Raw genomic sequence first — 115343 nt, forward strand, 5'->3', positions numbered from 1 at the left:
ACAAGATCCTTGGAACCATCCATCCATACCCAACCATGGCAGAGGGCAACAAATTTGCAGCAGGCGAATGGAAGAAAGCCCGTAAGCCTGAAAAGCTCCTAAGCTATGTCGAGAAATACCACGATTGGCGGCGCGGATAAGCATAGGACCCATGGAGTATTTCGACCAATTTCGAGGGATATTCGGCATTGCGGTGCTGTTGCTCCTTGCGTGGGGCCTAAGCGAAAACCGCGCGGGGCGACCTAGCGCGAAATGGATTGCCGGGGCGCTGGGTCTCCAACTCGCGCTGGCCCTGCTGATCGTGCAGGTGCCTTTTGTGTGGGACGTTATCATGCTTGCCAATGCAGGTGTTTCTGCAATTGAGCGCGCGACCTTTGATGGGTCATCCTACATGTTCGGATACCTTGGCGGCGCGGACTTGCCGTTTGAGGTCAAGGAAGGCGCGCAGCCGCCACTGGTGATTGCCTTTCAGATATTGCCCTTGGTAATCGTGTTCTCCGCATTGGCCGCGCTTTTATGGCATTGGGGCGTGCTCAAATGGCTCGTGAACGGGCTCTCCTTCCTTCTTCGCCGTACACTTGGAGTGAGCGGGGTCGTGGGCCTTTCTGGAGGTGCGAATATGTTCCTTGGCGTGGTGGAAAGCCCGCTTGTGGTGCGCGCCTATCTTGCCAAGGTTAGCCGCGCGGAATTGTTCCAGATCATGGTTCTTGCGATGGCGACGATTTCGGGTGCGATCCTCATCCTCTATGCGACCACCTTGCGCGAGACGGTGCCTGATGCGGTCGGACATATGATCTCCGCCTCGCTTGTCTCTCTCCCCGCTGCGCTCCTGATTGCAAAGCTTATGGTGCCGAGCAGCGTGGACGACACAGCGACCGAGACCAGCGAAACCGAAGACGGCCTCAAATATGAAAGCAGCATTGATGCTATCGTAAAAGGCACGATGGACGGGATGCAATTGTTCCTTGCCGTTATCGCGGTGATCATTGTGGTCTTTGCATTGGTGTCGCTCACCGACCAAGTGCTTTCTCTCCTTCCGCTCGTCGGCGAAGAGCCTCTGACATTAAAGCGCATTTTTGGTTGGATATTTGCGCCTTTCATGTGGCTTATCGGAGTGCCTTGGGCCGAAGCTCAGGCAGCGGGCGGCCTGATGGGCACCAAAGCGGTTCTCAACGAATATGTCGCCTATTTGGAGCTTGCCGCTCTGCCCGAAGACACATTTTCACCGCGCAGCTTGCTGATCGTCACTTATGCGCTTTGCGGGGTGGCAAACCTCGCCAGCGTTGGCTTGCTTGTTTCCACGATTGGTACGCTTTGTCCTGAACGCCGGGCTGAAGCTGCGGGGCTTGGCATGAAAAGCTGGGCGGCGGGCAATATCGCAACGGCGATGACAGGCGCTTGGATTGGGTTGGTGACTTTCTAATGTTCGACGCGAAAATCCGCCCTTTGATCGATCCTCCATTGAACGCCATTGGCGCAAAGATTGCAGGCGCGGGGATCAGCGCCAATGCGCTCACCTTCACAGGGCTGGCTATTGGGCTAGGCGGGGCAGTGGCTATCGCGTTCGGGAATATCTGGCTCGGCCTTGTTCTTATCCTCGCCAACCGCTTGCTCGATGGGCTTGACGGGGCGGTGGCAAGGGCTAGCGCGCCGACGCCATTGGGCGGATATTTCGATATAGTTGCTGATTTCGCCTTCTACGTCTCAGTGCCAGTAGGTTTCGGCATTTTGGCAAGCGGGAACACGCTGCCTGCGCTGGTATTGGTGGCAAGCTTTGTCCTCACGGGGGTGAGCTTCCTCGCCTTTGCGGTCATCGCCGCCCAGCGCGGCGAAGAGACGCAGGATCACGGAAAGAAGAGCTTTTTCTATTCGACCGGGCTGGCAGAGGGCACTGAAACCATTGCGGTGTTTATCGCCATGTGCCTATTCCCGGCATGGTTTGGCGTGATCGCATATGTTTATGCAGGACTGTGTGTGCTGACCGTTGTTCAACGCAGCGCACTTGCCGCTTCAACCTTTCGCTAAAACTCTAGCGCTGACCGATTTGAGCCGCGACCTTTTCGCGAAGCTCAGCGATGCGCGCAGCATTCGCGCCAAGGTCGCTTGTTCCCACACGGCTGACCGAGCGGAAGTCGATTTCATTGTCGCCAATGCGCGCCACGACATCGTCTTTGAAACCATACCAGAAAGTCACAGCGACACCTTCAACGCGGCCCCCTTCGGCATCCTGACGAATATCGTCAAAGCTCATGCTTCCCATCGCCGCCGCCACGGCTGCGACCGCATCGGCGCGGCTTGCACCGCCCAAGGGAAGTGGGCGTAGGTCGGAATAATTCTCCGTAATGAATTGTGCGTGGTTTTGGATCGCAAATTCCGGCGCGCTTCCCGCAAACTTATCGAGCTCGCCAAAGGGAACCTGGTAATCATTCACCGGATTGGCTTCCTCTGCTTTTCTCTGTTTCATCACGTGAGCCGAAAAAGTCGGAGGCGAGCCGGTGTCGGTTGCGATGTCATAAATAGGGTTCGCGCCTGCGGTAGACGAAGCCGATTGGGCGAAGAGGACAAAGCCAGCAACGACGATCAGGCCAAGAATTGCCGAGCCGACGACCATTTTGCTGCGAGGGCGCTTAACCCCATCTGCCTTTTCCGCCTTGCGTCCAGACCAATTGACCAATCCGATTATGAGAGAGATCAGGGCAAGAATGCCTGCAATGCCGACCACATAAGGGCCGCCTGTGAAAGTCATTGCGCCAAGCCCAAATTGCCAGCCCCAGAGGCCGGTTTTTGCGCCGAGTGCAGCGATAATGAAATAAAGCGGCAGGAACGCGGTGAGAGCGAGAACGAGCTTAGTGTGCCATGGCATGTTTTTCATGGGCGTATTGTTTAACGCGCCGCCCGCCAAAGGCAATCGAAAGCGAAAAGCTTCTCCCCCTTTGCAGAATGGATCGCCGGCCATCCAAGGGAGCGTTTTCGATTTCACGCAATCCTTCTTTGTGCGGTTCGAACTCTGCTTGCTGGAACTTTTCAGTCCGCCGCAAAAGCCGGTTCGGAACTCGTTGAACTGCGGCGGCAACACCTCTAAGCCCCTGCCGTGTGATTCAGATTGGATGAGCCCAGCATTGCACTTAAGGGCGCATCTTGAATGTGAAAAAGGGAATGTCCAATGCGTAAAATTGTTATGGCCTCGGCCCTCGTGCCTGCTGTATTGGCATTGGCTGCTTGCGGCAGCAAACAACCTCAAGATGACACGCCTTCAGATGGGGCGGCTGAAGAGCCTGCTGTTGCTGTTACTTTCGCTGACCTTAGCGGCGATGCTGCTTCAGGTGAGAGAGTGTTCGGTCAGTGCCGCGCGTGTCACCTCGTTGAGGAAGGCAAGAACGCCGTCGGTCCATCGCTCTACGGTGTGATTGGCCGCGATGCAGGTTCAATCGAAGGTTTCAGATATTCGGATGCCAACGCAAATATCGGCGTTACTTGGACCCCAGAAGTTATGTACGAATATCTCGAGGCGCCGCGTGAATTCATGCCGGGCACGCGGATGGCCTTTCCGGGCCTCAAAAATCCGCAAGACCGCGCTGATGTGATCGCATACCTTGATGCCGCGGACGATTAAAAGTCGCAACTCGCGCGCATGGTTGATCGATTAGAGTAAATTGTCGCGGGTCTCATCCCTGTGCTTTTTCAGATAGCGCATGAACGGGGTGCCGCCTGTACCGACCTCTGTGTCATTGCCGGCGGTTCGCTTGCCCTGTTTGTTGATATAGCTCGCGGCATATTCTAGGTGCCGCGTGCGGAAATCTGCGACCGCTTGGATGTTAGCATTGTAGGCATCATTCAATGACGCCGATTGCTGGTCCTTTGCGAACTGCCGCAGAGTGCTGTTTGCGCGCACATCATCGACAAATCGGCGATGCGGGCTCGGGCGGTATTCATGCAATTGGTCGAGAAAAGCGCGAAGGGGATCGGCTGCATGACCGACGCCCAAAAGCGCGTCCATACTGGGTACAATTGATGATTGAGAACCGGTTTGCCCGCGAAACGCCTGAGTTTTCGAACCGTAACGCTCAACGCCTTCGTAGATGACGCCATTGGGAAGGGCTGGGTTGTCCTTCCACCCATGGATATAAGGCCGCACACGTTCAAAATAGATATAGGGATCGCACCGCTCAGGCATGCGGTCGAACAAGGCGTTGATCCTAGACCAGGTTTGCGCCGTCTCTTCGAGGTGAGCACGGGCCACATTGATGTCCTTCGCCTTCACCGCTGCGTCAATATCGGCAAACCGCGCAAAGACGTTTCCTGCGGCGGCTTCGATCGCGACATGGACAAGCACGAACCATGCTTCGTCCTGACCTCCAAGAAAGTTCTGGAGCATTTGAATATTGTCGAGCGCCAGTGGGCGAGCAGGATCGATCAACGACCAATTGTCGAGCACGTAGGAGCTGTATGTCAGAAGTGGTTGTTGATCGAGCCGATCTGCGAGCGCGACCATAGGCACCGCGAGCGCAGACGGAAGGACATTGGTGTGCGAGGTCTCACCCCAAATGTAGGACTGAACCATAAAGGTGTAATGCACCGTCGCCATACGCGCCTGTTCGTCGCTCAAGCTCGATACATCGGAAAGGTCCTCGGGTGCAGGAAGGTTGCGCTTGAGAAATGCGCGGACGCTGTTTGACGGGAGAACGTGAGGCAGTTTGAGCGCGACCTTGGCGGCATCGGCCCATGCACCGGGCAGCTCAACTTCAGACGCATTGTGCCGGCAAAGAAACCCGCGTCCGGCCGACATGTCGTAATCGGCAAGCGGTAGTATCGCTGTTTTGCTCAATGTGGCAGCGGCCATGATCACGTCCCTCTGATTAGTTTCATTCACAAGGATAGCGCGCCATCCGGGAGGTTTTCTTGCAAAATGAGTTGACTGAGAGGCTATATCCGAAGAAAATTCACAGATGGATCAGATTGATCGAAGAATATTGCACCGGCTTGAGCGAGATGGTCGAATCAGCAATGCCGATTTGGCAAGCCATGTCGGGCTTTCCGCCTCCGCGTGCTTGCGCCGCGTTCAGGAGCTTGAACGAAGCGGCCTCATCAAGGGCTACCGTGCCGTGCTTGATCGAAGCCAGCTTGGCGGCAGCATCACTGCCTTTGTGATGGTGGGGCTGTCGGCTCACCTTGCAAAGGATGCCAAGGCGTTCGAGCAAGCGATGGCGGTTGCCGACGAAGTGCGAGAGTGTCACAACATCACTGGTTCGGTTGAGTATCTCTTGCGCGTCGAGGTTGATAGCCTTGCTCAGTACAAGACATTCCATGCCGACACTCTTGGTGTGCTTCCCCAAGTGGCAAGCATCACATCTCATATCAGCTTGGGATCTTCGAAGGATTTGCGGGCCTAGCTTTTCCCTGTGCGCGTTAATAGCAGAACCGGAATGAGCCCCGCCGCGAGCAGGATAAGCGCCGGGATCGAGGCTTCGACCAGTCGTTCATCGCTGGCAAGGCGATAGGTTCTGGTGGCGAGCGTTTCCAGATTAAAGGGACGAAGGATCAGTGTTGCAGGCAATTCTCGAACAGTGTCGATGAACACGAGCGCAGCAGCGGCAGCAAGGCTTGGGCTCAAAAGCGGGGCGTAGATGCGCGTTAGCACCCGTGTGGGCCCAGCGCCAAGCGATCGGGCAGCCGCCGCGAGTGAGGGCGGAATTTTGCTCATCCCGCCGTCAACGCTGTTGTAAGCGACGGTGAGGAAGCGGACCGAAAGCGCATAGACGAGCACCGCCCCTGTGCCGGTCAGGACTAGCCCGCCAGAATATCCAAAGACATCGCGCGCAAATCGGCTCAGAGCGATGTCAGCGGCCCCCAAAGGCGCAAGCAGGCCGACGGCAAGAAGCGCGCCGGGAAGCGCATAGCCTAGGGTGGAAACACGGATAGAGGCTTTCACCGCGCTGCTTTCAGACCGGGCCTTCGCAAACGCAAGGAGGAGCGCAGCGACCACGCAAACGAAGCCTGCACCAAGGCCCAGCCATAGGCTTCCGCTTGCGTATGACCACAAATCGCCAGCCGCGCCAATCGCGGCATCGCTTACGGCCATCGAAATCAAATGTCCTGCTGGAATGACAAACCCCAAGAGCACCGGGACGGTGCAAAGTGTCATGGCCAAAACTTTGCCGATTGGCGTCAATTGCACCAGCGCTTCATCATCGGCGCGTGCATCCTTACTAACGGCGCGGCCTTGGCGAGTTCTTGCTTCCAAGATGATCAAAGCGATCACAAAAAGCAGCATCATGGCTGCAAGTTTAAGCGCTGCCTGCTTGTCCCCCATTGCCAGCCAGCTACGGAAAATGCCGGTCGAAAATGTAGGGATGGCAAAATATTGCGCGACCCCGAAGTCGGCGAGCACTTCCATCAGGACCAAGGCCAATCCTCCAGCAATCGCTGGGCGCGCAGCGGGCAGAGCAACGCGCCAAAAGGCGCGAGTGGCGCGCGCGCCTAGGCTGCGTGCGGCGCGAAACTGCGAAACGCTTTGCGCTGCAAAAGCGGCGCGGCCAAGCAGGTACACATACGGGTAAAGGACGATGCCGAGCACGAAAGCGCCGCCTGCAAGCGAGCGGATTTTTGGGAACCAATATTCGCCTGCACTAAGCCCGGTCGCGCTGCGCAATGCGCTTTGCACAGGGCCGGTGAAATCGAGCAAATCGGCATAAAGATAGGCCGCGATATAGGCTGGCACCGCGAGAGGCAGGACCAAAGCCCATGCCAAAACCTTGCGTCCGGGAAAACGCGTTGCGCTCACCAGCCATGCACAAGTGGTGCCGACGACCAACGCAAGCGTGCCCGCCATCGCCATCAGTGCAAAAGTGTTCGCGATATAGCTGCCAAGGACGGTGCGCGCGAGGTGCGTGATTGCTTCAAACCCGCCGCTGGGTGCCGAAATAAGAATGGCGAAAATCGGCAAAGCGGCAAGCGCGGCCAACACCAATGCGCCCATGCTCCAACCATCAAGGCGGCGCGCAAAGGTCATTTGCGCACTTGCCGGACGGGCGGTCGAATGCCTAAGACTCATCGCGCAAAGTTCCGCAGACAAATTTCGCATCGGACAATTACTTGAGCCTTGAATTTCGACATATTGCCCATGCTTACACCGGTCGGACCGGCAGGGTGGAAGCGCTTAGCGATATTGCCTTTACTGCGCCAAGCGGAAAGATCACTTGCCTGCTTGGCTCGTCAGGCTCGGGCAAGTCAACCTTGTTGAACTTGGCGGCGGGGCTTTTGCCTGTGCAAGCTGGCACCATCAGCGTGGACGGCAATGAGATGGCGGCTCCTGGTATAAACCCGCCGCCCGAAGCGCGCCCGGTCGGCCTTGTGTTCCAGGATGGTGCGCTGTTCCCGCATATGACGATTGCCAAGAACATCGCCTTTGGCCTTCCCCGTTCTGGTTCCATCGGCGGCGATGAGGCCTTGATCGAGGAATGGTTGGAACGTGTCGGGCTTACGGGGCTGGGCCCGCGTTTTCCGCACGAACTTTCCGGCGGACAGCAACAGCGCGCAAGCTTGGCAAGAGCGATGGCGCCAGAGCCGCAGGTGCTCTTGATGGATGAACCTTTTGCGAGCGTAGATATTGTCCTTCGCCGCCGTCTTCGCCGAGATTGCCGCAGGCTTTTGCGTGAGGCGGGGACGACCACAATTCTGGTGACGCACGACCCAGAAGAAGCTTTGGATATTGCTGATCAAATTGCAGTGATGGAAAGTGGCTGCATTATTCAATTCGGCACGCCGGAAGATTTGCATGAACGGCCAACAACACCGTCGGTGGGGGCGATATTCGGGGGAGCGCAAATAGTTTCGGCAACGCGTAAAGGGGACGCATTGATTACCTCGATGGGTGCATGGCCGCTTTCTTGCGTCGCTGGTGATGTGCCGGAAGAGGCGGAGCTCGACCTGCTGGTTCATGCTGAAACGCTTGGCTGTGTGGCCGACCCGCAAGGCCTCGAAGTGGTCGATGTTCATCCCTTGGGTGTTGCAAGCCGATTGCTTCTTCAGTCGGTTCAGGGTGAAGAGATCACCGTGCAGTCAACCGCGCCGGTCGAAGAAGGTGCGCGTTACCGGGTTGTACCGCACGCGGGCAGCGTAAGAGCGTTTTTGAAGACTTAAGGCTTGCAATCTCAAGCTTACTATTGCAATCCATTCGCAATTAGAAGGCAAAGGGTATTTCATGAAAAAACTGATTCTGGGCTGCGTGGCGGCGCTTGCTGTTACTGCTTGCGGTGAAACCGAGGTTGGCGACAACGGTGAGGTGAATGTCTATTCTTCGCGTCACTATGACACCGATCTGGCGCTCTATGATGATTTTACCGAGCAAACCGGCATCAAGGTTAATCGTATCGAAGCCGAAGCGGACGCTTTGATCGAGCGTATCCAAAGCGAGGGCGAGTTTTCGCCGGCTGACCTTTTGATTACCGTTGATGCAGGCCGACTCTGGCGCGCGGAAGAAGCGGGCGTTTTGTCTGCAGTTGAATCGGACGTGCTTGCCGAGCGTCTTCCCGATCACCTTCGCCACCCTGACGGGCTGTGGTTCGGCCTATCCACTCGTGCACGCGTGATCATCTACAACAAGGAAGCCGGTGTTCCAGAAGGCCTCGACACCTATGCTGATCTTGCCGATCCGGCATGGAAGGGCGCAATTTGCATCCGTTCGTCATCGAATATCTACAACATCTCACTGCTCTCTAGCATAATTGCCAATGACGGCGCTGCGGCAGCGGAAACTTGGGCGAAGGGCGTTGTTGCCAACTTTGCACGGCCACCCGAAGGCAATGACACAGCCCAGATCGAAAGCGTTGCAGCAGGCGAATGCCGCATTGGTGTAGTGAATTCCTATTATCTGGGCCGCTTTGCTGGCGGTGATGAGGAGCAGCGCGCCGTTTTCGATGCCCTTGGCGTTATCTTCCCTAATCAGGCAGAGGGTGATCGCGGTGCGCATGTCAATGTCAGCGGCGCGGGCGTGACAGTGAATTCTCCTAATCGCGAGAATGCCATTGCCTTCCTTGAATATCTCACAAGCGAAAGCGCGCAGCGGTATTTTGCCGATGGCAATAACGAATACCCGGCCGTCACCGGTCTTAAGGGTAATTCTGCATTGGAAGAGATGGGAACTTTCCGCGCAGACACGTTGAACGCCGCAACAATTGGCGCTGGTCAGGCAGAAGCGGTTCAGATTTTCGACCGCGCTGGTTGGAACTAACAGCAGTTGATGGGGGCGGAGATGGGAAGGCTCACCCAAAAGTCTCACCCAAAAGTCTCACTTCGCCCCCCAATTGCTAATCTACCTTGATGTAACTAGGCGAAAGAGCCATTTGCGCCCCACAACTGGCGCGATTCCTTTGCGTCATGCACAAGTTTTTGAGGCCGAAATTGACTGATACAGCTGTCACTTCTCCGATCCCGCCACGCGATGCTTTCAATGAAAGCGGCGCGGTTTCGGTTGAGACCATCACTCATGTTCATAAGTGGAATGAAGAGCTTTTCACGCTCAAGATGACACGTCCGGCAAGCTTCCGCTTCCGTTCGGGGGAGTTCGTGATGATCGGCCTTCCCAAGGAAGACGGAAAACCCCTATTGCGCGCCTATTCGGTGGCGTCGCCGTCTTATGACGAGGAACTCGAGTTTCTTTCGATCATCGTGCAGGACGGTCCGCTGACCTCGCGGCTTCAGCATATCAAGGAAGGCGATCCGATCTATCTCGGCAAGAAACCAACGGGCACGCTTGTGACCGATGCGCTTCTTCCAGGCAAACGTCTGTTTATGCTCTCAACTGGCACGGGCCTTGCGCCGTTTTTGAGCCTTGTGCGCGATCCAGATGTGTATGAGCAATACGAAGAAATCATCGTTGTGCATTCTGTGCGCCGCGTGACTGATCTTGCATACCGTGAGCTTCTTGAGAGCAAGCTCGAAGGCGACCCATTGCTCGAAGACGACCAGCGCGAGCGTATGATTTACGTGCCCACAGTGACACGCGAAGATTTCCGCACCCAAGGGCGCATCCAAACCCTCATCGAAGATGGCCGTCTGTTTGAGCAATCCAAAGGCCCACAACGCTTTGATCCGGAAACCGACCGCGTCATGCTGTGCGGTTCGATGTCGATGATTAAGGATCATGCAGCCGACCTCGAAGAGCGCGGCTTTGAAGAAGGCGCAAACAACAAGCCCGGTTCATTCGTGATTGAACGTGCTTTCGTAGGGTAGAGATATTGCCCGCTTGCCGATTGCTTTGATCAGAGACAGGTGTACCTAACTCCCCAAGCGCATGAGATGCGTTTGGATTAGGGGGATGGGTGGATTTTCAGACTTTGCAACGGGCGGCAGGTCCCGGCTTAGTTTTTGCAGGCGCTGCAATCGGTGTCTCGCACCTTGTCCAATCTACGCGGGCAGGTGCGATGTATGGGGCCGCCTTGATCGCCGTCATCATCCTGTTCAACCTGTTTAAGTACCCCGCGTTTCGCTTTGGTCTCGATTATGCCCATGGGACCGGCAAGACGCTTATCGGCGGTTATCGGTCGCTATCTCCATGGCTGGTGGTGGTGCTTGCGGTGATGAACATGGCGCTGCTGCCCATTGGGCTTGGTGCGATTAGCATAAGCACGGCGGCAATCCTTGCGGCTGTTACCGGCAGTGAGCTTCCCATCCTTACCCTAACGTTCATCGTAATCGCAGTGACCCTCATCCTTTTGTTGGCTGGCGGGTACGGATGGCTTGAGCGGCTAAGCAAATTCTTGCTCGTTTTTCTCACCTTGGCGACCGTTTGGGCGGCGGCTCTTGCATTCCCGCAGGTGCAATGGAGCAGCGCGTTCAGTTTTGACTGGGCAATGGACCCGATGGCGATTTTGTTCGTCGTTGCGTTGGCCGGTTTTATGCCGACGGTCATGGGACAGTCGGTGGACATCTCGCTATGGACACTCACCAGCCAGAACGAGGCAGGCGGACATGAGAAGCTTTCCCTCGATGCATCGCGTAAAGGGTTTCTCGCAGCCTATCTTCTGACCAGCTTTCTCGCCGTGTGTTTCTGCATTTTGGGCGCCGGCGTCATGCATGCAGGAGGGATCACAGCAGAAAGCGGAGCAGCTGATCTCGCCTCTCAAATTATCAGGCTTTACGGCGATACTCTGGGCCCGGTGCCCGCATTTTTCGCAGGGATTGCTGCGCTGTGCATTATGGTGACCACAATGGCGGCATCTTTCGATGGAGCGGCGCGCGGCTATGGAGCGATGTATCAGGAGTATCGCGGCGATATTGGCGGGACGGCAGGCAAGTCGACCTATGCGCTTTTCCTCATCCTTTTCAGCGTGCTCAGTTTTGTATTTCTGAGCCTGATGCTCGACAGTTTTACGACCTTTATCGACTTGGTCACATCGATATTCTTTGTGGTGGCACCAGCGACAGCACTGGTCAATCATCTCGTGATGACCCGCTGCGAAATGCCTGATAGCCACCGTCCGAGCCCTACGATCCGGGCTCTGAGTTTGGTCGGCATTGTTGTGATGTCGGCATTGGCAGTAGTGTTCTTTATATTGAAAGCAGGAGGCTAAGGGCGCAGGCGCTCCCCAACCCTAGCAAAAACACGCTTTACTTAGGGCCGCCTCTCAGGTCAGTTGCCGCTCGCAACTTGAATCACATGAAGAGAGATCTCCGCCTATGCTCGAAGTCGCCAACCGCTCGGCCTATAACGAAGATCACGAAGCGTTCCGTGAAACGGTGCGCAAAGTCTTTGCCGAACATATGGAACCTCACCTCGACAAGCATGAGGAAGAGGGCATCGTCCCGCGTTCTGCATGGAAGGCGCTTGGCGAGGCGGGCATGCTTTGCCCCACGATTTCGGAAGAGAACGGCGGTCTTGGCCTCGATTTCGGGTTCAATTGCGTCCTCACCGAAGAGCTTGCCTATTTGGGGTCCGCTGCGGGCTTCACTCTGCAAAACGACATCACCGTCAATTACTTTGAACGCCTCGGTTCGCCTGAGCAGAAGGAAAAATACATCCCCGGCATGATTTCGGGCGATGTGATCACCGCGATTGCCATGACTGAACCGGGCGCGGGCAGTGACCTTCAGGGCATTCGCACAACGGCGGTCGAAGATGGCAATCACCTCGTCATCAATGGCTCCAAAACCTACATCACCAATGGCCAAAACGCCGATGTGGTTATTGTGGTTGCGAAGACCGATCCGGGCGCGGGGGCCAAAGGCACTTCGTTGATCCTAGTGGACGCGGGCACACCCGGCTTTGCGCGCGGGCGCAATTTGGACAAGATCGGACAGCATTCTGCCGACACATCCGAGCTATTCTTCGAAGACGTACGCGTGCCCAAAACCAACATCTTAGGCGGAGAAAATCGCGGTTTTATCCATTTGATGGAAGAGCTTCCGCAAGAACGCCTCTCTATCGCGGTTTCGGCCATGGGCGGGGCCCAGCGCGCATTTGATGAAGCGGTCAAGTTCACCAAAGAGCGCAAGGCCTTTGGCAGCACCGTATTCCAGTTCCAGAACACCAAGTTCACCCTCGCGGACCTATCGGCCAAACTGCAAGTGGGCTGGGCGCACCTCGATTGGGCGATTGCCCGCCACCTTCGCGGCGAACTGACCACGGGTGAGGCCTCAGCTGCAAAACTGTGGCACACAGAGATGCAATGGGAGATGGTCGATGCCTGCCTCCAATTGCACGGGGGTGCGGGATATATGAACGAATATCCGATTGCGAGGTTGTGGCGCGATGCGCGAGTCCAACGCATTTACGGCGGCACGAGCGAGATCATGAAGGAAGTCGTCAGCCGCGAGATTTGAGGGCGAGGCTATCTGAGGAAAAACTATGACCGACCTACTCGATTTCACGGGCAAGAGCGTTGTCGTCGTCGGCGGCTCAAGCGGCATTGGCAACGGTATCGCGCAGAGCTTTCGCAGGGCCGCGGCACAGGTTCTGGTCACGGGAACACGGCCCGATGAAGGCGACTATCTCGAAGCCGAAGACAGCGACTTTACCGGGCTTTCCTACGCGCAGCTCAACGTCAGTGACCGCGATGCAGCCGCCGCCTTGGCAGAGAGCCTTGGGCCCGTTGATATCCTCATCCAAAGTCAAGGCATCGTGCGGTATTCGCGCGGTGAGTTTGAGCGTGAAGGATGGGATGATGTGATCGATGTGAACCTCAATTCGGTGATGGATGTGGCGCGCGCTTTTCACTCGCGGCTGGTAGAGGCCAAGGGATCAATGACGGTCGTCTCCTCGGTTGCGGGTTTCAGAGCGAACATCGGCAACCCTGCCTATTCCGCGTCGAAAGCGGGCGCGGTGAGCCTTGTGAAGACGCTCGGCGCGGCTTGGGCAAGGGATGGTATCCGTGTGAATGGTATTGCGCCGGGTCTGGTGCCGACCAAGATCACCACCGTTACCACTGAGCACCCCGAACGCCTTGAAGGGGTGCTGCAACGGATCCCATTGAGAAGGCTTGGCTCGCCTGAGGATATGGCGGGTGCGGCGCTGTTTCTTGCATCGCCGTTATCATCCTATGTGACCGGGCACACTTTGGTAGTCGACGGCGGCCTGACGCTCCAATAAGCTTGCGCTTAGGGGCGGACTGTGTGCTTTCCTACAGGGCCGCTGAGATGCTAAAAACAAGTCCTACATTTTTGCCGGAATGATGGAAGGCTAAATTTGCGAGGCAGGGCCATAAAAGTCATAAAAATCAATCTGATGATACCAAATTGGGGCTCTTAGGTTTTTTGCCCTTGGACAGTGTGTCAAGTGTGTCAAACTTTGCGCCAAAATGATGCTTTTTGAAGGAGCGTTTTGATGAAATTTACCCGGCTTGGAAATTCTGGCCTTTCCGTATCGCGCCTGTGCCTTGGATGCATGACGTATGGCGATAAGTCGGCTGGATGGCATGGCGATTGGCTTTTGGATGAAGATGAAAGCCGTCCCTTCTTTCGCCAAGCGTTGGAGGCCGGGATCAATTTCTTCGATACCGCCAATGGTTATGCTGGCGGTACTTCGGAAGAGATCACAGGCAAGCTGCTTAACGAGATGGGAGCCCGCGATGAGATCGTCGTGGCGACAAAGGCGTACATCCCGTGGCGGCGTGCGCCAAATACCGGATTACTCTCTCGAAAGGCGCTGTTTCAGGCGATCGATGACAGCCTGACCCGGCTTGGCATGGATTATGTCGATCTGTTTCAAATACACCGCTGGGACGATACGACCCAAATCGAAGAGACGATGGAAGCACTTCACGATATCGTGAAGTCGGGCAAGGCGCGATATATTGGCGCATCGTCCATGTACGCATGGCAGTTTGCCAAAGCGCAAGAAACCGCGCGTGCAAACGGTTGGACGCGGTTTATCTCTATGCAAAACCAGCTCAATCTCCTCTACCGCGAGGAAGAGCGCGAGATGCTGCCCTTATGCGAAGATCAGGGCGTCGGCGTGATCCCATGGAGCCCGCTTGCGCGCGGACGCCTTGCGCGGCCTGTCGGGGAGACCACTGTGAGAAGCGAAACCGACGGGGTGGGCAAGGTGCTTTACAAGGATGATGATGCCGCGGACCGCGCAATCATCACCGCGCTAGCTGAAATAGCCGAGGCAAAAGGCGCAAAAATGGCGAGCATTGGGCTCGCGTGGCACTTTACCAAACCGGGGGTCACAGCTCCCATTATCGGGGCAAGCAAGGCTCATCATATCGATGATGCGGTCGCTGCTTTGGACATTGAACTCACTGAGGAAGAGACCACGCGGTTAGAGGCGCCTTACCGGCCCAAATGGCCAACGGGCCTTGGCATGCCCATGGCGCCGATGGACCGCGTGACTGTGAAATCAGAAGGTCAATAAACCGCGCGCTTTCGTCATAAACGCGTCACAGAAATGCGTCATCCAAAGCTCATAAAACAGTGGGCAACGGTGGGCATTTCACATCATGGAAGTCATCAATATTTTTCTCACAAGCCAGCTTGGGGATGGGTTTGAGGATTTTGTCCATGATGAAAGACGATTTGTCTTCGGTCGGATCGGTCCAGACGGCCCAGAAAGGCTTGTCGATGGTCCGGTTTGGGCCTTTGTCGATTGGGTGATGGATGATCTGGCGGGCCTTGAAATGTGCCGCCGTCTTCGCGCCGATCAACGCACAAGCGAAGCGCATGTGACGATTGTTTTGGAAGAGGACAATGCCGAAGATCGCAGGCGAGCATTAAAGGCGGGCGCTGACGATTACATAGTTGGAGCGCTTGATCGGACCTTGGTTTTGGACCGCGTGCTTGCCTTGCAAAAACACAGCTGCGCGGCTCATGTAATCCGCACCTTGGAGCGCGGTGATATGGTGATCGACATGTCCGCATTACGAGTGCGTTGGAGGGGCAAGGTCGTCGATGTGAGGCCAAACGAATTTCGCCTCCTGCGTTTCTTTGCTGAAAATGCAGGAGTGGTGTTAACCCGCGAAGAGATCATCGCTGGCCTCGGCAAAAGCGAACCGCCTTTGGATGAGCGTTCGGTTGATGTTTGGGTTGGCCGTTTGCGCCGTGCGATCAAACAGGCAGGTGGAGGCAATCCTCTGCGGACTGTACGAAAAAGAGGCTACGTCTTTGATCTGATGTGAGGCTAATCCTCCCTCGTTTCCCCAATCGGTTTTAGAACGTAAATCTCAGCAAAAATGGCCGCCCCCTGCAAACCAAGGGAACGGCCAGTTGTCGGCGGGAGAGGGTGCCGATTAGAATTCCGCTTTAACCCCGATTGAAAAGCTCCTGCCCACATCAAATGTATTGATTTCGAGGCGACCAGTTTCGCTTTCCTGAAATTCGAAATTGTCGCGGCCAAAGATGTTGCGCACCTGCATCGACAACTCCACACCTTCACGAAGGAAGCCGAGTTCGGTCCTTGCAACGAAGTCGACCGTAAAGCCGGGGTCTTCAACCACATCTGGAAGAGGGCCGCCGCGCAAAGTCACACGCTCGCTTGCGTAATTGACCAAAACGCTGGCCTGCTGGGTTTTTTCGGTGTCTTCGATCCCGATGGAAAAGTTCGCAATGTGGTCCGATTGTCCAACTAAACGCGCGCCATCATCGAAGAGCAGGCTTGCAAGCTGGTTCGGGGCTCCAATGATAGGTGCAACATCATCCGGACCGACCTGAATTTCTGATTGTGTGAAGGTGTAATTCACCTGGATCAGAACCTGCTTGGTTTCAAAGAAGCTTCCGCCCAGACCATAAAGATCAATGCCGTAAACAAAATCGAACTCTGTACCGTAAAGCTCTGCAGTTGGAGCGTTCGCAAAACCTGTTCTGACTACGCCTGATGCCGATTGCAGCGTGTTTTCAATCGGGTTGTCGATCTTCTTATAAAAGCCGGCAGCGCTTACCTTGTCGGCGCCGCCGAGATAATATTCGGACCGTGCCTCAAGGTTGAAAAGCTCACTGTCGTTCAAAAGCGGATTGCCGACAAACTCGCGGTTGCTTTCTGGGTCAAAGTAGACCTGCTCGACAAGTTCACGAAACTGCGGACGAGCGATTGTCTTGGACGCCGACAAACGCAACTGCAGATCGGGAATTGGCTCCCATGTTGCGGTGACGCTGGGCAGGAAATAATCGTTGTTGAGATTCGTGGGCGTCGCCCCGGGGATCGGTGTGTTGAACACCGATTGATCAAGCGCCACAACCTGCGATGCTTCCTCATATCGAATGCCTGCCTCAAGTGTGAGCGTGTCCGTAAGGACCCAGCGCACAAGGCCATAACCTGCGTTAATTTCAAGACCGGCGTCAAACACTGGGAACGGGGTTGCTTCGGTCAAAGTGACGTTGAATCCAGCGAGGGTTGCACCATTGATAATGTCGCCCGGAAGGCGAAGACCAAGGGCTGGCACGACGCTGTCATCGACAACATCGCCGGAAATGAACGGACGAAACTCTCGGCTTTCCGAACGGCGTGTGGTGTCGGAATAAGCATATCCGGCCGTTACCTCGAGATTGTCGAGCAGCTCGTAAGACAAATCCACGCTACCAAACCAGAGCTCTTCGCTAAGATCATCAAATGCGACGGTTGAGATGCCTGCGTCCGACAATTGGTTGAAGTATGCAACGAATTGATCGCCAAACGGATCGCCTGGAAAGTTCGTGCGTGTATAGCTGAAGTTCGCGTTATAAGGTGCCTCGCGGTCAGTACGCGCATAACCACCGCGCACATCAACGCCGAAGCGATCAAACTCGAACTCACCGACAAGCTGGCTGTCGATCAACTGGCGTTCAAACCATGCGGTTTGCTGGTTTTGGAAATCAAAGCCAGTAACGCCGGGGAAAATATCGAAACCTTCTGAAAGGCGAGCGGTTTTTAACGTGTCGCGAATGTAGAGATTGGTCCAACGAACCGTGTGGTCGCCAATATCAAGACCAAAGCTCAATAGGCCGTTCACAAGGATGTTCTCATCGGTGATGAAGGTTTCTTGCTGCTGGAACACCTCGCTAAGATCGCCGCTTCCGCTTTGGCTTAGGACAGTACGGTTGCGAAGGTTATTCTTGATGCCAGCCGTCGCGACAATTCCAAGGAATGTTTCTTCGCCAAGATCAAGCGACAAACCGCCTGTAATCGAGCCGGAAAAGTTCGGGCGTTGGTTGTCGACCCGTTGCAAGGTGACAAGGTTGGTTGGGAACAATTGCCCTGCGATACCTTCAGTAGCTGAAAGCGGGACCGACCCAATCCGCTCTCCGCTGTCGAAGAAGGCTTGGAGATTAGAAGGGAGACCCCGATTACCATTGTCGAAACCAAAGGAGTCGAGGTCGGACCCGAAATAGGTGAGCCCGTTTTCAAAGGTCGTCTCGCTATCGCCGCTTGCGCCGACGCTTATTGTGAGGAAATCCTGGGTTGGAACAGCCTTAGTCGTAAGGTTGATCACACCGCCGCCAAATTCGCCGGGGTAGTTTGCAGAATATGTCTTTTGGACCAGCGAAGATGCTACGACATTGGTAGGAAAGATGTCGAGCGGGACAACCCGGCTAAGTGGTTCCGGACTTGGGAGAGGTAGCCCGTTTAGAAGGGCAAGCGAATAGCGATCACCAAGACCGCGCACAAAAACGCGGCCATCACCAACAACTGAAAGGCCAGTTACTCGGGTTAGCGCCCCTGCGATATCGCCTTCGCCAGTGCGGGCAATATCTGCTTCAGTTAAGACGTTGAGCACCTGTGTCGAAGAGCGCGCCGGATCGCGGTTGCGACGACCGGTGACGATGATGCGGCCGCCGGGTACCGAAATTTCTAACTCTTGCTCACCACTTTGTTCTTCTTCGGCAAGGTTATCGCCCTGAGTCACCGGGCTTTCATCATCACCGACTTTATCAGCCGTTTGTGCGTGAAGGATTGATGGAAAGGTGAGCGACGAAGTAAGAAGCAGCAAGCCTGCGAGGCGTGTGCCGATCGACATAATAATAGACCCCCTCATGAAATAGGTCTGAAATCTGACTGGAACTCTCGAAGAGCCCTGCAAATGTTTGAAAAAGGGGGCGCTGCGTCAGACGCCGCGCCGCCCTCTATGCAAAAGGCGCGATTAATAAACCGGCAGCGACGTGCAGTCGCCGGTTGCGCTACCGAAATCTTGGATGCTTGAATTACAGGTCCAATCACCAAAGTTCGCGCTAAGGTCAGCTTCGACGATGCCGATCACACTTGATGAGCTGAAGAACATGGAGCGAGAAGTTGCATCAAAGGCTGTGACACCGTTCTCATTCGCACCGTTCACCAGATTGTTTGTGAGTGACAATGTGAAGGTGAGATCGTTGTTAGTGCCCGCATCGACAACCGTTTGTACTTCGGCATCGCTAACCCCAGACGAACCGCGAACAGGGCGATTGACCCCGTCACAGATCACTGAGTCAAAGCCGATGATCGCTGCCAAAGTGATTTGTTCATCGATCCGGATACAGACACTGTCATCGGTGTTTACGTCGATCACACCGTTTGTAAGGCCAAGGGCAGGACCACCACGCGCGCGAACGGCCTGTCCAGAAGCCGAGGAACGCTGAACGAAGGTGAAGTTGTTCACCCGCATGCGGCTTTGCGGGATCGCGTTGCCGGGTGTGCCGTCTGCAAGATCGTCTGGCGAATCGAATTCAATGATGCTGTCACCTGTATTGCCTCGCTGAACGACAACAACGTCTTCGATATTGGCCTGAGCCCCAGAGTCCACGTCGATTGAATCGTCCGATGCGCCAATCACAGCAAGCTGGCTCATGTTGACTGTACCACCGAAGAATTCAACGCCGTCATCCGAGCTATTGAATGACATGATGTGGTTGAATGTGGTGCCGCTGCCGACGCCGCCAGTTGTCAAACATTGAAGTTCGTTGCCTTGCGTAAGTTCAAAGCCGCAGAAGCGCATTTGAACATATTCAAAGGTTCCCGATGAATCAGCGTCATCATCGCCGCCAAAGAAGAATGTCGCTGCCGACCCTTCGAGGCGTTGTTGGCACGCTGGGTTGGCATTTGGAACGGCTGCGGTGTTGAACACATTGTCTTGGCAATCAGAAACAGGCGCGCGGCCAAGCATGACAATGCCGCCCCATTGGGCTTGGCTGTTATCGGTGTTGAGCCCAAGGACGTTGTCACGGCTGGTGAATACTATCGGCATCGTTGGCGTGCCGCTTGCGTTGATCGCATTGCCGCGATTGACGATGAGAGCGGAAGATGCCTGCGCGAAGAAGATTGCACCCGGTTCAACCGTCAGAGTTACCTCAGTGCCAGTGCTGCCAAATCCTTCGTCATCACCGACGGTGACAGTGTTCTGAATTTGGTAAAGCAACCCATCAATAAACGGTAGGCTGTCGTCTGCATTAAAAGAGTTTGGCAGAGTGCAAACACGATATTCACCGGTTGGACCGCTGATTGTTCCCCCGTCGGTAAGGCCGCCGGTCGATGCGATTGTTGGACAACCCGCAGCAGGAGTGACCGTCCCGCCAGTAGCAGGTGGTGTTGATGTCGGCGCTGGGTTATTAATAATGATGTCACCAGAAGTGCCGGGCGAAACGATTTCGTCCGCGCCGCAGCCCGCCAGAGCGACAATGCCAGCACCAAAAACGAGAGTACGATTGAATTTTTTCACAGCAAGCTGTCCCCTAAAAAACCAAGAATCAAATGGCGCGATTTGGCTCGCGTTGGGTTTCGCTAGGGGCCGCGTGTGACAGAATTTTTGCCATGCTCACGAATTGCGTGACAGTTTTGTCATGTGTCAAAACTATGACAAAGATGACCATTTGGTCATGTCTTGAGCTGGCGCTTTGATGATATATGTTTTGAGTTAAGATGCTGATTTTAAATGAAAGTGATGCACAACATTTCGGAAATGTGACAACATTGCAGTTTTGTTGCCATCGCGTGGGCTTTGCGCCAATTTGATCTTCGGATTGAGAGGAGTTGGGATATGCCCATGTTGCACAAAATGACCTTTGGTCTTGCATTGCTTGCTGGACTTGGCCTTGCTGCCGCTACTCCTGCGATTGCGCAGCAGGTTGAGCCAAACCGCGAAGGCCTTGCATCCGCCGCTCTTGTCAGCGGCGACACATCAGCAGCGATTGAAATGCTGAGATCGCAATTGAGGCAGCACCCCAATGACCCTGCTGTTATGATCAACCTTGGGATTGCCCTTGCACAGACCGGCAGTGAGGCCGAGGCGCGCGTTTTGTTCGAAAATGCGCTCACATCGCGAGACGTGATTGAACTGGATACAGCCGATGGCCGTACAACAAATTCGCGCAAACTCGCCCGCCTTGCGATCAATATGCTTGAGACGGGTGAATTTCGCCCACTCCCCGCGGTAAACCAACAGTTGACCCTAAGCGAACAATAGCACGCCAATAAAAATTATCGCGGTCAAATAGAGTGGCGAATGTGAAGAGGGGAGCAGTTTTGCTCCCCTTTTGACGTTTGTAATTGGAGCATTGGAAGCAATTCTCGCATCGCGCATAGCAATTGCCTTAAAAGGCTAGGCTGTAACCGACTTGTCATTTAGGTTAGACATTGGGTCACAATCGGAGGGCCTGGGATGATTCTCGTGCGTGCGAGACCAAGATTGACCGCCATTGGCTTGGCTATTTTTGTAAGCGTTTCGCTTGCCAGTCCTGCTCGTGCCGATGTTTTGGAGATCACTCCTGACGGAGCGCGTTGGGTTGCAGGCGGTCCGCCGCAACCTGTGGTTCAACTTGTAAATGTTACCGTCACAGATGTGAATAACATCGTCGTACCGGACCATATTGTCGCCAATCCGCAATCGCACGCTGAAGGAATACCGCCAGAATATACCGCCAAGATTGCTGAGCTTTCTCAAAGATTTGACCTAAGTCCGGCACTTTTGGAAGCGGTGGTTTGGCAGGAAAGCCGTTGGCGCGAAGGTGCGGTGTCGCCTGCTGGCGCGCGCGGGCTTGCGCAATTGATGCCGGGCACGGCACGTTATCTTGGCGTGGACCCGGATGATCCCATGCAAAACCTAGAAGGCGGAGCGCGGTATCTGCGCGAGCAGCTCGACCGGTTTGATGGAGATCTGGAAAAAGCGTTGGCCGCCTACAACGCTGGACCTGGACGGGTGGAGCGTGCGGATGGTGTGCCAAACATTCGCGAGACAAAACACTATGTTGCTGCCATTTTGGGCCGCCTTGCCAATCATTCGCGGGTTCCTGCACAGCATGCGGCGAGGTCAGTGCATAGATAAAAGATGAGGGATTGGACGGTTGGCGCCGTCTCTATGATTGAAGGGATATGAGAACTGCAATGAAAACACACTTTCGCATGCCAGCTCGATTGAGCGCCCTTGCTGCTAGTGCGGCAGTCGCAGCGATGCCGAGCGCGGCTTTGGCTCAGCAGGCGACCAATCAAGGCGGTGATCCGATCACCAGCGCATTGCTTTGGATGCAGAGCATTTTGCTTGGGCCAATCGCAACCGCGCTTGCGGTAATGGCTGTCGCAGGCGTTGGCTTTATGATGCTGACCGGCAGAATGAATTGGCGTTATGGGATGACCGTTATCATTGGTGTTTTCATCATTTTTGGCGCGCCGCGTTTGGTCGCGACCATTGCAGGCGGCGCGGGGATTTAGAGCCTTGAGCGACCTCATCCGCCATCCGGTGCACCGCACGTTGACCCGTCCGCAAATGTTTGCAGGCGTGACGATGAATTTCTTCATCATCAATATGATGGTGACGACAATCGCTTTCCTGATTTTGGCCGACTTGATGAGCAGCATTTGGATGATCCTGCTGTTTTTGGCTGTGCCCGTTACCATGCATGTGATCGGTTATTTCGCATCCCTGCGTGAACCGCGCATTTTCGATCTTTGGATAACTAAAGTGTCGAAATGCCCGCGTATTCCCAATTTCCGGCGGTGGAGTTGCAACTCCTACGCGCCGTAGCTGAATGAGGCCTCTTAAAGAGGGTACCGCAAAAGATGAAACGCGAATGGTGAAATGGATAGGCCCCGCGAGCTGGAGCGCTAAGGAAGCGCTGGTCGGCGACCGCCTGCCGTATGAGCGGTTGGTTGATGAAAGCACTGTTCTTCTGCGCGATGGTTCGGTGATGAGCGCGATTCAGGTGCCGGGACTGTTGTTTGAAACAGAGGCAACCGAAGCGCTCAACTCTCACGCTGCCACCCGCGAGGTGGTGCTGCGCTCGACCCTGGATGCGCGCTTTGTGCTCTATCACCACGTGATCCGCAGGCGGGTTGAGGTGGAGCTTGATGCAGAGTTTCCCGACCCGCTCTCTCGCCATATCGATGTGCGCTGGAAAGAACGGCTTGCTGGTGGTTCGCTCTTCATCAATGATCAGTTTGTGACCATTATCCGCCGCCCAGCGCGCGGCAAAACCGGCCTGCCTGAGCGGATTTCAAAATTCTTCTCGCGCACCACACGCGAGGAATTGGAAGCAAACCCCAAAGACATTCGCAGCCTTAAGGCAGCGGTTACCGGCCTAACCGCGGCGTTGTCGGCCTATGGGGCGAGCGTTCTGGGTGAGTATAGCTCACCTTCTGGCGGCACCAATTCGGAAATGCTGGAACTCCTGTCGGCGCTATATAACGGCGAAATGCGGCCTGTGCGCCGCCCGTCGGATGATGCCGACATCGGCCATATGATCCCCTACCGCCGTGCAAGCTTTGGCCTTGATGCGATGGAACTCAAAGGGTCTGGACAGCCCGATTTTGCAGCCATGCTTGGTTTGAAGGAATACCCTGAGGCGACGTCTCCGGGGCTGCTTGATCCGCTCCTGCGCCTGCCGTTTGAGATGATCGTGACAGAGAGTTATGCTCCGAACGAACGCACCACGGCGCGGGAACGGATTGATTTGGCGCTTCGCCGGTCGCGCTCAATTGACGAAGAAGCGGCGGCGGAACGTGCCGATATGATGGGTGCGCGTGATGCATTGGGCAATGGCGCCGTGGGCTTTGGCGATCACCATTTGACCGTGTTGGTGCGTGAAAGGTCGCTTGACCGCCTCGATGATGCCTGTGCGTCTGCTGCGGCGGCACTGGCCGACACCGGCGCGATTGCGGTTCGAGAAGATACCAATTTGGAACCGTCGTTCTGGGCCCAATTCCCCGGCAATGAAGACTATGTCGTACGCCGTGCGCTGATCTCGAGCGCCAATATGGCAAGCTTTGGGAGCTTTCACGGTTTTGCTTTGGGTCAAGCAAGTGGCAACCATTGGGGTGATGCTGTCACGTTGTTAGAGACAACGAGCGCAACGCCGTTTTTCTTCAACTTTCATAGTGGCGATTTGGGCAATTTCTCGGTCATCGGTCCGTCGGGTTCGGGCAAGACGGTGGTGATGAACTTCCTCGCCGCCCAAGCGCAAAAATTCAAACCGCGCACGATCCTGTTCGATAAAGACCGCGGCGCAGAGCTGTTTATTCGCGGTATTGGCGGACGGTATGATCGGATCAATCCGGGCGACCCTACTGGGTTCAATCCGCTCTCGCTGCCCGATACGCCCGCAAACAAGGCGTTTTTGCGCGATTGGCTGGGCGTGCTGCTTGAGGCGGATGGACCAGAGGAATTTGCAACGATAAGCGCGGCGGTGGAGGCGACCTATGCCAATGATCCATCACTTCGCCGCCTGCGGCACTTTAAGGAGCTTCTTGCAGGTGCACGCCGCCCTGAACCCGGAGATCTAGCCGACCGCTTGAGCGCATGGATAGGTTCTGCCACCGGGGATGGCGGCGAACACGCCTGGCTATTCGACAATGCGGAAGATGCGCTTGATCTTGATCAACGCGTCTTGGGCTTCGACATGACGCAACTTCTCGAAAACCCGCGCCTGCGCACGCCGACGATGATGTATCTCTTCCACCGCATCGACGAACGGCTTGATGGTGAGCCCACCATGATCCTTATCGATGAGGGCTGGAAGGCGCTTGATGATGAGGTCTTTGCTGCCCGCATTCGCGACTGGCTCAAAACCCTTCGTAAACGCAATGCACTGGTCGGTTTTGCAACACAAAGCGCCAAAGATGCGCTTGAAAGCCGTATCTCGACCGCTTTGGTTGAGCAGACCGCAACCATGATCTTCATGCCCAACAGCCGCGCACGGCCAGAAGATTATTGCGACGGTTTTGGCCTGACAGAGCACGAACTTGCGCTCATTCGCTCACTTCCAGCACATTCTCGCTGTTTCCTTGTGCGCCAGCCTGATGCCTCGGTTGTGGTACGATTGGACTTATCGGGCGCGCCAGAGGTTCTCACAATCCTATCGGGACGCGAAGCTGCTGTGCGCCGTCTTGACCTCTTGCGTGAGGCCGTTGGCGACAGCCCCAGCGAATGGTATCCCGCGCTTACCAACCAAGATTGGCCAGAGAACTTTGTATCCAATGGCAGCGGCGACATTAACGAGGGCACTTCGCCGGTTTGGCAGGCGGCTGAATGACGAGCGCTTGCGATCTTGTTACCGAAGAAATGGGCTCGGGCGTTGCCGGGGCTCTCACAGCGGTTGATTGCATCGCCAGCGAGGTAAGCGAGCAGGCTTTTGCGCGTCTTTCAGAAGGGCCTCTTGGGCCGGTTCTCACCACCTTGCTGATTTTTTTCGTCGCGTTCTTTGGGATCAGCTTAATGCTAGGCCGGACCAATTTGTCCGTGCGCACGATGGTTCCTAAGATGATCACCATTGGATTGGTGGTCACATTTGCGACGAGCTTTGTCGCCTTCTCAACCGTCTTCTACAATCTGTTTGTCGCAACGCCTGACTATCTGGCAGGAATACTAACAGACAGCGAAGGGTCGGCCACGGCCACCTTTGCGATGAAACTGGATATCGTATTCCTCGCCATTCAAGAGGCGAGCACGGGAATTGACGATATCAGCGCCTTTTCCCCGCCCGGTATGATGTGGATCGGGGCGATGCTGCTGTTGATTGGCACGGTGGGGCTTTTGGTGACGGCACGCATTGGCTTGGCGCTTTTGCTCGCGGTTGGTCCGATTTTCGTGGTTCTTGCCCTGTTCAACGGAACGCGCGGGCTGTTTGTGGGCTGGCTCAAAGGCATGGTCATGCTTGCGCTTGCACCATTGTTTGCCGTGGTGGGCGGATCATTGATGCTGGAAATGGCCGTGCCCATACTCTCAGCGCTTGTTTCCACTCCGGGTGAAATTGATCAACAGGCTGCGATGGCATTCTTCCTCGTCGGATTTGTGCACTGCATGTTGATGTTAATGGTGCTGTATGTCGGTTCGAAGATGGTGAGCGGGTGGGAAGTGTTTGGCTTTGCGCGTCCTGATATCGCGACTGAGCCCAATGCTGATGCTTACAATACGGCCCGCGTGGCGCCTCTTGCGCCGGCTCCTGATCGCGCAGCGCAATCCGCCCCTGCCGCGGCCACAACAAGCGGGCCGCGCCGGGTCGATGTCGCCATTCCAACCAGCGCAGTTGCCAATGACACAGGGGCGCATTCCAATACCACAAATGTGCGCCACACGAATGTCTACGCCACCAGTTCTGGCAATGCTCAAGGCGCCCCGACAACCACTGCTGCCTCGCGCACAAGAGGCATTGGTAATAGATTTCGCACAGCCTCTTCGGCGGCGGCGCGGACAAATCCGGAGACTTCGCAATGACCCCGTTTGGGACCCGTGCAAAGCCATTTGGGCTTTTTCTCATCTCAGGACTATTAGCGATATCGTCTCTGATGGCCTCGCCAGTGAATGCGCAAAGTCCAGAACCGGGCGCGATTGCCGATCCGCGCCTTGTGACGCAGGTCTTTGACGAAGCCCAAGTTTACACAATCAATGGCCGAGTGAAGGTCCAAACGACCATCAAATTTGCCCCTGATGAAGCGATCCAAAACGTCGCGATTGGCGATAGCGGCGCTTGGCAGGTGCAGCCCAATCAGGCGCAAACGCTGCTGTTTGTAAAGCCGCTCGCCACATCCGCCCGCACCAATATGACTGTGGTCACAAGCCGCCGGACCTATCTGTTTGACCTTGTGGCATCTCCGCGAAATGCACCGCTCTATGTTCTCCAATTCCGGTATCCCGAATTGGAACGCGCCGCAGAGGAAGCCCGAATAGCCGCAGCGGCTCAATCTGAACGCGAAGCTGCTAATGAGGTGGAACTCGCTGCTGTACGTGACCCCTATGCGGTGGTGGACCCGGCAAGGCTGAATTTCGAATGGGCGCCAGCGGGGCAGCGCGAATTGTTCCCGGCGCGGGCATATGACGATGGCGAGGCTTTGTTCCTCACATGGCCCGCCGGTACAGCGATCCCTGCGATCCTCACCACCAATGAGGACGGAGATGAGGGGCCGGTGAATTTCACAGTGCGCGGGGAGACGGTCGTGGTCGACACAGTGCCCGCCCAAATCATCCTGCGCTCTGGCAACGGAATGGCGACGCTCACCAATCTTGGCCCAGCTTCAGAAAGAAGCGCGAGTGCGGGCACAAACCGTTCGCGCGGACTTTAAGAGGGAGATGACGTAATGCGACTGGCGATGCGACTTCCATCCAAATCTGGCGGCGATGGTCCTTCGGGCGCAGATCCGCGCGAAGAGACAAGTGCAGAGGTTATCGACCTTGCGAGCCGCAATGGATTTTCTCCCGTGGCGCAGCGCAAAACCAAGACAGAAGGTCTGGGATTGGCGGCAGGAGTTGCGATCGTTGCGCTCTTGGGGGCCACCACCTTTTGGGCGATGAACGCTGCGCAATTGCCGGAGACTGAGACGGTTGGAACGGCGGTCCCTGTGACTGAGCCTGCTCCGGTCCCGGCGGCTGGCCAAGATGAAGTTCCAGCCCCGGTTGCGCCCGTTGTGACCCCGGTTGATCCTTCACCCTCTCCCGTTCTTGCAAACAGACCTGCGGCGGGCCCAGCGGCCAATCCATACGCTTCGCCGTCGCTTGTTTTTGACGCCAGTGCAGCCGCGCGGCAGGCAGCGAATGCCGCAGATGCAGGTGCCGCACCTGCGCCGGGCACAGCGATCAATGAGAATGGCGCAGGCGGTTCAGCCGCTGCCTTTGCCAGCCGCATTGGCGGGGTAGGGGGCGCACCTGCTCAGGCGCGCGCCATGACCAACCCATCCACCACGGTAACAGAAGGGACAATGATCCCCGCGATCCTTGAAACCGCGATCAACACCGATGTTCCAGGTTTTGTGCGTGCTGTGGTCAGTCAGGATGTGCGCAGCTTTGATGGGACGAAAGTGCTTGTCCCTCGGTCATCGCGCCTGATCGGTCAGTATCAGTCTGGCGTGCAGCAAGGGCAAAAGCGAGCCTATGTCATCTGGACACGGTTGATCCGCCCGGACGGCGCATCGGTCAATATCGCCTCTCCAGCGGTGGCGTTCGACGGGACAACTGGGCTTGCAGGTGATGTGAACAATCACTTCTTCCGCCGATTTGGTTCGGCCATGCTGCTCTCTGTGGTTGGCGGGCTCGGCGCGATTGCATCGGGCGGCACTTCGGTTGTGCTTGGCGGAGCAGGGCAAAGCGCAGCTTCCATCGCCGCGCAGCAGGACGGCCAGATTGGTCCCACCATCCGCGTGCGCATGGGGGAACCCATTCGGGTCTTTACTGCGCGCGATCTCGATTTCACTACCGTTTCCCAATGAGGGGTACCCAATGAGCGCGGATATTCACTCCCTCAATGCCTCCCAAGATGCGGGCACTCTCCCGGCCGAGGACGCGCCGATTTTAGGCGATCGCAGCGTTTATCTTGATGCATATCTGGCCCCGTTTCAGCGCTGGCTTGAACGCGACACAGTGACCGAGATTATGGTCAATAAACCCGGAGAAGTCTGGGTCGAAGATGCGCGCGATCCGGGTATGAAAAAAGTCATCACACCTGAGATTGATGACCGACTGGTCCAACGATTGGCCGAACAGGTTGCGCGGGTCAGCCACCAAGGGATCAACCGCGAACATCCGCTTTTGGGCGCTACGCTTCCCGATGGGGCCCGTATCCAGTTTTGCGGCCCGCCTGCCAGTCGCAAGCACTGGGTAATGGCCATTCGCCGCCATCGCAGGCTTGATCTGCCGCTTGATGCGTATGATGCGGGACCATTGGCGGGCGAGCCATCGGTGACCATGCCGGATGCTAGTGCAGAGCCGATTGCTTACCTGCGCACGGCCATTCAAAATCGCCGCACAATCCTGATATCAGGCGGGACGAGCACGGGCAAAACCACTTTCCTAAACGCCATGATGGGAGAGATTCCGCGCGATGAACGCGTGGTGATGGTTGAGGACACCCCAGAGCTTAAGTTCCCCGGCGAAAACTCGGTTGGTCTCGTCGCAGTCAAAGGCGAGTTGGGAGAGGCCAAAGTTACGCCAAATGAGCTGCTTCAGGCCGCGCTACGTCTGCGTCCAGACCGTATAGTTTTGGGTGAACTTCGCGGAGGCGAGAGTGTCTCCTTCTTGCGCGCCATAAACACTGGCCACCCGGGAAGCTTTTCGACCATTCACGCCAATTCCTTGCGAGGCGCATTGGAGCAATTGTCTCTTATGGTGATGCAAACCGGGATCGGGCTCACCCGGCAGGATACAATTGAATATGCAGCAAGCGTAATCGATGTAATCGTCCAATTGGGCCGCGACGCCGCGGGCAAGCGCGGGATTACGGCGATTGCGGACAGCAAATCCCTCCTTTGAAATTTGCCGCTTAATCGCCATTTGGGAAACTGAACCAATGCAGGCAGAACCCAATGAGCAGCCCTAGGATTATCGATGCAGCAAATGATGCCAGCACCGGGCATGCATCCGTCTCGGCCGCTTCGCCTCCCTCTACCCAGCGGGTCGTGACCGCACCTGGGGGGGAGACTTATTTCAACCGAGAGCTTTCTTGGCTGGCCTTCAACGAACGTGTTTTGGCCGAAGCTTGTAATGACCGCTATCCGTTGCTCGAACGGTTGCGGTTCCTGTCTATTTCGGGAAGCAACCTCGACGAGTTTATGATGATCCGGGTCGCAGGCCTTGTCGGGCAAGCACAGCGCGGCATTGATAAACCCGCCATTGATGGTCGCACGCCAACCCAGCAATTGACGGCCATCCGAAACAAGCTAGTCGCCATTTCCGCGCGCCAACAGGATATCTGGCGCGACCTTCGTGCAGCATTGGCCGATACCGGTATTCACATCGCCGATGAAAAACGGGTTGAACCGGCTGCACACGCATGGCTCGAAACGTACTTCTTGGATGAGATATTGCCGGTCATCACGCCGCAGGCGCTTGATCCAGCACACCCGTTTCCTTTCGTGCACAATGAAGGAATGGGCCTTCTGTTCACTTTGACCCGCGAAGCTGATCAGGATCAGATCATCGAGATGATCCTTATTCCTACCGCCTTGCCCCGGTTTGTGCGTGTGCCGGGCGATATCGCAGGGGCGGGAGAGGCAGTCTATATCTCTATCGCCAGCCTTATTCAGCGTTATGCGGCGAAGCTTTTCCCCGGCTTTACCATTGAAGGGGACGGCCTGTTCCGCGTCTTGCGTGATAGCGATATCGAGATCGAAGAAGAGGCAGAGGACCTCGTTCGCACCTTCCGCAGCGCGATCCAGCGTCGCCGCCGTGGGCAGGTGATCCAATTGGAGCTGGAAGAGGATTTTGATAGCCAAGCAGAAGATGTCTTGCTTGAACAACTGGGCGTGCACGAAGCCGCTGTGATCAAAACTGACGGCATGATTGGCATCGATGGCCTTGCGAAAATCGTCGATGAAGATCGCCCGGACCTGAAGTTTGATGCCTATTCCCCGCGCTATCCTGAGCGGGTGCGCGAACACGACGGGGATGTTTTCTCTGCGATCCGGGAAAAGGACATCCTAGTCCATCACCCTTACGAAAGCTTTGAAGTGGTGGTCGATTTCATACGTCAGGCGGCAGCCGACCCCGATGTCGTTGCGATCAAGCAAACGCTCTACCGTGCCGGTTCGCAATCGGCCGTCATCAACGCCCTCATCGCGGCCGCCGAAAACGGAAAATCGGTGACTGCTGTGGTTGAGCTAAAGGCGCGCTTTGACGAGGAGCAAAACCTCAAATGGGCAGCTAAGCTGGAGCGGGCCGGGGTACAGGTTATCTATGGCTTCACCGATTGGAAAACCCATGCGAAAATAGCAATGGTGGTGCGCCGTGAGGAAAGCGGGTTTCGCACATATTGCCATTTTGGAACCGGCAATTACCACCCGATCACGGCCAAGATATACACGGACATGAGCTTTTTCACTGCCGATCCAAAACTGGGTCAAGACGCAGGGAAAATGATGAATTTCGTGACCGGTTATGTCGAACCCGCGGGGCTGGAACACATTGCCATTGCGCCGCTCAACCTGCGTGAAGAGATCTACGCGCGGATCGATGCGGAGATCGCCAATGCTCAGGCTGGAGAGCCAGCTGCGATCTGGATGAAGTGCAATCAGATAACCGATATCGCCATGATCGACCGCCTTTACGCGGCAAGCAATGCGGGTGTGTCGGTCGAATTGGTGGTGCGGGGAATTTGCTGCCTTAGGCCGGGAGTGCCTGACCTTTCTGAAAACATCCGGGTCAAATCGATCATTGGACGTTTCCTTGAGCACAGCCGTATTTTTGCATTTGCCAATGGTGAACCAATGCCAAGCGCCGAGGCTTTGGTCTATATCGCGTCCGCGGACCTTATGGGCCGTAACCTCGATCGCCGCGTCGAAGCGCTCATCCCGATTCTTAATCGCACCGTCCACGATCAGATCCTGCAGCAGGTCCTTCTGGCCAATATGCTCGATGTTGAGCAAAGTTGGTGGCTTCACGCCGACGGCAGTTATGCACGGATCGAAGGCCGACCAGACGGTGACAGAAAACCCTTTAACTGCCACAGATATTTCATGACGAACCCTTCACTTTCGGGGCGCGGCGGGGCTTTGGAGGCAGGCGGCGTTCCCAAGCTTTCCTTGCGCAAAGGGCGTGGCGGATGAGTTCGGCCAGACGCCGGGCGGATCGTGACGGAACGTTTTCGGGAGATACGCCCGGCCGAGCGATCATCGATATTGGTTCAAATACCGTCCGCTTGGTGATCTATGGCGGATCGATGAGAGCGCCGACGGTCCTGCTCAATGAGAAGGTTTCTGCAAAGCTCGGGCGAGATATTGCACGCAAGGGTGTGTTAGCGGATGAGGCGATCGATCTTGCGATGCGCGGGCTCAAACGATTTGCGCTTCTGCTCGAAGATTTGAAGATCGAAGATGTTGAAACGGTCGCGACAGCTGCCGTGCGCGAGGCAAGCAATGGCAGCAAGTTCATCGGCAAGCTCAAAAAGCTGGGGTTCAAGCCTAAGATCATCACGGGTGAGGAAGAAGCCCGCCTAAGCGCCAATGGAGTGATTGGTGCATTTCCCGGTGCTTGCGGTACAGTTGCGGATCTGGGCGGGGGGAGCCTTGAGCTCGTACAGGTCACGGACAAGGGCCCGCGTGACCCGGTTTCGCTGCCGCTTGGCACATTGCGCCTTCCTGATTTTCGCGGAGAATCGCGCGGCGATATGCGAAAGGCCTTGGAAAAAGCTCTTAAGAAAGGGGTGCCTGATATTGCTAAAGGTAAGCCTCTTTACCTTGTCGGCGGCACCCTTCGTACAATGGCAGTTTATGCAATGCAGGAGGAAGGGCACCCACTTTCCGATCCGCACGGATTTGAGCTTGATCCCAAATCGGCCAAGCGGTTGTTGGGCAAGGCGCTTGCGAATGAGACGATCGAAAGTCTCAAGATGCGCGACAGGATTTCTTCGATGCGAGCAGAAAAGCTGCCCGATGCGTCGGTTTTGGCAGAGGCGATGTTGGCGCGGTTTGAACCCAGCCGGATCATCTTTTCCTCCTGGGGTATTCGCGAAGGATTGCTCTATGCTTCACTGCCAGAGCATAGCCGGGCGCGCGATCCGCTTCTCGCGGGGATATCTGCCTTTGCGGACCAGCGCGGTGCGCCCGCGACCTTGGCCACGCGCATCGCAAGCTGGACCGTTGATGCAGCCCCCTCAAGGGAACATGGAAGCGAGCGATTGCGCATGGCAGCGACCATGTTGGCGCTCGCCTCGATGCAGATTGAACCCAACATAAGATTGCCGCAAGCGATCGACTGGGCCTTGCATAAACGTTGGATCGCGGTGGATGGGAAGGAGCGGGCCATGCTTGCCGCTGCAATCGCTGCCAACGGCAATGCGCTTGACCTCCCCACTGAAGTGACCGCCTTGGCTAGCAGTGATGCGCTTGAGGAGGCGATCTGCTGGGGTCTTGCGGTGCGCCTTGCTCGGCGGCTTGGAGCAGGCTCGCGAAGATCGCTGCAGGAAAGCCGGTTGAGCGCTGAAAACGGTGTTCTCACCTTGCGGCTGGGACATAGCCAAGCTGCACTTTTCGGTTTCACACCGGAAAAGGACATGAAGCTTCTTGCCGGACGCCTAGGCCTTGATTGGAGGGTTGATATCGTCAGTGACGATGAATTGCGCAGCGGCGGGGTTCCCTAAGCCCTCCTAGTAGAAAAAGGTGAGAAATCGGTGTCTGTATCAAACAGATCAACCCCTTCCGCTCTCTTAAGCTTGCCCACCACGAAATAGGTCACCGGGGTCAAAGCCGCCTCCCAAAAGACCTTCAACAACCAGTTTGTGATCATCACTGTGATGACCAGCTCAGTGCTCCAAATGCCGTAGAATGCGAGCGGATAGAAGATCAGGCTGTCCACGCCTTGACCCACTACGGTGGAGCCAATCGTGCGCTTCCACAAGGCTTTGCCTTTGGTCCAAACCTTCATTTTGGCCATGACGTAAGAGTTCACGAATTCGCCTGCCCAAAAGGCGATAATGGACGCCGCCACAATTCGCCACGCATTGCCAAAGACCGAAACATAGGTTTCTTGACAGATCTGGCCCAGCGGCACGTCTGACCCGCCGCGCGCCGTAAGAGGGCCTTGCCCGTCAAATCCGCTTGCCGCGCATCGCCAATCATCAAATGGCGGCAATGCCACCACCACATAACTCATAAAGGCGAGGAAGAGCATCGCGGCAAAGCCGGTCCAGATGACCCGCCGCGCACGGGCAAAGCCGTAAATCTCGGTCAGGACATCGCCAATGACATAGCCAAGCGGAAAGAACAGGATCCCAGCACCATAAATCAGCACACCATCGGGGGCTGGCCAGAGACCGTTTGGCCAAAACGGAATTTCGACAAATGTCGTCTTCGCAGCGCCAATGATATTCGACAGCAAAAGGATCGCCACAAACGCCGCCATGACGAAGTCATAATATTTGAATGTGACCGGTGCGTGGCTGGTCGCCTGGATACCGTCATTCGGATCGGTATCAAAAGCGGCCGCTAGATCAGGAGTTTCTTGCTCTTTTTCCATCACTCAACCGTTAGCGTGATTTGAAACTGACGCAAAGCGCGCTATGGGCTCGCGTAATGCGCGCCCTTAGCTCAGCTGGATAGAGCACGGGACTTCTAATCCTGAGGCCGCAGGTTCGAATCCTGCAGGGCGCGCCATTCTCACTTCGTTCGAACTTGCACCCCTCGTGTTAGGTGGTCCGAACTTGCGTTGATCAGGCGCGCCAAACTTTCTCAAAAGCCTAACCATTTCTATTTTCTGATAAAAATGGAAGTTTTGACACAGTTGACACACTGTCCAAGGATTGAAATTGGTTCGATCTATTGCGCCGATATTGATCGAGAAAAGCGATTGAATCGAGGCGAGGGCAAAAAGGCACTTTCAAGCGATAGTAAACGCCTTCGCAGTAGGAAATGGCGGGTTAGGCCCACACTTCCCCCCGAAGTGTGGGCCAGGCGCCGGAAGAGTTGCACCACCCTTCCGCTCGGGTCGCCTATGGTTGCCCCCGCTAACCCCCGCTAACCCCCATTGCATGTGGGCGCTCTAGGCGGAGGTCTACTGTTGGTCTGTGATGGGCATCACTATTCAGCCCGCAAATTTTGCGCCACTGTGTGGGGGACCTTGTTTGCCAATGTGTGCAACTGGGCTTGAGAATTCCAAAATAAGGCTCTTAGGGGTAACGCTTGAGAGAGGCTCCCGCGTGCAGGCGGGCGGTTAGGGGATAGGCGACAATGGATACGGCCAAAACGATCATCGACTCGCTTGCAGCTGACAGCCTGCTGCGGGCGCTTTCACCAGACCAGCTGGAGCGTTTGCTTGCCAAATCGGCCCGCCGCTCGCTCAAGAAAGGCGATGTCCTGATCAACCAAGGCGATGAGGATGGCGATTTTGCGGTCTACCTTTTGTCAGGCGCGCTCAAGATCAGTTTTGTGAGCGCCGGTGGGCGTGAGATCATCCTCAATTATTGCGGGCCGAACGAATTGGTAGGCGAGATTGCCCTGCTTGATAGCGGCCCGCGTACCGCGTCGGTCACGGCGGTGGTTCCCTCAGAGGCGTTGCTGTTGCCGACAAATGTATTCCTTGAAACGGTTTCGACGAACCCAGCATCAGTTGTCGGCGTCATGCGCGAGCTCGCCCAGCGGGTGAGGCAATTGAACCTTGTGGTTGAAAGCGATCGGACATTTTCAATGGGCCCGCGATTGGCCCGCGCGCTTGTGCGGTTGATCGATTCTGGCCGCGATGACGGACATCTTATTTACGACCCAAGCCAGAATGATTTGGGCGCTTTTGCGGGTCTCGCGCGCGAAAATGTGAGCCGCCTGCTTTCCGAATGGGAAGGCCAAGCCATCATCGCGCGCGAGGGACGCGCTTTGGTGGTTCGCGATGCAGAATATCTCCGACTGCTCGCCGAATTTGGCGATGATGTGTGAAGCGCATTGGCGTTTAGGACCTTACCGGTTTTGGCGCCCTTCGATTAGGCGTTCGACCAGCGAAGGATCGGCCAGCGTCGATGTGTCACCGAGCGAACCGAAATCATTCTCAGCAACTTTCCGCAAAATCCGCCGCATGATTTTGCCTGACCGTGTCTTGGGCAGGCCATCGGTGAATTGTAGATGATCGGGCGTTGCAATGGGACCAATTTCCTTGCGCACATGTTGGCGAAGCTGCGCAAAGAGTTCATCTGACCCCTCTTCCCCCGCATTCAAAGTGACGTAGCAATAGATGCCTTGTCCTTTGATTTCATGCGAGTAGCCAACCACCGCGGCCTCCGCGACCAATGGGTGAAGTACAAGCGCGCTTTCCACCTCGGCGGTGCCCATACGGTGGCCGGATACGTTGATTACGTCGTCCACGCGCCCGGTGATGCGGTAATATCCGTCTTTATCACGTTTACACCCATCGCCTGTGAAGTATTTGCCTTTGTAGGTGCTGAAATAAGTTTGGATGAAGCGTTCGTGATCGCCATAAACGCTGCGGGCTTGGCCGGGCCATGAATGGGTGAGGCACAGATTGCCTTCATTGGCCCCTGCCAAGGCCGCTCCGTCGTTATCAACGAGCTCAAGTTGCACACCGAACATCGGCAGGCCCGCGCTCCCCGGTTTCATATCATGCGCAGAGGGAAGCGTGGTGAGCATACAGCCGCCGGTTTCGGTCTGCCACCAAGTGTCAATGATCGGGCAACGCCCTTCGCCAACGACGTCGTAATACCACCGCCATGCCTCGGGGTTAATTGGTTCGCCAACAGTCCCAAGCAGGCGGAGTGAGGAGCGGTCGCGGCTTGTGACGAAATCATCGCCTTCGCGCATAAGGGCGCGGATCGCGGTGGGGGCGGTGTAGAGGATGTTGACGCCATGTTTGTCCACCACATCCCAGAACCGGCCATGATCAGGGTAGTTGGGAACGCCTTCAAAGACGACTTGCGTTGCTCCGTTTAAGAGCGGCCCATAGACGATGTAGGAATGTCCTGTGACCCAGCCAATATCGGCTGAACACCAGAAAACTTCGCCTTGTCTGTAGTCGAAAATGTATTTGAACGTGGTTGCGGTCCAGACGCCATATCCGCCCGTGGTATGGAGAACCCCTTTGGGTTTGCCGGTTGAACCCGAGGTATAAAGGATGAACAGCGGGTCTTCTGCTGCCATAACTTCGCACGGCACCGCGGCATCGGATCTGGCGTCATCAAACCATTGATCGCGCCCCTCATGCATCGCAATAATGCCGCCTGTATGCTTGACTACCAAAACGCCAGAAACGGCCCCTTCGCCTGCAATCTCAATCGCAGCATCGACATTGGCTTTAAGCGGAATAGGTTTGGAGCCGCGCGCACCTTCATCAGCGGTCACGACAAAACGCGAACCGCAATCTTGAATGCGTCCGGCCAATGCTTCGGGGGAAAAGCCGCCAAAGACGACCGAATGGATCGCGCCAATGCGCGCGCAGGCGAGCATTGCCGTGACCCCTTCGATCACCATCGGCATATAGATCGTGACACGCTCGCCCTTGGTAACCCCAATCGCTTTCAGCGCATTGGCCATCGCGATCACTTCGGTCTGCAGCTGCGCATAGGTCAGAGTGCGGCCCGGACCATCTGGATTGTCTGGTTCAAAGATCAAAGCGGTAACATCGCCGCGGCCCGCTTCGACGTGCCGGTCAACGGCGTTGTGGCAAAGGTTTAACGTGCCGTCTTCGAACCATTTGATGGAAACCGGGTCGTAAGACCAATCGCCGCCCTTGGTGGGCGGTGCTGTCCAATCAAGACACTCGCTCTGCTCAAGCCAAAACCCATCGGGATCGGCAACAGAGCGCGCATACATCTCTTCATATTGGTCTGCGGTGCAATGCGTTGTTTCGCTTGATTTCGGGCGTGCGACGGCCTCGGTCATGTATCCGACTCTCCAATGGAATTCACCTATTAACGATCAATAGTCGCAAGAAGGCTTCTAGAGGAAGGTCTGAATTTCTATCCGGCCAAGAAGCGCTGGGATTAGAGCTTATCCTGCACGCACTTCGTCAAGGAAGCCGTTGACCTGAGCGCGCAATGTTGCCGCCTGCTGTTCGAGCGCGGTTGCGCTGGAGAGCACCTGACTTGCCGCAGCGCCGGTGGAAACGGAAAGCTGTTGCACTTCCTCGGTATGGCCAGCGACTTCTTCTGTCCCGCGCGCAGCCATTTCGATACTGCGCGCAAGGTCTCCGCCTGCCATGCTTTGTTCATCGACAGCACTCGCAATCGACACAGCAACATTTTCGAGTTCAGCAACTTCACTGGCTATGGAACGAAGCGCGGTGACGCTTGCTCCAGTCGTGTCTTGCATTTCACGAATTTTTTGGGACACTTCTTCGGTTGCGCGGCTGGTTTGCATGGCAAGCTCTTTGACTTCGCTTGCCACAACTGCAAATCCGCGACCCGTCTCGCCGCCTCGGGCTGCTTCGATGGATGCATTCAATGCAAGCAGGTTCGTCCGCTGAGCAATGGTCTGGATAAGCCCGACAACCTGGCCAATCTGTTCGGCGCTATTTGAGAGCTTTGTGATTGTTTCATCGGCCTTATCGGTCGAAGATGAGGCTTGCCGGGCCAGCTGCGCAGAAGCGGCCGCCTGGCGGCTGACTTCCCCAATCGAGACCGCAAATTCATCCGAGGCCGCGGCCGCTGCGTTTGCGCCTGTGTTGGCCTCACGCATTGCAGAGGTAACTTCGCCTGTACGAGTTGAGGCCTGCTGCGCGCTTGATGCCATCGAGCTCGCGGTGGTTTGCAATTGGCTGGTGGCGTTGGCCACCTGCCCCACGACATCGCCAATTTTGCGTTCGAAAGAATCGGCAAATTTGCGCAAGGTATTCTCACGCTCGAGCCTTGCTTCTTCCTTTTGTTCTTGCAAGCGGGCCTGTTCTTGAAGCTCTTCACGCGCATTTTGCGAGCGTTCAAGGCTAAGCCGTTCAAGCCTCATCCCGGCACGGTGAAACACCATCATGGCGCGCGTCATGTCGCCAATTTCATCCTGCCGGTCGCTTTCTTGAAATTCTTCGATCTGTTCACCGGAAGAAAGTCGCGTCATTTGGCCCGCAAGCCCTGACAAGGCAGCGCCGACATGCCGGCTGAAAAATTGCTGCGCGATCAGTGTCAGTAAACAAAGGAAAGCTATTGCGCCGATCCAAAGGGTAAGCATGCTCGTTAGTAGAGAGCGGTTGGACGCGCTCGTTGCACTTGCTTCTTCCTCGAGCGTCTTTGAAAGCGCACGCGCCATTGCGAGGGTTGAATTGACTTGGTTATCGCTCTCTTCTTTGAGAGCTGCACTGCGACCTTGCAGATTGCCCGATAGTGCAAGGTTCAATTCGCGGCAGTGCTCGATCACGGCCCGTATAACAGCCGAGAGTTGTGTCGAATGTGAACTCGATGCCGGATCGGGCAGTTTGCTTAGCGTTTCGAGTGAGATGAGAACGCGGTCAAATTCATCGAGCGCTGCATTGCCTCTTACCGCGTCACCGATCTCAAAATAGCTTTCGCGGTGCCGTTGCGCTTGGGATAGCCCGATCACTGCCTTTTCTACGACGAAGGCGCGGTGATGGCTTTTTGCTAGCTGCTCAGCCCGGTCTCCAATCTCAACAAAGGCAATAGCGACCCCAACGCCTGCGATAAGGGCGATCGAGAGATTTATTCCAAAAAACAGGGTGATCTTCCGGCCAATGGAAAGGCCTTTGATCCACCCCCAAAGGCCTTCTGTATTCGTATGGAGGCCGCGATCAGCTTGTGCTGGATCAACGGCTCGATTTGCTTCAAGGTCAACCGCGATTTCTTGCAGTGCACTCATCGGATAACTCGAACGCTTTCGGTGATTGTTTGTGTGGCCGCAATGGTTTCTGCGGCGCGATCAAATTCCCGTCCGTTTTGCAGGTCAATCAACGCATCAATCTGCGGTGCGGGCATTGGCCTGTAATACAGCCAGCCCTGAATTTGGTCACAACCTGCCAAACGAACCATGTCAGCCTGATCGGTTGTTTCAACGCCTTCTGCGGTGACACCCATTTCAAGCGCGCGGGCAACTGCGATGCTGGACAACATCATAGCGCGGCTTCCCTCGTCTTGGCATGCTTGGACCACAAGGCTGCGATCAAGTTTCAGCTTGTCGAACCGGAATTGACGCAGGAAGCCAATCGAAGCGTAGCCTGTCCCGAAGTCGTCGAGTGATATCTTGACCCCGAACTTGCGGATCACATCCAAAGTCCGCTCAGCGACATGAGGATCGAGCACCAAATACGTTTCGGTGACTTCCAATTCGAGCATGTGGGGAGGGTAGCCAGTCTCTTCCAATATCTCGCCCAGCTTGATCGCAAATTCTGAGTTGCGCAATTGCGCCGCAGAAATGTTGACTGACAAAGCGATATCTGGCCAGTTGCGCGCCTTCGTTAGCGCTTCTTTCAAAACCCACAGCCCAATCGGATTGATGATCCCTGATTCTTCCGCCACCGGAATGAACACATTGGGTCCGATCTTCTTGCCTCCGCTGCGGTTCCAGCGCAGCAATGCTTCTACCGCGACTATTCGGCCATTTTGGGCGTCAACAAGCGGTTGGTAATCAAGCTCAAACTCGCCCTTTTTAAGCCCTTTTCGCAAGCCATCCTCAAGATCGCGCACGGCTTCGCGGCGTTCATCGAAGCCAGAATTGAACCAGGTGCAACGCATCTTTCCGCCGCGCTTTGACATATACATCGCGACATCGGCTCGCCGCATCAACTCGGATTGATCAAGGCGCGCATCGGCCATGCTTGTTGCAAGGCCTACACTTGCACCGATTGCCAGCTCGCGCTGGCCAACACGGACGGGGGTTTGCAGCCGTTCAAGGATTTTGCGGCAAAGACCTTCGAGAATCGTGCCGGCCAACGGACCTTGGGTCACAGCCGCGAATTCATCACCGCCAAGCCTGTAACAACGCGCTTCACGGCCTACCAGCTCCTGTATTAGGAACGCGCATTGTTTAATCAATTCATCGCCTTCAACGTGGCCAAACCGATCATTGATCTGCTTGAACCCATCTAGGTCGAACACTGCCAAAGCAATTTCATCACCGCCTTTAGTGAGAACACCAAGATTATGGTGCAATGAGCTTCGGTTCGGCAGGCCGGTCAAATGATCGGTTCGGCCGAGCTTTTCCAATTCGCGAACTTTGGCGTAGCCATTGCGGCTAAGGAAGAAGATAGTGGCGGCATAAATGAGTGCGCCTGCAACAAGCAGGCGGCTTGGGTCTGTCAGGGACAATTGGTCGCTCGCGATCACCAGTAAAGCAATTGCAGAGACCACCAATGAAACCGTGCCAAGCGGAAGCAGCACCAATCCGGCCGGTGTCAAACGCAATGGTTTGGTTGCGTGAGGCGGTTTGGTTGGTTGAAACACTTAGCTTCCCTTACTGCACGGTGGCCATTTATCGCCAGCGGCACAGCCTAAAGAGCAATGGCTAACTTTCGGTAAATTGCAGCCCTCGTCAAAGCGTATTGGCGATGAAAAGGATAAGGCACGCGCTCTATTCGATTGGGGTCTGACCCTAGGCAATTTGGGTTAACTGTTCGGCGTGAAGCACGGCATTGTTCGGTTCAAAGACGCTGACGCGATCTTTTGACAGAACGAATGCATCTGTATGCGCCGACACTGTTTCGCCCGCACCCAGCATAAGAAACCCGTCGCTGGCAAGAGCGCCTGCGAGGCGTTGATACGCAAGTGCCCGTGTCTTGGCGTCGAAATAGAGCAGCACATTGCGACACAATATGAGATCAAAACGTCCCTTGGTGGCGCTTTGTTCGAGCATATTATGCTGCTTAAACCGGCTAAGACGGCGCGCATTATCGCGCAGTTGCCAGCCTTCGGCAGTTTCATCGAAATGGTTCAGCATGGCTGCTACACCAAGGCCGCGCTGGACTTCAAATTGGCTGTAAAGCCCTTTGCGAGCTGTCTCGATTGCTTTTTGGGAAATATCTGTCCCAAGGATTTCAATGTTCCAGCCTGCCCATTGCGCCTTTTGCTCTTCAAACTGCATACCTAGGCTGTGAACTTCCTGTCCGGTTGAACATCCAGCACACCAGATTGACAATTGCCTCCGGTGCGCCCGGCGCTCTCGGAGTTCCGGCAATAGCTCTAGAGGGATTTGATCAAATGTGGGCTTGTCTCGGAAGAAATAGGTTTCGTTATTGAGCAGCGCTTCGACAATTTCGCCGGCGAGTTTTTCATATTCGAACCGGCTGGGCGTTGCGTCAAGCAAACAAACGAGTTGATCGATGTTATCGATGCCGTGGTTGCGAAAGACACCCGACAATGCAGACGTCAAACGCCATTTGCGGTTGTCTGTGAGATTTTGCCCCGTCCGTTCGGCTAAGAGATCGGCAATAATCCGAAAAGATGCATGGCTGATCTCCATAGACAAATTGCCGCCGGTCAAGCGGCTGGCACCTTGTTGTCAGCCAGTCTTGCCATAATCGCTTGGCCAAGGCCCTGAGGTGTACCGATATGGCTCGCGATGCCGGCTTTCGCAACGGCTCCAGGCATGCCCCAAACCGCGCAAGTGTCTGCATTCTGGGCCCAAACAGCCCCTCCCGCATCGACAAGTTCTTGAGCCCCTGCGCAGCCATCGCGGCCCATCCCTGACATTATGACTGCCAAAACACGGCCCTCGCAAGTCTCTGCAAGGCTGCTAAGCATTGGATCAACCGAAGGGAGACAGCCGCTTGCGGCTGGTTCAGCAGAAGTCCGGGCGATCAATCGGTCTGCGATGCGCCGAACGCACAAATGACCATGGCCTGTCGCGATTGCGATTTCGCCTTCGCGTATTTCGGTTCCGTCGTCGGCAATCTTTGTGGGACGGCCGCTCGCCACTTCGATCTGCCGTGCGAAAACAGGAATGAAATTGCTCGGAAGATGCTGTGTGATCAGGATTGGCAATGAGCAGTTAGATGAAAGCTCGCGCAGCATAAGGTTGATCGCGTGGATACCCCCGGTAGAGGCGCCAATCGCGATTACATCCGGCCGTTTAAGCATGGCCGTGCTGCGCGTTGCAAGGAGTGGCTGTGTTCCCGTTGGCGATGCATCATCGCGGCTACCAACAGTCTGCGCATTCGACGAGGTGAGATCGGACTGGGCTGAACCCAAGGCGCGGACTTTGTTGAGAAGTTGACTGCGATAGTCATCATCAAAGCCGCCTGGGCGCGGCTTTTGTAATGTGTCAGCGGCGCCACTCGAAAGCGCTTGAACGGTTGCTTCCGCTCCGTCCTGTGTCAGCGAAGAAACGACGAGTACTCGCACGTCGGGACATGCTGCCATTAGGCCGGGTAACGATTTGAGACCGCCGATGCCGGGCATTTCGAGATCGAGCAGCACGACGTCAGCTGGCTCTTTCTTGATCTGCACAATTGCGCGCTCACCGCTGCTTGCGGTTCCCACAATTTCCATCGAGGGATCGCCCTCGATCATCCGGCGAAAGACCGTTCGAACTGTTAGAGAATCGTCGACGATCATGACCCGGATACGGGTCTGACTGGCCTGTTTCTCAATCATTTTTTCGGCCCGATCTGGGCCGCCTGCGGCAGGATGCTGCGAAGAAGATCGCAATCGTACCTGCCCGAGAGGAGGGCTGGGCGGTGCGGTCATGGGAAGCCAACAAGCTGGAGTTTGATTTGGAGTGTTTCGTGATCGAAAGGTTTCATCACATATTCGTCAGCGCCCGCGCTAATGGCTTCGCGAATGTGTGAGACATCGTTTTCTGTGGTGCAAAAGACAACTTTTGGCTTGCCGCCGCCTTCGCGCTTGCGAAGATGGGTGATGAATTCGATCCCGGTCATGACCGGCATATTCCAATCCAGCAAAATGACGTCGGGCATGGCCTGATCGCAGGCATCCAAACCCAATTGGCCATTCTCAGCTTCATCCACCGTGAAACCTAAAGTCTCTAGGATATGCCTCGATACTTTTCGGATTACCTTTGAATCGTCAACGACAAGGCAGGTTTTCATTTGTGGTCCCCAAGGTCAGAACCCTTATCGGTAAGGTGATAAGGTAAGGATTGAATTAAGCCGCTACGCCTAATGCTGCGTTTCCATCGATAATTGTTCCAAGATCGAGCAATAGTGCCGGCCCGGCGCGTGTTTCGATCAAGCCTTTGGCAGCTTGCGACCATTGTTCGCCAAACCCTCCTGGAACGCTTGTGGGCTCGCCGATGGCGCTGCAAATGTCTTCGATTGCATCAATTCTAAGAGCGTAGGAGTCCCCGCCATAGCTCGTCACAATTGCGCGCGGGTCAGTTTGAAACTCTTCGGTATTAAAGCCGATGGCTGTTCTGCAATCCAAAACCGTTAAGGCCTGACTGCGCACGGCGGTGAGGCCTGTAATATAGGCCGGGGTCCGCGGGACCGGAGTGATTATTCCAATTTCAATGACGGATTGAACATCAGGTGCCAGAAACGCGCAGCGACGCCCAGCGATCAGAGCCATTACCAAAAGCGAGTTCATTGCTCAGCTCCTCCTGCGCACCGAACCTGGCGGAGCGCTTCGACCAATCCTTCTCGGTCATACCTATAAATTGTATCGCTGTTCCCAACCGCCTCTTGCACATCGCGCAGGCGAACCACCGGCGCTGAAAATGGCTTTTCGAGGGCAATTGCGGCTTCATATTGATCCTCAAACCAGATCGCGACATCTTCTTGCGCGTCGGGGTCTGAGATGACTTCATAACCAGCCGAGGAGATCAAAGGTGCAAGAATGACCTGTGCCCACTCACCTTCCGGAATACGGCACTTCGGTTTCTCGGTGCCTTGGGGCGCTTCCCCAAAGCTGCCGAACAGCGCGTGCCCATCGATAAGGTTGACCGTTTTGTCGCCGACCAGAGTGACGGCTTCGATCAGTGGTTCGTCGCTCACTTGTTTTAACTCACTCTTGAGTTCAACCGCTTCCTCAACCTCGCGCACAGCATGCAGTAGATGCATGGCGCCATCGTTCAAACGCAGCAGGCGCAGCTTTTCGAGTTCAATTGGCTCTTCGGGCAAACCGACGAGAGGAAGGATTTCACCATCGACTACGGCTCGGTTTTGCGCGCCGGATCGGTCAACTGCGCTCATTGCAATGGTTTCGATCCGTTGGACCAATTCCAGCCGAACCGCACAGCGCCGACCGTCAAAATCTCTAAACAGCATAGCGCGGCTGACATCGCTGGCTTCAGTTTGCTCTGCACTCTTCTCGCTTTGAAGAACCCGGCTTCTCAAGTCGGATGCAATTTTCTGTCCAGATGCAATGCTTGTCACATCAAGCAGGAGAACCGGCTGGCCATCATCAAGCAAAGTGGATCCGGCGTAAATGCCCGCTCTCATGATCGCAGGAGCCAGCGGCTTTACAACGATGTCGCCGTGCGAATGGATTGCATCAACCGCGAGCGCGAACAGATCCCCGTTGGCCAAGCGCAGCATGACCATCGTCAGCTCCGTTTCGGCAAGTTTGGACTCTGGAAGACCTAGAGTTTGACTGGGAAGCAGACATGGCACGCGCTTGCCGCGGAATGTGACAAGTGCGGTTTCGCCCACACGGGTGAAATCAACCGCCTTGGATGATGAGTGAATGATCTCTTCGATATAGCTTTGTGGGATAGCGAAGCGTTGTCCGCTTATTTCGACGGTGAGCCCTGCGATTATGCTTAAGGTGAGGGGTATCTGAAGGGTGAATTGCGTGCCCACACCCTCTGTTGATTTGACCGAAATAGCGCCGCCCACGCGCTCAAGATTTTGGCGCACAACATCAAGTCCAACCCCGCGGCCTGAAATATTGCTGACGGTTTCTGCGGTCGAAAAGCCTGGCTGAAAGACCAGCTGCATAATGGCATCGCGGTCCATTTCGGCGCGCTCAGCTTCGCTGATTACTCCCGTTTCGATGGCCTTTCTAGCGATGTTGGCCTCGCAAAGGCCGCTTCCATCGTCGCTGACCACGATCAGGATCATATTGCCAGCTTGGCGGGCGGTAATGGTCAAAAACCCAATTTCACGCTTGCCAAGGGCAATGCGCTCGGAAGGTTTTTCGATACCGTGGTCGATCGAATTACGAATGATATGAGTAAGCGGATCGCGGATTGTTTCGATCATCTCGCGGTCAAGTTCAACATCGCCTCCCTCAATATCGATCATGACCTGTTTGCCCAGGTCATTGGAAAGATCTCGAACAAGGCGCGGGAAAGCGCTGAATAGAGTTTCGATCCGCTGCATCCGCATGCGTGTGATCGCATCGCGTACGTCAGAAAGGATCGTAGTGAGCCGTTCAAATGGGCCATCAATCATCGGCTGTGTGCCAGCCTGACGCAGCCTGTGAGCAAGGTCGTTGCGCGCAAGAACCATGTCAGAAACGCCGCTCATCACCCGATCAAGCAGATCGACGGGCAGTCGAATGGACCGTTGGACGGCAGCGTTTTCTGGTTTCTTTGTGTTGGGGCTTGTCTCTTCGCTTGCGCTGCTGAGATCGGTTTTGAGGCTCTCCTCAAGCTCTTGGACTAACGCTCTATCGTTAGCCGTTTCGGCAAAGCTGCCCGCTTCCTCTAATTCCTCGGCTTCTAGCGCTGCAATTAGAGCATCATCGTGCTCTTCCGGAAACTCTTCGCCTGCTTCAATTGCATCAACCATAATAGCGATTCGGTCGATGACCGCCAAAACGGCAGTGACAAGTTGGCTGTCAGGTTGACGCCGGCCAGCGCGGCAATCGGACAAAGCGTCCTCTGCCGCATGGCTTAATTTTGCGAGACGAGGAAAATCGAAAAAGCCGCAATTGCCTTTGACGGTATGAACAAAGCGGAAGATTGTATCCAGCCGCGCACGATCGCCTGGATTGGCCTCCCAAGCGACGATTTCGCCCGAGCTGGCCTCCAGCATTTCGCGTGTTTCTGCCACGAAGTCCGCCAGAAGGTCGTCCATTGTGCGTTTACCCCTACAAATGTGAGACGGGTTTACATCTCACGAGCGCTTATGAAGGGGGATGGTTAATGAAAGACTACTTCGAAGGGCATGGAGCTGCGCAAGAGGCGTTATGCGGGGCTAGCGATCTTGTCTGGCGACTTGCGCGCAAGCAGCCAATAAGCGAGCACAGCGCCTGTTAGTCCGCCAAAGATATTTGCTGAAAGCTCTGCGGAATAAACCGCCGCGCTGCTCCAACTGGGCAATAAGAACCATGCAAAAGGCAACATCACAAGGAACACGCGCGCTGCTGATTGGCTGAGCGCGAAGGATGCTCTGTCGATTGCGTTGAGTATGCCGTTTGAGACGATCAGAACGCCAAAGCCAGCATATCCCCAAGCGGCGATTTCGATATAGAGAACGAATTGCTCAATAATCCGAGGTTCGTCTGAGAAAAGCCGCGCGAATGATCCGGCCATTGGTACGGTGACAGCGACGAGCGCAAGGCCCCAAACAAGGCAAAATCCGAATGCATAAAGGGCAGCTTGGCGGGCTCTGTCATATTCCCGTGCACCCCAGTTTTGGCCCACAATTGCACCGATCGAACCTGAGAGCGCCAATAAGGGGACTGTCGCAAGTCCTTGCAATCGCCCTGCCGCACCAAAAGCTGCGACCGCCGCTTCGCCTTGTGTTGCAATGATCGCGGTTAGGACGGAAAGGCCGATCGGGTTGATCGAATTTGAGAAGGATGCGGGGCCTGCCACGCGCAGGATTGCCGCAGCTGGATCAACCCAGCTTCCTTCGCGAAGGAGCGATAGGTCCAACGGCAAATCGGTTTGGCGCAACAGCATAAACGCCATCACCACGCCGATAAGGTAGCCAATGATCGTGGCATAGGCTGCACCCGCAATGCCATACCCCTCAAAACCAAACGCTCCGGTGATGAGGATCGGGTCGAGCACCCAATTGGCGGCCGCGTAAGTGATCGAAATATAGCTCGTCCTTTTTGCCTCGCCCTGTCCGCGAAGAACGCCGTTGAACCCCATTATCGCAAGGATAAGCGGGAAACCGATCGCAAAAGGATGCATATAATCAAGGATAAGGCCGCGCAGATGTTCTGGCGCATTCATCAAGGCAAAGAGCGGCCCAGAAAGCGCAAAAAGCAGCGCGCCAATGATAATCCCGATCACGACGGAAAAGACGAGGCCGAAATTGGCCCTTCGTGCGCAGCGTGGTCCATCACCCTCGCCAAGAGCGCGCGCTACGACTGAATTGATGCCGACCATGACCCCCACGCCAAGCGAAGAGAGCGCAACAGTGACGGGGAAGATGAAAGCAATCGCTGCCAGTGCTTCTGGTCCGAGCTGCCCTATGAAATAGGCATCGACGAGACCAATCGACATTATCGCGGCCACGCCAATTACCGCAGGCAAAGTTTGTCCCACCAAATGACCAGTTATGCTGCCCTTGGTGAGCTTTGCGGTCATATTTCCATTTGAGATTGAGGGGGGCTTGCTCATGAGAGAGGGGGGCTTATCTGCGCAATGGAAAACGCGCAAAGCAATTCACTTAGTTACCGACCAAAGATTGTCTTGGGCCGACCAAAGGCGAGCGAGGCATAGCCAAGCGCACAGGACAGCCAAGCGCACAGACATGCTTGCCGCGAGGTGCAGAATAGTGCGATAAGGGTTTCAAAGTGAAATTCGAGAAAGGGATAGATTCATGGCAACCCAATTGAAGCCTTCTGAAAGTCTTGAAGGTCAAGTGAGCAAGGAAGAATGGCAAGCACGCCTTGATTTGGCGGCCTGCTATCGGATCTTCGATCACCTTGGTTGGGGCGAATCGATCTACAATCACATTTCTTTGAAAGTGCCGGGTGAGGAGGGAACTTTTCTCATCAACCCATTTGGCCTTCTATACGATGAAGTGACCGCATCGAACCTCGTGAAGATTGATGTCGATGGCAATAATGTGGGCGGCTCGCCTTACATGGTAAACAAAGCAGGCTTCACCCAGCATGCACACTTCCACAAACACTTGGGTGGGCGCGCTGATGCGATTTGCCACGTCCACACGACCGCGACGATGGCAGTGTGCAGCCACAAAGAGGGCCTTCGCCCGATCAGCTTTTACGCCTGCAACTTCCAAGATCAGATCGGCTATCACGACTTTGAGGGTGTGACTGTTCGCGCCGAAGAAGGGGACCGCCTGGTTCAAAATCTTGGCAATCATACCGTTCTGATGCTGCGCAATCACGGCCCTGTTGTGATGGATGGCACCATTCAGGGAATGTTCTTGAAGATGTGGGCGCTCCAACGGGCTTGCGAAATTCAGATCGCTACCCTTTCTCAAGGCGAACCTACGGTTGTCTCGCAAGAGGTGATCGATGTGCACCAGCGCGACCTTTCTGTCATGTCCAGCCAAGGCGGGGCAGGGGTGTTCGATTTCGAAGCGTGGAAGCGCAAGATTGACAAAATCGACGACAGCTGGCGCAGCTAAGTTCTCAAACAAATAGGCCGCGCCAATGCCGCGAATGACCATCAATGGGCGTCCGGTTGAGTTTGATCTCGATCCTCAGATGCCCCTGCTTTTCGCGCTTCGCGAAGCGGCGAACCTTACGGGTACCAAGAATGGCGGCGGCGGGGCGACGTGTGAGTGCGGTGCCTGCACGGTACTTGTCGATGGGGCCGCTCTAAGGTCATGCCGGATCACTTTGGCAGAAGCGGAAGGCCGCTTTATCACGACCATTGAGGGGCTTTCACGCGATCGATCCCATCCGGTGCAGCAGGCGATGGTCGCAGAACAAGCCATCCAATGCGGATTTTGCACGCCGGGCATAGTGATGGCCGGGGCGGCTCTTCTGCAACGCAATGCTTCGCCCACCCGCACTGAAATCGAAGAGGCTATCCCAAATGATTGCCGTTGCGGTGTCCACGCACGTCTTGTTAGCGCGATTGAACGGGCAGGACGTGTGACCCAGCGGCAAGAAAGCATCAGCGCAGCACCCGCACCCGCGATTGATGCGGAAGACGCAGCCCAGGCCGTCCCGGCTCTGCGTGTTCCGCAGTCTGAACAAAATCCTTCAGAATAAACGAAGGCCCCATCAATCGGAGAGTGATTGATGGGGCCTTCGCCTCACTCCTTTTCGGAGCATTCGATGGCGCCGATTGGCGCATTGATCTTTCGCTTAGAAGCGACCCGTAACCGCAAAGCGTGCGTTGAGCGGTGCACCAACGGTGGCTTGGTGTGTTGAGTGCGAGTTCGGGAAATATGTCGTATCGGTGAGGTTTTCGATATTCACTTGGACACGCAGATTGTCGCTCACGTCATAAAACGCTGCTGCATCAAAACGGGTGTAATCAGGCAAGACTGCTGTGTTGCCGTTATCGATGAAGCTTGAACTTTGGTGCGTGACACCGAGGCCGAGACCAAACTTATCGGTCACTTCCACTTGGTTCCAAAGAGAGAACATGTGCTCAGGCAATTCGCGTGGGCGAAGACCGGTGCCACCATTCTGGTCGACCTGTTCGCCGTCAAGGTATGAGTAACCTGCTGAAACGGTCCAACCGGGAAGAACCTCGCCTTGCAATTGCAGTTCAAAGCCTTCGGTTTGCGAATCGACAATGACGAATTCACCCGCATCAACCGCGCTAACCTGAGGTTGACTTTGCTCGATCTGGAAGATCGCAGCGGTAAGGCTGAGGCCTTGAACAAAGTCCCATTTTACGCCCGCTTCGATGTTCTCAAAGCGGTTAGGCTCGAGCACATCGTTGTCCCCATTGATATTGGCAAACTGCTCGCCCGAACGCGGAAGGAAGCTCTCAGAATAGCTCGCATAGATCGAGATGTTCTCTTGCGGCTTGAGAATTACGCCGCCGCGAGGAGAGAATTCTTCATCCTTACGGGTGCGAAGCTCGGCAGCAGGTACGTTGTTGACGGTAATGTCAAAGCTGTCGAAGCGGCCACCGATCACCACGTTGAGCCAATCGGTTAGCTCGATTTCGTCTTGAACATAGAGCGAGAACACGTCGATATCGACCTGTGTAAAATCGTTGAGGTCGGTAAAGGCATTGGTGGTTGTGCGGCCATCCGCAAGCGTTCCAATATTGTCGGAAAGGGAAAGCGGACGAGTAGCGTTAAAGATCGCTCTATCGGTTCGCGGTGTTCCAAAAATATCAGCGCCAAAGATCACCGCTGTTGGATCGGCTGCCAGCGTATCGAGGTCATCTTGCGACGTGTCGAAGAAGGTGTTGAAACGGTTCTGATCAGACGTCGTGTTGATATACTCCCCGCCGATAAGGAGTGTATGGACCAACGAACCGGTTTCAAACTCGCCAACGATATTGCTTGAGAGAATCAAGTTCTGGCGCTCGGTTGTGTCGATATATCCATCGAGTTCAACGAGGTTCGTCGCTTCGTCATAGTCATTGACGAAGAAGTTCGAATACACCTTGTCGTAGTCGCCATAAAAAGCGCTGAACACGCCTTTCCAGTTTTCTGAAAAATTATGGCTGACACTGGCCCGCAGAATATGCGCTTCAAGATCGAGGAAGTTCTGTTCCGGCGTGCCGAATGTGATGTCGTCCAGCGCTTCTACAGGACGCCCGTCATCGCCTGTCGGGATGCCGCGATCAATAAAGCGATCATGGTTGGCGTATTCGTAGGAGAGATCAACGATCGTGTCGTTACCAACCGCGAACCGAGCGGTTGGATTGATACCGATGCGTTCACCGTCATAGAAATCGCGGTGATTGTTGAGGTTTTCATATGCGGCATTCACACGGAACGCAGCATTCTCTGAACTTGAAAGGTTGACGTCTGCGAACACGCTGAACTCACCAAACGTGTCGACGGCGACCTGACCGCCAGTGAAGTTGGTATCGAACTCACCTTTCTTGGTCACCCGGTTCAAAACACCGCCAGCCCCGCCGCGACCAAAGAGAAGCGCGTTGGGGCCGCGAAGGATCTCAACCTGTTCGATATTGTAGAGGCTGCGGAAATATTGAACGTCATCGCGCGTGCCATCGATAAAGAAGTCAGCGGTGGAGCGCACGCCGCGGAAGACAACAGCATCGCGGTGGCCTTCGCCTTGCGATGTGTTCACGCCGGGAGTGTAGTCGATGATCTGACCAATGCTGGTCCAACCGCGCTCTTCGATCTGTTCGTCACTGGTGATCGAAAGGCTTTGCGGCACGTCGATGATCGGGGTCGGAGTTTTGACCGAAGCTACGACGCTTGATTGAAGGATATCGCCCGTTACGAGAATGTCATCGCCCTGGCTCTCCAAGAGTGGACCTGAGGGAGAGACAAGATCGGTGCCTTGTTGTGGGCTTGGTTCCGGGCTTGTTTCAGCCGCGGCAGGAAAAGCCACAACAGCGCAAGAGAGAAGAAGCGCGGTACGCGAGAGGTAGGTTTTCAAGATGTTCCCCTTGATTTCGTGTTCGCCGACTCCGCTATTGAAAGCCATTCGCAACTGCAAGAGGAAAATTGCGAATTATTCGCATTTTCTTATTTTGTGGCATATCGATCTCACGCGAGGTAAGAAAACGGCGAACATTACAAGCAGGAATAGGCAGGCAGGAATAGGCAAGCATGAAAGCGACTATCTGGCACAATCCGAAATGCGGAACCTCGCGCAAAACTCTGGCGATTTTGGAAGAGCGCTCTGACGTGGAGCTAACCGTGGTTGAGTATCTGAAAGAGCCGCCGAGCCGCGAAAAGCTCGCACAGCTCTATAAGGACGCTGGGATCACGCCCAATCAAGGGCTTCGTATTCGCGGAACCGATGCGAAAGAGCGCGGGCTTCCGGAAGCCGATGCGGACGCGGTTTTGGATGCAATGGCGGCTGAACCAATTTTAATGGAACGCCCGCTTGTCGAAACGCAAAAAGGCGTGGCGATCTGCCGTCCTCAAGACGAAGTGCTGAAGCTTCTTTAAACCTTATTCAGCGGTCTTGCGGTCTGCTGTGAGCAATTCATCTCCGGCCAAGGTGCGCCAGCTGACAAGCGCCATACAAAGGCAGACTGCGATGATCGAACCAAAGCCGAGCCAATCATCGATTGAATAGAGCCACACGCCAAGGGCCGGCGCATAGATAAAGCTTGCCCCAGCAACGCTTGCGACAATCCCTGAGGCTTGACCTTGCTCTGCGCGGGTAACAGCCAATGACGTGCCCGCTGTTGTGCCGGGGCGAAATAGGCCAAATCCAAGCGATGCAATGGCATAGCCCAAACACAGCGAAACCACAGTATCGGCTGCGCCTAGAATGGCTGTACCTGCGGCTGCAACCACCAATCCCGACAACGTCGCGGCGCGCGGTCCAATTTTAAAACGCGGGATAATGCCCCATTGCGCCAGCAAGGTTGCAAGAGCGCCAAACACCAACACAAGGCTAACGATTCCGGTCCCTTCGGTGAGGTTGTCGCGCAAAGCCAGACGGTCCAGCACCAGAAAGCCGATCACCCCCATGACCATTGCCTGCGCATGGCCTCCGACAAGACTTGCAATCACCCAGTGACGAAGGCGCGGTTCAAACCATTTCAATCGAGGGCGATCGTCCTCCGGTAAGGCAGGTTCCGCCTCATCGCGGTCCTCTGCATCTTCAATCGCATCGGATGCATTTGCCCCTGCACTTGGATCGCCAAAGGTTTTGCCGCGAGCTGCATATTGCGGTTCATCATTTGGCAGGCGCAGTCGTACCAAGACAAGCACAACGATGCCGACAAGGGTGAAGAACCAAAATGGGCCGGTAAGGCCAATGCCAAAGAAGGGCACCACCATTAGCGGGGCAAGAACAGGTCCGACGACTGTACCAAGGCCAAAGCTTGATGCGACGAGCGACAACGCCTTTGTACGTTCCGAACGCGGAGTGCGCGCCGCGACATAGGCCTGCACCGCTGGCGGCGCGGCGCTGCCAAATCCGCCATAGAAGCTGCGGGCAATCGCAAATAGGAAAAGTGTCCATGCCCCTGCAAGCCAACCTGAAAGGCCCATCCAAAGGACAGCAGCACAAAGCGACATTGAAACGATAAAGCCGATAAGCCCAAGCGCCATCATCGCCTTCCGGCCGCGTTGATCAGAACGCCGCGCCCATATCGGGGCGCAGACTACCCACAGCAAAGCCGACCACGAATAGGCAAGGCTAATCCAAAAGTCGCTGATCTTAAGAGCCGTACCAACCGACGGCATGATCGAATGCATCGCGGTATTGCCCGCGGCCGCGACGAGCATGACCATGAAGAGCAGCGCCATGCGCCCGTTTGGGATGGCGCTATGGCTCTCGCTGCCATCTGGGCCAGCAGGCTTAACTTGCGTGGTCGGAGGCTGAGATTGAGACATTGACCATGCCGCTAGGCCAGTGCAGCGCTGGGATCAATCGGTGATTGCTCAAAATGGGTGCGGAAAGGAGGAGGGGGGGACTGCCCCTCTTCGCTTTATCCAAAAGTGTCTTCGATCGCTTCGGCGCTAGGGCCTGTCAACTGACCGTGCATGGCCGCTGCAGCGCTGCAAAGCACCATGCCATAAACTATGCCTGTAAGGCCGCTTGCAAGACCAAGGATAAGCGCACCGACCGTTCCCGTTCCGGCAATGGCGGCGACAAGACCGAACACGCTGGTGAAGATGAGGCTGGCAATTACCATGATTGCAACAATGATCGTCCAGAAACCGGTGATTGGCCATTGCTTGGGCTTCGTTAGGGCGAAACTCCTAGACAGAACTTTGACCGGGTTGAGTGTGTTTTCAAAAACCATCACCGGCATCGCCATCGACACCCGTCCACCAAGCCAGGCGACGAACACCAGAACTGGGATGAAACCGACAATCCCGATGACCGCTGATCCCAAAAGTCCACTCACCAGCGAAAAGGGCAAAATGATCGCAACGGCGCCGAGCATGTAAATCAGGAAGGCAAGCACGGTCAGGGCGAAAAGGCTGGGCACGGCTTTGATGCCAGAGCCAATCGCTTGCCCTACAGTTGGGCGAGCATCGCTCATAAGGGCAATCATTGATGCGTTTCCAATGAATTGAAGCGTCATAGAGAACAATCCACCTGCAATAAGCGGCCCTGCAAAGCTTGTCATTTGGGCCGCGACCAATTCTGGATCAGCGGTCGGATCGACGATCGATTGCATATCTGGGATGAGCATGTAGAGCGCCACATTAGGCAGCAGCAAAAAGACAGCTGCTACGATCAAAAGCAGCTGGAAATTCGCTTGAATCAATTCAACTGCACGCGACCAACAGGTGTTCATATCAAAGTTCATGGCTGCCCCTTAGCTCGCAAGATTACGCTTTGCTGCTTGATTTTGCCCGACATTGGCCCCACGCAAAGCCAATGGCAAGCCACGCACAAAATTTGCCCCAAACCTTAAGCGCTTCAACCTTGGAATGGCGGCGCGAGGCATCACTTGTGCCTTACGCGCACGCGCTTAAGGCTATGGAAACGCGTAATAATGCGATTACCACTGGAGAGGCGGAGGAGCAGATTTGGCTGCTTGAGCACCCTCCTGTCTACACCGCAGGAACAAGTGCGGATGCGAGCGAACTTGTCGACCCGCGCTTTGATGTGGTGGAGACAGGCCGAGGCGGGCGCTACACCTACCATGGGCCGGGGCAACGGGTCGGGTATTTGATGCTGGACCTTGGCAAGCGCGGTAAAGATGTGCGCTGCTTTGTCCATGCAATCGAAGGCTGGGTGATCGATACGCTTTGCGATTTCGGTGTTGATGCATGGCGCGCCGAAGGGCGGGTTGGCATTTGGTGCGAGGATATTGACGGGCGCGAGGCGAAAATCGGTGCGATTGGCGTGCGGGTTCGCCGCTGGGTGACTATGCATGGGTTCTCGGTCAATTTGGACCCGGATCTTTCCCATTTCAGCGGCATCGTCCCTTGCGGGATCGACGAATTTGGCGTCACCAGCCTTGCGCGCCTTGGCAAAAGTGTGTCGGCGCACGAGTGGGATGAGGCGCTTATCAAACGCGCAGATGGATTTTTGGGTACGCTTGAGGCGGCCCGGTTAAGAGCATGTCGAAAATGAAAACTTCAAAGAAAAGCCTTTGTCTTGCCGTCGTATTGCTTGCCCTGTCGGCTTGCGAGGAGGAAGCACCTGTGGCTGTCTCAAGTGAAACCGGCGGTGAGGCCTCTGGCGAGATATTGGGCGGCACGATCAGCGATGATATGATCCCATTTGACCAGCTTACGTCCACCTCGCCTCCGGCTGAGCGCACAACGACCACTGTGACAAGCTCTGAAGACGGAACTCAAACGACGGTTGAAACCACGGTGACCACTTCGTCCGATCCCGAAGCGCCCCAACCGGCGCCGCCGGAACCACCAGCGACGCCAGATGAAGGGCAATAGAAGGCTTAGGCTGCGCTAGTGGCAGCCGTTTCCTCTTCCATTGTCGGATAGTCGATGTAGCCGTCTGGGATCGGGAAGTACCAGCTTTTGGGCACGTCCTTGTTCGGGTTGAACGGCGCGCCTGCGGCGATCCGTTTTTCCAGATCGGGGTTGGAGATGTACGGACGGCCATAGCTCACTGCATCACACCGACCGCTTGACACATCATCATCGCCTTCTTGCGCGGTGTAATCTGAATTCAAGATCAACGCGCCTGAGTAAAGCCCGCGGATCATCTTATCCTGCTTAGGTACATCGGTTTGGCCAAAGGTGCCGTTGGGGCCAGGCTGACGCAGTTCTAGATAGGCTAGGCCCATCTCCTCTATCACCTTGGTGGCTGCGCCAAAGATGCTTTCAGGATCGGTGTCATCGGTGCCTTGGCTGTCACCATTGGGTGAGAGGCGAATACCCACACGGTCCGCGCCCCATACACCGACAAGCCGTTCAAGCACTTCGCGCATAAAGCGGGTGCGATTTTCAGGGCTGCCGCCATATTCGTCTTCGCGGTGGTTGGTTCCGTTGCGTAGGAATTGATCGACGAGATAGCCGTTCGCACCGTGCAGTTGTACGCTGTCGAACCCGGCCGCTTTCGCGTTTCGCGCCGCTTGCTCATAATGGTCGAGTGTCCGGTTGATGTCGTCCTTGGTCATGGCACGCGCGACATCGTATTCTTGGCGTCCGACGGGCGTATGCGCTTCGCCGGGTGCTTTGGTCGCACTTGCCGAAAACGGCGGCTTTCCATCAAGGAAATAGGACGAAACAATCCGGCCCATATGCCACAATTGCATGGCGATCAGGCCGCCTTCTTCCTTCACACCTTCAACGATAGGCTTCCACGCTTCGGCCTGCTCATCGCTCCAGATACCGGGTGCCGAAGGCCAGCCAAGCCCTTCGGTGCTGATGCCGGTTGCTTCGGTCAGGATCATACCGGCGCCTGCGCGTTGGCGGTAATAGGTGCCCATCATTTCATTGGGCACAAACATCGGCTTTGCCGCGCGGCCACGGGTGAGCGGGGCCATGAATATACGGTTTTTCGCTTCAAGCGCACCCATCTTCAGTGGCTGGAAAAGAGCATCATGCATGTGTGGAATTCCTCCAGATACGTTTCATTTGGCTATCTACTTGGCGGTAAGGGAGCTACGGCGCAAGCATGGAAAGCGTTGAGGCCAAAGAAGAGAATGTAACTAGGAAGCCTGCAGGTGAGGTCTCTCGACTGCGCCTAGCGCTTCTTTTGGTAGCGTTGCTGGGCGGAAACGCGGCGCTAGCGCTTGGTGCATGGTTTGTGCGTTTGGCCGATACAGGGCCTGTTGCCGCCGGTTTTTGGCGGCTGGCGTTGGCGGTGCCGTTTTTGCTGTTGCTTGCGCGGGTCAACGGCCAAGCGGTGCTTTCTATCGGTCCCAAGAGGATCGCCATTGTGGTGCTGGCCGGGCTCTTCTTCGCAGCCGATGTGGCGGCGTGGCATATCGGCATTGGTATGACGCGGCTGGGCAATGCGGTGCTGTTCGCCAATTCGGGCAGCATTATCCTGATGGCGTGGGGTTTTCTTTCGGTAGGGCTTTTCCCCAAGCGTTCCGAATGGCTTGCCATGGCGTCCGCGGTTGCAGGGGCGGGGCTGCTTATGGGGCGCAGCTTAGAGATTTCGCAAAACACATTTTACGGCGATTTGTTGAGCCTTCTGGCTGGCATGTTTTACGCAGGCTATTTGCTGATCCTCCATGACGCGCGGCGCACGGTGGGCGGGTGGAGCATATTGTTCTGGACAGGGTTAGCAGGCGCGCCGGCGCTGTTGGCGTTATCGCTCAGCTTTGGAGAGGTGATCTGGCCCACCGATTGGACCGCGATTGTGCTGCTTGTGGTGGTGAGTCAATTGTTGGGGCAGGGCCTGTTTGTTTACGCGCTGGGCCACTTCCCGCCGCTGATTATCGGGCTTAGTCTGCTAACCCAGCCCGCGATTGCGGCAATGGCAGGGTATTTTGCCTTTGGCGAGGTTCTGAGCGCGCTGGACGTGGTCGGGATGCTGCTTCTGGGCTCAGCGCTGGTGGTGGCGCGGGTGGCTCAGTTCAATGGAGCTACCGTCACCCCAGCGAAAGCTGGGGTCTAGGCTAGGACCCCTATTGGCCACGCTCGCAAATTGGGAGCTGTTTTAATCCAGGAAGGACAAGTGACCGTCGTTCCTCGGTGCTGTAGGCCAAGTACATTCCGAGATATGCGTATGCCCCCCTCGCATGCCAGTGACTTGAGGACCCGCTAGCCGAGTAACCCGGTCTCTGAATCGAGCGAGCAAAGGTCCGATCAACAAGTGAAAAAAGTTCGTCAGAGTGTTTTGTCTCAAGGCACGAATAGATCGGCTCGTTCAGCGCGCCATCGTGCACTGCTGACCGCACAAAAAGGGTCGCACCTAAGCAGAAGAAAAAGATAGCAAGCAGAGAGATTCCGGCTGACCGTCTAAGAATTCTTCCAACGAGACGCATGAAACGAGGTTTGTGCCAGTCAAACTGAACTCGAACTGACGAGCCCTATCATCCCCCAAACTTCACAAAGCCCAAATCGCCCTGTCCCACGGTCCCGCTTGCCATCTCCAGCATCCGATCAAGGCTTTTCTTAGCCTCCAGACGCAGCTCCTCGTCCATCTCGATCCGGGGCTCCAGATCGCGCAGCGCAGTGTACATCTTCTCCATGGTGTTCAGCGCCATGTAAGGGCAGATGTTGCAGTTGCAGTTGCCGTCGGCGCCGGGCGCACCGATGAAGGTTTTTTCGGGCAGCGCCTTTTCCATCTGGTGCATAATGTGCGGCTCGGTCGCGACGATCAGAGTGTCGCCTTCGAACTCCCTCGCAAATTTTAAAATACCGCTGGTCGAGCCCACATAATCGGCATGGTCGACAATCGCAGGCGGGCATTCGGGGTGCGCGGCCACAGGCGCGCCGGGGTGCTGTTCTTTGAGCTTGAGAAGCTCGGTCTCAGAAAACGCCTCATGCACCACGCAAACGCCTGGCCACAGCAGCATTTCGCGGCCAAAATTACGCGACAGCCAACCGCCCAAGTGACGGTCCGGGCCGAAGATGATCTTTTGATCTTCGGGGATCTGCGCAAGGATCGTCTCAGCCGAAGAGCTGGTTACGATAACGTCAGACAGCGCTTTCACTTCGGTCGAGCAATTGATGTAGGTGAGCGCAATGTGGTCAGGGTTTGCCTCACGAAACGCCTTGAATTTCTCTGGCGGGCAGCTGTCTTCCAAGGAACAGCCTGCGTCCATGTCGGGCAGGATCACCGTCTTTTCAGGGCTGAGGATTTTGGCGGTTTCGGCCATAAATTTGACCCCGCAAAACAGGATCACATCCGCGTCCGTCTCTGCCGCTTTGCGCGATAACTCCAGACTGTCGCCCACGAAATCGGCGATATCCTGAATATCGGGTGTTTGGTAATAGTGCGCGAGGATTACCGCGTTGCGCTCTTCCTTAAGGCGCTTGATCTCGGCGTGGAGCTCTGCCCCGCTTGGCACTTTGCTTTCAAAACTCATGGATGCATCCCTGCTATCTGTCTTGGGTTTGACATAAGCATGATTGCCGTGATTTGCGAGTATTCAGTTTGCGAATGACTCGCGTGGCAAATGTGCTAGCCTCCATCACTCAGTAGAGGGGAAACGCGATGTACGAGCTTGATCTCAATGAGGCCTATTGCCCGGCGCAAACCGACACTGAGTATAAAGAGCGCACGATTGAAGGTGTGCTGCGTGAGCAAGCCGAAGCGCGCCCAGATGCACTTGCCATGCGCGAATTGCTTCCCGACGGGTCGGCGGGGCGCGATTGGACCTATGCTGAGCTTTTGGCAGATGGTGAGCGGGCCGCGCGCGCACTCGCCTCGCGCCACCCCAAGGGGACGCGTATTGCGGTGATGGGCGGAAATTGCCCGGAATGGGTGCTTATTCAAATGGGCGCGGCGATGGCGGGACTGGTGATCGTCACCGTCAACCCAAGCTTTATCGCGCGTGAGGTGCGCTATGTGCTCGAACAATCGGGTTCGGGTGCGGTCTATTATCAACCTAATGTGCGTGGAAGCGCCCTTCGCCCGGTGGTGGATGAAGCAGCAGCGGGTCTGCCAGCGTCGGAATATGTCCTCGATATGACCGACCATGGTGAGCTTTTCGCGGGTGAAAATGACGGCGAACTGCGCAGCACTGAGCCGCGCGATATCTGCATGATCCAATACACCTCGGGCACCACTGGCTTTCCCAAAGGCGTGCTGCTGCACCAACATGGGCTCGTCCAATCGAACCGGGACATTTTTGAACGCTGGAACATTGGTGTGGGGGACAAGGTCACCTGTCCATTCCCGCTGTTCCATACCGCAGGCAGCGCGGTTTGCGTGCTGGGCACATTCTCGCGCGGCGGCACTTTGATGCTGGTCTCGGTTTTTGATCCTGTTGCCGTTGCCAAGATGATTGAGCGCGAAAAGCCAGAGGTTTTGGGCGGCGTTTCCACCATGATCTTTGCGATTATCGAAGCGGCGAAGGCCACCGGCACCGATGTCTCGGCGGTGCGCACGATCCTTTCGGGAGGCGCCATGGTGCCGCCGGAACTCAACCGCGCAGCGCAGGCCATTTTCGGCGTGCCGATCCTGATCGTTTATGGCCAAACGGAAACGTCCCCTGCGATCACCGGGGCATGGCCAACCGACACCGACGAAGAGCTTCTGGAGACCATTGGCCAGCCTTGTAGCCATATGGAAGTCTCCATCCGAAACCCTGCCGACAACAGCGTGTGCGCCGTGGATGAGCAGGGCGAGATTTGCATGCGCGGGTTTAATATGATGGCCGGGTACAACGACAATCCGGAGGCAACAGCAGAGACCATCGACAAGGATGGCTGGCTGCATACCGGCGACTTGGGCAGCATTTCAGCGCGCGGTTATGTAAAGATTACGGGCCGGGTGAAAGAGATGATTATTCGCGGGGGCGAAAACCTATTCCCTGCAGAGATCGAAGCGGTAATGATCGAACATCCTGCCATTGCGGAAATTGCCGTGGCTGGTGTCCCGGATGAAAAATGGGGCGAGATTGTCGCTGCATTCCTACGCGTCGCTGATGGGTTTGAACGCCCCAGCAATGACGAACTCAAAGCCTTCATCCGCGAGCGTCTTTCCCCGCAAAAGACCCCTGCGCATTGGGTTTGGATGACAGAGTTCCCGCTAACGGGATCGGGCAAGATCCAGAAGTTCCAACTGGCGGAAGATTTCGCCAAGGGGACAATTGCATCGGTTTAGTCGGGAGTATTCTCGACTTTGGATAATGGGCTCTTTTTAGGCCGCTTTATGGGCATCTGGCGCTGTTTGAGAGGGTAAAGCGTGTACCTTATTTTTCGGCGCGCGTCTCTTGCTAGGCAATTGTGAGACGGGCGCGATCACCACAGTGTCTTTGCCCTCAGCCTTTGCCGCGTAGAGCGCTGTGTCTGCCCTACTAAAGGCGCTTGCGTAGGTTTCACCGTCTTGAATATCAGCCACGCCAAAACTGCTGGACAAGCATTCATCAGAGGGATTGTCGTCTATTGTTTGCTTGGCAAATCCCATGCGGATTCTCTGCGCAAGGGCATGGCCTGCGGTAGGATGTGAGCTTTCAACGAAGATGCAGAACTCTTCTCCACCGATCCGACCAAAGGAATCGCCACGCCTCATTGATGCTCTGACCGTATCAGCAAACTTTTTCAGAACACGGTCACCGACCTGGTGCCCCCATTTGTCATTGATCCGTTTGAAATTATCCAAATCGCATACGATCAAAGAGAAAGTAGAATTGGCCTTGCGGCTTGAATTGAGGCGCAGATTGACCTCATGTTCAAAGAACTTTCGGTTCTTGGCCTCAGTGAGAGGATCGAGGGAAAAGCGCTCCTCAACATCACTGATGTGGTCCTTGACGACCGATGTGAACAGGACAACTGAAAGCAGCAATCCTAGGAAACCCAAAAACCAGAAAAGTACGGCGTGAAACTGTAAGCTGACCAGCGTGTCCATAGAAAGCGGACCGTTAAGCGCAAAAGAAAGAGGGGGGCGAACAAAGCTCTGGAATGCGATGAAACCCCAAATCACCAAGATCGCCTTGTCGAGCCAAGTTTTGCGTCCCACTTGCCCCAGAATTATGGTTCCTATGAGGAACAAAATTCCAATCGTCGAATTGGCGAGCAGCATCTCTACGGCGACACCTTGGCCTGTTTGCGACAAAATGCCGACACACGCGCATCCAATTAGAGACACTGATATCATGAGTTTTGTCGGCGGGCTTTTACCCAATCTGCGTATCACGCTCCAGTTATACGCTACTGCTGCGAGCGAGAAAATTAAAAGGAATACGGCAACGACCGCGCGTCCCATTTGAGCGGTTGCTGTCACCGCCAGCATATAGCCAAAGCCGGTCAAACCAAAAGCGAGAGCGAAACTGAGGTTTTCGGATTTAGCCGTATTGCGTCTCCACAACTCGAAAAACGCGCAAGCTGATAGGAAAGGCAGTACCGGCAACAAGTAGATGATAATTGCGTCACTCAAAACTTGGCCTCTTCACCCGAACCTCCCCAAGTGCAGTAAAGGGCATATTGCTTAAGATACTGATAAATAGCTTCCAAACAGAAGGCGTATTGAGTGGCTAGGCCTTGCAAGGAAATCTGGGTGGCAAACGGTGCAAGTTATTGATCTTTTAGCACAACTTCCAAACCTCGTCATCGCACTGCGCCAGCCCCCGCTTCCCAAGATCGAGCAAATGCGCGGTCACGCTCATTCTTGCGGCCCCGACAAGACGCTCGTCCAGTCCTTTATACATATCAGGCACAAAGTCGGCGGCAGTTCGGGCGCGTTCGCCCATCAGGCGCAGTATCTGCTTCTCGCGTTGGCGGCGGTGGCCGATCATGCCGCGCACCAACTGCCGAGGCTTGGTGATCGCTGCGCCGTGGGCTGAGTGGTAGACTTTGTCATCGCGTGCCTGAAGTTTCTCAAGGCTCGTCATATAGTCGCCCATATCGCCATCGGGCGGAATGACGACGCTGGTGGACCAGCCCATCACATGGTCACCGGTGAAAAGGGATCCACTTTCCTTCAAAGCAAAACAAAGGTGATTGGACGTGTGCCCCGGCGTGGCCACAGCTGTCAGGGTCCAACCTGTACCGCACATTTGCTCACCGTCTTCCAGCACGCGGTCCGGCTCATAAGTGGTATCAAAGGCCTCGTCTGAACGCGGGCCATCGACTTGCAAAACAAGCGGTGCACAGCCCACGATAGATGCGCCCGTGCGCGCCGCCAAAGGCGCAGCGGCTGGGGAATGATCGCGGTGCGTGTGGGTGCACATAATAGCGACAATTGTGCGTTTCCCAACGGCCGCCAAAATCGCGTCAATGTGCGGTGCCTCGTCCGGCCCCGGATCTATCACCGCGCAATCAGGGCCGCTTGCCTCGCCGACCACATAGGTCTGCGTCCCGGTGAAGGTATAGGGCGATGGATTGGGCGCAAGCACGCGGCAAACCAAGGGTTCGACCGGATCGGCAAGGCCCGTTGGCCAAGGCTTGGGGGGTATTTTCGACATGGGCTTTGCATATGCCGGATGGGCTGGCAGAAGTCATCAGTGTGTTTGGGGTGAGGGCGGCTCGGCACATGAGTGAAAGCGAGTAAGAAACAATGTCTGACTATATTCTTGTCCTTGACGAAGGTACCACTTCAACCCGCGCTATGCTGTTTGCAAGCGACGGTGTCCTGGCGGCGAGCGCTCAAGAAGAGCTGACGCAGCACTACCCACAAGCCGGTTGGGTTGAGCATGACGCGGGCGAGATTTGGGAAAAGACGCTTCGTTGCGCAAATGAAGTAATTCCAAAGGCGGGCGGTGCTGCGATGATTGCTGGGATTGGCATCACCAATCAGCGCGAAACCGTTGTTGCATGGGATAAGGTGACAGGCGAGCCGTTAACCCGCGCGATTGTGTGGCAGGACAGGCGCACTGAGCCTTTCTGCGCTGAGCTGCGCGCGGCGGGGCATGAGGCTCAGGTTCAAGCCAAAACCGGACTGCTGCTTGATCCCTATTTCTCTGGCACCAAGATGCGGTGGATGATGGATAATGTGCCCGAAGTGCGTTCAGCAGCAGAGCAAGGGACTTTGGCGTTCGGTACGGTTGAAAGCTGGCTTGTCTTCAAACTTTCAGGCGGGGCCAGCCATATTACCGATGCCAGCAATGCAAGCCGGACGCTGCTTATGGGCTTAACCGGCGAAGGCTTTGACGCGGAGCTTTGCGATTTGTTGGGTGTGCCTTTGCCCGCACTTCCCAAGGTGACTGATATGTCGGGTGATCTCGCCTGCACGGACGCAGCGCTTTTTGGACGGGACATTCCCATCACCGGGCTTGCCGGAGACCAACAATCCGCGACCATCGGTCAGGCCTGTTTTGCGCCAGGTGAGACCAAGGCCACTTACGGTACAGGCGCCTTTGTGCTCACCAATCAAGGGTCGGTCGTTCCAAATTCCAAGAACCGGCTGCTTGGCACAGTTTTGATGCAGATCAATGGCGTGCGCACCTACGCGATTGAAGGGTCGGTCTTTGTCGCAGGCAGCCTTGTGCAATGGCTGCGCGATAGTCTTGGGGTTGTCGGCACCGCGAGCGAGACCGAAGGATTGGCGCGCTCCATTCCGGACAGCGGCGGAGTGACCATCGTTCCTGCTCTATCGGGCCTTGGTGCGCCGCATTGGAATGCTGAGGCGCGCGCGGTTATCGCCGGGCTGAGTTTTGCGAGTGGTAAGGCGGAAATTGCGAGAGCCGCGCTAGAAGCGATGGCGCATCAAACGCACGATCTGGCTCAGGCCTTTGCTGCGGATGGGACCACTTGGCAAACTTTGCGGATCGATGGCGGTATGTCGGCCAATGATTGGATGGCGCAAGATCTTGCTAACATGCTCGGTGTCACCGTCGAGAGGCCTGACTTTGTCGAAACCACGGCTTTGGGTACAGCCATGCTCGCAGCAGTTGGGGCAGGCATTTATCCCGACCTTCAAAGGGCTGCAGCGGCCATGCGCGGGGATGTTTCCACGTTTGAGCCTTCGATGGAAGACGCTGTTCGCCAAGAACGGCTGTCGCGCTGGAGACGAACGCTTCAGGCCGTTTGAACACGCAATATTACATGGAAAGGTCGCTTAACCTGCGTTCGAGCCGTGAATGAATGGCGCGCGCCGGCGAGGCCATTTCAAAACCGCATCGCCATGCTTCATCCAATCGCGCGATGCGCTTGTGCAATTGCTCGCTTTCCATGATCAAATCACGGGTTGCAGGCTCTAGCGCTTCGAGCGCTCTTTCATCTATTGGACGGTCTTTAGGCAGCGTGCCGTGCAGGCGAACTTGTTGCTCGCTAAGCTCGCCCGAGAAAAAGGCGCGCTGATTTAGCAGCCATGCAAGGACATGCATCATGCGCGTGGTCGTTTTTAGACCTTCCGTTGACAATGCCAGCCGGGCCATCGTGTCGCTATTGCGTTCCGCTGGAATCTCGGGCTCATGTGCGCCGCGCGCAAACACTGCGCGCACTTCGTCGGCAAGCACTAGGGCTTCGGTGTAAAGCGCTTCCACAATCGGGCGCGAAAGATTCGTGGCATTTGTCATGGGTATTTGAGTTAGTCCGATGAATACGAGTGTTCCAGTAGCCTATGGTTACTTTCCTATTGAGATTTTGCTGTGTCTCTTATGGGGACGATAAGGTGCATATACTTACCCACCTCGGTAAGCCCCTTAAGTACTGTTACGCATACGGACGACTACGTATAAATTTGGGCGACGGCGCGCCGGTCTAAGACGGTCGGTGCGCGGGCTTGCTCAAGCGATAATGTCGGGAAGCAATGTGTCTTCGATGACAGCGATCTGATCTTTCAGCCGTAGTTTGCGTTTCTTCAACCGTGCAATTTGCAGTTGGTCACTCGCGCCGGCCTCGACCAAGGCCGCAATGGCAGCGTCCAGATCGCGGTGCTCAGTTCTTAACAGCCCAAGTCGTTTCTCTAGCTCTTGCTCATTCATGAGTGTTGCAGGCCCGTTCCATATTGCGCGTGAAGTGGTTGCGGCAGGCGGTTGTGCCGATGCCGTTTCAATGGCGGCTTCAAGGGGCAACCGCAAGGGCCACTCATAGTGTCAGCAAGGTCTAAGGGCTTTACCCAGCTTGTGAAGAGCGCTTCGTCTTGGATATAGCTTAAGTGGTCGTTTCGGCTCGGTGCAACACTTTGCAAGTTAGCGCGGGATATGATTTTATCATGATAGCAGTTCGGACATGAAGGTCCGAGTCGCCAACCGGGGGCGAACCCTCGACCATCAAAGGAGACCAAGCATATGGCAATGTCCGCAGCATCCTCACACGTGAATGCTCTCCAATCAAAACATGCAGGGTTAGAGGCCCGTCTTCGTGACGAAATGGCTCGTCCGGCTCCTGATTCAGCGGCGGTCCAGGCGCTCAAGCGACAAAAATTGAAGCTAAAAGAAGAGATCGAACGCTGTTGATCAGCGCGCCAGCTTCCACTGCTTAATGCCGTTTTGACAGCATCCATTATTTGGATGCGCCCTAAGCGCGTCCAATCCTTGCGCGTCCATCTCATGCGCTTCCATTTGCATGCGGCTTTCAACCGAAAGCAGGTGTACTTTCAAAATTTGATGGCCTTCGCCTTTTCCTTTGTGGAGCGGAGCGCTAGGGTCCTTAGCCATAATGACAGCAGTAGATGCAGCTCGCCAGATTCTGACGCGCCTTCACGATGTGATGGCGTCGCGATTGCACGCGCAAGGCAAACTTGATCAGGTGGTCGATATCATCGGGGAGAGCCTTTCTTCGGAGGTATGCTCGATTTACCTGCTGCGCGAAGGCATGCTCGAACTTTTCGCGACGCGCGGCCTTAACAAAAGCGCGGTACACGTCACCCGTATGGCAATCGGCGACGGGCTTACAGGCTCCATTGCTGATAAGGTTGAGACGCTGAACTTGGCTGAGGCCAAGGCGCACCCGGACTTCCAATATCGCCCTGAAACCGGCGAGGAGAAGTTTCACTCATTTGCAGGTGTCCCCATCGTATATCGCGAGCGGGCAGTGGGTGTCTTGTGCGTCCAACATTTGGACCCGCGCAAATATGCCGATGTAGAGATCGAGGCGCTTCAAACCACTGCCATGGTTTTGTCCGAACTCATCACAAATGCAGAATTGGTCGATGAGGAAGAAGCACTTGGACTGACACCGGAACAATCCGGGCCGCAGGTCGTCAGCGGGCTTTGTCTGGTCAAAGGGCTGGGCGCTGGCATCGCCGCATTCCACCAGCCCCGCGTTCAGATCACTCAAGTGGTCGCCGATGATATCGAGGCTGAACGGCACCGGGTTTACAATGCCTTCGACAAAATGCGTGAGCAGATCGATGGCCTTTCTGCCCAAGCGGAATTTGGTGTCGGCGGGGAGCACGAAGAAGTGCTCCAGACCTACAAGATGTTCGCCTATGACGAAGGTTGGTCGCGCCGCATCAACGAAGCGATCAGCTCTGGCCTGACGGCAGAAGCCGCAATTGAACGTGTGCAACAGCACACCCGCATGCGAATGCGTGAAATCGACGACCCTCTCTTGGCGGACCGGATGCACGATCTTGAAGATCTTGCGAACCGGCTTTTACGCATTGTTTCGGGTCAGTTGGGTACCGCCGCGCAGCAAGGTCTGCGCAAGGACACTATCCTTATTGCCCGCAATTTGGGGCCGGCCGAATTGCTTGAATATGACCGCAGGCGGTTGAAAGGTGTGATCCTTGAAGAAGGCTCACTCACTGCTCACGTGGTGATCGTAGCGCGCGCTATGGGCGTGCCGGTTTTGGGCCGCGCCAACTATGGCAATGGCGGTCTTCGCGGGACGGTACGCGATGGCGATGAAATCCTGCTCGATGCGACCGCAACGACAGCCACCGTCCGGCCCGCAGGCCCCGTCGCGGATGCCTTCGCGCAGCGATTTGCCAAATCCAAGGAGCGCCAGGCCGCTTATGCATCCTTGCGCGATGTTGAGCCGTTCACCAAATGCGGCACGCGCATTCAGGTGATGATGAACGCGGGTCTGCGCGATGACATCAGTGCGCTTGCGATGACAGGCGCCGATGGGGTTGGCCTATTCCGGACGGAGTTCCAGTTTCTAGTCTCGGCAACGCTGCCTCAAAGAGAGCGTCAACAAAAGCTCTACCGCGATGTGATCGATGCAGCAGGCGAAAAGCCGGTAATCTTCCGCACGGTCGATATCGGCGGTGACAAATCGGTGCCTTATCTTGCATCGGAAATGGCCCGACAGGATGAAAACCCCGCGATGGGTTGGCGCGCCTTGCGCCTTGCGTTGGAGCGCAATGGCTTAATGAAAGCGCAGGCGCGCTCTTTGTTAGAGGCTGCGGCTGGCCGTTCGCTTTATGTCATGTTCCCAATGGTTTCCGAGGTGTGGGAATTTGACGCGGCAAAAAAGGTGTTTGACGAACAACTTGCCTTTATGCGTTCGAAAAAGAAGATGGTGCCAGAGGCGATCAAGTTCGGCGCTATGCTCGAAGTGCCAGCCCTTGCAGAAGTGCTCGACCTGCTTCTCCCCCGTCTGTCATTCCTGTCCATTGGTACGAATGATCTGACCCAGTTCCTCTATGCTGCCGACCGGGGCAATCCAGCCTTGGCAGAGCGTTACGATTGGCTGTCCATACCTATCCTGCGCTTCTTACGCCGTGTCTCTCAACAAACCGTGGGCAGCGGTGTGGATGTGGGCGTATGCGGCGAAATGGGTGGGCGCCGATTGGAGGCGCTCGCATTGCTTGGCATTGGTTATCGCCGTCTTTCGATCACCCCCGCAGCTGTTGGCCCGATCAAGGAACTTGTGCGCGAAGTGGACTTGGCAGAGCTAACCGATGCGATGACGCAATGGCTTGCAAAGCCCGACACGAACTTACGCGAAGAATTGAGTTCGTGGGCAAAGGCGCGTAAAATCGAAGTCGACTAGGCACCCTGTCGATTAGGCACCCAGTCGCGAGCAAGCTTCAGGTCGCGGCTCAGGTGAGCGATTTTTGCGGTCGCTCTGCCTCGTGAGCTCAAGTTTTTTACATCGCATCTCTTGACTCATGTTCCATCGCAAAGCTTCTATGCATCCATAACAAAAACATGACGTTGGGCGCGAATGTGAAACGGGTTAATGGATAGCGAAAACAACAGCATTGATGAGACTGAGGGCGATCTGATGGAGACCGCGAGCGCGGGGGCAGGTGATCGCTTGAGGACGGCCCGCGAGACGCGGCGGATGGAACTGTCTCACATCGCTGCGGAAACGCGCATCCCCGTTAGGCATTTGGAGGCGATTGAAGCTGGTTCGTACGATACACTTCCCTCCAGAACCTACGCAATTGGCTTTGCTCGCAGTTATGCCCGCAGCGTTGGACTGGACGAAAAATCCATTGCGGATGCAGTGCGCGGAGAACTTGCCGAAGGAGGGATGCATCCTTCTGTAATGGCAGGCGGAATGGAGCCAGGCGACGCAGACAAACTGCCATCTCGCGGGCTTGCATGGTTTGGCGCCTTCGCGGCGCTTTTGCTCGCCATTGGCGTAATCGCCTTTGCTAGCACATATTTTGGCGCAGGGGTCGAATTGCCGTCTCTCATGGCTGACAGTGAAGAAGCCGATGGGGCGGGCACCGACCAAACCGAAGCGCTCGCCTCTGCAGATGAAACTGCGGCACCAAATGCGCTCTCGGCTGATGGTCAGGTTGTCTTGACCATGACCGGTGACGAAGCGTGGGTGCGTTTTTATGAAGACGGCGGGGAACGGCTGTTCGAAGGTGTGATGCAAGATGGCGATACGTTTGAAGTGCCCCTTGGAGCGGAAGATCCGCGCATGAACACAGGGAGGCCCAATCTGTTCGATGTTACCATCAATGGGCAGGCAGTGCCGCCATTGGCAACGGAGATGGTCCCGGTCAGCGATGCGCCGGTTTCTGCGCTTGCCTTGCTTGCCCGCGGTTCAGAGGAAACCGCTAACTGATCAAACATCTGGCCGGGTAATGGGCACATTCCCCCGTTAAGTTCGGTTCTAGGCTCGACTTGGCGGCTCGGCTTGGGCAGGATTCTGCTGTTATTCATATGGTTTGTGTCAATCCCGCAAGTGCACTCAAAACCAAGTATGAACTCGATGTAAGAACCAACAGGGAGCTTGACCCGTCATGCATCTGACCCGTGCGATCACTCTTCTACGTAAAACAGCGCCAGCGCTTGGCGCTCTCTCCGCTGCTGCTGTTGTTGCGACGACGCCTATCCCTGCGATGGCTCAAGACGACACAGAGGCGCGCCTTCGCCGAGCAGAGGCCGAGATCCGCGCTCTTCAGCGCACCGTATTTCCCGGAGGCGATGGCCGGTTCTTTGAACCTTCAATCCAGTCAAATGACAGCGAGCAGCCCACGCGCACCACTCCGCAAACATCTGCACGTCCTTCTACAACGGCGGTGACAGATATCCTTGCCCGGCTTGATGCGATGGAACTTCAACTCCAGCGTTTGACCGCCAAGACTGAAGAAAACAGCAATGCTTTAAGCGGGCTCGACACTCGCCTTGCAGTGCTCGAAAATCCTGGCGCCTCGCATTCTGTCCCTTCCAGCCCTGAAGTCACTGGCGAGGCGACCGAAAGCAACCTTGATGCGATGACGGGAACTGGATCGGGCGCAGAACAGCAAGAACAGATTGCCAATGAAACAACCACAGCGACGGGTCCAAACGCGGAACGCGTGGCAGGTGTTCAGGCGATTACCAAACCGCAAACCGATGATGCCGGCGATGACGAATACTCCTACGGTTTCCGCCTTTGGAATGCGGGATATTTCCCCGAAGCACGTCAGCAATTGGCGTCATTTGTGGAAGGGTATCCGAACCACTCGCGCATCACCTATGGCCGTAACCTTCTTGGCCGGGCTTTTCTTGATGATGGCATGCCAGAGGAGGCTGCTCGCTGGTTTTTGAGGAATTATCAGGACGATCGCACCGCACGCCGTGCGCCCGACAGCCTGCTGTTCTTAGCACAGTCCATGATCGAAATGGATGACACACGCCGTGCGTGTATCGCTTTGGCAGAGTTTGGTGAAACCTATCCGGCGGTTGCGACCGGGCGTTTGGCCTCTCAGTATCAAAGCAACCTCCAGAAGGTCACCTGCGACAATTGAGCCTCTTTAGAGGCAAAAGGGGGCGCTGATTGATAGGCCGCTCAACCTAACTGCAATCGAACCGGAACACATTGTGCGTTTTGCGGGAGCGCTTGAGCGTCTGTGGCCGGAGGAAAATCGCGAAGGGCCCTTGGGATTAGCCGTGTCGGGCGGGCCCGATAGCTTGGCGCTTCTGTTTTTGGCCGCCAGCATATTGCCCGGTGAGATCGCGGTGATGAGCGTTGACCATGGGCTTCGCCCAGAAGCCAAGGCCGAGGTGGATTTGGTCGAAAATGTTTGCCGCGCACTAAGCATTCCGTTCGCACGAACCAAGGTCAAACTGGCTTCGGGCAATGTGCAGGGCAAAGCCCGCGAGGCACGGTATCGCGCGCTGGGACAATGGGCCCATCAAGAGGGGCTCGGCGCAGTTGCGACCGCTCACCACACAGATGATGCGGCAGAAACGCTGCTTATGCGGCTTGTTCGGGGCAGCGGTATTGCGGGGCTTGCCGGGGTGCGTGAATGGACCCACGTTCCAGGTTTTGATGACGTCGCTTTGATCCGACCACTTCTTGGCTTTCGCAAATGCGAGCTTGAAAGGGTGGTCGAAGCTTGCGGTATTACACCTGTGCGAGACCCTTCTAATGAAGACCGGGCTTTCGACCGTGTTCGGGTGCGCCAACATTTGTCAGAGCATGAATGGCTGGATGCGCAGGGCTTAGCGGCAAGTGCTCAACATCTGGCAGAAGGTTGGCGGGCGCTCGAATGGTATGCGCAGGCCGATTGGGAAGAGATGGTTGCGCTTGAGAAGACCGCCGAAGGTCTCCCCCAGTATCGCTATTTTTGTAATGCACCGCGAACCATCCAGATTGAGACAGTGCAGCGCATTGTGGCGCAGTTGGGTGGACGGGTGAGCCGCGGTGAGGCAGGCACAGCCGCCGACCGGCTATGGCGAGGCGAAAATGCGTCGCTTGGCGGCGTGCTTGGCCGCTGCGATGTCGAAAAAGTTGAAAAAGTTGGCGTTGAGATGCGAGTCTGGCGTTTTGTGCCAGAACCTCCTCGACGGACCCACTAAATGCAGGAGCGTTAGCTCAGAAGCTTAGCGCCCACACCGACAATTTGGCCGCGTGTGATCACAACTTTGTCCCCGCGCTTGGCAATTGCAAAGAGCTTTTCAGCAAACTCGTCTGGCACGCCAATGCATCCGTGTGAGGCATAGCCATTCAATACGGGTGAACCGTGAATTGCGATACCATCCCAAGTCAGGCGCAACGTCCATGGCATAGGTGCGTTGTCGTACTTTTCAGAAACATTGTCCTTTTCCTTCGTCAGGATCGGGAACGTGCCAAGCGGGGTAGGGTGACTGGTCGTGCCAAGCAAAGCGACAGCGGTGCCAATTTCGTGACCGTCGCGAAAAACGCTGATGACCCGGGCGTCAAGGTCGACAGTCATGACGAGCTTGCCTTTTGCAGGCGCGCGGCTTTCGTCCCAGAACCACTCGCCATATCTAATCGTGCCTTCAATCGGCAGGATCGAGTTGATTACGAAGGGGTCTTCTGGCGCCTTAGCGATTGCGGGCGTAGGGATGTCGACAGGCGCCGCTGGTAATTCTGGCAAGTCACCGTCTTGTGCAGAGATCAGGCGAGCAGCCGGTCCGCGTGGGGCGCCGATTGCTTCGTTAGCTGGGTTATCCAGAGCCGTTTGTGTAAGCGCATCTGGTGCAGAAGGAAGTTCAGGAAGGCCGACGTCATTCGCGTCATAGGGTTCTGGCAAGGACGGATCGATCACTAGCGAATTGCCTCCGGTCGTCGGATCAATTGCGCGAATTTCATCCTCCGCTTCCGCCGCAATGCGCAATGCGTCATCGCCGGCCAGCTCTGCGGGGGTCTGTCCCGCGACAAGCGTTGCACCGCTCGCTAGCGCTGCCAAACTTAGAACAGTTGCAAAGCGAAGTTTGCCGAATGCCATAATCAGTAATCCCTTCATCACACCAAGCATTATGCCGTTTTTTCCGCTTAACCGCTAGTGACTAAGACACGGGTGTCCCTCGCGGGGACGCAACTATGTCGCAAAAGTTAACAGACTCAAGGCTTAACGGTGTAAATTACTGTGGCGTTTCACCAGGACAACAAGCCCTAGCCATGGGCACCAAACTGGTTGGCAATCGCAACGCTCAGCCGCAGCATTAGTCCATAAGCGCGCTCAATCGGGTCAATATAATCGCGTGTGATTGCGCCATACCCTTCGGTTTCGGTGTCCGGATAATCCGAAGGGGCATCCATTGCGAAATCTGATGGTGATGGGAAGGCGACCGGGAAGGCGCGCCGCAATTGAGCCAGCGCGTCGTCAATCCGAAGCGAGAACACCATTTCGAGCACGTCTTCGCGGGTGATATCATTGGCCCGGCTAAAGACGGGGACTGAAACTGCGCGAAGGAAGATATGCTGCATCAATGCAAGTCGCAGAGACTGTGCAGCGCCAATCATACGGCGCGTGTCCTGATCAAAGCCAAGCCGTTCTTCAAGCGGAAGCTGGTCCAGCAAGCGGTGGAATTTGAGCGCATCGACACGAACCCGCGATGCCAAGCGGCGATAAACACCCGTGCGGTCATCCTTGGTGAGGTATTCGGCGAGCACTTCGCACGCGCTCGACAAATGCGGTTCTGTCCCGCGATAAGGGCGGCTTGCCCAATAGGCGGAATTGAACAATTCGCCATAGGCGGCGACCGTCTTAATACTGGCAAGTGCGTTGGAGGTTTGAGCAAGGCGCATCAATTGCTGTCCCCTCTCACTCTTCATGAGAAGGGCTGAGAGTTCCTCATAATTGCCATCTGCGGCGCTGCCGATCCCGGCGATCACATTCACCGGATAGCCCAGCTGTTGCAGGATAGAATTATGCGGAATTGCGCGGATTTGCCGCAGGTTCATATCGCGGTCAGCGGACAAATCGCTTTGACGGCGCGAAACGCGGCTCCCGGTGGAGTTTAGGAGGCCAAGTCCGAAGGCTGTAACGGCGCGGCTGTATGTTTGACTGCGCAGATGCTGGCGTTGGTGTGCCCGGATTGCCCGGTAGAAGTCGAGGCTAATATCAGTGCGGCTGTAAAGCGGGTCGTCGCACACTTCGCTTGCGGCAGGCGTGTCGGTGATGATCCGGGTGAGGGTTGCGCGGGCCAATTCCGGATTGGCAAAGAACAAATATCCATCGCCGCCTTGGAAGGAGACCTCCGGTTCGAGTTCAATCCCATTGCGGTGGAAACGGCTACGCGCCCAAGGGCTTAGCGGCCAAGTAAGGCGATCTGCGAATGATGCAGGATGCGCGCCCCGACCCATGCTTTCGCCGTGGGTGTTAAAGATAAGCGCGGCAACATCGGTGAGTTTATTGCGCTCCATCGCTTGTGCGAGGCGGCCCTGAAGGCGCTCAATCGCGAGGCTCGCTGGAATTTGCCCAACAAAACGGCCCGCGTCGGAAAAGCCTGTTTGGATGCAAACACGGCCACGGGTACGGGCGTATTCTTGGTAGCTTTCCTCTGCGCAAAGCGCCTCCAAAAAGCGGCCTCCGTGCTCCAGTGCTTCTTCTGTTTCAAACAGAGGTGAGACATCGACTTTGTCTTCGATGCCGAACAGTTTGGCGAGATAAAGCGCGGCCAACACGGTGGAGGGTTGCTCACATTCAGCCACCAGCATTCGGATAGGCGTATCGGCGTCGATATGTTCAAGGATTTGAGCCATCGCGAGAAATTGCCGGGTCGCGGTGGAGCTCTCGATCGCAAGCGAGGCAAAATTGGTGCGTTTGGGCGCGACATCGGCGAGCATTTTACGCAAAGTTGCCACCGCGCCTTTGCTAGCGAGGTCCAATTGAGGGCTCTCAGCTAGGTGAACGCGGATGGCGTTATGCAATTGCTTGGCGTTCACCCGGAAATGGATATGCGCCATGCCCAACCCATCGGCGCGCATCGCCGATGCCAGCGTCAGGAGATCGGCTGCATGGGCATCATCCTTGCCCGCGTTCGCCTCTTGCTCAAGCTGCGCAATGATAGGTTCAAGACTGGTAAGCTTTGCCGGATCGTCGGCGGTAAGGCGATTGGCGGCCGCTGAGAGCGCCTGGGGTTTGGACAAATCGCCTGCGAAATCATCGGCGCTGGCGTTCGCATGGGCTTCGGCTGCTTTGAGCGTTTTGATCAGGGCATGATCGCCATCAATTGCGGCCAATTCCTCGGCATAGCGGGCAAGTCGCTGTGCCTTTTCAGATAGGCGGAAACGGACAGAGGTGTACCAAGCGATATCGGTGCGCCCATCCATGTCGTAGCCAACCCACGTGGCAAAGCGGAAGGGAAGCGGGCGCAGGGTTTTCCACTGTTTGGGCCAGCAACCATATGCGTGTTCGTAAGCTTCGCGCACAATCGCGCTACGCGCAGCTTGCGCATGGGCAATCGCGGCCATTGCTTCTGCGTGCTCATAATCGAGGGTTGCTTGTGGGCGGCTTGCTCCACTAAGTTCAGCGCTTCGCGCAATGTGTGACCCATCAGTCGCCGCATCGGCAACGGCGCGGGTTTGCGTAGGTGTCATCAGAAAGGTCGGGTGCGCGGTGAAGACAGCGTGAAGTTGCGGGGTTTCCCAGCGCTTGCGGAAGGTTTCGAACTCTTCTCCCTTATCGCAGGTTGCAGCGACCGCGCTGTCCGATCCGGATGGAGCGACAAGAGCGCGCATCCGCGTGCTTCTTGCATTAAGGCTCGCGCATTCAAGCTCTTCCACCAAGGTCTCGAGCGCGTCCAGATCTGAGCCGCCCCCTTCAAGCGCGCGCGACAGGTCGAGGCCAAGCTGAAACACTGGGTTGAACAGCGGTGTTTCACGCGTTCGGGCGTGCAGTTCTTTGAGGCGCTCGGATAGGTGGTCGATGCTGGTGAGCGGGAGAGTCATGTGTTCGATGTGTCCAGATGTGTGAAGATTGAAAGATGAGCCAGTTTCTAGAGATAAGTCTGCGCGAAGGCCGCAGCCGCGCCAAGAAGGCCGGGCTGTGGGTGTGTGATGAGCTTAACGGGAAGCGATCCCATAAGCGAGGTAAAGCGTCCTTTTGCGCAGAAACGTGTCTCAAATCCTGATGCAACAAGCGTTTCGCGGATACGATAACCAAGGCCGCCTGCGATCACGACGCCGCTTGCACCTTGCACAAGCGCGATATCGCCAGCGACAGAGCCGAGAGCAAGGCAGAACCGATCAACTGCAGCAGCGGCAAGAGAATCCGCACCGCTGACACCAGCCGTCCAGATCTCGACATCGCTCTTCTCGTGAACAGCGCGTCCCTCCATCACAGCAAGCGCTTGATAGATATCGACGATAGCGGGGCCTGAGACCACGCGTTCGTTGGAAACGCGGGTGTGACGCCTGCGCAGGCGGGCAAGGATGGCGTCCTCGATGCTGTCCAATGGGGCAAAATCGCCATGCCCACCCTCGGTTGCCTGTACATGGTAGTGAGTGGCTGATTGGCGGTTGAAATGCGCAACACCTAGGCCGGTGCCTGGGCCAAGCACGCTGATCGTGCCGGTCTCGGGCAGGGGTTCCTCTGGGCCTGCGAGGTGGAGGAATTGGTCGGCCGGCGCGCGCGCGGCAGCGTGGGCAACGGCGGCGAAGTCGTTGATCACGACTTGGGACGTCACACCGAGCTTCTCCGAGATCAACGGCGGGCGAATGATCCAAGGGTTGTTGGTGAAGCTGATAAGATCGGGCTTGATCTTCGCCGCGACAGCCATGGCGACCTTATTGGGCAATGCGCCACCTTGTTGCCCTCGAAAATCCTCCCACGCTGTTTGGAAACCTGCATGGTCTGAGGTGCGCAAAGTGGTGGGCTCACCAAGGGTGATGGAGCCATCTGCGCCAAGGTCCGCAATGGCAAAACGGGCATGGGTACCGCCGACATCGACCGCAACGATTTGGGTGGCCTTGCTCATAGGCCAGCGGCGACCAACATGGCGGACGCGCCTTTTTCTGCCTCGTCCGCTTGTAATTGCATCATCCGGAAAAGTTCGCGGCCAACGCCCCATTCTTGGGGCGGGTTGGGGGCAGGGGTGCGAGAGAGAAGGTCGGCATCGGTGCTGAGCGTTCCGGTCGCGGCGCAAACTGTGACGACATCGCTATCTTGAAGAAGGCTCAAAGGCCCGCCGTCCATCGCTTCGGGGGAGCAGTGGATTGCGGCGGGCACTTTGCCCGAAGCCCCCGACATGCGGCCATCGGTGACAAGCGCAACTTTGAAGCCTTTGTCCTGCAACACGCCCAGCGACGGGGTAAGGCCGTGGAGCTCGGGCATGCCGTTCGAACGCGGCCCTTGGAAGCGGACAACCACCACAACATCGCGGTCAAGCTCGCCTTTCTGGAAGGCCTCTTTCACCGCTTCTTGCGTTTGGAACACGCGGGCAGGCGCGGTGATGGTGTAGCGTTCTTTGGCAATCGCGCTGGATTTAAAGCATGCACGGCCCAAATTGCCGGTTAGCAGCTTCATCCCGCCATCCTCTTGGAAAGGTGCGCCGGCAGGGCGCAGCATTGTATCGTCCTTGCTCTCACTCACACGCCTCCACCCGAGCGCTTCGTTTTCCCACATGGGCTCTGCGCGGTAGGCATCAAAGCCATCGTCCCAAACGGTCAGGACATCGCCATGCGCAAGGCCAGCATCAAGCAGTTCACCAATGACATAGCCCATGCCGCCAGCCGCATGGAATTGGTTCACATCGCCCGACCCATTGGGATAGACGCGGGCGAGCAGCGGCACGGCGCTCGAAAGCTCAGCCATATCGCTCCAGTCGAGGATGATGCCAGCAGCACGCGCCATGGCGGGCAGGTGGATCGCGTGATTGGTAGAGCCGCCGGTTGCAAGCAGACCGATAACCGCGTTCACAATCGCCTTTTCGTCGACCACTTGGGCAAGCGTGTGTGTCGTAGTGCCCGATAGCTCAGCCAGACGGTGAACGGCTGCACGGTCCAAAGCCTGGCGCAGTTTCGTACCGGGCTGGACAAATGCGCTGCCCGGAATGTGTAGGCCCATCATCTCCATCATCATCTGATTGGAGTTTGCCGTGCCGAAGAAGGTACACGTTCCCGGTGAATGGTAAGACGCAAGCTCGCTTTCAAGCAGGGCATCACGGCCCACTTCACCGCTTGCGTACTTCTGGCGGGTGGCTTGCTTTTGGCTGTTGGAAATTCCGCTTGGCATGGGGCCAGATGGGACGAAGACGGCGGGTAAGTGTCCAAAGCGCAGCGCGCCCATAAGGAGCCCCGGCACGATCTTGTCGCAAATGCCAAGATAGGCCGCGCCATCATACATTTGGTGGGAGAGCGCAACGCCGGTTGCCATGGCGATGTTGTCACGGCTGAAGAGCGAGAGTTCCATCCCGTCCTCGCCCTGTGTTACCCCGTCGCACATCGCCGGGGTCCCGCCTGCAATTTGCGCCGTCGCGCCCACTTCGCGGGCGTAGATCTTCATCCGGTCAGGATAGCGGCCATAGGGTTGGTGGGCAGACAGCATGTCATTGTATGCGGTGACAATGCCAATGTTCGGCCCGCGATTGTCTTTCAGCGCGTCTTGATCCTCAAGCGCGCCGGCAAAGGCATGCGCAAGCACCGAACATGAGACGGCTGAACGCTCAGGACGGCGATCCGCCTCGCGCTGCATCAGCTCAAGATATGCGCTGCGAGAGGGCTTGGAACGCTCAACAATGCGCTGTGTGACCCGGTTGATGACGGGGTTGAGGTTACTCATGCCAGCTCACTCCGTCGCGCTCTGTAAGGGCTACAGCGCCGCTCGGCCCCCAAGATCCGGCGGTGTATGTCTGCGGTTTGACCTCATGCAATTCCCACCCGGCGCGAATGCCGTCGATCCAATTCCACTGCGCTTCGACTTCATCACGGCGAACGAACAGCGTCTGGTCGCCCTTGATAAGATCCAGCAGTAGCCGTTCATAGGCAATCCGTCGCTGCGCTTCAGCAAAGGCATCTGGCATGGTGATCGCCAATGGCACTTCGCGAAGCCGCACTCCGTCCTCGTCTAGTCCCGGCACCTTTGCCATAAGCGAGAGGGTGATGTTCTCTTCAGGCTGAATTTCGATGAGCAGGTGATTGGGGTGAAGCCCGGCGCCCATTCCTTCAAATATTGAGTGCGGCACACGGCGGAACTGGACAAGGATCTCCGTCACCCGCTGAGGCATGCGTTTGCCGGTGCGAAGGTAAAAAGGCACGCCCTTCCAGCGCCAATTGTCGACATGCGCCTTAATCGCGGTGAAGGTCTCGGTCTCACTTTCGTCAAGGCCGTGCTGTGCGAGCTCTTCGTCATAGCCGGGCACCGCTTGACCGTTGCTAGCCCCTGCACGGTATTGCCCGGTCACTGTCTCATTCGCGGTCACTTGGCGAAGCGCGCGCAGCACCTTCACCTTTTCATCGCGAACGGCGGTCGCATCGAACGAGGTCGGTGGCTCCATTGCGACCAACGCAAGGAGTTGGAGCATATGGTTTTGCACCATGTCGCGAAGCGCGCCTGCGTCGTCGTAAAAGCCAACGCGGCCCTCAAGACCCACGGTTTCAGCGACGGTGATCTGCACATGTTCGATCACATTGGAGTTCCAAATGGGCTCAAACAATATGTTGGCAAATCTTAACGCAAGAAGGTTCTGCACCGTCTCTTTGCCAAGATAATGATCGATGCGGAATATGCGGCTCTCGGGAAAGGCATCTGCCACCGCATCATTGATTTCAGCAGAGGAGGCGAGATCCGTTCCCAATGGTTTTTCAAGGCACATGCGCACTTTGTCACCCGTCAACCCAGCCTTTTCTAAACCCGCAATAGTGGGTCCGAACAGGCTTGGCGCGGTGGATAAGAAGATCGCAAGACCCCCATCTGTCCCGCCCGCTGCGTCGATCTTAGCGGCTAAATCATCAAACCCATCGGGAGTGCTGGCATCCAGTGTTTGATAGCTCAAGCGATTGAGAAAGCCCGCCATTCCGCCCCGGCGTTCGGCTGGCAAAAACTCCTCTAGCGCGGCACGAGCCATGTCGCGAAAGTCTGCGTCGTCAAGATCGCTTCGTGCTGTGCCAATGATCTTGAGTTTTTCAGGAAGCAATCCATCCGCATCAAGCGCGCACAATGACGGTAAAAGCTTGCGCCGCGACAGGTCGCCTGTCGCACCAAATAAGAGCAGCCTTTCAGCAGCAAATTGCGGTGCAGCCATGTGTATCCCTCCTTGAGGCAGGCATTCGCCTACCAATATGCCATTGACCCCTAGCAGCCTCTCCTAGATTAGGACCATAGATTGCATAGCTATTCAAATGGGCGTCATACCATTTTATGGGGGCAAGGGCGCTTTTAAGAGAGGGTATGAGCAATGGAAGATCTTCGCAGGAACGCGCGGATCACCAGCTTTGATGTGGCAGAACGTGCTGGCGTGAGCCAGTCGACCGTAAGCCGTGCTCTATCTGGCTCTTCTGTGATCAGCGAGGCGACCCGGCAAAAGGTCATGAACGCTGCGCAGGCTATGGGCTATTACGTCGACGAACGCGCGGCTCGCCTTCGCCGGGGGCATACCGGCACTTTGGCGGTGGTTGTTATCTGCAAACCGGGCGGGCGTGCGCGCGACGTAAACCCGTTTTCATACGCGCTTCTGGGTGGGATTTGCGCTGCAGCAGCGGACCAAGGTTTGGAAGTTCTCGTTTCGCTACAAGCGGATGAGGACAAGCTGTTCGGCCATTATGTTGAGCGCGGTCAGGCCGAAGGAATGATTGTGATCGGAACGACGGCCAATCGCCCAGCCTGGGATTATTTCAGCGATGTCGGCAGGGCAGCTGCCAAAGCCGGGGGGCAGGCGAGCGCGCCAGTGGCCTTTTGGGGGTCGCCATTGGGAGACCTCGACCGGGTTCTATCCGACAATGAAACAGGCGCCCGGTCGGCGGCCGATCATTTGATAGATCAGGGCGCGAAGAACCTTGTGTGCATCGGGTCTCTGGGAAGCCCTCAGCGTCAATTTGCTGAACGCGCCCAAGTGTTTCTGAACCGGGCCAAAGAACGCGGTGTTCCCGCTGAATTGATAGAGATCGAACCGGCCGATGCACGGCGCGATCAAGGACGGATTGCGGCGAAAAAACTGTTTGCAGCGCACCCAGAATGCGACGGTATATTCGCAGTGTGCGATGCGCTTGCTTTTGGTGTTATCGAGGAATTGCACTCAGCGGGTGTGCGTATCCCGGACGATCTTCGCCTCGTGGGTTTTGACGGTATTCCGGCAAGTGAGATGACGTCGCCCCCGCTGACCACGATTGAACCTGATCTGGATCTCGCCGGTAGAATGCTTGTCGAAGCGGTGGCAGGTGGAATGGGTGAGGGAGAAGATCACCCCAAAGTGCAGCGCGTGCCGGTGAAGTTGGTCAAGCGGGCAAGTTCATGATCGTCTAAACTGCTCGTTGCTCAATGGCTGCGGCAGGTTTGCAAAAACGAGTTGACAGATGCTCGCTCAGATACTCCAACCCTGTGACATTCATTTGCAGCTTCGGGGGCGTTGATAGGACACACTTGTCCATATTGTTCAGGCGGAACGATCGAAGACGGATATTCTGCATGTTATTCATGTCAAGGAAGCGCCGTCAGAGGCGATAGCCCTTGCATGGCGTGCGGCGGGTCCGGTCAGGGCGCGCCGAATTACGTCACCTGTTGGAATTGTCATGGCGCAGGCTGGATCGAAGATACCAGTCCCGCCCCAACTTATAACCGCAAGTCAGCAACGAAAAAGTCTAACTCGGCAAAATCGGGGCAGGCAGGTGATGACTATAAGTGGTCGCTGGGAAATTACGCTGTGTTTGCAATCGTCTATCTCGGCGTCTTGGGTTACCTAAACCAAGAGACAGAATGGGAGGGGCTTTTTCTTTTCCTCGGACCAATCGTTCCCGCTGTTCTTGCCGGACGATATTGGAAAGGGCTCCTGCTTGTCGGAGTTGTCCTTTTTGGGTTTTATATCTGGTCTCAGAATTCCTAAGGCACCAAGCGCACCTGCGGTTTCGGTTGCTCCTAAAGGCAGGAAAAATCGCTAGGCCTCGCCCGATCCCCCCCCAAATAAAATGGCGCATTTTGCTCCAGAAGGTTTTTCGATTTTGAACAGTCTCTCAACTGTCTCAAAACGCTTTGTCGCAATTGGGTTATTGGTTTGAAATCACACCGAAAAGATCATGCGCATCTGCCTCTTCCACTGCAACTTGGACAATGTCGCCCTGCGCAAGGGTTTCGGGAACATTTCGCAGATAAACAGCGCCGTCGATTTCCGGCGCATCGGCTTGGGATCGCCCGGTTGCGCCGATGTCGCCGTCCTCATCCGCTTCGCCAACCTCGTCGATAATGACGGGTAGCGAGCGCCCCACTTTAGCTTTGAGTTTTTCGGCAGAAATGCGCTCGGTCACTTCCATCAGCCGGGCGTATCGCTCTTCCTTGATCTCTTCGGGCACTGGGTCTGGCAAATCATTGGCCCGCGCGCCTTCGACAGGTTCAAACCGGAACGCGCCGACGCGGTCCAATTGCGCCTCTTCGAGCCATTCGATCAAATATTGGAAGTCGGCTTCGGTTTCACCGGGAAAGCCAACGACGAAAGAGGAACGGATCGCAATATCGGGACAAATATCCCGCCACTTTTTGAGACGCGCCAAGACCTTCGCCTCATTCGCCGGACGGCGCATGGATTTAAGAACCGAGGGCGCGGCGTGTTGAAATGGAATGTCGAGATAGGGCGTCAATAGCCCTTCGGCCATCAGCGGAATGACCTGATCGACATGCGGGTACGGGTAAACATAATGCAGACGTACCCAAGGCGCATTGTTTTCAGAGGTGCGAAGCTGACCAAGTTCGCGGGCCATATCGGTCATATGAGCGCGAACTTCGCGGCCCTTCCATGTACGCGGGTCATGCTTGGTGTCGACGCCGTACGCCGACGTGTCTTGAGAGATCACCAGCAGCTCTTTGGTGCCAGCGGCCACCAGCTTTTCCGCCTCGCGCAAGACCGCATCAATACGGCGGCTCGCCAGTTTCCCGCGAAGGTTCGGGATGATGCAGAACGAGCAGGAGTGATTGCAGCCCTCGGAGATTTTCAGATAGCTGTAGTGGCGAGGGGTCAGCTTGATGTCGGGCTGCGGGATCAAATCCACAAACGGCCCTTGCGAAGGGGGGGCATGTTCGTGGACGGCCTCCACCACTTGCTCATATTGATGCGCGCCAGTGACTGCGAGCACTTGAGGGTGGGCGGCGCGAATGGCGTCGGCTTCTTCACCCATACAGCCGGTCACGATCACACGCCCGTTCTCGTTGATTGCCTCGCCGATAGCGGCCAAGCTTTCTTCCTTGGCGCTGTCGAGAAATCCGCAAGTGTTCACCAGCACCACATCCGCGCCCGCGTAATCGGGGCTCATCGCATAGCCATCAGCGCGCAGCCGAGTGAGAATACGTTCGGAATCGACCAGCGCCTTTGGGCAGCCAAGCGAGACCATACCGACCTTCTTAGCGTCGGGGAGTGTTGTGGTGGTTGAGCTCATAGCGCCGCGCCCCTACACTGGACGAGCCGATTGCGCTAGGTATCATGGAACAAGACGGGAGGGATCGAGAATGGGTGATTTTGCATTGTGGCCAGTATTGGCCGGCGCTGCTGCGTTCTTTGTGGTTGGAGCAATTTGGTACGGAGTGCTCTTTGGCAAGGCTTGGCAAAAGGCCGCAGGGCTGTCGGATGCAGATGCGCAGTCCGGCAATATGGGCTTGATTTTTGGGCTCACATTCCTGTTTGAGATATTGATCGCGATGGTCTTGTGGCACCTGATTGCACGCACGGGCGCGGCGCCGCACGTCGTTATGATGATGGCGATTGGTTTTGCGCTGGGCGTGATGGCGCCGGCGATAGGGATCAACTACCTTTATCAACGCAAACCCGGCATGCTGTTTGCGATTGATGTCGGTCATTTCACGATCGGTATGGCCGCGATGGGCGGGGTTTTCTTGCTGTTCCTTTAGAAGGTCAGCTGGCCTTATTGCCGTTTTCGGATGGCACAATTTCGACAATGACGTCTCCGGGTTGGAGGTTTTTGCATTCCTCCTCCCAAAAACCGATCGCGCGGCCATTGCGGTAAATGCGAAGGCCTCGGCCACCTGTGCTCAGTTCACTGATGGAGCTGCCGCATTCCGTGTCGGTGACGACGCGTTCAACCAATTGGACCCGGCCCGATACTGAGGCGAGATCGGCCAAATAATCGGCGATATGTGTTCCATTTGCCGAACCTGCGAGAAGAAGCCCGGTAAAGCGGACCGGGTTGATCACATTGGTCGCGCCCGCCTGACGTGCCAGCAGTTCGTTGTCATCGGCGCGCACTACGACGCTGATCGCGACATGAGGGGCAAGGTGGCGGACGGTAAGCACAATCAAGATAGAGGTGTCGTCGCGGCCTGCCGAAACAAGGACGGTTTGAGCCGTTTCGATCCGCACAGCTTTGAGAGTTTCATCTCGGGTTGCATCGGCGGCCATGACATTGACGCCTAGCTTCTCGGCTTCCTTAAGGCGGTCTTCGCTCGGGTCGACCACGACGATTTTGTCGGCATCCGTGCCGCGTTCGATCAGCTCCTCGACGCTCTGTGAACCAGAGACACCGTAACCCAAAACAACCACATGATCGGAGAGTTTTTCCTGAATGCGGGCCATGCGCCATTTCTCCCAGCTGTGCTTGATGAAAAAATTGTAGGTCGTGCCTACAAAAATAAACAGGACGAGGAAGCGGATTGGGGTGACGATCACCGCCTCTTTGAACCGCGCTGCCTCGGTTACCGGGGCAATATCGCCAAACCCGGTCGTCGTGATTGAGATCATGGTGAAGTAAACGACGTCGAGGAAACTGATATGCCCATCGGCATGATCGATCAATCCATTGCGGTCGAACCAATGGATCATCACGACAATCATGATGAGCCCCAAGGCGGCTCCAAGCCGCAGGGATACATCGGCCAAAACTGACAAACCCACCGCGCGGCGAAGGGGCCTCATCCGTTTTTGAGCTGGGTGGCGTCCCCCTTTGGCCATCGCTTACCCTTCGTACCCCTCGAACCTGCCAGCAAGATTGTCGATTGTGGGGTAATGCGTCAAGTCGAGTTGCAGCGGCGTCACCGTCACAAACCGATCATCAATCGCTTCCAAATCAGTGCCGTGGTCAAGCGTGTGTTCAATCGGATGAAGGCCAAACCAGAAATAACGAAGACCGCGCGGGTCAGTGCCTTCGACTACGCTGCCGCGCGAATAATCGTGAAAGCCTTGCCGGGTGATGCGTATCCCTTGGGCCCCGGTGGCCGGGAAATTCACATTAAGGAATGTGCGATTGCCAAAAGGTGCATCCAGCAATGGCTTGATAACTTTGGGGGCCCATTCATGCGCCTGCGTGAATTCTTCCGCCGTGCCGCGTGTCTCTGGCGAAATTACTTGGCTCAGCGCGATTGAGCGGATGCCCGCAAGCGCCCCTTCCATCGCCGCCGAAGCTGTGCCCGAATAGGTCACATCATCGCCAAGGTTTGCGCCCCGATTGACGCCTGAGAGGATGAGGTCTGGTTGCCTGTCCGGCCCCAGTACCTCGCGAAGGCCCATCGAAACGCTGTCCGTCGGCGTTCCCGTGACGGCAAAGCGGCGCTCAGAAAATTGTTGCAAGCGCACCGGGCGATTGAGCGTCAATGAGTGCCCAGCCCCCGATTGCTCCTCGGCAGGCGCGCAAATCCAAATGTCATCCGAAAACTGTGCGGCGATCTGCTCCAGCACTTTGAGCCCCGGCGCATGGATGCCGTCATCATTGGTAAGAAGGATACGCATCTAGGAGACAGGTTCCAGCTTGGTCACACCACCCATGTATGGTGCAAGCGCCTCTGGCACCGCAACGCTGCCATCGGCCTGCTGATAGTTTTCAATAATCGCGACAAGCGTTCGGCCCACGGCAAGGCCAGAGCCGTTCAATGTGTGCACGAATTCCTTGCGCTTTTTCTCGCCTGTTACTTTGTAGCGGGTGTTCATCCGGCGGGCTTGGAAATCCCCGGTGTTTGAACACGAAGAAATCTCGCGGTACGCGCCTTGACCAGGAAGCCAAACCTCAAGATCGTAGGTTTTGCGCGCACCAAAGCCCATATCGCCAGTGCACAGCAGCATTTTGCGATAGGGAAGGCCGAGCGCCTCGAGCACTTCTTCAGCCGCACGCGTCATGCGCTCATGCTCAGCCTCGCTGTTTTCGGGTTTGACGATGCTAACCAGTTCGCATTTTTCAAACTGGTGCTGACGGATGAACCCGCGCGTATCGCGCCCTGCAGAACCCGCTTCGGACCGGAAGCATTGGGTGAGCGCGGTGAGGCGGATTGGGAGGGCGCTTTCGTCAAGCATTTGATCCATGACGCTTGCCGTCAAAGAGACCTCGGATGTGGGGATGAGCCAGTGATCATCGGTGGTGCGAAAGCTGTCTTCGGCAAATTTGGGAAGCTTGTCTGTCCCGTACATCGCCTCGTCTTTGACGAGCACGGGCGGCATGCATTCAGTGTAGCCATGTGCGCGTGTTTGAAGGTCGATCATAAACTGACCAAGCGCGCGGTGCAGGCGGGCCATATCGCCGCGCAGGAAAGTGAAACGCGCACCCGACAAGAGTGTGCCAGTTTCAAAATCCATGCCCAGTGAAGGGGCGAAATCAGCATGTTCTTTGGGTTCGAAATCAAAGCTGGGCTTCTCACCCCAAACTGAAATCTCAACATTGCCTTCTTCGTCATCGCCTTGAGGCACATCATAGAACGGCAAGTTAGGGATGCGCGCAAGTCGGTCTTGCAGTTTCGCGCCCAATTTCCGCTCGTTTTCCTCAAGCGCCGGCATGGTCTGTTTAAGCTCAGCGACTTCCGCCTTTAGCGCCTCAGCCTTCTCCTTGTCGCCTTGACCCATCGCCATGCCGATGGCTTTGGACGCCTCGTTGCGGCGCGACTGCGCTTCTTGGAGCTTTGTGGTGAGCGCCCTGCGCTCTTCGTCAAGGGAAAGGATCTGCGCGGACACAGGATCGGCCCCGCGACGGGCGAGATTAGCGTCAAACCCTTCGGGGTCGTCTCGGATCAAGCGAATATCATGCATAGGTCCCGCCTATGCCCTTATCGCTTTGCGAATGAAAGAGCCGATCAGCTCGCGGCGAGCAGAACGCCTGCCGATGCACCAGAAAGCGCGCCCTGATTGGCATCAAGGTTCTCTGGCCGAAGAGCATCAGGATACGCCTGCGCCAAAAGGCCAAGCGCGGCCTCTATTTTCTCTGCCAAGTCGGGATTGTCGCTCTTGATTGCATCTGCTGACCGTTCAAAAGTCGCCTGCGCCGCTTTGTAGAAGCCATAGCCATCAAGATAGAGCCCATATTGGGTTGTCTCACTCGCCTGAGCGTACATGGAAACGGCTCGTTCGATCTGGTCTGCAACGACGCCGCCAGCAATAGCGCCAGAGTTTGCCTCGCTCACGGGTGCCCTTTCTTCCGCAGTGCGAAGCGCAGCGATGATACCGTCAGTTTGGCCCGCAATTTCGTCGGAGCCCGCGCCATTCAGCGCTGCTTGAGATGCCGTTGTGAAAAGGTCTGAAAAGTCTTCGACGCCTTGCGCTTCGAAAACGGGCTGCATTTCAAACAGGACTTCGGAAACAGGGTGTGCGAACATTTCGGCGCCCGCCTCGGTCTGGCCCGCAGCATAGGCATCGCGCGCGGCGATCACATGGGCCTCTGCCACGGCAAGCGCAGAGCCATAGATAACCGGGTCATTTCCAGCAGCTGCGATATCGACGCCGCCTTCACCGCCCTCTCCGCCTTCGCCGCCCTCTCCTTCGCCGCCTTCACCCGCTTCACCTGCGGTGTCCACGGCGGCGCTTTCACCGCTTTCGCCCGCTTCCCCGGAGCAGCCTGCAAGCGTCAGGCCAGCCAACGCCGTTGCAACACCGAGGTTCGTCCAAGTTTTCAGTTCGACTTTCATTTTCTGGGCTCCAAATCTAATCTGTTGACCAAAGCCATAGGCGATGCATGCCTTTTTGCAAATGATTATCAAGAGAGATTTATGATCCTTAGCATTGCCGCGATTGATGACGCTGAAAAACTCTCGGAAATTCGCGCTGGGATTGGCGAATTGGCATGGCAGGATGGGCGCGTTACCGCTGGAAAGACGGCGGCGCGGGTCAAAGAGAATGAACAAGCGGTTATGGGAAATGCGGCAGGGCGCGCGATGAACAAAATGCTTCTACCGCTTATCGTCGATAACCCGGTCGTGAAGGCCGCAGTTCGGCCCCGGCGTACCTCTGGCTTGCTTATCAGCAAGACGCAAAATGGCGGTCATTACGGCGCGCATGTTGATAATGCCCTGATGGGCAAAGGCGATGCGCAGATCCGAACCGATATCTCATTCACGCTTTTTCTTAGTGATCCGAAAGAATACGATGGCGGTGAATTGGTTGTGCAAACCGCGGGTATGACGCAGACGATCAAGGAGGAGCCGGGAACTCTCGTTCTTTATCCTTCGACAAGCGCACATGAAGTCACGCCTGTCACCAGCGGAACCCGCGTTGTCGCCATAGGATGGATTGAAAGCCAGATCCGCGACTTGGCTCAGCGTGAACTGTTGTTCGACTTGCAAAACACGCGGGGCTCACTCGCGGCAAAACTGCCTATCGATGCGCAAGAGCTTTTGATGATCGACAAATCGATCGCCAACCTATTGCGGATGTGGGCCGGGATGTAGCGCTTGGCGAACTCATGCATGAGTTCGCAGTTCGCCCCGCAAAAGGCGTCAGAAAGATTGGACGAGATCGCAGATCATCGACCTGCGATCCCACCTTTCAACGTTACTGCCTATTCGCCGAGCAATGAGCCGATGAGCTTTGTCAGGGCGGGACTTTCACGCCCATTCAATGGACGGGCATCAGTAGGGCATTCAAGGCAATAGGCCTGTATCCCTTGGGTGCCGCCAAGCATCTTTGCATCGCTCACCATCTGACCCAGCAGCATCTCGCGCTGGCGTGCGGTCATTGCGAAGAGGTCACTGCCGCGTGATGTGACGCCGGGTGCAACCGCATTGGTTGCAAGCTGCCGGATGATGGAATCATAATTGCCAGGCGCATTGCCAAGGAACATTGCGCTCCAATCGTCTTCCTCAAGGCCCGCTTCGCCTGCGATCCATTGCAATGCATCTTCGAGTCCGCCGAATTGATCGACCAAGCCAAGCTGCCGCGCCGTACCGCCGTCCCACACGCGCCCTTGCGCGATCTGGTCGACTTGGTCCGTCGTCATTCCGCGCGCTTCTCCAACAATGGTGAGGAAGTCGGTGTAGGTGTCTTCGACACTGGCTTGAAGGATGGCGTCGAGTTCCGGCGAGAAACCGTCGATCAAATCAGGTTGGCCAGACAATGGCGTGGTGCGAAATCCGCCTGCGCTCACGCCGATTTCCTCAGCCGTGCCTTCAAAGGTTGGGATGACTGCGAAAACACCGATCGATCCAGTAATCGTCTCTGGCTGCGCAAAAATGCGGTCCGCTTTGGTCGCGACCCAATACCCGCCGCTTGCCGCGACATTGGCAAAGGATACGGCAACGGGCACGTCTTTGTCGGCGCGGTAGCGTTCGACCGCTTGGCGAATGTCTTCAGAAGCCATAGCTGACCCACCAGGAGAATCGACGCGAACCACAAGGCCTTTGATGTCATCATCGCTGAGCGCCTTGTCCAACAATTCGACAATGCGCGCACCGCCTGCTGTGCCGGGACCTGCGTCTCCATCAACAATAACACCCGCAACAGTCACAACCGCGATCTTGTTGCTGGATGATCCCGTTCCCGGACCAACATCGGCGAGATAGGGCGCAAGATCGCTTTTGGCATAGGTGCCGGGCTTTTCGTCAAATGCATCTTCGCCCGCGATCTCTCCGACATGTTTGCCAAACTCGACGCGTGTTCCGATCGTATCGACGAGGCCAGCATCAAGAGCGGCTTTAGCCAAATCGCCCGAGGACGCTTCAACCCACGCGACAGGATCGGTGGTGACCCGTTCGAGATCAAGTGAGGGACGCGCCTTTTTAACGTTGGCCTGCCATTCTTCCCAAAGCGAACCGTAAAGGGCCGCAAGGTTTTCGAGGCTGGCATCCGATGGGCCATCCAACAGATAGGGTTCAACAGCGGACTTAAACGTGCCCACGCGGTAAACCCGAACATTCACTTTCAATTTTTCGAGGAGGTCTGCGTAATACAAACGCGCGCCGCCCGGACCCACAATCGTTGCGCCGCCCATCGGATCGACCCAAACCTCGCTTGCGTGGGAGGCGAGGTGCATATGGTCATCGCCATATCCAAGCGCGTAAGTGAGCACCGGCTTTTCCGCTTTGCGGACACGGTCCATTGCGTCGGCTATAGATTGCATATGCACCTGACCGCCTCCGATAAAGGCGCTCATATCCATAACGACCGCTTTCACACGGTCATCGCTTGACGCTGCGTCCAATGCGCGAACAAGATCGCGGGCGCGCAGTTCAACCGGCGGTTCAGCGCCGCTGAGCAATGTTTGGAGAGGATCGACTTCGCTTTTCTCTTCCACGACATAGCCGGTCATGTCGATGAAGAGCGCCCCTTCACGCACCTGACCAGGGTTAGGTGAGGCGGAAAGAACGCTGAACAGTGCGATAAAGAAAAGCAGCATGAACATAAGGACCAAGCCGTCTTTGATCCCAACGATGATTTTCCATGCCTTACCCAAAAAGCTCATTGCAATTCCCTGTATCTTGCTTGCGGACTACCTTCGTTAAACGAGGTTTGAACGATCCATGCAGTCCCTTGGCGCATAACCGCACATTCGTAAACTTCTAGAGCTAAAGGCGTATCATGGGTTGAGCGCCCGACATGGTTCGACTAAGGGCTTGGCTTTAATGAACCAGACACCGCAATCCAGCGCGAGCACACGTCCAGGTGACGTATTGGGCTCGGGACGCTTTCCCGAAGGCCGACTCGCTTTTCCCCATCGCGATCTCACCGGCATCAGCCAGCTTGAACGGCACGAGATATTGTATCTGCTCGCGTCGGCTGAAGAGTGGGTGGAGCTCAATCGGGGGCGCAACAAACGGGCCGAGCTTTTAAGCGGGCTCACCATAATCAATGCGTTTTTTGAAAATTCGACCCGAACGCTCCTCAGTTTTGAAATTGCGGGCAAGAGGCTTGGCGCGGATGTAGTCAACATGCACGCTGCGCAGTCGAGCGTAAAGAAGGGCGAAACGCTGATTGATACAGCGATCACCCTTAACGCGATGCGCGCCGATGCGATTGTCATTCGCCACGGGTCAAGCGGTGCGACGCAGTTGATCGCGGACAAGGTCGACTGTCCAGTTTTGAACGCGGGCGATGGACAACACGAACACCCGACACAGGCGCTTCTCGATGCGCTCGCACTTCGGCAGGCGCTGACTGCGCGGGGCGAGGCAAGCGAGGATTTCACAGGTCGCACGATCCTGATTTGCGGGGATATCCTGCACAGCCGCGTCGCTCGTTCCAACATCCTGTGTCTGCAGGCGATGGGCGCGAAAGTCCGCCTGTGTTCCCCCCCTGCGCTTATGCCGCAAGGGGTGGAAATGATGGGAGCGGAAGCCTTCTACGATTTTGACACCGCCCTTAAGGGAAGCGACGTTGTCATGATGTTGCGTCTGCAATCAGAACGTATGTCTGGCCAGTTCATTCCTTCGGCGCGCGAATACCATCACCTTTATGGCCTTACTAAAGAGCGGCTTGAACGAGCTGCGCCGGGCGCGCTTGTTATGCATCCCGGGCCCATGAATAGAGGCGTCGAGATCGATAGCGACGTGGCCGATATGCTCGACCGATCTATCATCACAAGTCAGGTGGAAATGGGCGTCGCTATACGTATGGCGTGCCTTGATATTCTGACCCGGGCAGGACGCGGTGCCCAAGGGTGGGACGCATGAAGCAAGCTCAGCCACTTACACTGACCCACGGGAAAATCGTCACACCCGGTGGCATCATCGAAGGTTCGGTTCGCTGTATTGATGGGGTGATGGAGGCGATTGGTAGCGATGTTGCGCCAAAAGACGGCGACCGCATCATCTCAGCCAAAGGCAGGATTATCGCGCCGGGCATCGTTGATTTTGGCGTATTTGCCATCGATAAACCTGCTTTTCATTTCGGCGGCATCACGCGCGCAGCTTTGATGCCCGATCAATCTCCGCCTCTCGATTATCCAAGCCGCGTTAATTACATTGCAAAAAGCGGGAAACCTGACCTTTGGGTCCATCCATTAGCGGCAGCAACGCGGGGTCTTGAAGGCGCACAGCTGGCCGAAATTGGCCTCATGCGCGAAGCGGGCGCAAGGGGCGTTGCAACGGGCCGTAAATGGATCGCCGATAGCGGAGTGATGCTCCGTTTGCTCCAATACGCAGCAATGCTTGATTTGGTGGTTGTGACCCATGCCGAAGATGCAGCCCTTGTCGGAGACGCTGCGGCGACCGCGGGCGAATATGCAACGCGCCTTGGTCTGCCAAGCGCTCCTGCAGAGGCAGAGATTTTGGCGGTTGCTCGCGATATCGCGCTCGCAGAGCTAAGCGGCGCACGGCTTCATTTTCGGCAAGTGACGACCGCTGCCGGATTTGATCTGGTGCGCGCGGCAAAAGGGCGGGGTGTGCGCGTGACCTGCGGGATAACGCCTGCGCATTTTATGTTGTCAGACCTTGCGACGGCTGATTTTCGAACATTCACAAAAGTCTCACCTCCCTTGCGAAGCGAGACCGACAGGCAAGCCGCTCTTGCGGCGATCGCAGATGGTACGGTCGATGTGATCTCAAGCGGGCATGATCCGCGCGGGGCAGAGGATAAGCGTCTACCGTTTTCCGATGCAGAACCCGGAGTGGCGGGCGCAGAAACCCTGCTCGCGCTGGTTTTGGGCTTGGCGCGGGATGACGTGATCGATCTCGAGACGGTGTTCGAACTGCTTGGAGCCAATCCAGCAGCGCTTCTCGGTGTGCCCGCTGGCGTGCTTGCGACCGGTTTGGAAGCTGACCTGGCGATTATCGATCCCGATGCGCCGTGGGTTATTGATCGGCGAAAAATGACGGCAACAGGCGACAACACGCCATTCGACATGCACGGCGTTCAAGGGCGGGTTAAAGCACTCATAAAAGGCGGCGTTGTAGTCGAAAGCTAGTCAATTGAAGGCGGGTTTAGCCGCACTGTTGGTGGCCGAAGAAAAACCCCCAGAGCCGAAGCTCTGAGGGTTTTTTCGCTGAAGCTTGTAAAACGCTAATGCGGGGGAAATGCTTGACCGTTAGCGGGCTGCAACGCGAACATCGCGTTTGACAGCGCCGGCAGGCGGGCTCGACTTTGCATATGCAAAGCAGCCGCCGCCCGATGCTTTAACCGAACCACACATTGAACGTGCAGAGCGTGCGCCAAAGCCAGCCGCCGCAACTCGGAAGTACGTGCGGCCGTTCACTTGGGCTTCGGTGATGATTGCGTCGTGCCCTTTGAGCGCGGGATAACGGCGTTGAAATTCGCCCCACTTTTGTTGAGCAACCTGACGACTGTCGAAAGATCCCAGCTGGATACGGTGCGTATCGGCTGAACCCGTTGCAGGCGAGCTGGCGCGGCGCGGAGCGGCACTTGCACGGGTATTGGCCGGACGCGCTGCCACTGTTGGTGTTGGAGCGGGTACAGGAAGGTTTTGGACCACTGCGTTTGATACAAAGCGCGGAGCAGCAGGCGCTGCTGGACGAGGCTTTGCGGCAACAGGCGCGGCCACGGGCGCGGCCACGGGCGGTGCAATCGCTAATGCTGGTGCGGCCGGTGCTGGAACCGCTATTGGAGCGGGTTTAGGCTCTGCCTCTGCAAATTGCTCAGCCTCTTCAACCATCTCTTGCTGAGTTGGGAAGTTGGCAAGCGCGAGGTGCTGTGGCTGGCCGCCATCATTGACAGGGTTCAGGCCAAGAAGATTAGAGATACGCAGCATGTGATCTTCTGGACGGGAACTTGCTGCCCAATCGGACAAACGTGCGTCGAGTTGATCTGGCGGCACGTCTTCAGAAGCCATCACGCGGGCCGCACGCCAATTGCCAGCAAGGGCATAAGCATAGGCAAGGTTTTGACGAACCTTTGGCGATGTGTCGCCTTCGCGAATTGTATTGACAAGCACCTTAACACCGCGGTCCGCTTCACCTGCGAGCGCAAGCGCCAGACCAAGGTCGGCACGCGGAATGCTGTTTTGACGAGCCTGAAGCTCGCGAACGGCGTCGCGGTTGTTGCCGTTGGCGGCTTGCGTAAGCGCATAGCTTAGCGCCGTGCGACCACGGTTGTCGCCCAATTCAATCGCTTCGCCAAATGCGGTTGCAGCTGATGCGTAGCGGCCTGCCTCAAGATAGGCCGTGCCAAGAGTTGCGCGGTATTCAGGGTCGCGAGGGGAAGCAAGCACAGCAGCCTCAGCATATGAGATTGCCTTGTCGACTTTGCCGTCTTCCAGAGCGCTTTGAGCTTTGTCGAAAGAAACCTGAGCGGGCGGAGCGGACGAGGTACACCCTGCAAGCGCTAGGCTCGCAATGGCTGTTCCCAAAATAAGGCCAGCTTTCGGGCCGCTTGTACGGGCGGATGATGCACCTAGGTAACTGCGAGCCATTTCTGTTTCCCCTAATTTAATCATGTTCGTTCCCGGCTTATTGAGGCCAAGGGTTAATATTCAGTTGCGTTTCATGCGGCTGGCGAGTGCGTCGAGATCTTCAATCTCTCCGAACATTGTATCGATCGCCTCTGTTACGAGCGCCTGTGCGCTTATGCCGTGCATGGTTGCCGCAAGGCGCAGTTTGAGGTGTCGGTCTGCATCAAGGCGCAGTGTGAACGCTGCCCGGCGAGTCGGCTTTTCGGCTTTCTTAGCGGCAGGCCTGGATTTCTTCGCTGGGGCTTTTTTCTTCGCCTTCTTGGCTGGCCGCTTTGGCGCCGGAGCGTCTTCGCTGCCTTCGCCCATGTCGTTCCAGCCAAGGTCTTCTAGTTTTTCATCGTCGACCACAGCCATATCAGGCAATGGAGCAAGTTGCGGACGCATCGCAGGCTTTGCACCGCCCTTACGAGCGAGCAATGTTGGACCTAGCGAGGCAAACCCCGCATCGGAAGCGTCTTCGGGAAGGGCGCGGCCCATCTCAGTTACTGCGCCACTCGGCGGCCAAAGCCACCACCAGGGCGCTGCACGCCATTGCTTTGCGCTTGATGACCGGCACTTGGCGATGCGAAAACGGTCCGGCGGAAGTTCTTTTCCAAACGGTCCGAAATGTATTTCCACAATGCGGTAATTTCTGCTGAGCTGCGGCCATCCGGTTCCACTTCCATCACGGTGCGGCCATCAATCATTGAGGCGGCAAAGTCTGTGCGGTGGTGGAGGGTGATTGGAGCAACGGTGCCGTGCTGTGACAAGGCGACTGCGGCTTCTGAAGTGATTTTGGCCTTAGGCGTTGCAGCGTTCACAACGAAGACCAACGGTTTGCCTGCGCGTTCGCACAGGTCAACAGTTGCGCCAACTGCGCGCAAGTCATGCGGGCTTGGGCGCGTCGGCACCACGATCAGCTCGGCTACCGAAATGACCGATTGAATGGCCATTGTGATGGCTGGTGGTGTGTCGATGACAGCAAGCTTGAAACCTTGCTGACGCAGAACAGCCAGATCGTTTGCAAGACGCGAAACGGTTGTCTGCGCAAAGGCAGGATATTCTGCTTCACGTTCATTCCACCAATCGGCGAGCGAACCTTGCGGGTCGATGTCGATAAGTACGACCGGGCCAGCGCCAGCGCGCTGCGCTTGAACGGCCAGATGTCCGGAAAGGGTCGTCTTACCCGATCCGCCTTTCTGCGATGCCAGTGCTAGTACACGCAAAACCGGTCCCCCTAAAATGTGACCATAAGAGATGCCGCCCAATTGCGGCTCTTGGATTACGTGGATCGCAGACTACCCCTAATTTAGAGTTAACAGCCGCTCTTCTTCCATCACGCATTTGACTGATCAGATCCCGAATTGGAGCATTGGCCGCGTCCCATATTCGCAGCTGAGGGGTACGGGATTTCGTAAGCACCGCGCTCTCACCAGAACTTCGTGAACGGAATGATAACCATTATGGCGCTAGGAAAAGCGCAATTAGCGCAGCGCGCATGCGCACAAATGCAATGCGCAAGAAGATGAGGAGCCCAAACGCTATGGCACAAGGCACTGACTTTAAACCGAGCTTTCTTCGTTTCGTAATGGGGATGGGCACCATGACGGCGGCGTTTATGGCTGCACCAGTTTTGGCGGACGTTAAACAGGGCGTCGATGCGTGGAGCGCGGGCAATTATACGTCAGCTGTTCAGCAATGGCAGACGCCCGCAAGCAATGGTGACGCAGATGCGCTATTTAATTTGGCGCAGGCTTACAGGCTTGGCCGGGGGGTTCCGGCTGACATTAACCGGGCGCGCGAACTTTATGCGGAAGCTGCGCAAAAAGGTCATGTGAAAGCGGCCGACAATTATGGTCTTCTGCTCTTCCAACAAGGCGAGCAGGCGAACGCTATGCCTCTGATTAAGGATGCTGCAGAACGCGGTGATCCGCGCGCACAATATGTGCTGGGCCTCGCTCACTTTAACGCAGACTATGCGCAGAAAGACTGGGTGCGTGCCTATGCTCTTTTGACGCTTTCTAACGGAGCTGACCTGCCTCAAGCAGCTAATGCGCTTAAGCAAATGGATAAATATGTACCGCTGGCCGAGCGTCAGCAGGCGCAAGCGCTCGCGCGCGAACTGGAATACAAAGCTGCCCAGCGTCGAAGCGCTGAACTTGCCGCGCTTGATCTAGGATCATCCGGAAGAGCAACGTCCGTGCGCACAAACCCGGCTTCGGCTTCGTCCGCGACTTCCGCGCAGCCACGTCCCGCGTTTGTAGAGCGTGCACCGCGAGGAAATGCTGTGCAAGCCGCACAAATTTCGGCGCCGGCTCCAGCGGTGTCGGCACCTGCACCTCAACCCGTGCGTGTGGCCCAACCGGCCGTGCCTGCGCCAACTCCTTCTGCAACACGCAGCGGGAATTGGCGGGTGCAGCTCGGTGCTTTTGGCGTTGCAAGCAATGCAGACCGCTTGTGGTCCAGATTGCAGTTCAATCCAGCGCTTTCTGGCACGAGCAAAGCGCTTGTCCCCGGCGGTAATGTTACGCGGCTTCAAGCAATTGGTTTTTACAGCCGCGCCGAAGCACAGCGCGCTTGCGACAGCTTGAAGCTTGAAGGCCAAGGCTGTCTCGTCAAGAAACCATAATACAAGAGACGATCTCACCCCACTTGCCCCAGGCCACTATCTTTAGGAGAAGGCGCTGCTAAAGTTCCCAGCGTATGGGTTCAGGGGATCGTACATGACGGCATCGAACAGCACTGATCAGGGCAGCGACAGTCCTGACTTGGGGGCAGCTGAATCAGCGCCGCAAGTGGTTTCAACCGGTCCGGTCGCCGCAAAGAACCGTATCGAGACCCTGGATTTCATTCGCGGCATTGCCGTTTTGGGTATTTTGGCCGCCAATATCGTTGCTTTTGGCCAACCCTTTAGCGCGTATGCGTATCCGGGCGCGTGGATCGGGACGTCAGGCGATCCGGACGGGTGGCTGTGGATTGCCCAATTCGTGGCAGTCGACGGCAAGATGCGCGGGCTCTTCACATTGTTGTTTGGCGCAGGGATGTATTTGTTCATGGAGCGTGCGTGGGCGCGCGGCGATACGGCCAAACTCCAAGCATGGCGCCTATGTGTGCTGTTTATGTTTGGTTTTGCGCACTTCCTCTTCATTTGGATAGGCGACATCTTGGCTATGTATGCGATCATCGGTCTGATCGCGCTCACCTGTATTGGTTGGAACGCCAAAACACAGATCATCGTCGGCCTTATTGGCTATGGCTTTGGGGCGATGGTCTATTCCTTATTCTCCTTCCCTTATTATGTGATCCATACATCCCTTGGTGACGCTGAAGGGATGGAACGAACGAAAGAGGGACTATCATCGGCCTTCCACGAAGCGATGGCCGATGACAAGCTTGCAACGGCGTTCAAAAAATCGGGAGACTACCTTGGGTTGATCCAGCACCGATTTAACGAAGACTGGTATTCCCCGATCACAATTTCGTTCATCTTTTTCCTCGAGACTCTGCCGCTTATGCTCTTGGGGATGGGGCTTTATCGGCTTGGCTTCTTCAGCGGTGGGTTCAATCGCCGCAAATTGGCACTTTGGGGAGGTGTTAGCGTCACTCTTGGTGGGATAGTGAGCCTTGGCCTTGCTTTTGTGGTCAAAGATACCGGGTTCGAATATTGGGCAAGCAATGCCGCCCTTATGGGGTGGAGCCCATTACCGCGCCTTTCAATGGTGCTTGGCCTTGCGGCCCTAATGGTCGCTTTCTCTCCTAGTTGGACGGGTTGGCTCGCGGCACGTGTTCGCGCGGCTGGCCGGGCTGCTTTCACTAACTACCTCGGCACTTCGGTGGTGATGCTGTTTGTTTTTCACGGTTGGGCGTTTGGGTTGTTCGGAGAGCTAACCCGGCCGCAGCTTTATCTGGTCACACTGCTTATGTGCGGCCTGATGTTGGCATGGTCAAAACCGTGGCTTGACCGGTTCCGTTATGGCCCGCTTGAGTGGCTGTGGCGCTGCCTGACTTATCGCCGGATGTTCCCTCTAAGAAAATGAGCGAAACCTGCTTTGCTTGCGGCGGTCAGTTCGCGCCAATCAGCGGTGGGTCGACCCACGCCTATATGCTCTCAAGCCTCGGTTGCTGGGCGGCTTATGGCGAGCTATTGGCGCGCGAATATGCGGATCCGGCATTGTTTGCAGCCGCGCACCGATTAACGGTGGACGCCTTTGCCATCCAGCATCCCGGTGATCCTAAAGAGCGACGCGCGGTGCAATCGTATTGGATACACGGGGCGAGCCTGTGGCTGGTGCTGCGCGAAGGGCAATCGCATCGACAAGCGACGCAGGCCCTCAAGACATTGGCCGGCGGTGATTACCCAGATCGCCCATTGGAGCCTTCTCCCTTTGCGATGACTCACGCCGATTTGCTGGCCGCTCCGGTTGAACAGCATGCGCAGCTGGCGCGCGATTGGGCCTACGAATCACTTGAAGGGTGGCGCGGCGCGCATGACGAATTTGCGCGTCTGGCGGGCGTCGCACTTGGGGAAAAGCACCGCACTAGCTGAGAATTGGCTTGCTATTGAGATTAATTCGCATATCTAAGTTTTGCAAACGCCTCGCAGGAGAGATTCGGGAAGCTTATGTACACTTGCATCTGCAATGCCATTCGCGAAACAGACTTACGTGCAGCTGCCGTGAAGTCTAAAGGCTGTGCCGAAACGGTCTATGCGACGCTCGGCAAGAAACCGAATTGCGGGCAGTGCCTTGAGAAAGCTCAGAAAACTATCGAAGAAGAGCGCGCGTTGATCGCCTCGCTCGATCCTCGCCGCAAGCTCTGCGAAGAAGTCGCATTATAAGACTTTGACTCGCAATTGAGAACGGGTCGCAAGCTTCTGATTTAAAACGAAAAAATATCCCAACCCCTTGCGTAGGTGCAGCGGTTGCTTCTATATATGTGCTCAACGAAGACCAGCATTGAACTGGTTTAAACGCATTTGACCCCGCACACTAATAGAGGACTTCTACCCATGAAGGGCGATCCGAAAGTCATCGAATTTCTGAATAAGGCTCTCACAAACGAGCTGACCGCGATCAATCAATATTGGCTGCACTACCGCGTGCTTGACGATTGGGGCGTGGCCAAGCTTGCCGCGTATGAGCGTAAAGAATCCATCGAAGAGATGGAGCATGCCGACAAGCTGGCTGAGCGTGTGCTGTTCTTAAACGGTCTTCCCAACTTTCAAGCGATTCACAATCTTCGTGTTGGTGAGACGGTTCTGGAGATTCTCAAGGCCGACATGGCTTTGGAAGAAGATGCCATCCCGCTGCTTCGCGATGCAGTCGAATATTGTGAAAGCGTGCGCGACTATGTCAGCCGCGACCTGTTCGCCATGATCCTCGATAATGAGGAAGAGCATGTGGACTTCCTCGAGACCCAATTCGATATGATCGAGCGCATGGGCCTTGAAAACTACGTCCAACTCAACAGCAAGGCTGCTGGCGACGAGTGATCTTGCACACTGACTTTTGAATAAAAGGGCGGGGCAGCGATGCTCCGCCTTTCTTGTTTTTGAGCTTTAATGCTCGCGCGGGCTATCGGCTGCCATCAAGGCTTCGCGGAGGAAATAGGCAAGCGCCGTTATCAGAAGGCCGATTGTGACCACCCAAAGCAAGGTCACAATCAGAGGAATGTTCGCGTCCACAAATGCTGAAATGAAAAGCAATGCGATCACCAAACTTATAACCGCCGCCGCAGCGGTCGAAAACTTGATTGCTATACGAACAAGGCGGCGTCTTTGGGAAAGCCAATCGACTTCCACTTCAAACGGTAGCCTGCTGAGATTGTCCGGGTTGGGCGACGTGGAATTGATGCAAAGCCGCTCTATCCGCCCGGCCAGCCAAACCAGCCGCGCCATCATGACATTCATCAAGCTGCCAATACCAACGAGCAGAAATGCCGGAGCAAGGCTAAGCTCGACTGCCTCTCGAACCCGAGAGGTGGAAGTTGCGTGTTCCAAGACCTCGCTGGCCACGCCGCTTGCCAAGATTTCTATTATCACGACTTCTTATTTCCGCTTGAATAATTGCCGCCGCCGCCGCGGTTAGCGTTGTATGGGTTCTTAGGCGACTTAAGCGTAACACGTACTGGCACGGCCTCAAACCCAAGCTTGGACCGGATGCCATTGACCAAATAGCGCTCATAACTCGTGGGTAGATCATCAAGGCGCGAGCCAAAGACAACAAAGCGAGGCGGACGCGTGCCTGCCTGTGTGATGTAGCGCAGCTTGATACGCCTGCCTCCGGGGGCAGGTGGCGGGTTCGCCGCCAGAGCATCGTCGAACCAGCGGTTAAGCGCAGCCGTCGGTACACGCTTTGACCAGCTTTCCCGCAGAGTGAACGCTGCGCCCAGCATAGTGTCGAGCCCTTTGCCGGTCTTGGCGCTGACCGAAAACACCGGAAGCCCGCGCACCTGCGCCAGCCCATCGTGAAGCGCAGCCTTGATCCCGTTGAACAGAGATGAGGCGTTTTCCGCGACATCCCATTTGTTGATCGCGATCATAAGTGCGCGGCCCTCTTCAAGAGCGAGGGCTGCAATTTTAAGGTCCTGGTGTTCAAGGCCCTGCGTCGCGTCGAGCAAAAGCACTACGACCTCAGCAAAGTCCACCGCGCGTCTTGCGTCAGCGACGGAGAGCTTCTCCAGTTTTTCGGTCACATTGCGTTTCTTGCGCATACCGGCGGTATCGATCAGGCGAATTTCGCGGGTTTCACCAGCGCGTTTATCCTCCCACTCCCAATCAATCGCAATCGAATCGCGTGTGATCCCTGCCTCAGGTCCAGTGAGGAGGCGGTCTTCACCTAAAAGCCGGTTGATAAGAGTGGATTTTCCAGCATTAGGACGGCCCACAATCGCAAGCTTAAGCGGGCCAAGAGGGGCGTCTTCGTCCTCTTCTAAAGGCGCGTTGGCAGCGGCCTCTGCTGCGTCGGCCTGCTCCCCAATGATCGGCCAAAGCCCTCCGAAAAGGTCGGCAATCCCCTCACCGTGCTCTGCTGAAACCGCCACCGGTTCACCAAAACCAAGCGAATAGCTTTCCAAAACGCCGCTCTCGCCTGATGAGCCTTCCGCCTTATTAGCAACCAGCACAATCGGCACGTCATGTTCGCGCAGGTAACGTGCGATCTCGCTGTCTAGTGGGGTTATCCCCGCGCGCGCATCAACGACAAACATGGCCGCGTCCGCGCCCTCAAGGCTTGCCTCGGTCTGTTTACGCATCCGTCCGGGCAAGGTGAGTTCATTCTCATCCTCCCACCCGGCGGTATCAACCACAGTAAACTGAAGTCCTGCAATCTCAGCATCGCCCAAACGGCGGTCGCGGGTGACACCCGGCTGATCATCGACCAGCGCAAGTTTCTTGCCCACCAGCCGGTTGAACAGCGTGCTCTTGCCCACATTGGGCCGTCCAATAATGATAACGGTGGGTTTTTCGGGCGTATTCATAATGCCATTGCCTGCTTTTCTAGGCGCCCCGTGGCGGTTTGGAGGCGGCTTGGCAAGCATAAGGGTGCATCGCTGCTTACGAAAGGCCAACAGCCTAAACGCCAAATTAACCCTTATCCAAAGGTCCATATCAAGATTACCGCGTCATTAGGGGTAATTATGAAATGCCACGTTAAGCCCCTATTTGCTGCCAGTCTCGCGCTGGGAAGTGCGTCGGCCGCCTTGGCTCCAATGCCGGCGACCGCACAAAGCTCAGCCTATTTGCAGTGCGTGCCCTATGCGCGCGAACTTTCCGGAATCCAGATCTATGGCGACGCCCGCACTTGGTGGGGCCAGGCCGCCGGGAAATATGCGCGCGGGACACGTCCACAAAAAGGCGCGGTGATGGTCTTTAAGCCGCATCGCAATATGCGCCTTGGCCATGTCGCTTACGTCAGCGAAGTGATCGATTCGCGAACCGTGCGTCTGACCCATGCCAATTGGTCAGAGATCAACGGACGGCGTGGCCAAAAAGAGCGCAATGTGCCCGCGATTGACGTTTCGCCTAACAATGATTGGAGCGCAGTGCGGGTTTGGTACCATTCAAGCCAGGCGCCAGGCGGCACGCATTGGCCCTTACACGGCTTTATATACGCCGACGGTCGTCCCCAAATGCAACCAGCGACCCCTCGCGTTCGCGGTCCAGTGCGCGCGCAGTCGAGCCGCGAATTTGAAAACGCGTTCGCGAAATTTAGCCGCTAAGAATGCGGTTTAGCTCTTTTTTGCGACCGGTGGGTTCTCGCCCAGATCTTCAAACCAAGCTTCAACGGGACCGTTAAGCTTGATGGTAAGCGGTTGACCTTTGCGGTCGGTTGTCTTGCCGGCTTGCACCCGAACCCAGCCTTCGGAGATCGAATATTCTTCGATGTCCGTGCGCACACGGCCCTTGAACTTGATGCCTACACCGCGCCCAAGCACTTCGGCATCGAACGCTGAATTGCGCGGATTGACCGAAAGGTGGTCGGGCGGAACGTCGCCAGAATTCGTGGCTGGATTTGTTTCTTCGCTCATACAACGCGCCCTTAGTCGTGAAGCTTGCACGAAACAAGCATGCTTGCGTGTAGCCTTTGGCGCTTGCCCTTTTTCGAAGAGCGATATAGAGGGCCCGTCTGACGCGCGCGGGGAACCTTCTAAGGTTTGCCGCGCGGCTTCGTCTGGGCATGCGGGCGTGGCGAAATTGGTAGACGCGCCAGATTTAGGTTCTGGTATCGCAAGATGTGGGGGTTCGAGTCCCTTCGCCCGCACCACCTTCGCCCTTCTGTGGATGTCCTTTCGGACCACGAAATTCTTGCTCGCAAAGGCTAAAAGTAACATTCTCATGGCTATCAAGCAGACCACCAATGAAGGCCTCAAACGCGCCTATCTGATCACCATTACGGCCGCAGAAATTGCGTCCAAGATCGAAGCTGAGATCAAGAAGATCGCACCTCAGGTCAAAATGCCGGGCTTCCGTCCGGGCAAGGTTCCCGCGAATCTCGTAAAAAAGATGCACGGCGAACAGATCCACGGCCAGACTGTAAACGACATGATTCGCGAATCGGTCGATGGTATGCTCGCCAAAGAAGAGCTGCGTCCTGCAATGCAGCCAGCGGTTTCACTTAGCGAAGGCTATGAAGAAGGCAAGGATGCTGAAATCACGGTTGAGCTTGAAGTGCTCCCAGTGGTCGAGGCGCCTAGCACTGACGATCTGAAGCTTGAAAAGCTGACCGTTCCGGTAAGCGACGAAGCGCTTGAAGAAGCGATTGCGAACATCGCTGGCTCTAACAAGAGCTATAAAGATGCAGCCAAGTCCAAGAAGGCAGCCGACGGCAACCAGCTGATCATCGACTTTGTTGGTAAGCTTGACGGCGAAGAGTTCGAAGGCGGCAAAGCCGAAGATGCTGCGCTGGTTATCGGTTCAGGCGCTTTCATTCCTGGCTTTGAAGAGCAGTTGGTCGGAGCGAAGACCGGTGATGAGAAAACCATCAACGTCACCTTCCCTGAAGATTATCAAGCCGAAAACCTTGCCGGTAAAGAAGCGACTTTCGACATCACTGTTAAGGCTGTGAAGGTCGAAACCGAGACCAAGATCGACGACGAGTTCGCTAAGAACCTCGGTCTCGACAGTCTCGACAAGCTGAAAGAGATCATGTCGGGTCAGCTTGAACAGCAGACCGCAGGGCTCACCCGCACGCAAATGAAGCGTCAGCTTCTCGATCAACTTGCTGCTGGGCACGATTTCGAAGTTCCAAGCCAAATGGTCGAAGCTGAGTTTGAGCAAATCTGGGCTCAATTGCAGCAGGAAGCGGCCAAAGAAGACAATCCAGAAGCAGCGATCAAAGAGATCGAAGCTGAAAAGGAAGATTATAAGACCATTGCTGAACGCCGTGTGCGTTTGGGTCTGCTCCTTTCTGAAATCGGTCAGGCGAACAACGTCGAAGTCACGCAGCAAGAAATGCAAATGCTGATCCAGCAAGCAGCGCAGCAATATCGCGAAGAAGATCGCGAGCGCTTTATGCAATACATTCAGCAAGAGCCAATGGCCGCTGCGCAGCTTCGTGCACCGCTTTACGAAGACAAAGTCGTCGACTTCCTCTTCGACAAAGCTGACGTGACGACACGCGAAGTGACCGTTGAGGAACTTCAGGCCGCGATCGAAGCGGACGAAGAAGACGAAGCGGAAAAAGCCAAGTCTGCTCCGAAGAAGAAGGCTCCTGCCAAGAAGGCCGCAGCTAAGAAAGCACCGGCGAAGAAGGCTGCTGCTAAGGACGCTGATGAGAAACCAGCGGCTAAGAAAGCCCCTGCGAAAAAGGCTCCGGCGAAGAAGGCTGCTGCCAAGGCGGCTGAGAAAAAGCCTGCGGCGAAAAAGGCACCTGCCAAGAAGCCAGCGGCTAAGAAAGCACCGGCGAAGAAGCCAGCCGCTAAGAAGTAATCTTAGCAAGGCTTAGGCCCAAGACATTCAAAGCCCCGCTGGGATCGACCTGGCGGGGCTTTTTGATTCTATCCCTCAGGTGACCAAGGCTTGAAGCTTGGTTCTGGCAGCTTAGCGCTGCGAGCGCGCTCATAAGCCGCGCCTACTTTGAGTATTTCGTGATCGGCCCATTTCGCGCCAAAGAAGCTGATGCCCACAGGCAGGCGTTCTACTGCGCCCATAGGCACGGTGAGATGCGGATAGCCTGCAATCGCCGCTGGTGAGCCAAAGCCGATGGAGCCATTGAACTGATCGCCCAGCGCGAGATCGCTCATCCAAGCGGGACCGCGCGTTGGAGCCACGAGGAATGCGACATCATGCTTAGCAAGCAGCATGTCGAGCGTTTCTTCGCCTGCGATCCGCACTGCCGCCTCGCGTGCTTTTTCATAAGCCTCGCGGTCGGTTGTTTCATTGGCAAGCTCGAACAGGCTTTGATCAAACCACCGCATTTCTGAGTCAGCATTTTCATTGTTGAACGCGATCAAATCGCTAAGGGAGCGCGGGGCGACATCCGTGTCGGTCTCGCCGGGGCCGCCGCCAATCGCTGGAATGTCATCCAGATATTTGTTCATCCCCTCGCGCAGCTCATACATGAGAACGGCAAAGCTGTTCCCAAACATCTCTGTGTTCACTTCGTGCTCGATATCCACGAGGATTGCGCCGGCTGCCTCAAGATCTGCGAGCGCGGTTCCAAAAACCTCGGCCACTTTGGCATTGTCGCCGATCTGACCGCGCATCACCCCGATACGAACCCCTTGGAGTGAGAACTCGCTGAGCCCTGCTGTGTAATCGCTTACGCGGACTGCATCCAATGTGGCGCTATCGGCGGCATCTTCGCCTGCAATCGCGGTGAGCAATAAGGCGGCGTCAAAAACCGTCTTGGTCATTGGCCCAGCGGTGTCTTGTGTCGAGGAAATCGGAACGACATGGGTGCGGCTTACGATCCCAACGCTGGGTTTAAACCCGACCACGCCGTTGATTGAGGCAGGGCACGTGATCGAACCATTGGTCTCGGTTCCGATTGCCCCCCATGCAAGTCCGGCCGCAACCGCTGACCCGCTGCCCGAGGATGAACCGCAAGAGTTGCGGTCAATCGCGTGCGGATTGCGGGTCAGCCCGCCCACTGCGCTCCACCCGCTGGTGGAATTGTTGCTGCGGACATTGGCCCATTCCGACAAGTTCGCCTTGCCCAGAACCACGCCGCCTGCCGCGCGCATATTGGCAATCAAAGGGGCATCGCGCCGCGTGAAATTGTGTTTTAGAGCAAGGCTTCCGGCGGTGGTGGGAAATTCTTCTGTTTCGATATTATCCTTCACCAACACGGTGCGCCCACGCAAAATGCCCACATCGGACATCTCCCGCGCTTTAAACCCGGCGGTGAAAGAATAGGTAATGACCGCATTAAGGCCGTTCTCGCCGTCATTATATTGTTTTATTCGTTCAACCTGTTCACCAACCGCGGCGACCGCGTCATATTCGGCTGGTTTCTCCTCGGCGCTAGAAAGGGTAGTCCCGAACGCAAGCGGCAACGCAACAAGCGAAATAATTGGTTTTTTCATGAGGGTCTGCCTCGCACTTTTCGAGCTTTTGCCCAAGAGCAAAGTTAACGCCCTTGAACATTGCAAACATCCGCCCGACATAGGACGTCAATGTTTTGGATGAGGAAATAACTCGATGATCGATCTGTTCGGCAATTCTGGCGAAACCTTCGGCACCCAAGGTCAGTTTGGGCACGATCCCGTAACGGGCGCATTGGTCCCTACTGTGGTTGAGCAATCGAGCCGCGGGGAGCGCGCTTTTGACATCTTCTCGCGCCTTTTGCGTGAACGAATTGTGTTTGTGACGGGACAGGTCGAAGACAATATGGCCTCGCTTATCGTCGCGCAGCTGCTGTTCCTTGAGAGCGAAAACCCATCAAAGCCGATCAGCATGTACATTAACTCGCCCGGCGGCGTTGTGACCGCTGGCATGGCGATCCATGACACGATGCAATACATCAAACCGCGCGTTTCGACCGTGTGTATCGGTCAGGCCGCCTCCATGGGATCGTTCCTGCTCGCAGCGGGTGAGCCCGGTATGCGCGTCGCGCTTCCGAACGCGCGGATCATGGTGCACCAACCTTCGGGCGGTGCACGCGGCATGGCCTCGGACATCGAAATTCAAGCCCGCGAAATCTTGCGCATTCGCACACGTTTGAACGACCTTTATGTGAAGTACACCGGTCAAAGCCTCGACGATATCGAAGCGGCAATGGACCGCGACACCTTCCTTGAGGCAGCAGAGGCGAAGAAGTTTGGCCTTGTTGACAAAGTCTTTGAAACGCGCCCGGTGGCCGGTGATGAAGCCGGTGAAGGCTCTGACGAGAAGGGTTCAGGCGGCGCGCCTGAATAATGGGTAAGATTAAGACGGTTCTTTGGCCCATTGCGGGACGCCCCGTTATGGCACAGGGGACCGCTCTACTTAATCCCATGTGCACTATTTACGCCTATTTATAGGCATTGCGGTTCAAAAATACTGGCCTCATGTGTTGATTCATATGAACAGCTAGATACACTCACCGAATCTGCGCGGCCTCTTTTTTGGAGAATCTGTGTGGGCTCGAGGAATTTTAGGAATGACCAAATTGAGCGGATCTGACAGCAAAAGCACTCTATATTGCAGCTTCTGTGGGAAGTCGCAGCACGAGGTGCGCAAGCTTATCGCTGGCCCTACGGTGTTCATTTGCGATGAATGCGTTGAACTTTGCAACGACATCATCCGCGAGGAAACCAAAGCTGGTATTGCGGGCAAGAAAGAGGGCGAGGTACCTACCCCGTCTGAAATTTTTGGTACGCTCAATGACTATGTGATCGGCCAAGCGAGCGCCAAGCGCAACCTATCGGTCGCGGTTCATAACCACTACAAGCGTCTCAAGCACTCTGGCAAAGCGGGCGAAGTAGAGCTTGCGAAGTCGAATATCCTGCTCGTTGGTCCAACCGGCACGGGTAAGACGCTGCTTGCTCAAACGCTTGCGCGCACCTTTGATGTGCCATTCACGATGGCCGATGCCACCACATTGACCGAAGCGGGCTATGTGGGTGAGGACGTTGAGAACATCATCCTCAAATTGCTTCAGTCGTCCGACTATAATGTCGAAAAAGCCCAGCACGGTATCGTTTACATCGACGAAATCGACAAAATCACTCGTAAGGCTGAAAACCCTTCGATCACGCGCGACGTGTCGGGTGAGGGTGTTCAGCAGGCTTTGCTGAAGCTGATGGAAGGCACCACTGCTAGCGTGCCACCACAAGGCGGGCGTAAGCACCCACAGCAGGAATTCCTGCAAGTGGACACGACTAATATCCTATTCATCTGCGGCGGCGCATTTGCGGGTCTGGATAAGATTATCGCTGATCGCCTCCAGAAACGCTCCATCGGTTTTGGCGCGCATGTCGCCGATCCTGAAAAGCGCAAGATCGGCGAATTGCTTGAACAGAGCGAACCGGAAGATCTGCTGAAATTCGGCCTGATCCCGGAATTCGTAGGCCGTTTGCCGGTTATCGCGACTTTGCATGACCTTGATATCGACGCACTTGTGACGATTCTGAATGAGCCAAAGAACGCTCTGGTGAAGCAGTATAAGAAACTCTTCGAACTCGAAGATGTGGAGCTGACCTTCACCGAAGAGGCATTGAAAGCCATCGCGCAGCGCGCGATTAAGCGTAAGACCGGTGCACGCGGCCTTCGGTCCATCGTAGAGGGCATCTTGCTCGACACGATGTTCGACCTGCCCGATATGGAAGGCGTTACAGAGATTGTTATCGACGAAGACGTCGTTGGCGGCAAAAAGGACCCAATCCGCGTCCATGGCGGCGAAGAGGCTAAGGAAGAGGCGGCGTAACGCTCTCACTTGGGTGTGGCAGACCGCAACTACTTGTTCATTTGCAGTCAGAATAAGCTCCGCAGCCCAACTGCGGAGCACATCTTTGCTGACCTTGACGGTGTGGAGACCCTTTCGGCAGGCACAAATCGTGATGCAGAAACCCCTCTAAGCGACGAGCTCATCGAGTGGGCAGATTTTGTCTTCGTGATGGAGCGCGCGCACCGGACCAAGGTTGAGAAAAGGCATAGGTCTGTTTTGAAGGGCAAGCATGTGATCGTGCTGGACATTCCCGATGAATATAAATTCATGGACCCACATCTTGTCCGCCTGCTCAAAACTAAGATGCGGCGTTGGCTGCCAATTGAGGACAAATGAAAACCATCGGAATTATTGGCGGAATGAGCTGGGAAAGTTCAGCGCAGTATTATGCGCTGATCAATCGCACGATGCGAGAGCGTTTAGGGGCGCCGCACTCGGCAAACATCCTGATGGATAGCCTGGACTTTGGTCCCGTTGCCGAAGCGCAAGCGTCAGGCGACTGGGATCAATTGGCCGATACGCTGATCCAGAGCGCTGAAAATTTGGAGGCGGGCGGGGCGGATTGCATCGTTCTTGCCACGAACACCATGCACAAGGTCGCTGATGCAGTTGAAGAGGCGGTTGACCTTCCGTTCATTCATATCGCGGACAGCGCAGCTGACGCGGTTTGCGATGCTGGGATCATCAAAATCGGACTGCTCGGCACGGCCTTCACCATGGAAGAACCCTTCTACAAAGAGCGGCTTGAGGAACATCATGGCCTCGATGTGGTCATCCCTGAAGCGCAGGACCGTGCAGAGGTCCACCGGGTGATTTTTGAAGAGTTGGTTGCAGGGCAGATCATCGATGAATCGCGCGAAGCTATCCGCGATAAAATCACACGGCTTGTGGACGAGGGCGCGCAAGGAGTGATCCTAGGCTGCACCGAAATTGGCCTATTGATTGATCAAAGCGACAGCGCAGTACCGTTGTTTGATACCACACAGCTTCACGCACATGCTGCGGTGGAATTCGCTCTGACTCAATAAGCCGGCGGAATTTGCAAGAACCGCCATTAGGCACGCGCCTACTCGTAAATACACGCCGCCAGCCCATCGCGTTTCACCACGGGGATACTGCGTTCTATGCGGTTGCCATGGCCGGCGAGCCAGCCTCCAGGATTTTTCACCAGACGCTTTTTTGGCAGTGGTAAAGCCACCGCCATCCGGCTCGCTTCATCAGGCGTGAGGCGGGCAGCGGAATGGCCGAAATACCGCTGCGCACCGGCTTCTGCACCGTATGTGCCGATGCCGGTTTCGGCGACATTGAGATAAACCTCCATGATGCGTTCCTTGCCCCAGATCGCCTCAATCCAGAAGGTGAACCAAGCCTCTAACGCTTTGCGAAAATAGCCTCCACCCTGCCACAAGAACACGTTTTTTGCGGTCTGCTGGCTGATGGTAGATCCGCCTCTGATCCGGCCGCCTTTAGCGTTTTCAAGGGCCGCCTTTCCGATCGCCTCGGGGTCAAAACCCCAATGGCTACAAAACTTGGAATCTTCAGAGGCAATCACAGCATAGGCGAGGTTAGGATCAATATTCTCAAGCGCTTCCCAATCCTTAGTGATCGAGTTCTCGTCCATAACCATGGTGGCCGTGATCGGAACAGGGATCCATTTGAATGCAATCACCAACACGAGGGTCACCCCAACGAACCAGAGGATACCCTTTGCCAAAATACGTAAGAGGAAATTGCCGATACGTTTCATGTTTTTCCATTTAGGGTGCCTATCCCAGCGCTGCAATTGCGCTTCGCGACTTGCGTGTGAACGAAGGGCGTGCTTTTTGGCAAAAAACTTCGGGAAAGAGAGATTACATGACGCTATTCCGCACCGCCGCCGCAGCTATTGCCCTTTCGTTTGCAAGTGCACCCGCGATTGCTTTGGCTGATGACCACAATGTTGATCATGCCGCTATCAAAGCGGCCGTGGAAGCGGATTACGACAGTTATCTCGCGCCGCTATTTGTGCATTTCCACCAGAACCCAGAGCTGTCATTTCTCGAGAATGAGACCGCAGCGCGCATGGCTCAGGAACTGCGCGAGGCAGGGGTTGAGGTTACCGAAGGTGTCGGCGGGACCGGCGTCGTTGGTATGCTTGAAAACGGTCAAGGGCCCCTGATCCTTATCCGCGCGGATATGGACGGGCTCCCCGTGGTCGAAAAATCGGGTCTCGATTATGCGTCGACTGCCACACAACTTGGCCAAGATGGCAAAGAATACCCGGTCATGCACGCCTGCGGCCACGATGTGCACATCACCTCGCTTGTTGGCACAGCCCGGAAACTGGTTGAGATGAAGGACAGTTGGTCAGGCACGATCATGTTTATTGTCCAGCCCGCTGAAGAGCGTGTGGGCGGGGCAAAGGCGATGCTGGCAGATGGCCTTTATGAGCGTTTTGGCAAACCTGATTATGCGCTCGCGTTCCACGTCGCCTCGCAGCTGCCCACGGGCAAGATTACAGCTGCCGAAGGGATCCAATATTCAAGCGCGGACAGCGTGGATATCAAGGTCCCAGGCATCGGTGCACACGGTGCGAGCCCGCACGCAGGGCGCGATCCGGTGTACATTGCTTCGCAAATTGTGACAGGACTGCAATCCATCATCAGCCGTGAGGTCCAACCATTGCAGCCTGCTGTGATAACCGTTGGATCATTCCACTCTGGCTCAAAACACAACATCATTTCTGACCTTGCAGAGCTCCAACTCACGGTGCGGGCCAATGATGAAAAAGTGCGCGCGCAGCTCCTCGATGCGATTAAGAGGATTGCGGTCAATACGGGTAAAGCGCATGGGCTGCCGGACGATATGCCCGTCGAAGTAGTCGTGAGCGAGGGCACTCCTGTGACTTACAACGATGTCGGGCTTGCTAAGCGATTGAATGGCGTAATCAAGCGCGACCTTGGTGAAGAGACCTTTCAGGAATTTCGTCAGCAAGGAATGGGCGCGGAAGATTTCTCATACTTTGTGGCCGAAGATCTGGGCGTTCCCGGATATTACTTTGCGGTTGGCGGCACCCCGCAGGAGGCCTTCGATGAAGCGGAAAATGGTGGCCCGGCTGTGCCAAGCCACCATTCGCCATTGTTCAAGGTCGCGCCTCGGCCCGGTGTCACTTTGGGTACACGGGCGATGATTGCTGCGGTGTTTGATCTGGCACCGTCCAGCTAAGCGTCTTCGACAAGTTCGGCCCATACAATGCGGCGCAATGATCCCGGTGTGCTGGTCCCAAAAGGAAAGCATGTGGTGAGCATCACAAGACCGCCATCGCCATAGGAATTGCCTTGGGTTGGGTGAGTGAACTCGTCCCAGCGCACCGTTTCAAAATGGGTGATCCTGAACATGGCGCGTGATCCGTCCACACGCTGAAGCGTTAGGCGGTCGCCTGTGCGCAGGTCTTTGACATACTCAAAATGCGTGTCCTTATGCGCGGCAAGGATAGTGAGTGCGCGAAATTTATCATCGATCAAGGCGGTCGGGCCAAACGCCATCGCCTCGCCTGATCCACCTGACAACACCACGTCGCTCTTGCCAAGGCGCGGCATTGTGATCCGGGCAATGGGCGCGGTGTCGGCCCAGCTCCACGGCTTGACCGGACTGCCGCTATCGACGCTGGCGTTAAAGGCGCGGTTGAGCAGGAGCTGTGCCACTTCAGCTTTTATAGGGATATAGAGCGCTTTTGCGGTCACCGCAGCGCCGCTCAAAAGCAGGCTAGCGATGACCAGCAAAGGCAGAGCGCGCGCGAATGCTCCTTTCTTATGCGCGCGCTCCTCATGGATGTCGGGGAAGTGGGCGGAAACGGTCGACATCAGCGGGCTGCCAGCTGGAGGCTTGGGGCATCCAACTGATTGGCCAACCGTTCCCGCCGCCACCACATCGCACCTGCCAACCCTGAGAGTAGCAAGGTAAGGCCGATGGCGAGGGTGAGCTGATACCCGGTGAAGGTGTTAGGCAATTGCAACCTTCGACGTTCTTGCGCATCGCGGGCCGGCAGATCTCGAGCTGCCCCCGAAAGCTGTGCGCCGAAGAGATGATTGAAGTCCCAACCCGCAGGCAGCAGAAGCGGAAGCTCTTCGCGTATCAAGCGGGCACCATCCGGACGGCTGGGTGTTTCATCGACTGCGATCAGGCTGGTCCGGCTAGTGACGAGGTGAAAGTCCATGCCCAGCTCCTCGATTGACGCATCTGCGCGCTCATAAGTCGTCTCACCAGAATAACGCTCTGCTTCGACTTCTGCGATCCGGCGGCGGGCCCAGAGTCTCGCCACAACATCGCCTTTGCTTGCCTCGGTCAGATCGATTTGCTGGCTCCAAGCCTTGCCGCCAATTCGTCCGCTGACCGTGAGTGTTCCAGTAAGGTGCTTTGTCCGGCCAAGCAGGACGAGCGGCTCGCCTGCATAAAGGTCAGGCAGATCACGCGGTGCAAAGTCGATGTTTCCGCCTGAAACGCTTGCAGTGAGGTTGGTGGCAACCGGTTTGCTTAACCGGTCCAAGAGGCGCTGCATCTGAGGTTCGGCCTCATCGCCATAACCCACATTGGTGAAGGTACCGCGACCAGCTTCGGCCATACGGCGCATCAAGTGGTTGTTGGGAGCAGAGCCAATCCCGACCATAAACACACGGCTGCGGCCACGGTTTTGGGCGATCTCGTGCATCATATCCCGCTCATTGGAAAGCGATCCATCGGTCAGGAAGATGATCTGACGCAAAGACCGGCCCGATGCGGCGCTTTCTGCTGCGCACTCGGCGGCTTCCACCACGTCGTTTGTCCGGCACTCATCTAACGCAGCTTGCAACGCTGGGAGCATTTCGGTGCCGCCATCTGCTTCCAGCGAGTGGGTGAAGCTCTTGCCGATGGCGATGTTTTCATCTGTCGCCGGAACCGCGCCGACGAAAAGCTCGTCCATGGTGTGGTCAAAACGAATGATGTTGAAACGATCCTGTGGGCGCAATGTCTCCAGCGCGTAGAGCAGGCTGCGGCGGGCCGCTGGCATGGAATCTCCTGCCATTGACCCCGAATTGTCGATCACAAAAATCATCTCGCGCGGAGGCACCACCGCATCAGTTGGTTCAGCGCTAGGCGGGGTGATGGTGGCCATCACATAGTCGAGCGTGCCGTGGGTCTGCTTGAACAGGCCAAGCTGCGGCGCTTCATCGCCAGCGCTCCACCGCAATTCAAAGTCGCGGTTCGCAGGAACAGCCCCGTCTTTAAGGGTGATCGTCCGTCGCTCTCCTTGGCCGGCCACTTTGACCGCATGATAGGGGCTCGAAATCGCTTCGGCTGTAAAGCCCGGATCAAGGTTTACTGTAATCGAAACTGGGTTGAGACCGCTGCCAGCTTTCGCGACCATATTCGGGTCAGCGGTTGGCGCGAGGGTATCGTCTGCACCTGCGAGCAACGCTGCTCTCGCCAAAGACCCATCAAGCGAGCCATCTGCGTTGGCTGTACCAGCGATATAGCGCGGTCCGACGACCAAAGGCATTCTCAGCGAGTAATCGCCCTTGATCTGCTGGATCGGTGCCTGAATTTCGATTTGAATGAGAACGGTCTCACCCGGCCCCACATTGGCAATCGAGTTTTTAAACATGTTGGGACGGTGCTGTTCAACAAGGCCCGCTTTCTGGCCATTCGCCTTGGCTTCCTCGTAGATTTGCTTTGCCTCTTCCTTTGGCTTGATCTTGCCAGAGAAGATGCGGTCACCCACCACCATCTGAAGCGTGTCCACTGCACCGTTTTCGGGGAGCGGGTAGAGGTAGGTTGCCTCCATCCAATCCTCGGATGTGTTGCGGAAAGCCTGCGTCACTGTCACGCGGGCAGTCTGACCTGCAACATCGGCGACAATGTCGGTGCCCAGCCGCACGGCTGGAACGCTGGTCGCGACACCCTTTGTGCTGGATGAACGTAGCATCAACCCGCCATCGGACGAGGCAGGTGCGGAATGCACGCGTTCAGCTTGCGGCGAGGTTGGGGCTGGCATCACTCCAGAAGCAGGCCCCGCTACTGCAGGCCCCGCCACTGCACGCGAGCTCATCGTAATCGCGGTAACCGCAAAAAGGGCGAGCACCCCCAAAACACCCATCACAATCAGTGCATCTCGGTTCGGAAAAACCGCAATTCGTCGCATGTCAGCCTCCATTCATCGTTGAGTCGTATCTCAGTAGCGACGAATTGAACCGGACTGCCACGGCCAATCCCAGCCAATTTCCGCCGCTAGGGCGCACAGCTGGATGGCTTGAGGCAGAGTTTTGCGGATTTGTGCGGATATGTCCGGCAAGTGAGAGACACAGGAGGATGCGATGGGGTATGAGGTTGTGAGCGGAGGGATGATGAGCGACTTTGACGATGCAAGTGTGGCGGCGCGTCTACGCGAAGAAATCGCGCGGCAAAGGCTGTCACGGGCCGGATTGGCGCAAGCTGCACGTCTTTCTATCTCCACACTTGAAAAGGCCCTGTCGGGGCGCAGGCGCTTTACGCTGGCTACGATTGTGCGGTTAGAGGAGGCTTTGGGCGCGCCCTTACGCAGCAGCGT

General features: G+C 56.1%; 101 protein-coding genes and 2 tRNA genes (1 of these 103 running past the window's edge). 58 read left to right on the forward strand and 45 right to left on the reverse strand.

Annotated elements, in window-relative coordinates; translation table 11 throughout:
* The first annotated feature begins 151 nt into the window (after window positions 1-151).
* Together ABJ205_RS02955 and ABJ205_RS02960 are read left to right on the forward strand one after the other, a co-directional pair.
* On the forward strand, window positions 152-1423 hold the full coding sequence (locus ABJ205_RS02955; protein WP_348158154.1) for a nucleoside transporter C-terminal domain-containing protein: 1272 nt from the start codon (window positions 152-154) through the stop codon (window positions 1421-1423).
* Window positions 1423-2025, forward strand: coding sequence for a CDP-alcohol phosphatidyltransferase family protein (locus ABJ205_RS02960; protein WP_348158157.1), 603 nt, complete (start codon window positions 1423-1425; stop codon window positions 2023-2025). The genes ABJ205_RS02955 and ABJ205_RS02960 overlap by 1 nt, the downstream gene beginning before the upstream one ends.
* A gap of 4 nt (window positions 2026-2029) precedes the next feature.
* Here the strand turns inward: ABJ205_RS02960 and ABJ205_RS02965 are convergent, their stop codons facing one another.
* Window positions 2030-2872: a DUF1499 domain-containing protein gene (locus ABJ205_RS02965; RefSeq protein WP_348158159.1), complete on the reverse strand. Its 843-nt coding sequence runs from the start codon at window positions 2870-2872 to the stop codon at window positions 2030-2032.
* A 291-nt stretch (window positions 2873-3163) separates the two neighbouring features.
* Between ABJ205_RS02965 and ABJ205_RS02970 the strand changes: the two genes are divergently transcribed.
* Window positions 3164-3613, forward strand: a complete 450-nt coding sequence (locus ABJ205_RS02970) for a cytochrome c family protein (protein ID WP_348158161.1) — start codon at window positions 3164-3166, stop codon at window positions 3611-3613.
* 30 nt (window positions 3614-3643) lie between these two features.
* Here ABJ205_RS02970 and ABJ205_RS02975 read toward each other — a convergent pair whose 3' ends face one another.
* Window positions 3644-4840, reverse strand: coding sequence for an indoleamine 2,3-dioxygenase (locus tag ABJ205_RS02975; protein WP_348158163.1), 1197 nt, complete (start codon window positions 4838-4840; stop codon window positions 3644-3646).
* Between the two features lie 106 nt (window positions 4841-4946).
* Here ABJ205_RS02975 and ABJ205_RS02980 point away from each other — a divergent pair, with 106 nt between their 5' ends.
* Window positions 4947-5390, forward strand: coding sequence for an Lrp/AsnC family transcriptional regulator (locus ABJ205_RS02980; RefSeq protein WP_348158166.1), 444 nt, complete (start codon window positions 4947-4949; stop codon window positions 5388-5390).
* On the opposite strand, the gene ABJ205_RS02985 is transcribed toward ABJ205_RS02980, so the two are convergent.
* Entirely contained in the window at window positions 5387-7051 is a 1665-nt protein-coding gene (locus tag ABJ205_RS02985; RefSeq protein ID WP_348158168.1) for an iron ABC transporter permease, read from the reverse strand. The two genes, ABJ205_RS02980 and ABJ205_RS02985, sit on opposite strands and share 4 nt — an antisense overlap.
* A 41-nt stretch (window positions 7052-7092) precedes the next feature.
* Here ABJ205_RS02985 and ABJ205_RS02990 point away from each other — a divergent pair, with 41 nt between their 5' ends.
* The 8 genes from ABJ205_RS02990 to ABJ205_RS03025 all read left to right on the forward strand — a co-directional run bounded on the left by ABJ205_RS02990 (window position 7093) and on the right by ABJ205_RS03025 (window position 15611).
* Entirely contained in the window at window positions 7093-8139 is a 1047-nt protein-coding gene (locus ABJ205_RS02990) for an ABC transporter ATP-binding protein (protein ID WP_348158171.1), read from the forward strand.
* Window positions 8140-8200: 61 nt separating this feature from the next.
* Window positions 8201-9229 carry a Fe(3+) ABC transporter substrate-binding protein gene (locus ABJ205_RS02995; RefSeq protein ID WP_348158174.1) on the forward strand — a complete coding sequence of 343 codons (1029 nt, stop codon included), beginning with the start codon at window positions 8201-8203 and terminating at the stop codon, window positions 9227-9229.
* A 170-nt stretch (window positions 9230-9399) separates the two neighbouring features.
* Entirely contained in the window at window positions 9400-10230 is an 831-nt protein-coding gene (locus tag ABJ205_RS03000) for a ferredoxin--NADP reductase (RefSeq protein ID WP_348158177.1), read from the forward strand.
* 89 nt (window positions 10231-10319) lie between these two features.
* Window positions 10320-11570 (forward strand): hypothetical protein, encoded by a 1251-nt coding sequence (locus tag ABJ205_RS03005; RefSeq protein WP_348158180.1) that lies wholly within the window; start codon window positions 10320-10322, stop codon window positions 11568-11570.
* Window positions 11571-11676: 106 nt separating this feature from the next.
* Window positions 11677-12819, forward strand: a complete 1143-nt coding sequence (locus tag ABJ205_RS03010) for an acyl-CoA dehydrogenase family protein (protein ID WP_348158183.1) — start codon at window positions 11677-11679, stop codon at window positions 12817-12819.
* Between the two features lie 25 nt (window positions 12820-12844).
* Window positions 12845-13585 carry an SDR family oxidoreductase gene (locus ABJ205_RS03015; protein WP_348158185.1) on the forward strand — a complete coding sequence of 247 codons (741 nt, stop codon included), beginning with the start codon at window positions 12845-12847 and terminating at the stop codon, window positions 13583-13585.
* 234 nt (window positions 13586-13819) lie between these two features.
* Entirely contained in the window at window positions 13820-14851 is a 1032-nt protein-coding gene (locus tag ABJ205_RS03020; protein WP_348158187.1) for an aldo/keto reductase, read from the forward strand.
* An 85-nt stretch (window positions 14852-14936) separates the two neighbouring features.
* Window positions 14937-15611, forward strand: a complete 675-nt coding sequence (locus ABJ205_RS03025) for a response regulator transcription factor (RefSeq protein ID WP_348158190.1) — start codon at window positions 14937-14939, stop codon at window positions 15609-15611.
* A gap of 111 nt (window positions 15612-15722) precedes the next feature.
* Here the strand turns inward: ABJ205_RS03025 and ABJ205_RS03030 are convergent, their stop codons facing one another.
* Both ABJ205_RS03030 and ABJ205_RS03035 read right to left on the reverse strand, forming a co-directional pair.
* Window positions 15723-18422: a TonB-dependent receptor gene (locus tag ABJ205_RS03030; RefSeq protein WP_348158193.1), complete on the reverse strand. Its 2700-nt coding sequence runs from the start codon at window positions 18420-18422 to the stop codon at window positions 15723-15725.
* Between the two features lie 123 nt (window positions 18423-18545).
* The gene (locus ABJ205_RS03035) at window positions 18546-20096 is read right to left on the reverse strand and encodes a hypothetical protein (RefSeq protein WP_348158195.1); all 1551 of its coding nucleotides are present in this window, start codon (window positions 20094-20096) and stop codon (window positions 18546-18548) included.
* Window positions 20097-20414: 318 nt separating this feature from the next.
* On the opposite strand from ABJ205_RS03035, the gene ABJ205_RS03040 reads away from it, so the two are divergent.
* From ABJ205_RS03040 to ABJ205_RS03090, 11 genes are all read left to right on the forward strand, one after another.
* Window positions 20415-20840: a tetratricopeptide repeat protein gene (locus ABJ205_RS03040; RefSeq protein ID WP_348158198.1), complete on the forward strand. Its 426-nt coding sequence runs from the start codon at window positions 20415-20417 to the stop codon at window positions 20838-20840.
* A gap of 195 nt (window positions 20841-21035) precedes the next feature.
* Window positions 21036-21698, forward strand: a complete 663-nt coding sequence (locus tag ABJ205_RS03045; RefSeq protein WP_348158201.1) for a lytic transglycosylase domain-containing protein — start codon at window positions 21036-21038, stop codon at window positions 21696-21698.
* Between the two features lie 59 nt (window positions 21699-21757).
* Entirely contained in the window at window positions 21758-22081 is a 324-nt protein-coding gene (locus ABJ205_RS03050) for a TrbC/VirB2 family protein (protein WP_348158204.1), read from the forward strand.
* Window positions 22082-22085: 4 nt separating this feature from the next.
* Window positions 22086-22394 (forward strand): VirB3 family type IV secretion system protein, encoded by a 309-nt coding sequence (locus ABJ205_RS03055; RefSeq protein ID WP_348158207.1) that lies wholly within the window; start codon window positions 22086-22088, stop codon window positions 22392-22394.
* Window positions 22395-22440: 46 nt separating this feature from the next.
* Complete coding sequence (locus ABJ205_RS03060; RefSeq protein WP_348158210.1) at window positions 22441-24897, forward strand: VirB4 family type IV secretion/conjugal transfer ATPase; 2457 nt, start codon at window positions 22441-22443, stop codon at window positions 24895-24897.
* On the forward strand, window positions 24894-26078 hold the full coding sequence (locus ABJ205_RS03065; RefSeq protein WP_348158213.1) for a type IV secretion system protein: 1185 nt from the start codon (window positions 24894-24896) through the stop codon (window positions 26076-26078). Before ABJ205_RS03060 ends, ABJ205_RS03065 begins: the two co-directional genes overlap by 4 nt.
* Window positions 26075-26923, forward strand: coding sequence for a TrbG/VirB9 family P-type conjugative transfer protein (locus tag ABJ205_RS03070; protein WP_348158216.1), 849 nt, complete (start codon window positions 26075-26077; stop codon window positions 26921-26923). Before ABJ205_RS03065 ends, ABJ205_RS03070 begins: the two co-directional genes overlap by 4 nt.
* Before the next feature lie 15 nt (window positions 26924-26938).
* Window positions 26939-28063, forward strand: a complete 1125-nt coding sequence (locus ABJ205_RS03075; RefSeq protein ID WP_348510000.1) for a TrbI/VirB10 family protein — start codon at window positions 26939-26941, stop codon at window positions 28061-28063.
* A gap of 10 nt (window positions 28064-28073) precedes the next feature.
* Window positions 28074-29102 carry a P-type DNA transfer ATPase VirB11 gene (virB11, locus tag ABJ205_RS03080; protein ID WP_348158222.1) on the forward strand — a complete coding sequence of 343 codons (1029 nt, stop codon included), beginning with the start codon at window positions 28074-28076 and terminating at the stop codon, window positions 29100-29102.
* Window positions 29103-29155: 53 nt separating this feature from the next.
* The gene (locus tag ABJ205_RS03085; protein WP_348158225.1) at window positions 29156-31393 is read left to right on the forward strand and encodes an RNA degradosome polyphosphate kinase; all 2238 of its coding nucleotides are present in this window, start codon (window positions 29156-29158) and stop codon (window positions 31391-31393) included.
* Entirely contained in the window at window positions 31390-32925 is a 1536-nt protein-coding gene (locus ABJ205_RS03090) for a Ppx/GppA family phosphatase (protein ID WP_348158228.1), read from the forward strand. The genes ABJ205_RS03085 and ABJ205_RS03090 overlap by 4 nt, the downstream gene beginning before the upstream one ends.
* Here the strand turns inward: ABJ205_RS03090 and ABJ205_RS03095 are convergent.
* Window positions 32922-33800: a queuosine precursor transporter gene (locus tag ABJ205_RS03095; protein WP_348158231.1), complete on the reverse strand. Its 879-nt coding sequence runs from the start codon at window positions 33798-33800 to the stop codon at window positions 32922-32924. The genes ABJ205_RS03090 and ABJ205_RS03095 overlap by 4 nt on opposite strands.
* A gap of 60 nt (window positions 33801-33860) precedes the next feature.
* On the opposite strand from ABJ205_RS03095, the gene ABJ205_RS03100 reads away from it, so the two are divergent.
* Window positions 33861-33937 (forward strand) — tRNA-Arg (locus ABJ205_RS03100).
* A gap of 573 nt (window positions 33938-34510) precedes the next feature.
* A complete protein-coding gene (locus ABJ205_RS03105) occupies window positions 34511-35209 on the forward strand; it encodes a Crp/Fnr family transcriptional regulator (RefSeq protein WP_348158233.1) in 699 nt (232 codons plus the stop codon).
* Window positions 35210-35230: 21 nt separating this feature from the next.
* Here ABJ205_RS03105 and acs read toward each other — a convergent pair whose 3' ends face one another.
* The 9 genes from acs to ABJ205_RS03150 all read right to left on the reverse strand — a co-directional run bounded on the left by acs (window position 35231) and on the right by ABJ205_RS03150 (window position 47695).
* Window positions 35231-37162, reverse strand: coding sequence for an acetate--CoA ligase (gene acs, locus ABJ205_RS03110; protein ID WP_348158235.1), 1932 nt, complete (start codon window positions 37160-37162; stop codon window positions 35231-35233).
* A 108-nt stretch (window positions 37163-37270) separates the two neighbouring features.
* The gene (locus tag ABJ205_RS03115; protein ID WP_348158238.1) at window positions 37271-39082 is read right to left on the reverse strand and encodes a methyl-accepting chemotaxis protein; all 1812 of its coding nucleotides are present in this window, start codon (window positions 39080-39082) and stop codon (window positions 37271-37273) included.
* Window positions 39079-40662 carry an EAL domain-containing protein gene (locus ABJ205_RS03120; protein WP_348158240.1) on the reverse strand — a complete coding sequence of 528 codons (1584 nt, stop codon included), beginning with the start codon at window positions 40660-40662 and terminating at the stop codon, window positions 39079-39081. The genes ABJ205_RS03115 and ABJ205_RS03120 overlap by 4 nt, the downstream gene beginning before the upstream one ends.
* Window positions 40663-40810: 148 nt before the next feature.
* Complete coding sequence (locus ABJ205_RS03125; protein WP_348158243.1) at window positions 40811-41698, reverse strand: protein-glutamate O-methyltransferase CheR; 888 nt, start codon at window positions 41696-41698, stop codon at window positions 40811-40813.
* Window positions 41695-42810 (reverse strand): chemotaxis-specific protein-glutamate methyltransferase CheB, encoded by a 1116-nt coding sequence (gene cheB / locus ABJ205_RS03130; RefSeq protein WP_348158246.1) that lies wholly within the window; start codon window positions 42808-42810, stop codon window positions 41695-41697. Before cheB ends, ABJ205_RS03125 begins: the two co-directional genes overlap by 4 nt.
* 89 nt (window positions 42811-42899) lie before the next feature.
* Window positions 42900-43265, reverse strand: a complete 366-nt coding sequence (locus ABJ205_RS03135; RefSeq protein ID WP_348158248.1) for a response regulator — start codon at window positions 43263-43265, stop codon at window positions 42900-42902.
* A 55-nt stretch (window positions 43266-43320) separates the two neighbouring features.
* On the reverse strand, window positions 43321-43761 hold the full coding sequence (locus ABJ205_RS03140; RefSeq protein ID WP_348158250.1) for a chemotaxis protein CheW: 441 nt from the start codon (window positions 43759-43761) through the stop codon (window positions 43321-43323).
* Window positions 43758-46196: a chemotaxis protein CheA gene (locus ABJ205_RS03145; RefSeq protein WP_348158252.1), complete on the reverse strand. Its 2439-nt coding sequence runs from the start codon at window positions 46194-46196 to the stop codon at window positions 43758-43760. Before ABJ205_RS03145 ends, ABJ205_RS03140 begins: the two co-directional genes overlap by 4 nt.
* Before the next feature lie 110 nt (window positions 46197-46306).
* Complete coding sequence (locus ABJ205_RS03150) at window positions 46307-47695, reverse strand: MATE family efflux transporter (protein WP_348158255.1); 1389 nt, start codon at window positions 47693-47695, stop codon at window positions 46307-46309.
* 202 nt (window positions 47696-47897) lie between these two features.
* On the opposite strand from ABJ205_RS03150, the gene ABJ205_RS03155 reads away from it, so the two are divergent.
* Both ABJ205_RS03155 and ABJ205_RS03160 read left to right on the forward strand, forming a co-directional pair.
* On the forward strand, window positions 47898-48674 hold the full coding sequence (locus ABJ205_RS03155) for a class II aldolase/adducin family protein (RefSeq protein WP_348158258.1): 777 nt from the start codon (window positions 47898-47900) through the stop codon (window positions 48672-48674).
* A 25-nt stretch (window positions 48675-48699) separates the two neighbouring features.
* Entirely contained in the window at window positions 48700-49266 is a 567-nt protein-coding gene (locus ABJ205_RS03160; protein WP_348158261.1) for a (2Fe-2S)-binding protein, read from the forward strand.
* A gap of 96 nt (window positions 49267-49362) precedes the next feature.
* Here the strand turns inward: ABJ205_RS03160 and ABJ205_RS03165 are convergent, their stop codons facing one another.
* Window positions 49363-51594, reverse strand: coding sequence for a TonB-dependent siderophore receptor (locus ABJ205_RS03165; protein WP_348158264.1), 2232 nt, complete (start codon window positions 51592-51594; stop codon window positions 49363-49365).
* A 173-nt stretch (window positions 51595-51767) separates the two neighbouring features.
* On the opposite strand from ABJ205_RS03165, the gene arsC reads away from it, so the two are divergent.
* Window positions 51768-52112 (forward strand): arsenate reductase (glutaredoxin), encoded by a 345-nt coding sequence (gene arsC / locus ABJ205_RS03170; RefSeq protein ID WP_348158267.1) that lies wholly within the window; start codon window positions 51768-51770, stop codon window positions 52110-52112.
* A 3-nt stretch (window positions 52113-52115) separates the two neighbouring features.
* Here arsC and ABJ205_RS03175 read toward each other — a convergent pair whose 3' ends face one another.
* Together ABJ205_RS03175 and ABJ205_RS03180 are read right to left on the reverse strand one after the other, a co-directional pair.
* Window positions 52116-53513: an MFS transporter gene (locus tag ABJ205_RS03175; protein WP_348158270.1), complete on the reverse strand. Its 1398-nt coding sequence runs from the start codon at window positions 53511-53513 to the stop codon at window positions 52116-52118.
* Between the two features lie 95 nt (window positions 53514-53608).
* Window positions 53609-54439, reverse strand: a complete 831-nt coding sequence (locus ABJ205_RS03180) for a hypothetical protein (RefSeq protein ID WP_348158273.1) — start codon at window positions 54437-54439, stop codon at window positions 53609-53611.
* 71 nt (window positions 54440-54510) lie between these two features.
* On the opposite strand from ABJ205_RS03180, the gene lipB reads away from it, so the two are divergent.
* Together lipB and ABJ205_RS03190 are read left to right on the forward strand one after the other, a co-directional pair.
* The gene (gene lipB, locus ABJ205_RS03185) at window positions 54511-55212 is read left to right on the forward strand and encodes a lipoyl(octanoyl) transferase LipB (RefSeq protein ID WP_348158274.1); all 702 of its coding nucleotides are present in this window, start codon (window positions 54511-54513) and stop codon (window positions 55210-55212) included.
* A complete protein-coding gene (locus ABJ205_RS03190; protein ID WP_348158276.1) occupies window positions 55209-55535 on the forward strand; it encodes a hypothetical protein in 327 nt (108 codons plus the stop codon). Before lipB ends, ABJ205_RS03190 begins: the two co-directional genes overlap by 4 nt.
* 5 nt (window positions 55536-55540) lie before the next feature.
* Here ABJ205_RS03190 and ABJ205_RS03195 read toward each other — a convergent pair whose 3' ends face one another.
* Complete coding sequence (locus ABJ205_RS03195) at window positions 55541-56656, reverse strand: alkene reductase (RefSeq protein ID WP_348158279.1); 1116 nt, start codon at window positions 56654-56656, stop codon at window positions 55541-55543.
* Between the two features lie 68 nt (window positions 56657-56724).
* Between ABJ205_RS03195 and ABJ205_RS03200 the strand changes: the two genes are divergently transcribed.
* Window positions 56725-57675 (forward strand): DMT family transporter, encoded by a 951-nt coding sequence (locus ABJ205_RS03200; RefSeq protein ID WP_348158282.1) that lies wholly within the window; start codon window positions 56725-56727, stop codon window positions 57673-57675.
* A 418-nt stretch (window positions 57676-58093) separates the two neighbouring features.
* Here ABJ205_RS03200 and nadA read toward each other — a convergent pair whose 3' ends face one another.
* Window positions 58094-59092 (reverse strand): quinolinate synthase NadA, encoded by a 999-nt coding sequence (gene nadA, locus ABJ205_RS03205; RefSeq protein ID WP_348158284.1) that lies wholly within the window; start codon window positions 59090-59092, stop codon window positions 58094-58096.
* A gap of 128 nt (window positions 59093-59220) precedes the next feature.
* Between nadA and ABJ205_RS03210 the strand changes: the two genes are divergently transcribed.
* Window positions 59221-60834: an AMP-binding protein gene (locus tag ABJ205_RS03210; RefSeq protein WP_348158287.1), complete on the forward strand. Its 1614-nt coding sequence runs from the start codon at window positions 59221-59223 to the stop codon at window positions 60832-60834.
* Between the two features lie 36 nt (window positions 60835-60870).
* On the opposite strand, the gene ABJ205_RS03215 is transcribed toward ABJ205_RS03210, so the two are convergent.
* Together ABJ205_RS03215 and ABJ205_RS03220 are read right to left on the reverse strand one after the other, a co-directional pair.
* Window positions 60871-62106 (reverse strand): diguanylate cyclase, encoded by a 1236-nt coding sequence (locus tag ABJ205_RS03215; RefSeq protein ID WP_348158290.1) that lies wholly within the window; start codon window positions 62104-62106, stop codon window positions 60871-60873.
* 148 nt (window positions 62107-62254) lie between these two features.
* Window positions 62255-63133 (reverse strand): MBL fold metallo-hydrolase, encoded by an 879-nt coding sequence (locus ABJ205_RS03220; protein ID WP_348158291.1) that lies wholly within the window; start codon window positions 63131-63133, stop codon window positions 62255-62257.
* A 92-nt stretch (window positions 63134-63225) separates the two neighbouring features.
* Between ABJ205_RS03220 and glpK the strand changes: the two genes are divergently transcribed.
* Window positions 63226-64698 carry a glycerol kinase GlpK gene (gene glpK, locus ABJ205_RS03225; RefSeq protein ID WP_348158294.1) on the forward strand — a complete coding sequence of 491 codons (1473 nt, stop codon included), beginning with the start codon at window positions 63226-63228 and terminating at the stop codon, window positions 64696-64698.
* A 10-nt stretch (window positions 64699-64708) separates the two neighbouring features.
* Here glpK and ABJ205_RS03230 read toward each other — a convergent pair whose 3' ends face one another.
* Together ABJ205_RS03230 and ABJ205_RS03235 are read right to left on the reverse strand one after the other, a co-directional pair.
* On the reverse strand, window positions 64709-65185 hold the full coding sequence (locus tag ABJ205_RS03230) for a DUF1465 family protein (protein ID WP_348158296.1): 477 nt from the start codon (window positions 65183-65185) through the stop codon (window positions 64709-64711).
* A 210-nt stretch (window positions 65186-65395) separates the two neighbouring features.
* A complete protein-coding gene (locus ABJ205_RS03235) occupies window positions 65396-65593 on the reverse strand; it encodes a DUF465 domain-containing protein (protein WP_348158391.1) in 198 nt (65 codons plus the stop codon).
* Between the two features lie 306 nt (window positions 65594-65899).
* Here ABJ205_RS03235 and ABJ205_RS03240 point away from each other — a divergent pair, with 306 nt between their 5' ends.
* The 5 genes from ABJ205_RS03240 to tilS all read left to right on the forward strand — a co-directional run bounded on the left by ABJ205_RS03240 (window position 65900) and on the right by tilS (window position 71806).
* The gene (locus tag ABJ205_RS03240) at window positions 65900-66067 is read left to right on the forward strand and encodes a DUF465 domain-containing protein (RefSeq protein ID WP_348158299.1); all 168 of its coding nucleotides are present in this window, start codon (window positions 65900-65902) and stop codon (window positions 66065-66067) included.
* 202 nt (window positions 66068-66269) lie between these two features.
* Window positions 66270-68552, forward strand: coding sequence for a phosphoenolpyruvate--protein phosphotransferase (ptsP, locus tag ABJ205_RS03245; protein ID WP_348158302.1), 2283 nt, complete (start codon window positions 66270-66272; stop codon window positions 68550-68552).
* A gap of 189 nt (window positions 68553-68741) precedes the next feature.
* Complete coding sequence (locus ABJ205_RS03250) at window positions 68742-69584, forward strand: RodZ domain-containing protein (protein ID WP_348158304.1); 843 nt, start codon at window positions 68742-68744, stop codon at window positions 69582-69584.
* Window positions 69585-69762: 178 nt separating this feature from the next.
* Entirely contained in the window at window positions 69763-70752 is a 990-nt protein-coding gene (locus tag ABJ205_RS03255; RefSeq protein WP_348158307.1) for a tetratricopeptide repeat protein, read from the forward strand.
* A gap of 73 nt (window positions 70753-70825) precedes the next feature.
* Window positions 70826-71806, forward strand: coding sequence for a tRNA lysidine(34) synthetase TilS (gene tilS, locus ABJ205_RS03260; protein WP_348158309.1), 981 nt, complete (start codon window positions 70826-70828; stop codon window positions 71804-71806).
* Between the two features lie 11 nt (window positions 71807-71817).
* Here the strand turns inward: tilS and ABJ205_RS03265 are convergent, their stop codons facing one another.
* The 5 genes from ABJ205_RS03265 to zwf form a co-directional block, all read right to left on the reverse strand.
* Window positions 71818-72699, reverse strand: coding sequence for a L,D-transpeptidase family protein (locus ABJ205_RS03265; RefSeq protein ID WP_348158312.1), 882 nt, complete (start codon window positions 72697-72699; stop codon window positions 71818-71820).
* A 167-nt stretch (window positions 72700-72866) separates the two neighbouring features.
* The gene (locus ABJ205_RS03270; RefSeq protein ID WP_348158315.1) at window positions 72867-75647 is read right to left on the reverse strand and encodes a phosphoenolpyruvate carboxylase; all 2781 of its coding nucleotides are present in this window, start codon (window positions 75645-75647) and stop codon (window positions 72867-72869) included.
* 47 nt (window positions 75648-75694) lie between these two features.
* Window positions 75695-76675, reverse strand: a complete 981-nt coding sequence (locus tag ABJ205_RS03275; RefSeq protein WP_348158318.1) for a glucokinase — start codon at window positions 76673-76675, stop codon at window positions 75695-75697.
* Complete coding sequence (edd, locus tag ABJ205_RS03280) at window positions 76672-78477, reverse strand: phosphogluconate dehydratase (protein WP_348158320.1); 1806 nt, start codon at window positions 78475-78477, stop codon at window positions 76672-76674. Before edd ends, ABJ205_RS03275 begins: the two co-directional genes overlap by 4 nt.
* Window positions 78470-79939: a glucose-6-phosphate dehydrogenase gene (gene zwf / locus ABJ205_RS03285; RefSeq protein WP_348158323.1), complete on the reverse strand. Its 1470-nt coding sequence runs from the start codon at window positions 79937-79939 to the stop codon at window positions 78470-78472. The genes edd and zwf overlap by 8 nt, the downstream gene beginning before the upstream one ends.
* 153 nt (window positions 79940-80092) lie before the next feature.
* On the opposite strand from zwf, the gene ABJ205_RS03290 reads away from it, so the two are divergent.
* Together ABJ205_RS03290 and ABJ205_RS03295 are read left to right on the forward strand one after the other, a co-directional pair.
* Window positions 80093-81148, forward strand: a complete 1056-nt coding sequence (locus ABJ205_RS03290) for a LacI family DNA-binding transcriptional regulator (protein WP_348158326.1) — start codon at window positions 80093-80095, stop codon at window positions 81146-81148.
* Window positions 81149-81364: 216 nt separating this feature from the next.
* Window positions 81365-81733, forward strand: coding sequence for a hypothetical protein (locus ABJ205_RS03295; RefSeq protein WP_348158329.1), 369 nt, complete (start codon window positions 81365-81367; stop codon window positions 81731-81733).
* A 160-nt stretch (window positions 81734-81893) separates the two neighbouring features.
* Here ABJ205_RS03295 and rimO read toward each other — a convergent pair whose 3' ends face one another.
* Complete coding sequence (gene rimO, locus ABJ205_RS03300) at window positions 81894-83273, reverse strand: 30S ribosomal protein S12 methylthiotransferase RimO (protein WP_348158332.1); 1380 nt, start codon at window positions 83271-83273, stop codon at window positions 81894-81896.
* 70 nt (window positions 83274-83343) lie between these two features.
* Here rimO and ABJ205_RS03305 point away from each other — a divergent pair, with 70 nt between their 5' ends.
* Window positions 83344-83742 carry a DUF1761 domain-containing protein gene (locus ABJ205_RS03305; protein ID WP_348158334.1) on the forward strand — a complete coding sequence of 133 codons (399 nt, stop codon included), beginning with the start codon at window positions 83344-83346 and terminating at the stop codon, window positions 83740-83742.
* Window positions 83743-83746: 4 nt separating this feature from the next.
* Here the strand turns inward: ABJ205_RS03305 and ABJ205_RS03310 are convergent, their stop codons facing one another.
* Genes ABJ205_RS03310 through ABJ205_RS03325 form a run of 4 tightly spaced genes read right to left on the reverse strand, consistent with a single transcriptional unit; the run spans window position 83747 to window position 87729 of the window.
* Complete coding sequence (locus ABJ205_RS03310; protein ID WP_348158336.1) at window positions 83747-84799, reverse strand: potassium channel family protein; 1053 nt, start codon at window positions 84797-84799, stop codon at window positions 83747-83749.
* Window positions 84800-84802: 3 nt separating this feature from the next.
* Entirely contained in the window at window positions 84803-85573 is a 771-nt protein-coding gene (gene surE, locus ABJ205_RS03315; RefSeq protein WP_348158338.1) for a 5'/3'-nucleotidase SurE, read from the reverse strand.
* Window positions 85574-86857: a serine--tRNA ligase gene (gene serS, locus ABJ205_RS03320; RefSeq protein WP_348158341.1), complete on the reverse strand. Its 1284-nt coding sequence runs from the start codon at window positions 86855-86857 to the stop codon at window positions 85574-85576. It abuts the gene before it with no gap.
* Window positions 86858-86901: 44 nt separating this feature from the next.
* Window positions 86902-87729, reverse strand: a complete 828-nt coding sequence (locus ABJ205_RS03325) for a hypothetical protein (protein ID WP_348158344.1) — start codon at window positions 87727-87729, stop codon at window positions 86902-86904.
* Between the two features lie 81 nt (window positions 87730-87810).
* Between ABJ205_RS03325 and ABJ205_RS03330 the strand changes: the two genes are divergently transcribed.
* The gene (locus ABJ205_RS03330; protein WP_348158347.1) at window positions 87811-88488 is read left to right on the forward strand and encodes a Fe2+-dependent dioxygenase; all 678 of its coding nucleotides are present in this window, start codon (window positions 87811-87813) and stop codon (window positions 88486-88488) included.
* Window positions 88489-88598: 110 nt separating this feature from the next.
* On the opposite strand, the gene sppA is transcribed toward ABJ205_RS03330, so the two are convergent.
* Window positions 88599-90497, reverse strand: a complete 1899-nt coding sequence (gene sppA / locus ABJ205_RS03335; RefSeq protein ID WP_348158349.1) for a signal peptide peptidase SppA — start codon at window positions 90495-90497, stop codon at window positions 88599-88601.
* A 160-nt stretch (window positions 90498-90657) separates the two neighbouring features.
* Between sppA and ABJ205_RS03340 the strand changes: the two genes are divergently transcribed.
* Together ABJ205_RS03340 and ABJ205_RS03345 are read left to right on the forward strand one after the other, a co-directional pair.
* Window positions 90658-91704, forward strand: a complete 1047-nt coding sequence (locus ABJ205_RS03340; protein ID WP_348158352.1) for an aspartate carbamoyltransferase catalytic subunit — start codon at window positions 90658-90660, stop codon at window positions 91702-91704.
* The gene (locus tag ABJ205_RS03345; RefSeq protein ID WP_348158353.1) at window positions 91701-92936 is read left to right on the forward strand and encodes a dihydroorotase; all 1236 of its coding nucleotides are present in this window, start codon (window positions 91701-91703) and stop codon (window positions 92934-92936) included. Before ABJ205_RS03340 ends, ABJ205_RS03345 begins: the two co-directional genes overlap by 4 nt.
* 120 nt (window positions 92937-93056) lie before the next feature.
* Here ABJ205_RS03345 and ABJ205_RS03350 read toward each other — a convergent pair whose 3' ends face one another.
* The 3 genes from ABJ205_RS03350 to ABJ205_RS03360 are packed head-to-tail and all read right to left on the reverse strand — an operon-like array spanning window position 93057 to window position 95641.
* Window positions 93057-94421: a tetratricopeptide repeat protein gene (locus ABJ205_RS03350; protein ID WP_348510001.1), complete on the reverse strand. Its 1365-nt coding sequence runs from the start codon at window positions 94419-94421 to the stop codon at window positions 93057-93059.
* A gap of 36 nt (window positions 94422-94457) precedes the next feature.
* A complete protein-coding gene (locus ABJ205_RS03355) occupies window positions 94458-94913 on the reverse strand; it encodes a hypothetical protein (protein WP_348158359.1) in 456 nt (151 codons plus the stop codon).
* Between the two features lie 5 nt (window positions 94914-94918).
* Window positions 94919-95641, reverse strand: coding sequence for a ParA family protein (locus ABJ205_RS03360; RefSeq protein WP_348158361.1), 723 nt, complete (start codon window positions 95639-95641; stop codon window positions 94919-94921).
* Between the two features lie 317 nt (window positions 95642-95958).
* Between ABJ205_RS03360 and ABJ205_RS03365 the strand changes: the two genes are divergently transcribed.
* The 5 genes from ABJ205_RS03365 to bfr all read left to right on the forward strand — a co-directional run bounded on the left by ABJ205_RS03365 (window position 95959) and on the right by bfr (window position 99906).
* The gene (locus ABJ205_RS03365) at window positions 95959-97044 is read left to right on the forward strand and encodes an SPOR domain-containing protein (protein ID WP_348158364.1); all 1086 of its coding nucleotides are present in this window, start codon (window positions 95959-95961) and stop codon (window positions 97042-97044) included.
* A gap of 94 nt (window positions 97045-97138) precedes the next feature.
* Window positions 97139-98452 carry a DUF418 domain-containing protein gene (locus tag ABJ205_RS03370; protein WP_348158367.1) on the forward strand — a complete coding sequence of 438 codons (1314 nt, stop codon included), beginning with the start codon at window positions 97139-97141 and terminating at the stop codon, window positions 98450-98452.
* A complete protein-coding gene (locus ABJ205_RS03375) occupies window positions 98449-98961 on the forward strand; it encodes a DUF5946 family protein (RefSeq protein WP_348158370.1) in 513 nt (170 codons plus the stop codon). Before ABJ205_RS03370 ends, ABJ205_RS03375 begins: the two co-directional genes overlap by 4 nt.
* A gap of 75 nt (window positions 98962-99036) precedes the next feature.
* Entirely contained in the window at window positions 99037-99252 is a 216-nt protein-coding gene (locus ABJ205_RS03380) for a ferredoxin (protein WP_348158372.1), read from the forward strand.
* Between the two features lie 171 nt (window positions 99253-99423).
* A complete protein-coding gene (gene bfr, locus ABJ205_RS03385) occupies window positions 99424-99906 on the forward strand; it encodes a bacterioferritin (RefSeq protein WP_348158375.1) in 483 nt (160 codons plus the stop codon).
* A gap of 66 nt (window positions 99907-99972) precedes the next feature.
* Here bfr and ABJ205_RS03390 read toward each other — a convergent pair whose 3' ends face one another.
* Together ABJ205_RS03390 and der are read right to left on the reverse strand one after the other, a co-directional pair.
* Window positions 99973-100455, reverse strand: coding sequence for a DUF2721 domain-containing protein (locus tag ABJ205_RS03390; protein WP_348158378.1), 483 nt, complete (start codon window positions 100453-100455; stop codon window positions 99973-99975).
* A complete protein-coding gene (der, locus tag ABJ205_RS03395) occupies window positions 100452-101891 on the reverse strand; it encodes a ribosome biogenesis GTPase Der (RefSeq protein ID WP_348158381.1) in 1440 nt (479 codons plus the stop codon). Before der ends, ABJ205_RS03390 begins: the two co-directional genes overlap by 4 nt.
* 159 nt (window positions 101892-102050) lie before the next feature.
* On the opposite strand from der, the gene ABJ205_RS03400 reads away from it, so the two are divergent.
* Entirely contained in the window at window positions 102051-102632 is a 582-nt protein-coding gene (locus ABJ205_RS03400) for a CHAP domain-containing protein (RefSeq protein ID WP_348158383.1), read from the forward strand.
* 9 nt (window positions 102633-102641) lie between these two features.
* On the opposite strand, the gene ABJ205_RS03405 is transcribed toward ABJ205_RS03400, so the two are convergent.
* Window positions 102642-102941 carry a DUF3297 family protein gene (locus tag ABJ205_RS03405; protein WP_348158386.1) on the reverse strand — a complete coding sequence of 100 codons (300 nt, stop codon included), beginning with the start codon at window positions 102939-102941 and terminating at the stop codon, window positions 102642-102644.
* A gap of 151 nt (window positions 102942-103092) precedes the next feature.
* Here ABJ205_RS03405 and ABJ205_RS03410 point away from each other — a divergent pair.
* Window positions 103093-103177: transfer RNA gene (locus tag ABJ205_RS03410), tRNA-Leu, on the forward strand.
* A gap of 71 nt (window positions 103178-103248) precedes the next feature.
* Entirely contained in the window at window positions 103249-104841 is a 1593-nt protein-coding gene (gene tig / locus ABJ205_RS03415; RefSeq protein WP_348510002.1) for a trigger factor, read from the forward strand.
* A gap of 68 nt (window positions 104842-104909) precedes the next feature.
* On the opposite strand, the gene ABJ205_RS03420 is transcribed toward tig, so the two are convergent.
* On the reverse strand, window positions 104910-106439 hold the full coding sequence (locus ABJ205_RS03420) for an amidase (RefSeq protein ID WP_348155221.1): 1530 nt from the start codon (window positions 106437-106439) through the stop codon (window positions 104910-104912).
* A gap of 115 nt (window positions 106440-106554) precedes the next feature.
* Between ABJ205_RS03420 and ABJ205_RS03425 the strand changes: the two genes are divergently transcribed.
* The 4 genes from ABJ205_RS03425 to ABJ205_RS03440 all read left to right on the forward strand — a co-directional run bounded on the left by ABJ205_RS03425 (window position 106555) and on the right by ABJ205_RS03440 (window position 109809).
* Window positions 106555-107271 carry an ATP-dependent Clp protease proteolytic subunit gene (locus tag ABJ205_RS03425; protein WP_348510003.1) on the forward strand — a complete coding sequence of 239 codons (717 nt, stop codon included), beginning with the start codon at window positions 106555-106557 and terminating at the stop codon, window positions 107269-107271.
* Between the two features lie 223 nt (window positions 107272-107494).
* On the forward strand, window positions 107495-108760 hold the full coding sequence (gene clpX / locus ABJ205_RS03430; protein ID WP_348156508.1) for an ATP-dependent Clp protease ATP-binding subunit ClpX: 1266 nt from the start codon (window positions 107495-107497) through the stop codon (window positions 108758-108760).
* 15 nt (window positions 108761-108775) lie between these two features.
* Entirely contained in the window at window positions 108776-109117 is a 342-nt protein-coding gene (locus ABJ205_RS03435) for a phosphotyrosine protein phosphatase (protein ID WP_348156510.1), read from the forward strand.
* The gene (locus tag ABJ205_RS03440; RefSeq protein WP_348156513.1) at window positions 109114-109809 is read left to right on the forward strand and encodes an aspartate/glutamate racemase family protein; all 696 of its coding nucleotides are present in this window, start codon (window positions 109114-109116) and stop codon (window positions 109807-109809) included. The genes ABJ205_RS03435 and ABJ205_RS03440 overlap by 4 nt, the downstream gene beginning before the upstream one ends.
* A 38-nt stretch (window positions 109810-109847) precedes the next feature.
* Here the strand turns inward: ABJ205_RS03440 and mtgA are convergent, their stop codons facing one another.
* The gene (gene mtgA, locus ABJ205_RS03445; RefSeq protein WP_348156516.1) at window positions 109848-110528 is read right to left on the reverse strand and encodes a monofunctional biosynthetic peptidoglycan transglycosylase; all 681 of its coding nucleotides are present in this window, start codon (window positions 110526-110528) and stop codon (window positions 109848-109850) included.
* Between the two features lie 107 nt (window positions 110529-110635).
* Between mtgA and ABJ205_RS03450 the strand changes: the two genes are divergently transcribed.
* Window positions 110636-111985, forward strand: a complete 1350-nt coding sequence (locus ABJ205_RS03450; RefSeq protein WP_348156518.1) for an amidohydrolase — start codon at window positions 110636-110638, stop codon at window positions 111983-111985.
* On the opposite strand, the gene ABJ205_RS03455 is transcribed toward ABJ205_RS03450, so the two are convergent.
* Together ABJ205_RS03455 and ABJ205_RS03460 are read right to left on the reverse strand one after the other, a co-directional pair.
* Window positions 111982-112623, reverse strand: a complete 642-nt coding sequence (locus tag ABJ205_RS03455; protein WP_348156521.1) for a sortase — start codon at window positions 112621-112623, stop codon at window positions 111982-111984. The genes ABJ205_RS03450 and ABJ205_RS03455 overlap by 4 nt on opposite strands.
* On the reverse strand, window positions 112623-114938 hold the full coding sequence (locus ABJ205_RS03460; RefSeq protein ID WP_348156524.1) for a marine proteobacterial sortase target protein: 2316 nt from the start codon (window positions 114936-114938) through the stop codon (window positions 112623-112625). The genes ABJ205_RS03455 and ABJ205_RS03460 overlap by 1 nt, the downstream gene beginning before the upstream one ends.
* 172 nt (window positions 114939-115110) lie before the next feature.
* Here ABJ205_RS03460 and ABJ205_RS03465 point away from each other — a divergent pair, with 172 nt between their 5' ends.
* A protein-coding gene (locus tag ABJ205_RS03465; RefSeq protein ID WP_348156526.1) for a helix-turn-helix domain-containing protein crosses the window boundary here: on the forward strand, window positions 115111-115343 show its beginning. 541 nt of this gene lie beyond the right edge of the window; only the first 233 of its 774 coding nucleotides appear in the window; its start codon is at window positions 115111-115113; its stop codon lies off the right edge, out of view.

Origin of the sequence: Erythrobacter sp., from assembly GCF_039988855.1 — a bacterium.
Taxonomy (GTDB): Bacteria; Pseudomonadota; Alphaproteobacteria; order Sphingomonadales; family Sphingomonadaceae; genus Erythrobacter.

Coding starts and splice junctions, on each gene's coding strand:
- ABJ205_RS02955 (WP_348158154.1), top strand. CDS start 152: ATGGAGTATTTCGACCAATTTCGAGGGATATTCGGCATTGCGGTGCTG.
- ABJ205_RS02960 (WP_348158157.1), top strand. CDS start 1,423: ATGTTCGACGCGAAAATCCGCCCTTTGATCGATCCTCCATTGAACGCC.
- ABJ205_RS02965 (WP_348158159.1), bottom strand. CDS start 2,872: ATGAAAAACATGCCATGGCACACTAAGCTCGTTCTCGCTCTCACCGCG.
- ABJ205_RS02970 (WP_348158161.1), top strand. CDS start 3,164: ATGCGTAAAATTGTTATGGCCTCGGCCCTCGTGCCTGCTGTATTGGCA.
- ABJ205_RS02975 (WP_348158163.1), bottom strand. CDS start 4,840: ATGGCCGCTGCCACATTGAGCAAAACAGCGATACTACCGCTTGCCGAT.
- ABJ205_RS02980 (WP_348158166.1), top strand. CDS start 4,947: ATGGATCAGATTGATCGAAGAATATTGCACCGGCTTGAGCGAGATGGT.
- ABJ205_RS02985 (WP_348158168.1), bottom strand. CDS start 7,051: ATGAGTCTTAGGCATTCGACCGCCCGTCCGGCAAGTGCGCAAATGACC.
- ABJ205_RS02995 (WP_348158174.1), top strand. CDS start 8,201: ATGAAAAAACTGATTCTGGGCTGCGTGGCGGCGCTTGCTGTTACTGCT.
- ABJ205_RS03010 (WP_348158183.1), top strand. CDS start 11,677: ATGCTCGAAGTCGCCAACCGCTCGGCCTATAACGAAGATCACGAAGCG.
- ABJ205_RS03015 (WP_348158185.1), top strand. CDS start 12,845: ATGACCGACCTACTCGATTTCACGGGCAAGAGCGTTGTCGTCGTCGGC.
- ABJ205_RS03020 (WP_348158187.1), top strand. CDS start 13,820: ATGAAATTTACCCGGCTTGGAAATTCTGGCCTTTCCGTATCGCGCCTG.
- ABJ205_RS03025 (WP_348158190.1), top strand. CDS start 14,937: ATGGAAGTCATCAATATTTTTCTCACAAGCCAGCTTGGGGATGGGTTT.
- ABJ205_RS03030 (WP_348158193.1), bottom strand. CDS start 18,422: ATGTCGATCGGCACACGCCTCGCAGGCTTGCTGCTTCTTACTTCGTCG.
- ABJ205_RS03040 (WP_348158198.1), top strand. CDS start 20,415: ATGCCCATGTTGCACAAAATGACCTTTGGTCTTGCATTGCTTGCTGGA.
- ABJ205_RS03045 (WP_348158201.1), top strand. CDS start 21,036: ATGATTCTCGTGCGTGCGAGACCAAGATTGACCGCCATTGGCTTGGCT.
- ABJ205_RS03050 (WP_348158204.1), top strand. CDS start 21,758: ATGAAAACACACTTTCGCATGCCAGCTCGATTGAGCGCCCTTGCTGCT.
- ABJ205_RS03060 (WP_348158210.1), top strand. CDS start 22,441: ATGGTGAAATGGATAGGCCCCGCGAGCTGGAGCGCTAAGGAAGCGCTG.
- ABJ205_RS03065 (WP_348158213.1), top strand. CDS start 24,894: ATGACGAGCGCTTGCGATCTTGTTACCGAAGAAATGGGCTCGGGCGTT.
- ABJ205_RS03070 (WP_348158216.1), top strand. CDS start 26,075: ATGACCCCGTTTGGGACCCGTGCAAAGCCATTTGGGCTTTTTCTCATC.
- ABJ205_RS03075 (WP_348510000.1), top strand. CDS start 26,939: ATGCGACTGGCGATGCGACTTCCATCCAAATCTGGCGGCGATGGTCCT.
- virB11 (WP_348158222.1), top strand. CDS start 28,074: ATGAGCGCGGATATTCACTCCCTCAATGCCTCCCAAGATGCGGGCACT.
- ABJ205_RS03085 (WP_348158225.1), top strand. CDS start 29,156: ATGAGCAGCCCTAGGATTATCGATGCAGCAAATGATGCCAGCACCGGG.
- ABJ205_RS03090 (WP_348158228.1), top strand. CDS start 31,390: ATGAGTTCGGCCAGACGCCGGGCGGATCGTGACGGAACGTTTTCGGGA.
- ABJ205_RS03095 (WP_348158231.1), bottom strand. CDS start 33,800: ATGGAAAAAGAGCAAGAAACTCCTGATCTAGCGGCCGCTTTTGATACC.
- ABJ205_RS03105 (WP_348158233.1), top strand. CDS start 34,511: ATGGATACGGCCAAAACGATCATCGACTCGCTTGCAGCTGACAGCCTG.
- acs (WP_348158235.1), bottom strand. CDS start 37,162: ATGACCGAGGCCGTCGCACGCCCGAAATCAAGCGAAACAACGCATTGC.
- ABJ205_RS03115 (WP_348158238.1), bottom strand. CDS start 39,082: ATGAGTGCACTGCAAGAAATCGCGGTTGACCTTGAAGCAAATCGAGCC.
- cheB (WP_348158246.1), bottom strand. CDS start 42,810: ATGATTGAGAAACAGGCCAGTCAGACCCGTATCCGGGTCATGATCGTC.
- ABJ205_RS03135 (WP_348158248.1), bottom strand. CDS start 43,265: ATGAAAACCTGCCTTGTCGTTGACGATTCAAAGGTAATCCGAAAAGTA.
- ABJ205_RS03140 (WP_348158250.1), bottom strand. CDS start 43,761: ATGAACTCGCTTTTGGTAATGGCTCTGATCGCTGGGCGTCGCTGCGCG.
- ABJ205_RS03145 (WP_348158252.1), bottom strand. CDS start 46,196: ATGGACGACCTTCTGGCGGACTTCGTGGCAGAAACACGCGAAATGCTG.
- ABJ205_RS03150 (WP_348158255.1), bottom strand. CDS start 47,695: ATGAGCAAGCCCCCCTCAATCTCAAATGGAAATATGACCGCAAAGCTC.
- ABJ205_RS03155 (WP_348158258.1), top strand. CDS start 47,898: ATGGCAACCCAATTGAAGCCTTCTGAAAGTCTTGAAGGTCAAGTGAGC.
- ABJ205_RS03160 (WP_348158261.1), top strand. CDS start 48,700: ATGCCGCGAATGACCATCAATGGGCGTCCGGTTGAGTTTGATCTCGAT.
- arsC (WP_348158267.1), top strand. CDS start 51,768: ATGAAAGCGACTATCTGGCACAATCCGAAATGCGGAACCTCGCGCAAA.
- ABJ205_RS03175 (WP_348158270.1), bottom strand. CDS start 53,513: ATGTCTCAATCTCAGCCTCCGACCACGCAAGTTAAGCCTGCTGGCCCA.
- ABJ205_RS03180 (WP_348158273.1), bottom strand. CDS start 54,439: ATGAACTTTGATATGAACACCTGTTGGTCGCGTGCAGTTGAATTGATT.
- lipB (WP_348158274.1), top strand. CDS start 54,511: ATGGCAAGCCACGCACAAAATTTGCCCCAAACCTTAAGCGCTTCAACC.
- ABJ205_RS03190 (WP_348158276.1), top strand. CDS start 55,209: ATGAAAACTTCAAAGAAAAGCCTTTGTCTTGCCGTCGTATTGCTTGCC.
- ABJ205_RS03195 (WP_348158279.1), bottom strand. CDS start 56,656: ATGCATGATGCTCTTTTCCAGCCACTGAAGATGGGTGCGCTTGAAGCG.
- ABJ205_RS03200 (WP_348158282.1), top strand. CDS start 56,725: ATGGAAAGCGTTGAGGCCAAAGAAGAGAATGTAACTAGGAAGCCTGCA.
- nadA (WP_348158284.1), bottom strand. CDS start 59,092: ATGAGTTTTGAAAGCAAAGTGCCAAGCGGGGCAGAGCTCCACGCCGAG.
- ABJ205_RS03210 (WP_348158287.1), top strand. CDS start 59,221: ATGTACGAGCTTGATCTCAATGAGGCCTATTGCCCGGCGCAAACCGAC.
- ABJ205_RS03220 (WP_348158291.1), bottom strand. CDS start 63,133: ATGTCGAAAATACCCCCCAAGCCTTGGCCAACGGGCCTTGCCGATCCG.
- glpK (WP_348158294.1), top strand. CDS start 63,226: ATGTCTGACTATATTCTTGTCCTTGACGAAGGTACCACTTCAACCCGC.
- ABJ205_RS03230 (WP_348158296.1), bottom strand. CDS start 65,185: ATGACAAATGCCACGAATCTTTCGCGCCCGATTGTGGAAGCGCTTTAC.
- ABJ205_RS03235 (WP_348158391.1), bottom strand. CDS start 65,593: ATGAATGAGCAAGAGCTAGAGAAACGACTTGGGCTGTTAAGAACTGAG.
- ABJ205_RS03240 (WP_348158299.1), top strand. CDS start 65,900: ATGGCAATGTCCGCAGCATCCTCACACGTGAATGCTCTCCAATCAAAA.
- ptsP (WP_348158302.1), top strand. CDS start 66,270: ATGACAGCAGTAGATGCAGCTCGCCAGATTCTGACGCGCCTTCACGAT.
- ABJ205_RS03250 (WP_348158304.1), top strand. CDS start 68,742: ATGGATAGCGAAAACAACAGCATTGATGAGACTGAGGGCGATCTGATG.
- ABJ205_RS03255 (WP_348158307.1), top strand. CDS start 69,763: ATGCATCTGACCCGTGCGATCACTCTTCTACGTAAAACAGCGCCAGCG.
- ABJ205_RS03265 (WP_348158312.1), bottom strand. CDS start 72,699: ATGGCATTCGGCAAACTTCGCTTTGCAACTGTTCTAAGTTTGGCAGCG.
- ABJ205_RS03270 (WP_348158315.1), bottom strand. CDS start 75,647: ATGACTCTCCCGCTCACCAGCATCGACCACCTATCCGAGCGCCTCAAA.
- ABJ205_RS03275 (WP_348158318.1), bottom strand. CDS start 76,675: ATGAGCAAGGCCACCCAAATCGTTGCGGTCGATGTCGGCGGTACCCAT.
- edd (WP_348158320.1), bottom strand. CDS start 78,477: ATGAGTAACCTCAACCCCGTCATCAACCGGGTCACACAGCGCATTGTT.
- zwf (WP_348158323.1), bottom strand. CDS start 79,939: ATGGCTGCACCGCAATTTGCTGCTGAAAGGCTGCTCTTATTTGGTGCG.
- ABJ205_RS03290 (WP_348158326.1), top strand. CDS start 80,093: ATGGAAGATCTTCGCAGGAACGCGCGGATCACCAGCTTTGATGTGGCA.
- ABJ205_RS03295 (WP_348158329.1), top strand. CDS start 81,365: ATGGCGTGCGGCGGGTCCGGTCAGGGCGCGCCGAATTACGTCACCTGT.
- rimO (WP_348158332.1), bottom strand. CDS start 83,273: ATGAGCTCAACCACCACAACACTCCCCGACGCTAAGAAGGTCGGTATG.
- ABJ205_RS03305 (WP_348158334.1), top strand. CDS start 83,344: ATGGGTGATTTTGCATTGTGGCCAGTATTGGCCGGCGCTGCTGCGTTC.
- ABJ205_RS03310 (WP_348158336.1), bottom strand. CDS start 84,799: ATGGCCAAAGGGGGACGCCACCCAGCTCAAAAACGGATGAGGCCCCTT.
- surE (WP_348158338.1), bottom strand. CDS start 85,573: ATGCGTATCCTTCTTACCAATGATGACGGCATCCATGCGCCGGGGCTC.
- serS (WP_348158341.1), bottom strand. CDS start 86,857: ATGCATGATATTCGCTTGATCCGAGACGACCCCGAAGGGTTTGACGCT.
- ABJ205_RS03325 (WP_348158344.1), bottom strand. CDS start 87,729: ATGAAAGTCGAACTGAAAACTTGGACGAACCTCGGTGTTGCAACGGCG.
- ABJ205_RS03330 (WP_348158347.1), top strand. CDS start 87,811: ATGATCCTTAGCATTGCCGCGATTGATGACGCTGAAAAACTCTCGGAA.
- sppA (WP_348158349.1), bottom strand. CDS start 90,497: ATGAGCTTTTTGGGTAAGGCATGGAAAATCATCGTTGGGATCAAAGAC.
- ABJ205_RS03340 (WP_348158352.1), top strand. CDS start 90,658: ATGAACCAGACACCGCAATCCAGCGCGAGCACACGTCCAGGTGACGTA.
- ABJ205_RS03345 (WP_348158353.1), top strand. CDS start 91,701: ATGAAGCAAGCTCAGCCACTTACACTGACCCACGGGAAAATCGTCACA.
- ABJ205_RS03350 (WP_348510001.1), bottom strand. CDS start 94,421: ATGATTAAATTAGGGGAAACAGAAATGGCTCGCAGTTACCTAGGTGCA.
- ABJ205_RS03355 (WP_348158359.1), bottom strand. CDS start 94,913: ATGGGCCGCGCCCTTCCCGAAGACGCTTCCGATGCGGGGTTTGCCTCG.
- ABJ205_RS03365 (WP_348158364.1), top strand. CDS start 95,959: ATGGCACAAGGCACTGACTTTAAACCGAGCTTTCTTCGTTTCGTAATG.
- ABJ205_RS03370 (WP_348158367.1), top strand. CDS start 97,139: ATGACGGCATCGAACAGCACTGATCAGGGCAGCGACAGTCCTGACTTG.
- ABJ205_RS03375 (WP_348158370.1), top strand. CDS start 98,449: ATGAGCGAAACCTGCTTTGCTTGCGGCGGTCAGTTCGCGCCAATCAGC.
- ABJ205_RS03380 (WP_348158372.1), top strand. CDS start 99,037: ATGTACACTTGCATCTGCAATGCCATTCGCGAAACAGACTTACGTGCA.
- bfr (WP_348158375.1), top strand. CDS start 99,424: ATGAAGGGCGATCCGAAAGTCATCGAATTTCTGAATAAGGCTCTCACA.
- der (WP_348158381.1), bottom strand. CDS start 101,891: ATGAATACGCCCGAAAAACCCACCGTTATCATTATTGGACGGCCCAAT.
- ABJ205_RS03400 (WP_348158383.1), top strand. CDS start 102,051: ATGAAATGCCACGTTAAGCCCCTATTTGCTGCCAGTCTCGCGCTGGGA.
- ABJ205_RS03405 (WP_348158386.1), bottom strand. CDS start 102,941: ATGAGCGAAGAAACAAATCCAGCCACGAATTCTGGCGACGTTCCGCCC.
- tig (WP_348510002.1), top strand. CDS start 103,249: ATGGCTATCAAGCAGACCACCAATGAAGGCCTCAAACGCGCCTATCTG.
- ABJ205_RS03420 (WP_348155221.1), bottom strand. CDS start 106,439: ATGAAAAAACCAATTATTTCGCTTGTTGCGTTGCCGCTTGCGTTCGGG.
- ABJ205_RS03425 (WP_348510003.1), top strand. CDS start 106,555: ATGATCGATCTGTTCGGCAATTCTGGCGAAACCTTCGGCACCCAAGGT.
- clpX (WP_348156508.1), top strand. CDS start 107,495: ATGACCAAATTGAGCGGATCTGACAGCAAAAGCACTCTATATTGCAGC.
- ABJ205_RS03440 (WP_348156513.1), top strand. CDS start 109,114: ATGAAAACCATCGGAATTATTGGCGGAATGAGCTGGGAAAGTTCAGCG.
- mtgA (WP_348156516.1), bottom strand. CDS start 110,528: ATGAAACGTATCGGCAATTTCCTCTTACGTATTTTGGCAAAGGGTATC.
- ABJ205_RS03450 (WP_348156518.1), top strand. CDS start 110,636: ATGACGCTATTCCGCACCGCCGCCGCAGCTATTGCCCTTTCGTTTGCA.
- ABJ205_RS03455 (WP_348156521.1), bottom strand. CDS start 112,623: ATGTCGACCGTTTCCGCCCACTTCCCCGACATCCATGAGGAGCGCGCG.
- ABJ205_RS03460 (WP_348156524.1), bottom strand. CDS start 114,938: ATGCGACGAATTGCGGTTTTTCCGAACCGAGATGCACTGATTGTGATG.